The 115,343-nt window shown below is 61.2% G+C and carries 103 protein-coding genes, 1 tRNA gene and 6 pseudogenes (2 of these 110 only partly in view); 30 read left to right on the top strand and 80 right to left on the bottom strand.

Annotated elements, in window-relative coordinates; all coding sequences use genetic code 11:
- Positions 1-358 carry the start of a phosphomannomutase/phosphoglucomutase gene (locus NKH37_RS08550; protein ID WP_502895881.1) on the bottom strand. The gene continues 1,157 nt to the left of window position 1, outside the view, so the window shows 358 of its 1,515 coding nt (coding positions 1-358); its start codon is at positions 356-358; the stop codon falls past the left edge of the window.
- Positions 359-563: 205 nt separating this feature from the next.
- Between NKH37_RS08550 and NKH37_RS08545 the strand changes: the two genes are divergently transcribed.
- Positions 564-640, top strand: a tRNA-Pro gene (locus NKH37_RS08545).
- Between the two features lie 70 nt (positions 641-710).
- On the opposite strand, the gene NKH37_RS08540 is transcribed toward NKH37_RS08545, so the two are convergent.
- From NKH37_RS08540 to NKH37_RS08525, 4 genes are all read right to left on the bottom strand, one after another.
- On the bottom strand, positions 711-2,330 hold the full coding sequence (locus NKH37_RS08540) for an ABC transporter ATP-binding protein (RefSeq protein WP_353040929.1): 1,620 nt from the start codon (positions 2,328-2,330) through the stop codon (positions 711-713).
- A 1-nt stretch (position 2,331) separates the two neighbouring features.
- Entirely contained in the window at positions 2,332-3,450 is a 1,119-nt protein-coding gene (locus tag NKH37_RS08535) for an ABC transporter permease (protein WP_023718439.1), read from the bottom strand.
- Positions 3,443-4,366, bottom strand: a complete 924-nt coding sequence (locus tag NKH37_RS08530; RefSeq protein WP_023718440.1) for an ABC transporter permease subunit — start codon at positions 4,364-4,366, stop codon at positions 3,443-3,445. The genes NKH37_RS08535 and NKH37_RS08530 overlap by 8 nt, the downstream gene beginning before the upstream one ends.
- A 166-nt stretch (positions 4,367-4,532) precedes the next feature.
- A complete protein-coding gene (locus NKH37_RS08525; RefSeq protein WP_352789025.1) occupies positions 4,533-6,125 on the bottom strand; it encodes a peptide ABC transporter substrate-binding protein in 1,593 nt (530 codons plus the stop codon).
- Positions 6,126-6,498: 373 nt separating this feature from the next.
- Here NKH37_RS08525 and NKH37_RS08520 point away from each other — a divergent pair, with 373 nt between their 5' ends.
- Positions 6,499-6,978 carry a TadE family protein gene (locus NKH37_RS08520; protein WP_084642568.1) on the top strand — a complete coding sequence of 160 codons (480 nt, stop codon included), beginning with the start codon at positions 6,499-6,501 and terminating at the stop codon, positions 6,976-6,978.
- Position 6,979: 1 nt separating this feature from the next.
- Positions 6,980-8,764, top strand: coding sequence for a pilus assembly protein TadG-related protein (locus NKH37_RS08515; RefSeq protein WP_352937495.1), 1,785 nt, complete (start codon positions 6,980-6,982; stop codon positions 8,762-8,764).
- Positions 8,765-8,777: 13 nt separating this feature from the next.
- Here the strand turns inward: NKH37_RS08515 and bglA are convergent, their stop codons facing one another.
- From bglA to NKH37_RS08465, 10 genes are all read right to left on the bottom strand, one after another.
- The gene (bglA, locus tag NKH37_RS08510; protein WP_353040927.1) at positions 8,778-10,406 is read right to left on the bottom strand and encodes a beta-galactosidase BglA; all 1,629 of its coding nucleotides are present in this window, start codon (positions 10,404-10,406) and stop codon (positions 8,778-8,780) included.
- Positions 10,396-12,399 (bottom strand): glycogen debranching protein GlgX, encoded by a 2,004-nt coding sequence (glgX, locus tag NKH37_RS08505; RefSeq protein ID WP_353005128.1) that lies wholly within the window; start codon positions 12,397-12,399, stop codon positions 10,396-10,398. Before glgX ends, bglA begins: the two co-directional genes overlap by 11 nt.
- A gap of 253 nt (positions 12,400-12,652) precedes the next feature.
- Complete coding sequence (locus NKH37_RS08500) at positions 12,653-14,281, bottom strand: alpha-D-glucose phosphate-specific phosphoglucomutase (protein ID WP_353005126.1); 1,629 nt, start codon at positions 14,279-14,281, stop codon at positions 12,653-12,655.
- A 3-nt stretch (positions 14,282-14,284) separates the two neighbouring features.
- Positions 14,285-15,730, bottom strand: coding sequence for a glycogen synthase GlgA (gene glgA, locus NKH37_RS08495; protein ID WP_352814739.1), 1,446 nt, complete (start codon positions 15,728-15,730; stop codon positions 14,285-14,287).
- Positions 15,731-15,733: 3 nt separating this feature from the next.
- Positions 15,734-16,999, bottom strand: a complete 1,266-nt coding sequence (gene glgC / locus NKH37_RS08490; RefSeq protein ID WP_023718448.1) for a glucose-1-phosphate adenylyltransferase — start codon at positions 16,997-16,999, stop codon at positions 15,734-15,736.
- Between the two features lie 35 nt (positions 17,000-17,034).
- Positions 17,035-19,248, bottom strand: a complete 2,214-nt coding sequence (glgB, locus tag NKH37_RS08485; RefSeq protein ID WP_352483653.1) for a 1,4-alpha-glucan branching protein GlgB — start codon at positions 19,246-19,248, stop codon at positions 17,035-17,037.
- 145 nt (positions 19,249-19,393) lie between these two features.
- The gene (locus NKH37_RS08480; protein ID WP_023718450.1) at positions 19,394-21,862 is read right to left on the bottom strand and encodes a glycogen/starch/alpha-glucan phosphorylase; all 2,469 of its coding nucleotides are present in this window, start codon (positions 21,860-21,862) and stop codon (positions 19,394-19,396) included.
- A gap of 166 nt (positions 21,863-22,028) precedes the next feature.
- Positions 22,029-22,817, bottom strand: a complete 789-nt coding sequence (locus tag NKH37_RS08475; RefSeq protein ID WP_023718451.1) for an ATP-binding cassette domain-containing protein — start codon at positions 22,815-22,817, stop codon at positions 22,029-22,031.
- Positions 22,814-23,896 (bottom strand): ABC transporter permease, encoded by a 1,083-nt coding sequence (locus tag NKH37_RS08470; protein ID WP_023718452.1) that lies wholly within the window; start codon positions 23,894-23,896, stop codon positions 22,814-22,816. Before NKH37_RS08470 ends, NKH37_RS08475 begins: the two co-directional genes overlap by 4 nt.
- Positions 23,897-23,985: 89 nt before the next feature.
- On the bottom strand, positions 23,986-25,002 hold the full coding sequence (locus NKH37_RS08465) for a sugar ABC transporter substrate-binding protein (RefSeq protein WP_023718453.1): 1,017 nt from the start codon (positions 25,000-25,002) through the stop codon (positions 23,986-23,988).
- 229 nt (positions 25,003-25,231) lie between these two features.
- Between NKH37_RS08465 and NKH37_RS08460 the strand changes: the two genes are divergently transcribed.
- From NKH37_RS08460 to NKH37_RS08435, 6 genes are all read left to right on the top strand, one after another.
- Positions 25,232-26,461 (top strand): ROK family transcriptional regulator, encoded by a 1,230-nt coding sequence (locus NKH37_RS08460; RefSeq protein ID WP_353005124.1) that lies wholly within the window; start codon positions 25,232-25,234, stop codon positions 26,459-26,461.
- A gap of 2 nt (positions 26,462-26,463) precedes the next feature.
- Positions 26,464-26,910, top strand: a complete 447-nt coding sequence (locus NKH37_RS08455; RefSeq protein ID WP_023718455.1) for an RbsD/FucU family protein — start codon at positions 26,464-26,466, stop codon at positions 26,908-26,910.
- The gene (locus NKH37_RS08450) at positions 26,907-27,830 is read left to right on the top strand and encodes a carbohydrate kinase family protein (RefSeq protein ID WP_352483656.1); all 924 of its coding nucleotides are present in this window, start codon (positions 26,907-26,909) and stop codon (positions 27,828-27,830) included. The genes NKH37_RS08455 and NKH37_RS08450 overlap by 4 nt, the downstream gene beginning before the upstream one ends.
- 253 nt (positions 27,831-28,083) lie before the next feature.
- Positions 28,084-29,226: a DegT/DnrJ/EryC1/StrS family aminotransferase gene (locus NKH37_RS08445; RefSeq protein ID WP_023718457.1), complete on the top strand. Its 1,143-nt coding sequence runs from the start codon at positions 28,084-28,086 to the stop codon at positions 29,224-29,226.
- A 17-nt stretch (positions 29,227-29,243) separates the two neighbouring features.
- Positions 29,244-29,447 (top strand): hypothetical protein, encoded by a 204-nt coding sequence (locus NKH37_RS08440; RefSeq protein WP_353005122.1) that lies wholly within the window; start codon positions 29,244-29,246, stop codon positions 29,445-29,447.
- Between the two features lie 155 nt (positions 29,448-29,602).
- Positions 29,603-30,622 carry an LLM class flavin-dependent oxidoreductase gene (locus tag NKH37_RS08435; protein WP_352483658.1) on the top strand — a complete coding sequence of 340 codons (1,020 nt, stop codon included), beginning with the start codon at positions 29,603-29,605 and terminating at the stop codon, positions 30,620-30,622.
- Between the two features lie 53 nt (positions 30,623-30,675).
- Here NKH37_RS08435 and NKH37_RS08430 read toward each other — a convergent pair whose 3' ends face one another.
- On the bottom strand, positions 30,676-31,302 hold the full coding sequence (locus tag NKH37_RS08430) for a CDP-alcohol phosphatidyltransferase family protein (RefSeq protein WP_352549180.1): 627 nt from the start codon (positions 31,300-31,302) through the stop codon (positions 30,676-30,678).
- Here NKH37_RS08430 and NKH37_RS08425 point away from each other — a divergent pair.
- Positions 31,301-32,125, top strand: a complete 825-nt coding sequence (locus NKH37_RS08425) for a phosphatidylglycerophosphatase A family protein (protein WP_352848349.1) — start codon at positions 31,301-31,303, stop codon at positions 32,123-32,125. The two genes, NKH37_RS08430 and NKH37_RS08425, sit on opposite strands and share 2 nt — an antisense overlap.
- 215 nt (positions 32,126-32,340) lie before the next feature.
- Here NKH37_RS08425 and NKH37_RS08420 read toward each other — a convergent pair whose 3' ends face one another.
- The gene (locus NKH37_RS08420; RefSeq protein ID WP_353005261.1) at positions 32,341-33,243 is read right to left on the bottom strand and encodes an FAD-dependent monooxygenase; all 903 of its coding nucleotides are present in this window, start codon (positions 33,241-33,243) and stop codon (positions 32,341-32,343) included.
- A pseudogene (locus NKH37_RS08415) lies at positions 33,177-33,940 on the bottom strand (FAD-dependent monooxygenase). Before NKH37_RS08415 ends, NKH37_RS08420 begins: the two are co-directional and overlap by 67 nt.
- Positions 33,941-34,037: 97 nt before the next feature.
- Between NKH37_RS08415 and NKH37_RS08410 the strand changes: the two are divergent.
- Positions 34,038-34,481, top strand: coding sequence for a MarR family winged helix-turn-helix transcriptional regulator (locus tag NKH37_RS08410; protein ID WP_352588795.1), 444 nt, complete (start codon positions 34,038-34,040; stop codon positions 34,479-34,481).
- Positions 34,482-34,570: 89 nt separating this feature from the next.
- Here the strand turns inward: NKH37_RS08410 and NKH37_RS08405 are convergent, their stop codons facing one another.
- The 6 genes from NKH37_RS08405 to NKH37_RS08380 form a co-directional block, all read right to left on the bottom strand.
- On the bottom strand, positions 34,571-35,878 hold the full coding sequence (locus tag NKH37_RS08405; RefSeq protein WP_352588798.1) for a type II toxin-antitoxin system HipA family toxin: 1,308 nt from the start codon (positions 35,876-35,878) through the stop codon (positions 34,571-34,573).
- Complete coding sequence (locus NKH37_RS08400; RefSeq protein WP_023718464.1) at positions 35,878-36,129, bottom strand: helix-turn-helix domain-containing protein; 252 nt, start codon at positions 36,127-36,129, stop codon at positions 35,878-35,880. The genes NKH37_RS08405 and NKH37_RS08400 overlap by 1 nt, the downstream gene beginning before the upstream one ends.
- 265 nt (positions 36,130-36,394) lie before the next feature.
- Positions 36,395-37,573, bottom strand: coding sequence for a hypothetical protein (locus NKH37_RS08395; RefSeq protein WP_023718465.1), 1,179 nt, complete (start codon positions 37,571-37,573; stop codon positions 36,395-36,397).
- A 56-nt stretch (positions 37,574-37,629) separates the two neighbouring features.
- The gene (locus NKH37_RS08390; protein WP_023718466.1) at positions 37,630-38,640 is read right to left on the bottom strand and encodes a succinylglutamate desuccinylase/aspartoacylase family protein; all 1,011 of its coding nucleotides are present in this window, start codon (positions 38,638-38,640) and stop codon (positions 37,630-37,632) included.
- Positions 38,641-38,649: 9 nt separating this feature from the next.
- The gene (locus tag NKH37_RS08385; protein WP_352588801.1) at positions 38,650-38,994 is read right to left on the bottom strand and encodes a RidA family protein; all 345 of its coding nucleotides are present in this window, start codon (positions 38,992-38,994) and stop codon (positions 38,650-38,652) included.
- A 40-nt stretch (positions 38,995-39,034) separates the two neighbouring features.
- Positions 39,035-40,354: an alanine racemase gene (locus NKH37_RS08380; RefSeq protein WP_352494804.1), complete on the bottom strand. Its 1,320-nt coding sequence runs from the start codon at positions 40,352-40,354 to the stop codon at positions 39,035-39,037.
- A gap of 74 nt (positions 40,355-40,428) precedes the next feature.
- On the opposite strand from NKH37_RS08380, the gene NKH37_RS08375 reads away from it, so the two are divergent.
- Positions 40,429-41,370, top strand: coding sequence for an amidohydrolase family protein (locus tag NKH37_RS08375; RefSeq protein WP_352895184.1), 942 nt, complete (start codon positions 40,429-40,431; stop codon positions 41,368-41,370).
- Here NKH37_RS08375 and NKH37_RS08370 read toward each other — a convergent pair.
- Genes NKH37_RS08370 through NKH37_RS08355 form a run of 4 tightly spaced genes read right to left on the bottom strand, consistent with a single transcriptional unit; the run spans position 41,344 to position 45,853 of the window.
- Positions 41,344-42,315, bottom strand: a complete 972-nt coding sequence (locus NKH37_RS08370) for an ABC transporter permease (RefSeq protein WP_352790941.1) — start codon at positions 42,313-42,315, stop codon at positions 41,344-41,346. The two genes, NKH37_RS08375 and NKH37_RS08370, sit on opposite strands and share 27 nt — an antisense overlap.
- Positions 42,312-43,277 (bottom strand): ABC transporter permease, encoded by a 966-nt coding sequence (locus NKH37_RS08365; RefSeq protein ID WP_353040924.1) that lies wholly within the window; start codon positions 43,275-43,277, stop codon positions 42,312-42,314. Before NKH37_RS08365 ends, NKH37_RS08370 begins: the two co-directional genes overlap by 4 nt.
- The gene (locus NKH37_RS08360) at positions 43,274-44,782 is read right to left on the bottom strand and encodes a sugar ABC transporter ATP-binding protein (protein ID WP_023718472.1); all 1,509 of its coding nucleotides are present in this window, start codon (positions 44,780-44,782) and stop codon (positions 43,274-43,276) included. The genes NKH37_RS08365 and NKH37_RS08360 overlap by 4 nt, the downstream gene beginning before the upstream one ends.
- Positions 44,783-44,800: 18 nt before the next feature.
- Positions 44,801-45,853, bottom strand: coding sequence for a substrate-binding domain-containing protein (locus NKH37_RS08355; RefSeq protein WP_031193806.1), 1,053 nt, complete (start codon positions 45,851-45,853; stop codon positions 44,801-44,803).
- Positions 45,854-46,094: 241 nt separating this feature from the next.
- Here NKH37_RS08355 and NKH37_RS08350 point away from each other — a divergent pair, with 241 nt between their 5' ends.
- Entirely contained in the window at positions 46,095-46,895 is an 801-nt protein-coding gene (locus tag NKH37_RS08350) for an IclR family transcriptional regulator (protein WP_353000203.1), read from the top strand.
- A gap of 237 nt (positions 46,896-47,132) precedes the next feature.
- Here NKH37_RS08350 and NKH37_RS08345 read toward each other — a convergent pair whose 3' ends face one another.
- From NKH37_RS08345 to NKH37_RS08330, 4 genes are all read right to left on the bottom strand, one after another.
- On the bottom strand, positions 47,133-48,575 hold the full coding sequence (locus tag NKH37_RS08345) for a hypothetical protein (RefSeq protein WP_353005115.1): 1,443 nt from the start codon (positions 48,573-48,575) through the stop codon (positions 47,133-47,135).
- A gap of 9 nt (positions 48,576-48,584) precedes the next feature.
- Entirely contained in the window at positions 48,585-50,396 is a 1,812-nt protein-coding gene (locus NKH37_RS08340; protein ID WP_156948049.1) for a hypothetical protein, read from the bottom strand.
- A 277-nt stretch (positions 50,397-50,673) separates the two neighbouring features.
- Positions 50,674-51,042, bottom strand: a complete 369-nt coding sequence (locus tag NKH37_RS08335; RefSeq protein WP_156948050.1) for a hypothetical protein — start codon at positions 51,040-51,042, stop codon at positions 50,674-50,676.
- A 540-nt stretch (positions 51,043-51,582) separates the two neighbouring features.
- Positions 51,583-54,660 (bottom strand): AfsR/SARP family transcriptional regulator, encoded by a 3,078-nt coding sequence (locus tag NKH37_RS08330; protein ID WP_156948051.1) that lies wholly within the window; start codon positions 54,658-54,660, stop codon positions 51,583-51,585.
- A gap of 234 nt (positions 54,661-54,894) precedes the next feature.
- Between NKH37_RS08330 and NKH37_RS08325 the strand changes: the two genes are divergently transcribed.
- From NKH37_RS08325 to NKH37_RS08315, 3 genes are all read left to right on the top strand, one after another.
- Positions 54,895-55,389, top strand: a complete 495-nt coding sequence (locus NKH37_RS08325) for a hypothetical protein (protein ID WP_031193811.1) — start codon at positions 54,895-54,897, stop codon at positions 55,387-55,389.
- A 140-nt stretch (positions 55,390-55,529) separates the two neighbouring features.
- Complete coding sequence (locus NKH37_RS08320; protein WP_023718481.1) at positions 55,530-55,862, top strand: hypothetical protein; 333 nt, start codon at positions 55,530-55,532, stop codon at positions 55,860-55,862.
- 464 nt (positions 55,863-56,326) lie between these two features.
- The gene (locus tag NKH37_RS08315) at positions 56,327-57,916 is read left to right on the top strand and encodes a hypothetical protein (RefSeq protein WP_353005113.1); all 1,590 of its coding nucleotides are present in this window, start codon (positions 56,327-56,329) and stop codon (positions 57,914-57,916) included.
- Between the two features lie 268 nt (positions 57,917-58,184).
- Here NKH37_RS08315 and NKH37_RS08310 read toward each other — a convergent pair whose 3' ends face one another.
- The 15 genes from NKH37_RS08310 to NKH37_RS08240 form a co-directional block, all read right to left on the bottom strand.
- The gene (locus NKH37_RS08310) at positions 58,185-59,006 is read right to left on the bottom strand and encodes an IclR family transcriptional regulator (RefSeq protein WP_352910051.1); all 822 of its coding nucleotides are present in this window, start codon (positions 59,004-59,006) and stop codon (positions 58,185-58,187) included.
- A 57-nt stretch (positions 59,007-59,063) separates the two neighbouring features.
- On the bottom strand, positions 59,064-60,263 hold the full coding sequence (locus tag NKH37_RS08305) for an aminotransferase class V-fold PLP-dependent enzyme (RefSeq protein WP_352910053.1): 1,200 nt from the start codon (positions 60,261-60,263) through the stop codon (positions 59,064-59,066).
- A 28-nt stretch (positions 60,264-60,291) separates the two neighbouring features.
- Complete coding sequence (locus NKH37_RS08300; RefSeq protein WP_352639600.1) at positions 60,292-60,783, bottom strand: RidA family protein; 492 nt, start codon at positions 60,781-60,783, stop codon at positions 60,292-60,294.
- A 13-nt stretch (positions 60,784-60,796) separates the two neighbouring features.
- On the bottom strand, positions 60,797-61,789 hold the full coding sequence (locus NKH37_RS08295) for an ABC transporter ATP-binding protein (RefSeq protein WP_353005110.1): 993 nt from the start codon (positions 61,787-61,789) through the stop codon (positions 60,797-60,799).
- A complete protein-coding gene (locus NKH37_RS08290) occupies positions 61,786-62,805 on the bottom strand; it encodes an ABC transporter ATP-binding protein (protein WP_353005109.1) in 1,020 nt (339 codons plus the stop codon). Before NKH37_RS08290 ends, NKH37_RS08295 begins: the two co-directional genes overlap by 4 nt.
- Complete coding sequence (locus tag NKH37_RS08285; RefSeq protein ID WP_353005108.1) at positions 62,802-64,025, bottom strand: amidohydrolase/deacetylase family metallohydrolase; 1,224 nt, start codon at positions 64,023-64,025, stop codon at positions 62,802-62,804. Before NKH37_RS08285 ends, NKH37_RS08290 begins: the two co-directional genes overlap by 4 nt.
- On the bottom strand, positions 64,025-64,888 hold the full coding sequence (locus NKH37_RS08280; protein ID WP_353005106.1) for an ABC transporter permease: 864 nt from the start codon (positions 64,886-64,888) through the stop codon (positions 64,025-64,027). Before NKH37_RS08280 ends, NKH37_RS08285 begins: the two co-directional genes overlap by 1 nt.
- Positions 64,888-65,829, bottom strand: coding sequence for an ABC transporter permease (locus tag NKH37_RS08275; RefSeq protein ID WP_353005104.1), 942 nt, complete (start codon positions 65,827-65,829; stop codon positions 64,888-64,890). The genes NKH37_RS08280 and NKH37_RS08275 overlap by 1 nt, the downstream gene beginning before the upstream one ends.
- A 114-nt stretch (positions 65,830-65,943) precedes the next feature.
- Positions 65,944-67,482: an ABC transporter substrate-binding protein gene (locus tag NKH37_RS08270; RefSeq protein ID WP_353005102.1), complete on the bottom strand. Its 1,539-nt coding sequence runs from the start codon at positions 67,480-67,482 to the stop codon at positions 65,944-65,946.
- Positions 67,483-67,878: 396 nt separating this feature from the next.
- The gene (locus NKH37_RS08265; RefSeq protein ID WP_353005101.1) at positions 67,879-69,168 is read right to left on the bottom strand and encodes an ABC transporter substrate-binding protein; all 1,290 of its coding nucleotides are present in this window, start codon (positions 69,166-69,168) and stop codon (positions 67,879-67,881) included.
- 28 nt (positions 69,169-69,196) lie between these two features.
- On the bottom strand, positions 69,197-70,033 hold the full coding sequence (locus NKH37_RS08260; protein WP_353005099.1) for a carbohydrate ABC transporter permease: 837 nt from the start codon (positions 70,031-70,033) through the stop codon (positions 69,197-69,199).
- Positions 70,023-70,970: a carbohydrate ABC transporter permease gene (locus tag NKH37_RS08255; RefSeq protein ID WP_353005098.1), complete on the bottom strand. Its 948-nt coding sequence runs from the start codon at positions 70,968-70,970 to the stop codon at positions 70,023-70,025. The genes NKH37_RS08260 and NKH37_RS08255 overlap by 11 nt, the downstream gene beginning before the upstream one ends.
- A 24-nt stretch (positions 70,971-70,994) precedes the next feature.
- Positions 70,995-71,858: a TauD/TfdA dioxygenase family protein gene (locus NKH37_RS08250; RefSeq protein ID WP_023718497.1), complete on the bottom strand. Its 864-nt coding sequence runs from the start codon at positions 71,856-71,858 to the stop codon at positions 70,995-70,997.
- A gap of 111 nt (positions 71,859-71,969) precedes the next feature.
- Positions 71,970-72,632 (bottom strand): TetR/AcrR family transcriptional regulator, encoded by a 663-nt coding sequence (locus NKH37_RS08245; RefSeq protein WP_353005096.1) that lies wholly within the window; start codon positions 72,630-72,632, stop codon positions 71,970-71,972.
- Between the two features lie 305 nt (positions 72,633-72,937).
- Positions 72,938-73,420 carry an Lrp/AsnC family transcriptional regulator gene (locus NKH37_RS08240; protein ID WP_023718499.1) on the bottom strand — a complete coding sequence of 161 codons (483 nt, stop codon included), beginning with the start codon at positions 73,418-73,420 and terminating at the stop codon, positions 72,938-72,940.
- A gap of 87 nt (positions 73,421-73,507) precedes the next feature.
- On the opposite strand from NKH37_RS08240, the gene NKH37_RS08235 reads away from it, so the two are divergent.
- Positions 73,508-74,581 (top strand): pyridoxal-phosphate dependent enzyme, encoded by a 1,074-nt coding sequence (locus tag NKH37_RS08235; RefSeq protein WP_031193821.1) that lies wholly within the window; start codon positions 73,508-73,510, stop codon positions 74,579-74,581.
- A 95-nt stretch (positions 74,582-74,676) separates the two neighbouring features.
- A complete protein-coding gene (locus tag NKH37_RS08230; RefSeq protein ID WP_023718501.1) occupies positions 74,677-75,294 on the top strand; it encodes a glutathione S-transferase family protein in 618 nt (205 codons plus the stop codon).
- A 9-nt stretch (positions 75,295-75,303) separates the two neighbouring features.
- Here NKH37_RS08230 and NKH37_RS08225 read toward each other — a convergent pair whose 3' ends face one another.
- Entirely contained in the window at positions 75,304-76,161 is an 858-nt protein-coding gene (locus NKH37_RS08225) for a protein-L-isoaspartate O-methyltransferase family protein (RefSeq protein ID WP_352588817.1), read from the bottom strand.
- A 532-nt stretch (positions 76,162-76,693) separates the two neighbouring features.
- Positions 76,694-77,014, bottom strand: a complete 321-nt coding sequence (locus NKH37_RS08220) for an ABC transporter ATP-binding protein (RefSeq protein WP_353005095.1) — start codon at positions 77,012-77,014, stop codon at positions 76,694-76,696.
- Positions 77,015-77,407: 393 nt separating this feature from the next.
- On the opposite strand from NKH37_RS08220, the gene NKH37_RS08215 reads away from it, so the two are divergent.
- Positions 77,408-78,064 carry a Crp/Fnr family transcriptional regulator gene (locus tag NKH37_RS08215; protein WP_352483670.1) on the top strand — a complete coding sequence of 219 codons (657 nt, stop codon included), beginning with the start codon at positions 77,408-77,410 and terminating at the stop codon, positions 78,062-78,064.
- A 476-nt stretch (positions 78,065-78,540) separates the two neighbouring features.
- Here NKH37_RS08215 and NKH37_RS08210 read toward each other — a convergent pair whose 3' ends face one another.
- From NKH37_RS08210 to NKH37_RS08190, 5 genes are all read right to left on the bottom strand, one after another.
- Positions 78,541-78,717, bottom strand: a complete 177-nt coding sequence (locus NKH37_RS08210) for a DUF982 domain-containing protein (protein WP_023718504.1) — start codon at positions 78,715-78,717, stop codon at positions 78,541-78,543.
- A 391-nt stretch (positions 78,718-79,108) separates the two neighbouring features.
- A complete protein-coding gene (locus tag NKH37_RS08205) occupies positions 79,109-80,218 on the bottom strand; it encodes a LacI family DNA-binding transcriptional regulator (RefSeq protein ID WP_023718505.1) in 1,110 nt (369 codons plus the stop codon).
- Positions 80,219-80,327: 109 nt separating this feature from the next.
- The gene (locus NKH37_RS08200; RefSeq protein WP_023718506.1) at positions 80,328-81,857 is read right to left on the bottom strand and encodes an amino acid ABC transporter permease/ATP-binding protein; all 1,530 of its coding nucleotides are present in this window, start codon (positions 81,855-81,857) and stop codon (positions 80,328-80,330) included.
- 76 nt (positions 81,858-81,933) lie between these two features.
- Positions 81,934-82,770 carry an ABC transporter substrate-binding protein gene (locus NKH37_RS08195; protein WP_352483671.1) on the bottom strand — a complete coding sequence of 279 codons (837 nt, stop codon included), beginning with the start codon at positions 82,768-82,770 and terminating at the stop codon, positions 81,934-81,936.
- A 160-nt stretch (positions 82,771-82,930) separates the two neighbouring features.
- Positions 82,931-83,797 (bottom strand): PfkB family carbohydrate kinase, encoded by an 867-nt coding sequence (locus tag NKH37_RS08190; RefSeq protein ID WP_023718508.1) that lies wholly within the window; start codon positions 83,795-83,797, stop codon positions 82,931-82,933.
- A 101-nt stretch (positions 83,798-83,898) separates the two neighbouring features.
- On the opposite strand from NKH37_RS08190, the gene NKH37_RS08185 reads away from it, so the two are divergent.
- Positions 83,899-84,900, top strand: a complete 1,002-nt coding sequence (locus NKH37_RS08185) for an SIS domain-containing protein (protein ID WP_023718509.1) — start codon at positions 83,899-83,901, stop codon at positions 84,898-84,900.
- Between the two features lie 64 nt (positions 84,901-84,964).
- Entirely contained in the window at positions 84,965-86,092 is a 1,128-nt protein-coding gene (locus tag NKH37_RS08180) for an NAD(P)/FAD-dependent oxidoreductase (RefSeq protein WP_352483672.1), read from the top strand.
- 187 nt (positions 86,093-86,279) lie between these two features.
- On the opposite strand, the gene NKH37_RS08175 is transcribed toward NKH37_RS08180, so the two are convergent.
- The 5 genes and pseudogenes from NKH37_RS08175 to NKH37_RS08155 all read right to left on the bottom strand — a co-directional run.
- Positions 86,280-86,717, bottom strand: coding sequence for a TA system VapC family ribonuclease toxin (locus tag NKH37_RS08175; RefSeq protein ID WP_023718511.1), 438 nt, complete (start codon positions 86,715-86,717; stop codon positions 86,280-86,282).
- Positions 86,714-86,890, bottom strand: a complete 177-nt coding sequence (locus NKH37_RS08170) for a CopG family transcriptional regulator (protein WP_353040922.1) — start codon at positions 86,888-86,890, stop codon at positions 86,714-86,716. The genes NKH37_RS08175 and NKH37_RS08170 overlap by 4 nt, the downstream gene beginning before the upstream one ends.
- A 194-nt stretch (positions 86,891-87,084) precedes the next feature.
- A pseudogene (locus NKH37_RS08165) lies at positions 87,085-87,645 on the bottom strand (ATP-binding cassette domain-containing protein); the annotation flags it as partial.
- Positions 87,642-88,184, bottom strand: a complete 543-nt coding sequence (locus NKH37_RS08160; protein WP_353040920.1) for an ABC transporter permease — start codon at positions 88,182-88,184, stop codon at positions 87,642-87,644. The gene NKH37_RS08160 and the pseudogene NKH37_RS08165, both read right to left, overlap by 4 nt.
- A 92-nt stretch (positions 88,185-88,276) precedes the next feature.
- Positions 88,277-88,462, bottom strand: a pseudogene (locus NKH37_RS08155) (ABC transporter permease); the annotation flags it as partial.
- Positions 88,463-88,854: 392 nt separating this feature from the next.
- Between NKH37_RS08155 and NKH37_RS08145 the strand changes: the two are divergent.
- Positions 88,855-89,766: pseudogene (locus NKH37_RS08145) on the top strand (GntR family transcriptional regulator).
- A 129-nt stretch (positions 89,767-89,895) separates the two neighbouring features.
- Here the strand turns inward: NKH37_RS08145 and NKH37_RS08140 are convergent.
- Together NKH37_RS08140 and NKH37_RS08135 are read right to left on the bottom strand one after the other, a co-directional pair.
- Positions 89,896-90,489, bottom strand: a complete 594-nt coding sequence (locus NKH37_RS08140) for a DJ-1/PfpI family protein (RefSeq protein ID WP_023718517.1) — start codon at positions 90,487-90,489, stop codon at positions 89,896-89,898.
- A gap of 127 nt (positions 90,490-90,616) precedes the next feature.
- Entirely contained in the window at positions 90,617-91,309 is a 693-nt protein-coding gene (locus NKH37_RS08135) for a GntR family transcriptional regulator (protein WP_352484920.1), read from the bottom strand.
- 338 nt (positions 91,310-91,647) lie between these two features.
- Here NKH37_RS08135 and NKH37_RS08130 point away from each other — a divergent pair, with 338 nt between their 5' ends.
- The 3 genes from NKH37_RS08130 to NKH37_RS08120 are packed head-to-tail and all read left to right on the top strand — an operon-like array spanning position 91,648 to position 95,209.
- Complete coding sequence (locus NKH37_RS08130) at positions 91,648-92,871, top strand: iron-containing alcohol dehydrogenase (protein WP_352484915.1); 1,224 nt, start codon at positions 91,648-91,650, stop codon at positions 92,869-92,871.
- A 17-nt stretch (positions 92,872-92,888) separates the two neighbouring features.
- Positions 92,889-94,376 carry an NAD-dependent succinate-semialdehyde dehydrogenase gene (locus tag NKH37_RS08125; protein WP_352791942.1) on the top strand — a complete coding sequence of 496 codons (1,488 nt, stop codon included), beginning with the start codon at positions 92,889-92,891 and terminating at the stop codon, positions 94,374-94,376.
- Between the two features lie 11 nt (positions 94,377-94,387).
- Positions 94,388-95,209, top strand: a complete 822-nt coding sequence (locus tag NKH37_RS08120; protein WP_502895978.1) for an alpha/beta hydrolase — start codon at positions 94,388-94,390, stop codon at positions 95,207-95,209.
- 126 nt (positions 95,210-95,335) lie between these two features.
- Here NKH37_RS08120 and NKH37_RS08115 read toward each other — a convergent pair whose 3' ends face one another.
- From NKH37_RS08115 to NKH37_RS08095, 5 genes are all read right to left on the bottom strand, one after another.
- Positions 95,336-96,415, bottom strand: coding sequence for an ABC transporter ATP-binding protein (locus NKH37_RS08115; RefSeq protein ID WP_352484911.1), 1,080 nt, complete (start codon positions 96,413-96,415; stop codon positions 95,336-95,338).
- Positions 96,416-96,424: 9 nt separating this feature from the next.
- On the bottom strand, positions 96,425-97,270 hold the full coding sequence (locus tag NKH37_RS08110) for a carbohydrate ABC transporter permease (RefSeq protein ID WP_352484910.1): 846 nt from the start codon (positions 97,268-97,270) through the stop codon (positions 96,425-96,427).
- Positions 97,263-98,126, bottom strand: coding sequence for a carbohydrate ABC transporter permease (locus NKH37_RS08105; protein WP_245278558.1), 864 nt, complete (start codon positions 98,124-98,126; stop codon positions 97,263-97,265). Before NKH37_RS08105 ends, NKH37_RS08110 begins: the two co-directional genes overlap by 8 nt.
- A gap of 129 nt (positions 98,127-98,255) precedes the next feature.
- Complete coding sequence (locus NKH37_RS08100; protein WP_023718523.1) at positions 98,256-99,494, bottom strand: extracellular solute-binding protein; 1,239 nt, start codon at positions 99,492-99,494, stop codon at positions 98,256-98,258.
- 107 nt (positions 99,495-99,601) lie between these two features.
- Positions 99,602-100,621: a GntR family transcriptional regulator gene (locus NKH37_RS08095; RefSeq protein WP_352849011.1), complete on the bottom strand. Its 1,020-nt coding sequence runs from the start codon at positions 100,619-100,621 to the stop codon at positions 99,602-99,604.
- 3 nt (positions 100,622-100,624) lie between these two features.
- On the opposite strand from NKH37_RS08095, the gene NKH37_RS08090 reads away from it, so the two are divergent.
- Positions 100,625-101,512: an enolase C-terminal domain-like protein gene (locus NKH37_RS08090; protein ID WP_352588847.1), complete on the top strand. Its 888-nt coding sequence runs from the start codon at positions 100,625-100,627 to the stop codon at positions 101,510-101,512.
- Between the two features lie 299 nt (positions 101,513-101,811).
- The gene (locus NKH37_RS08085) at positions 101,812-102,252 is read left to right on the top strand and encodes a hypothetical protein (RefSeq protein WP_353040958.1); all 441 of its coding nucleotides are present in this window, start codon (positions 101,812-101,814) and stop codon (positions 102,250-102,252) included.
- Here NKH37_RS08085 and NKH37_RS08080 read toward each other — a convergent pair.
- The 6 genes and pseudogenes from NKH37_RS08080 to NKH37_RS08055 form a co-directional block, all read right to left on the bottom strand.
- Positions 102,245-103,552 (bottom strand): NRAMP family divalent metal transporter, encoded by a 1,308-nt coding sequence (locus NKH37_RS08080; RefSeq protein ID WP_353007186.1) that lies wholly within the window; start codon positions 103,550-103,552, stop codon positions 102,245-102,247. The two genes, NKH37_RS08085 and NKH37_RS08080, sit on opposite strands and share 8 nt — an antisense overlap.
- Before the next feature lie 170 nt (positions 103,553-103,722).
- Positions 103,723-104,439, bottom strand: a complete 717-nt coding sequence (locus tag NKH37_RS08075) for a pentapeptide repeat-containing protein (RefSeq protein ID WP_353040917.1) — start codon at positions 104,437-104,439, stop codon at positions 103,723-103,725.
- Between the two features lie 591 nt (positions 104,440-105,030).
- The gene (locus NKH37_RS08070; protein ID WP_023721803.1) at positions 105,031-105,396 is read right to left on the bottom strand and encodes a hypothetical protein; all 366 of its coding nucleotides are present in this window, start codon (positions 105,394-105,396) and stop codon (positions 105,031-105,033) included.
- A 144-nt stretch (positions 105,397-105,540) separates the two neighbouring features.
- Positions 105,541-105,918: a VanZ family protein gene (locus tag NKH37_RS08065; protein WP_245278716.1), complete on the bottom strand. Its 378-nt coding sequence runs from the start codon at positions 105,916-105,918 to the stop codon at positions 105,541-105,543.
- 408 nt (positions 105,919-106,326) lie between these two features.
- Complete coding sequence (locus tag NKH37_RS08060) at positions 106,327-107,313, bottom strand: methyltransferase (RefSeq protein ID WP_353007182.1); 987 nt, start codon at positions 107,311-107,313, stop codon at positions 106,327-106,329.
- A gap of 336 nt (positions 107,314-107,649) precedes the next feature.
- A pseudogene (locus NKH37_RS08055) lies at positions 107,650-107,901 on the bottom strand (DUF2285 domain-containing protein); the annotation flags it as partial.
- Positions 107,902-108,464: 563 nt separating this feature from the next.
- On the opposite strand from NKH37_RS08055, the pseudogene NKH37_RS08050 reads away from it, so the two are divergent.
- Positions 108,465-108,913, top strand: a pseudogene (locus NKH37_RS08050) (Ros/MucR family transcriptional regulator); the annotation flags it as partial.
- Between the two features lie 70 nt (positions 108,914-108,983).
- Here NKH37_RS08050 and NKH37_RS34050 read toward each other — a convergent pair.
- Together NKH37_RS34050 and NKH37_RS08040 are read right to left on the bottom strand one after the other, a co-directional pair.
- Positions 108,984-109,253, bottom strand: a complete 270-nt coding sequence (locus tag NKH37_RS34050; RefSeq protein ID WP_084643003.1) for a DUF736 family protein — start codon at positions 109,251-109,253, stop codon at positions 108,984-108,986.
- 315 nt (positions 109,254-109,568) lie between these two features.
- On the bottom strand, positions 109,569-110,129 hold the full coding sequence (locus NKH37_RS08040) for a DUF1003 domain-containing protein (protein WP_023721810.1): 561 nt from the start codon (positions 110,127-110,129) through the stop codon (positions 109,569-109,571).
- 861 nt (positions 110,130-110,990) lie between these two features.
- Here NKH37_RS08040 and NKH37_RS08035 point away from each other — a divergent pair.
- A complete protein-coding gene (locus NKH37_RS08035; protein WP_023721812.1) occupies positions 110,991-111,413 on the top strand; it encodes a YidB family protein in 423 nt (140 codons plus the stop codon).
- Positions 111,414-111,451: 38 nt separating this feature from the next.
- Here the strand turns inward: NKH37_RS08035 and NKH37_RS08030 are convergent, their stop codons facing one another.
- From NKH37_RS08030 to NKH37_RS08010, 5 genes are all read right to left on the bottom strand, one after another.
- Positions 111,452-111,610: a KTSC domain-containing protein gene (locus tag NKH37_RS08030; RefSeq protein ID WP_023721813.1), complete on the bottom strand. Its 159-nt coding sequence runs from the start codon at positions 111,608-111,610 to the stop codon at positions 111,452-111,454.
- Positions 111,611-111,694: 84 nt separating this feature from the next.
- Positions 111,695-112,021 (bottom strand): hypothetical protein, encoded by a 327-nt coding sequence (locus NKH37_RS08025; protein ID WP_031194855.1) that lies wholly within the window; start codon positions 112,019-112,021, stop codon positions 111,695-111,697.
- 104 nt (positions 112,022-112,125) lie between these two features.
- Entirely contained in the window at positions 112,126-112,329 is a 204-nt protein-coding gene (locus NKH37_RS08020) for a CsbD family protein (RefSeq protein WP_031194857.1), read from the bottom strand.
- A gap of 154 nt (positions 112,330-112,483) precedes the next feature.
- A complete protein-coding gene (locus tag NKH37_RS08015; protein WP_353040915.1) occupies positions 112,484-112,777 on the bottom strand; it encodes a hypothetical protein in 294 nt (97 codons plus the stop codon).
- A gap of 201 nt (positions 112,778-112,978) precedes the next feature.
- A complete protein-coding gene (locus NKH37_RS08010; protein ID WP_245278717.1) occupies positions 112,979-113,365 on the bottom strand; it encodes an alpha/beta fold hydrolase in 387 nt (128 codons plus the stop codon).
- A 128-nt stretch (positions 113,366-113,493) separates the two neighbouring features.
- Between NKH37_RS08010 and NKH37_RS08005 the strand changes: the two genes are divergently transcribed.
- A complete protein-coding gene (locus NKH37_RS08005) occupies positions 113,494-114,078 on the top strand; it encodes a CGNR zinc finger domain-containing protein (protein ID WP_023721817.1) in 585 nt (194 codons plus the stop codon).
- A 113-nt stretch (positions 114,079-114,191) separates the two neighbouring features.
- Here NKH37_RS08005 and NKH37_RS08000 read toward each other — a convergent pair whose 3' ends face one another.
- Positions 114,192-115,343 carry the 3' portion of an MFS transporter gene (locus NKH37_RS08000; protein WP_051409750.1) on the bottom strand. Its footprint extends 66 nt past the window's final position, so only the last 1,152 of its 1,218 coding nucleotides appear in the window; its start codon lies off the right edge, out of view; it ends in the stop codon at positions 114,192-114,194.

Raw genomic sequence — 115,343 nt, 5'->3', positions numbered from 1 at the left:
ACGGCGTGTCGAGCGCGAATTGGGCGAAATAGGCCATCGGCGACAAGGCCAGCCCGACATCCTTGACCCGCGCGCCGGCGGCCATCAGCCCGGAAACCAGCGCCAGCTTGATGGCAAGCGAATAAGAGCGGAAATCGTGACCGGTGACGATGTCGGGTCCGGCACCCAGACGGCGGATCAGCGTGCCGAGCCCCATGCCGAGCGCCTGGACGCCGATCAGATTGAGCTCCGGCGGCTCGTTCGAACCGGGATGGCCAAACCACCAGCGCGCATCATATTCGCGAAACCCGGATGGCTTGATCAACGCCGAGGTTTCGAACTCAAAAGTGTTTGGTTTGACATCGCTAACGATCTTCATCGACAAGGCTGCAACTCCAGGCGGCTGAATCAGATGCTTCGAGGCAAGTGGACGGTTACCTAGAAGCCCCTTTAAGCCGTGTTTGTGCGACAGGAAACTGAAACCTGTATGACGTAGCGGCTAAAGCGAAAGAAATGCGACGGAAGCGCTGCCATTGGCGCTTGCAGTAACCAAATGCGGCGGCTATAAGCCCGCGGTCTGGTCACGGAGTGTAGCGCAGCCTGGTAGCGCACATCGTTCGGGACGATGGGGTCGCAGGTTCAAATCCTGCCACTCCGACCAGAAAAAACAGCGGCTTAGCTGTTCTTGTTCCCGAAACAACCACCTTCCGCCGCAGTTCTGACCAATCGCGCTATGCGCTCAGGCGAAATCGCGTCACATCGATGGCCGCGGCCATCAGTGTCTGCATATAGGTTGCCTGCGGATTGCTGAAGATCGCCTCGGACGGCCCCTCCTCGACGATCTTGCCCTGCTTCATGACGATGATGTAGTCGGCCATGGCGCGCACGACCGCGAGATCGTGGCTGATGAACAGATAGGACAGTTCGTGGTCGGCCTGCAGCTTGCGCAGCAATTCGACGATCTGCTTCTGCACGGAGCGGTCCAGCGCCGAGGTCGGCTCGTCCAGCACCACCACTTTCGGCTTCAGTATCATGGCGCGCGCAATGGCGATGCGCTGCCGCTGACCACCGGAGAATTCGTGCGGATAGCGGTTGCGCGTGTTCGGGTCGAGCCCGACTTCGAGCAAGGCATCGACGGCGCGGAGATCGCGCTGCCTGCCCGACAGATTGGGCTCGTGGACCAGGAGCCCTTCGGTGATGATCTGGCCGACGGTCATGCGCGGCGACAGCGAGCCGAACGGGTCCTGGAAGACCAGCTGCAATTCGCGCCGCAGCGGCCGCATCGCCTGGCGGTCGGCGTGGGAGATGTCGCGGTCGCCAAGCCGGATGATGCCGTCGCTGGGCAGGAGCCGCAGCAAGGCGCGGCCGAGCGTCGACTTTCCCGAACCGGATTCGCCGACGATGCCGATGGTCTGGTTGCGCTTCAGCCGGATCGAAATGCTATCGACAGCGCGCAATATCAGCGGTTCTCCACCAAGAAAGCCGCCGCCGATCTTGAAGGTCACTTCGACGTTCCTGCCTTCGAGCAGGACGGGGGCATTCGGAGGCGGCGGGGCCTTGGTGCCGGTCGGCTCGGCGGCAAGCAACATCTTGGTGTAGGCGTGCTGCGGGTTGACGAAGATTGCTTCCGCCTCGCCCTCCTCGACGACCTCGCCATAGCGCATCACATAGACCCGGTCGGCAAAGCGCCTGACGATTCCGAGATCGTGGGTGATGAAGACGATCGCCATGCCGAGCTTGCGCTGCAGTTCGGCGAGCAGCATGAGGATCTGCGCCTGGATGGTCACGTCGAGCGCCGTCGTCGGCTCGTCGGCGATCAATATGTCGGGGTCATTGGCCAGCGCCATGGCAATCATGACGCGCTGGCGCTGACCGCCCGACATCTCGTGCGGATAGGATTTCATCCGCCGCTCCGGATCTGGAATATGGACCAGCCGCAGCAGCTTGAGCGCCTCTTCGCGCGCCTCGGCGGCGCCAAGCCCGCGATGCTTGCGGATCGGTTCGATCAACTGGCTACCGATCGAATAGAGCGGGTCGAGCGAAGTCATCGGCTCCTGGAAGATCATGCTGATCTTGCGGCCGCGGATCTTGTTGAGCTCGGGCTTGCTCAGGGTCAAAAGATTGCGGCCGCGGTAGTCGACGCTCCCGGTGGCTTCGCCGTTCGAGGCCAGCAGGCTCATCGCCGCCATCATCGTCTGGCTCTTGCCGGAGCCGGATTCGCCGACGACGGCTACCGTCTCGCCTGATTTAACATGGATATTGATGCCCTTCACCGCCTCCACCACGCCGTCGAGCGTGCGGAAGCGGACGCGAAGATCCTTGACGCTGAGAATGGTTTCGGAAGCAGCCATCTCAACGATCCCTCGGGTCGAGCGCGTCGCGCAGCCCATCGCCGACGAAATTCAGCGCGAACAATGTCGAGACGAGAAAGAAGGCCGGGAACAAAAGCAGCCAGTTGGCCGAGCCGATATTCTGGGCGCCGACCGAAATCAGCACGCCCCAGCTGGTCATCGGCTCCTGGACGCCGAGCCCGAGGAACGACAAAAAACTCTCCAGGATGATGACCTGCGGCACCAGCAGCGTCATGTAGATCACCACCGGCCCGAGCAAATTGGGGATCACATGGCGCAGCAGAATGCCGCGCTGCCCGACGCCCATCGCCTCCGCCGCCTGGACATATTCCTGCCGGCGGATCGATAGCGCCTGTCCGCGCACGATGCGCGCCATGTCGAGCCACAGCACGGCGCCGACGGCCAGGAACATCAGCACGAAGTTCCTGCCGAAGAACACCACCAGCATGATGACGAAGAAGATGAACGGCAAAGAATAAAGCACGTCGACGATACGCATCATCACCTCGTCGACCCTGCCGCCGGCAAAGCCGGCGGTGGCGCCATAGAGCACGCCGATCACCACCGCCACAATGCCGGCAAGCAGGCCGATGGCCAGCGATATGCGCCCGGCCATCAGCGTTCGCGACAGGAGATCGCGGCCGGTATTGTCGGTGCCGAACAGGAAATATTGCTGCTTGATCGATGCACTCATCACCATTTCGAGACCGTCCGGCGATTTGCTCTCGATCTTTGTGTCATCGAAGGTATCGGAACGATCAAGGTAGCGAATGTTGCGGTCGTCGATCGGCTTGGACGATCTGACGGTAACGAACACACGGCTGCCCTCCTGCCGCCACTCCTTGATGTCGACGCGCATACGCCTGATCGCCTCGTCGAGAGCGCCTTCGATCATGTCGGCCTTTGGATAGGCGGAGAAGCTCGGCGGCGTGCGGACATAGTCGCCATAGATGGTGGTGTATTGGTGCGGCACGAAAGAGGGTCCAAACACGCTGATGACGGCGATGAAGGCAAGATAATAGAGGCTGAACATGGCCGCGCGGTTGGCCTTGAGGCGCGCCCACGCATCCCCCCACAGGGATCGGCCGACGACCGGTGCTGCAACTGCGATATCAGTCATAGCGCACCCTCGGATCAACGACACCATAGAGGACGTCGACGATCAGGTTGAAGACAATGGTGAAGAGCGCGATGACCACCACCGTCCCCATCACCAGTGTGTAGTCGCGATTGAGTGCGGCAACGACAAAATGGCGGCCGATGCCCGGGATAGAGAAGATGGTCTCGACGATGATCGAGCCGGTGAGAAGGGCTGCGGCCGCCGGACCGGTGAAGGAGACGATCGGCAGGATGGCGCCGCGCAGCGCATGCTTGACGACGACCGACCAGTTCGACAACCCAAGCGCGCGGGCGGTGCGGATGTGATGCGAGTGCAGCGATTCGATCATCGAGCCGCGCATCAATCGAGCGACGATGGCGATCTGCGGCAGAGCGAGCGTCAGCACCGGGCCGACCTTATTGATGACGGCTCCATCGCCCCAGCCGCCGATCGGCAGCAGCTTCCAGGTCAATCCGAATACAAGCTGGATCACCGGAGCGATGACGAAGGTCGGAATGGTGCTGCCGGCGGTCGCCAACGCGATCACCGAATAGTCGGCAAGCTTGTTCTGGTTGAGCGCGGCAACAGTGCCGAGCACGCTGCCGAGAAGCAGCGCCAGAACGAGCGCCGAAGCGCCGAGTTGGATCGAGATAGGCAGGCCTTCCCTGAACAACTCGCCGACGGTGAAATCCGGCATGTTGTAGCTGGGGCCGAAATTGCCGCGCAGAAGATTGCCTAAATAATGGAGGTACTGCAGCCAGAGCGGGTCGTTGAGCCCGAACTGGGCTTCGAGATTGGCCCTGATCTCGGGGCTCAGGCCCCGCTCCTGGTTGAACGGGCCGCCCGGCGCGACGCGTATCAGGAAGAACGCTATGGTCACGATGACGAACAGCGTCGGGATGGCGGTCAGCAGCCGCCGAAATACGTAACGCAGCATCGGTGCCCCGCTTGATCCAGAGCAGCGCGCGTCCAACTGGACGATTGCGCTCTAGCCTTCAAATCTTCGCACCGACATTGTCGAAAATCGAATCCGGTTCCCGGGCCGATGCGATGGCAAACCAGCGCCGCCGCGCATCGAGTTGCGCGGCGGCCTGGCTAAGGGATCAGTCCTTGCTGATGAAGCGGGACGGATGGATGTCCATCACATTGTCGTCGAAGCCGTGCAGCTTCGAGGAAACGATGTCGTGGTAGCTGTAGTAGAGAAGCGGGATGTTACCGACATCGTCGACGAGGATGCGCTCGGCCTTGGCGAGTTCCTTCATGCGCTCTTCGGGCTTGCCGCCGGCGGCGGCGGCCTTGTCCATGGCCTCTTCGTATTTCGGGCTGACGTAGCTCGAATAGTTGTTGCCGCTGGCCTTGCGGGTGATGCCAAGGAAGGTTTCCGGATCCTTGTAGTCGGCGATCCACGCGGCACGCGCCACATCATAGTCGCCCTTCTGCTCAAGGAAGGAGTAGTGGGTCTTGGTATCGGTGTTGAGCAGCGTGACCTCGACGCCAAGCGGCTTCAGCTGTTCCTGGATGGCGACAGCGGTGTTCTTGTGGTTTTCCGAGGTGTTGTAGCGGATCTGCATCTTCAACGGATGCTCGGGCGTATAGCCGAGCTTCTCCAGGATTTTCTTGGCTTCATCCTCGCGGTCGATCTGCGGCATGTCAGCGTATTTGGCCAGTGCCGGCGTGTAGCCCTCGATGCCCGGAGGCACCATCGAATAGCCGGGCAGCATCGAATTCTGCCAGACTTTTTCGGCGAGAAAGTCGCGATCGATCGCCATCGAGATGGCGTTGCGCAGTTCGACATTGTCCCACGGCGCCTTGTCGGTCTTGATCGCATAATAGTAGGTGCCGAGATATGGCCCGACACGGACCTGGTCGCCGAATTTGGACTTGAGATCGGCGAGCTGTTCCGTCGGCAGGTCACCGTAACTGTCGAATTCGCCGGCCTCGAAGCGCTTCATCGCAGACGAGCGATCCTCGGTCGGGATGTAGTTGACCACGTCTAACTTGACGCTGGCGGCGTCCCAGAATTTCGGATTCTTCACCAGCTTGAGATGGTCGTTGGGAATCCACTCCGCCGCTGTAAAGGCCCCGTTGGAGACCAGCTTGCCTGCCTTGATCCAGTCGGCGCCAAGCTTTTCGATGGACGCCTTGTTAACCGGAAAGGTCGCCTGATGGGTCAGCATCTCCAGGAAGTAAGGCGTTGGCGCCTTGAGGGTGACTTCGAGGGTATTTGCGTCAATCGCCTTGACGCCCATATCCTCCGGCTTGCCCTTCTTGGTGTTGACTTCCTCGGCACCCTTCACCGGATAGAGCATGGAAGCGTATTCGGCAGCGGTGGCCGGATCTTCCAGCCGACGGAACGAATAAACGAAGTCGTCCGCCGTCACCGGGCTGCCATCCGACCAGAGGCCGTCCTTGCGCAGCTTGAAGGTGTAGACAGTGCCGTCGTCGGACACCGTCCAGCTTTCGGCTGCGCCCGGAATGAGGTTCGTCTTCTGGTCATGCATGACGAGGCCCTGGAACAGGTCGCGTATGATATCGGCTTCGTAGACCGTCGAGGTCTTGTGCGGATCGAGCGTCTCCGCTTCGGCGGCGGCTCCGCGGTTGTAGACGGTTTCGGCGAAAGCCGGCGTGTAGAACGTACCGGCGGCCAAGACCATGGTCGTGGCGAGTACCGTCGCCTTCAGCACACGTTTCAGCATGGAGTTCTCCCTAATGACGTCGCCCTTCGGCTACGTCTCTAAGTGTTGACGCCCCGAAACCGATTGGCTGGTTCCTTTCGAGCGCGCAGCCGGTTCCCTTTCCGGCAGCTGGTGGCCAAACAGTAACGTGGAGATTTTTTATTTCAACAGACTCTCGGGGTCACCCAAAGTAAGGGGGCCGGGGCAGCCGCTTTGCGAACCGCCAATCAATGATCGAAACCATGAGTTTGGCTGGGTTTCCTGGCCAGAACGCCGATAATCTGGCTGATCATTTCAGTTTACCGGAATGTATTAATTGGTTCTTAGGCAACCAAGGGTTACAAATCCCGATGGGTTCGGCACATCGACCTTTATGGTCCAACGGGCAAGGGCAATGAACAAGATAGACAGTAATACTGTCACATTAAAGCGTAAAATATTGCGCCCAATAAGGGCAAATCTACGCAAAATTGGAGAAGAATCCGGAACTTCCGCGGTCGAATTCGCCCTGCTTTCCCCGATCTTTATCCTGCTCGTACTCGGAATGGTTGCATATGGTATCTATTTTGGTGCAAGCAACTCGTTGCAGCAAATCGCCGCCGATGCCGCCCGTACTGCAATTGCCGGATTGAACCAAACCGAGCGCCAGGCGCTAGTGGCAGGTTTCGTCAAAAACAACGCCAGTGGATACCCGTTCGTCGATTCCGGCAAGCTGACCTATCAGGCGACGGACAGTACGGCCGACGGAAATCAGTTCGTCGTGTCGATTCAGTATGATGCCAGCAACCTGCCGATCTGGAACTTGTTGCCCAGCCTTGCGATGCCCCAAACCACGATCTCACGCAGGTCGACCATCAGGATTGGAGGCATTTGAAATGTCGCAGTTCTTGCTGAGCAGCATCGGCCGGATCGGGCGCGCGATGCTAGGCGACGAGAAGGCGAACTTTGCCGTCATGACGGCGCTGATAGCACCGTTCGCGCTGGGGCTGGCGGCCTTCGCTGTCGACGAAGGTTCGATCTACACGGAGCGCAGGGAAGCCCAGGCGATGACCGATCTGGCGGCGATCACCGCGGCGTCGAACATCAACAATATGGAAGCCGCGGCGGTAACCACGCTCAGTGACAACCGAATGCCCGGCATCATTGTTCAAAAGCCGGGTGAGACAATCGTTCCCACGGTTGGGAAAACCGTCGTGTCCGTCACCGGCGGCCGATACTCAGCGGCGTCCTCGGTCGGGGTCGACAAGCGCTTCGAAGCCGGTAAAATGCCTTACAACGCCGTTCGCGTCACTCTACACAAAATCCCCGCCCGGTATTTCGCCAGTTCGCTCATCCCTACTCCGGTTGTCGGCACCGAAGCCATTGCCAGCATGACGCCGCAAGCGATGTTCTCGGTCGGATCCAGGCTTCTCAGCGTCAACGGCGGCATCCTCAACGCGCTTCTCAGTAAGCTGCTGGGCGGAAACATCTCGCTCAGCGTCATGGACTACAACGCGCTGATTTCGGCCGACGTCAACGTGCTTTCGTTCGTCGATGCCCTTGCGGTGCAGTTGCAACTGACCGGCGTCAGCTATTCCGAAGTGCTGGCCTCGAAAGCGACGGTAGGCCAGATCGCGACCGCCATGGCCAATGCTTCGGGGACGGGCAGCGCCAGCAAACTTGTCCTACAGACAATCGCGTCGAGGGCTACCAACACGGCCAAGATACCGCTCAATCATCTTGTCGACCTTGGTTCGATCGGCAAGCTCGGCCTCGGACAAAAGTCTCCAGGCTTTTCCGTCGACGCAAGCGCGATGGGCATGCTGGGTGCCGCCGCCTCGCTGGCCAATGGCTCAAACCAGGTCCAGGTCGATCTCGGCGCCACTATTCCGGGACTTACCTCCACCACGCTCGCCGTCGCCATCGGTGAACCGATGCAATATTCACCCTGGCTGGCCGTCGGGGAAAAAGGCACCGTGGTGCGCACTGCGCAGACACGAATCAAGCTGGTCACCACAGTCGGCATCGGCAATTCCAATCTCGGCGGCGGCATCAGTCTGCTGTCCGTCAACCTGCCTCTGCATGTCGAAGTCGCCTATGCGGAAGCCAAACTAACCGACATCAGCTGCCCGACGGGCCGGCCGGATAGCATCAAGGTCTCGATCGCCGCGCAGCCTGGCGTGGCCTCGCTGCACCTTGCCGCCAGCGACGCCGACAACAACCCATCGGCCTTCGCCGATTTCAGCAATCCGCAATCGTTCTCCGATGCCACGATTGCACAGGTAAGCGTGAAGCTCCTGCTGCTCACCCTCAATCTGCTCGATGTGAAGGGTTCTTCAGCACTTGCGATCACCAACAACGATCCGACCACATTGACGTTCGACAGCACCGATATCGCCAACAAGACGATAAAGACGGTTTCGACGAAGAACCTGACGCAATCGCTCACCACGTCACTGGTCAGCGGGCTGTCGCTCTCGGTCAATGCGCTGGGCCTCGGGCTGGACGTGACGGCTCTGCTCGGAACGGTGAAGCCGGCGGTGGTAACGGTTCTGAACGGCGTGACGGCGCCTGTCGACGCACTGGTTTATAACGTTCTTGCAGCGCTTGGCGTGCATGTCGGCGAGGCCGATGTCCGGGTTGTCGGCGCGACTTGCGGGCGCTCCGTACTCGTTCAATGAGATCAAATAGAGATCAGCCGATCCGGCCGAGAAAGCAGCCGAGCGGCGGCAGGGATAGAGCTCCTTCCTGCAAGACGCCGGTAGTACTGCCAAGATCTATCGGCTCTATCACATCCAGATCCGGCGGCGATTGCCAGCCGGCCGGCTCATCGGCAAAATTGAAGACGCAGAGCAGCTTTTCGTCACCGCCTTCGCGAATGAAGGCAAGGACGTCGCCCTCAGCATCGAGAAACCGGATCGAGCCTCGAACCAGCGCCGGATGCTGCTTGCGCAAGGCCAGCATCGCCCGGTAGCTCGCCAGGACGGAGGTTTGCTCGCCGTCCTGGACATCGACCGCGCGGGCGCGATGGTTTGCCGGGACCGGAAGCCACGGCTTGCCGGTTGAAAAGCCGGCATTATCGGCGCCAGCCTCCCAGACCATCGGCGTGCGGCACCCATCCCGCCCCTTGATCTCCGGCCAGAAGCGGATGCCGAAAGGATCGCGCAAATCCTCGAACGCCAGCTCGGCCTCCTCCAGCCCGAGCTCCTCGCCCTGATAGAGGCAGATCGACCCGCGCAGGCAAGAAAGCAGCACGATTGAGAATTTCGCCACCCTGTCCGGATCGCCGCCCGGCCTTGTCCAGCGGCTGACATGGCGCACGACATCGTGGTTGGAGAATGCCCAGCAAACCCAGCCGTCGAACACCGTACTCTCGAAGGCCTCGACACAACCGCGCACATGCGCCGCGGAGAATTGCGGGCCAAGCAGGTCGAACGTGTAGGACATTTGGAGCTTGTCGCCGCCGCCCGTGTAGGCGGCAAGCGTCTGCAACGAACGGCTTTCGTCACCAATCTCGCCGACCGCGGCGCGGCCTTCGTACTCGTCAAGCAACGCCCGGAAGCGCCTGAGAAAAGCAAGGTTTTCCGGCTGCGTCTTGTCGAACAGATGCTCCTGGTAAAAATAGGGGCTGGTTGCCGTATTGGTGCCGGCGACGCTTTCCGCCAAAGGCGGGTTGCTGCGGAGCCAGCGGTCGTGGACGTAATAGTTGACCGTATCCAGCCGGAAACCGTCGACGCCACGCTCGAGCCAGAACCGCACCGTTTCCAGCAAGGCGTCCTGCACCTGCGGATTGTGGAAATTCAGGTCCGGCTGCGAGGCGAGGAAATTATGCAGGTAATATTGCCTGCGCGTTGCGTCCCATTCCCAGGCGGGGCCGCCGAAAAGCGACAGCCAGTTGTTGGGCGCGGTGCCGTCGGGCTTCGCATCGGCCCAGACGTACCAGTCGGCCTTGGCGTTATCGCGGCTCGTTCGGCTTTCGACGAACCATTCGTGCCGATCCGACGAATGTGACAAGACCTGGTCGATGATCACTTTCAGGCCGAGCCGGTGCGCCTCTGCAATCAGCGCGTCGAAATCCTCTGATGTGCCGAACATCGGATCGACGGCGCAGTAATCCGATACGTCGTAGCCCATTTCGGCCATTGGCGACTTGAAGAAAGGCGACAGCCAAACGGCGTCGACACCGAGCGATGCGACATGGGCAAGCCTCGAGGTGATGCCGAGGAGATCGCCGCTACCGTCGCCTGTCGTGTCCTGGAAGGAGCGCGGGTAGATCTGGTAGATGACGCAGCCGCGCCACCATTCGGCATTGTCACCCATCATGGCTCTCCCCTGCGCCCGCCTGCGCGGCCCTGCTTTCGATCATGAATATGACCGTTCGCCCCAAAACCGGCCGTGAGATATCGCCACTATCCGTTTCGATGGCTGGGCACCAATGAAAACCCGCCCGTTCCGGCAGCGTGAACATGCAGGCCCGACGGTCACCATTGATGATCACGGCAAGGCGACCGTCCTCATCGCCGAGAACCATGACCAGCCGATGCCGCCTAGGATCGTGCCAGGCTGCTTCGTCGAGCGGCACGCCGGTTTCGCTCAGCCAGACGACGTCAGCTATTTCCGAGCCGGCCGCAGGCTCGCCGGTGAGAAAGCTTGCGTCCAAAAGCGCCGGCGCGGCACGACGCATCTTGGCGAGCAGAGCCGTGTACCGCTCCAGCGCCCGGTCGCGCCCGGCCCAGTCGAGCCAGGTGATGTCATTGTCCTGCGCGTAGGCGTTGTTGTTGCCGCGCTGCGTGCGGCCGAATTCGTCGCCGGCCGTCAGCATGATCGTGCCGCGCGAGGCAAAGAGCGTCGCCAGCAGTGCGCGTTGGTCATCGAAACGGGCCGTAACGATTGACTGGTCGTCGGTCTGGCCCTCGACGCCATTGTTCCAGGACAGGTTGTCGTCGTGGCCGTCGCGGTTCTGTTCGCCATTGGCCTCGTTGTGCTTGTGTTCATAGGCAACGATGTCGGCCAGTGTCATCCCGTCATGTGCGGCGATGAAATTGATGCTGCGGACCGTTGCCTGGCCTGGTTTGGCAAAGACATCGGACGACCCCGCAAGCCGCGTCGCCAGCGCACCGATCATGCCGCCGTCGCCGCGCCAGAAGCGGCGGATATCATCACGGTATTTGTCGTTCCATTCGAGGAAGGGCGGCGGAAAATTGCCGAGCTGATAGCCATCCGGTCCGATGTCCCAAGGCTCAGCGACCAGCACACGGTCGGCAAGAACTGGGTCGTTGCGAATGGCGTTCAGCAGCGGCGCATCGGCGTCGAAAACGCCGTCGACGCGGCCAAGGATCGGCGCCAGGTCAAAGCGGAACCCGTCGACACTGGCGTGCTGGACAAAGTGGCGAAGCGTGTCGAGGACCATTTCCCGGACGACCGGATGATCGCAGGCAACCATATTGCCGGTTCCGGTGTCATTGACCAGAGCGCCGTCGGCCTCGTGCCGGTAGTAGGCGCGGTTGTCGAGCCCGCGCAGCGACAATGTCGGGCCGAGCCGGTCGCTTTCGCCGGTGTGGTTGAACACCAGGTCGAGAATGGTACCGATGCCGGCCTCGCGCAGCGCGGCGACCGTTTCGCGCAGCTCAGCCAGACCGCCGGGCGCCAGTCGCGGATCCAGCGCCATGAAGGTCACGGGATTGTAGCCCCAGGCGTTGCCCAGCCCGAGCGGCGGCAAATGCCGTTCGTCGATCGATGCAGTCACCGGCATCAACTCCACGGCTGCAACGCCGAGTTTTTGCAGATGCTCGACAACAAGAGGATGAGCGAGGGCTGCAATGGTGCCGCGTTGCTTCTCGGGAATGTCGGGATGCAGCTTTGTGAAGGCGCGCACCTGCACCTCGTAGATGAGGCCGCCGGGCCTAAACAGAGGCGGCAAGGCGGGCAAGGGTTCCGGCAAGGCGCCGGCAATGGCCTTCGGCATCAGCGACGCCGTGTCGCCCCCCTCGCCCTGGCGTGCGGCGAGCCGGCCGTCATAGGCATAGGGTCTGTCGATCTCGACGGCATAGGGATCGGCCAGCAGCTTGTCGGGATCGAACCAGAGCCCCTGTTCCGGCGCGTAGTCGCCATCGGCGCGGAACCCGTATCGGGTGCCGGCGGCGAGACCGGCAACAAAAAGCGTATGCACGCCGTCGCCCTCGGGCTGCAGTTCAAGCCGGTCGATCTCGCGCCTTCCTCGCTCGTCGAAAATCGAGACCCAGATGCGCCGAGCCGACGAGGACCATACGGCGAAGCGAATGCCTTCTTTGGTGATGGTTGCGCCGAGTTGGCTCACGCGCGCTCACAGCAGCAGGTCGTAGACAGTTTGAGGCGTTGCCAGGTTAGCTCCCCCTTCTCCCCTTGTGGGAGAAGGTGTCGCCGAAGGCGACGGATGAGGGGTGCTCCAGCTTGGCGCGGACGGCATTCCTTCCAACACCCCTCATCCGTCTCGGCGCTTCGCGCCGATCCACCGCCCGGGGGCGAGCCACGGGTCTCGCCCCGTCCTTCGGACCCCACAAGGGGAGAAGGAGAGGCGCGCCGCTCCAAGCTCACGTAATCACGCTCGGCTTGGCGCGGCCGGTATGGCTGCGAATCCCGGCAATGTCGTCGGCCGCCGCGATCAGATCGGCAAGCGCCTCCTGGGTGTCGAGATCGTGGCGATTCTTGTCCGGCTCGTAGCGCTCGACATAAAGCCGCAGCGTCGCGCCCGAGGTGCCGGTGCCGGACAGGCGGAAGACGACGCGTGAGCCGCCTTCGAACAACACCCTGATGCCCTGGTTCTTGCTGACCGAGCCATCGACCGGATCGTGATAGGCGAAATCATCGGCGCTGGCGATCGTCATGCCGCGCACGCTGGTGCCAGGCAGCGAGCCGAGCTTGGCGCGCAGCTCGTCGACAAGCGCGTTGGCACGATCGGTCTCGACCTCCTCGTAGTCGTGGCGCGAATAGTAGTTGCGCCCATAGGCCGCCCAATGCTCGGTGACGATCTGCCTGGCGCTTTCACCACGCGCGGCAAGGATGTTGAGCCACAAAAGCACGGCCCACAGCCCGTCCTTTTCGCGGACATGGTTGGAGCCGGTCCCCGCACTCTCCTCGCCGCAGATCGTCGCCATGCCGGCATCCAGCAGATTGCCGAAGAACTTCCAGCCGGTTGGCGTTTCATAGATGCCGATGCCGAGCTTTTCAGCGACCCGGTCGGCAGCACCGCTGGTCGGCATTGAACGGGCGATGCCTTTCAGCCCGGCCTTGTAGCCCGGAGCCAGATGGGCATTGGCAGCGAGCATCGCCACCGAATCCGACGGGGTTATGAAAATGCCCTTGCCGATGATCAGGTTGCGGTCGCCGTCGCCGTCGGAGGCAGCGCCAAAGTCGGGCGCATCCGGCCCCATCATCTCGTCGTAGAGGTGTTTTGCATGCACCAGATTGGGATCGGGATGGTGGCCGCCGAAATCCGGCAGCGGGATAAAATTGCGAGCGGTGCCGTTCGGCGCGCCTAGCCGGTTTTCGAGGATCTCCTTGGCGTAGGGGCCGGTCACCGCATGCATGGCGTCGAAGCGCATGCGGAAGCCTGATTTGAACAGCGCCCGCAAGGCATTGAAATCGAACAGGCTTTCCATCAGTTCGGCATAGTCGGCGACCGGATCGATGATTTCGACGGTCATGTCTCCTGCCTTGACCGTGCCGATCGCGTCGATGTCGACCGGTCCGATATCGGCGATCTTGAAGCTCGAAATCGCCTTGGTTTTTTCGAAGATCGCGTCGGTCAGCTTTTCCGGCGCCGGGCCGCCATTGCCGGCATTGTATTTGATGCCGAAATCCTCATGCGGGCCACCCGGATTGTGGCTGGCGGACAGGATGATGCCGCCGAAGGTCTTGTATTTGCGGATGACATGCGAAGCGGCCGGCGTGGATAAGATACCGCCCTGCCCGACCATCACCTTGCCGAAGCCGTTTGCCGCGGCCATGGCGATGGCCTTCTGGATGACCTCGCGGTTATAAAAGCGGCCGTCGCCGCCGATCACCAGGGTCTTGCCCTCGAACCCGTCCAGCGCGTCGAAGATCGACTGGATGAAGTTCTCGGCATAGTGCTCCTGCTGGAACACCGGGACTTTCTTGCGCAGCCCGGAGGTGCCGGGCTTCTGGTCGGGATAGGGTTTTGTGGCGACAGTGCGGATCATCAGTCAGGCAGCCCTTTTCGAAAGCAGCAAGCGATAGAGTTGGACATATTTTTCGGCGCTTTTGTCCCACGACACGTCGGCCTTCATGCCTTGCCGCTGCATCGACGCCCACACCGCGGAATTGGCATGCGCTTCGACAAGGCGGCGGATGGCGTGCAGCAGGGCGCCAGCATTGGCGGGCGCAAACTGGAAGCCGGTCGCCACGCCGGCAGAGATGGCGGCTTCGTTGGCATCGATAACCGTGTCGGCAAGGCCGCCGGTGCGCGCGACGACCGGCACGCAGCCATAGCGCAGGCCGTAAAGCTGCGTCAGCCCGCAAGGTTCGAAGCGCGACGGGATAATGATCGCGTCGCAGCCGCCCTGCATGGTGTGGGAGAGCCCCTCGTCATAGCCGACGACGACGCCGATGCGACCACGATGGCGGGCTGCGGCGGCAAGCAACGCGCCTTCGAGCCCTGCGTCGCCAGACCCAAGGACTGCCAGCCGTGCACCTGCCGCGACGATACCGTCGACGGCCGCCGCCAATATGTCCATGCCCTTTTGCCAGGTCAGCCGGCTGACGACGCAGACGATCGGGCTATCGTCGCGATCGAGGCTGAAACGGTCCTCGACCGCGGCCTTGTTGGGCATTCGCGCCTTAAGCGTCTTTGCCGTGTAGTTGGAGACCAGATGCGTGTCGGTTTCCGGGTTCCAGATCTCGGTATCGATGCCGTTGACGATGCCATGGAGATCGACGGAGCGCATGTTGATCAGGCCGTCGAGGCCCATGCCGAATTCGGGCAAGCGGATTTCCTGCGCATAGGTCGGGCTGACCGTGGTGATCGCCCAGGCGGCCTGCAGGCCGGCCTTGAGGAAGCCGACGCCGCCATAATATTCGACGCCGTCAAGCGCCATCGCCGCCGCCGGCAGGCCAAGCTCGCCAAAGATGCCGGCGCCGAACTGGCCCTGGAAGGCGAGGTTATGGACGGTGATCATCGACGGCGTGCCGACCGCCTTGCCGTAGCGCATATAGGCGAGCGTCATTGCCGACTGCCAGTCATGGGCATGGACGATATCGGGCAGGTAGCCGGAGATGGCGCCGGCAGCAATATCACCGCCGACCTGGCTCAAGGCCGCGAACCGCCGCCAATTGTCCGGCCAGTCGGCGCCGGTCGCGTTGCCGTACGGGCCGCCGGGACGGTCGAAAAGATGCGGCGCGTCGAGCACAAACAGGTCGAGCCCGGCGATCTGGACGGCATGCACCGAAGCCTTCCCACCCTGCAGCAATGGATATTGCTGAACCGCCTTCTTTTTCCTGAAGGCGCCCATCACCTGAGGATAGCCGGGGACGAGCGTGCGCATGTTGACGCCGTTGCCGGCCAATGCCACGGGCAAGGCGCCAGTCACGTCGGCGAGCCCTCCGGTTTTGACCAGCGGAAAGATCTCGGGCGCCACCGACAGAACCTGCATGCACTACGATCCCAGCCTGTTGACCATGTCCTGCGTGACCAGGCAGATGCCTTTTTCCGAAACGCGGAAACGCTTGGCGTCGAGGACAGGATCCTCGCCGACCACCAGCCCCTCCGGGATCCTGACGCCGTGATCGATGACCACGCGCTTCAGCCTGGCGTTGCGGCCGACATGGACGTCGGGCAGCATGACGACCTCCTCCAGCGTCGAATAGGAATTGATGCGCGCCCCGGTGAAGATCAGGCTTCGCTTCAGCGAAGCGCCCGAAACGATGCAATCGCCCGACACGAGAGACGACACGGCCGACCCGCGGCGGCCATCTTCGTCATGCACGAACTTTGCCGGCGGCTTCAACTCGGCGTAGGTCCAGATCGGCCAGTCGCGGTCGTAGAGGTCGAGTTCCGGCGTGATGTCGGTCAGGTCGATATTGGCTTCCCAATAGGCATCGACCGTGCCGACGTCGCGCCAATAGGCCTCGTTCTCGGCGGTCGAGCGCACGCATGATTTGGCGAAGCGATGCGCGATCGCCTTTCCGTGTTCGACGATGTAGGGGATGATGTCCTTGCCGAAGTCGCGGCTGGAGCCGGGCTCCGCCGCATCGCGACGCAATTGCTCCATCAGGAACTTGGTCTTGAACACATAGATGCCCATCGAGGCCAGCGCAAAATCCGGCTTGTCGGGAATGCCCGGCGGATCGGCGGGCTTTTCGATGAAGGAGATGATGGTGTCCTTGGTGTCGACATGCATGACGCCGAAGCCGGTGGCTTCCATGCGCGGCACTTCGAGGCAGCCGACGGTGACATCGGCGCCGGCCTCTACATGCTGGCGCAGCATCAATTCGTAATCCATCTTGTAGACGTGGTCGCCGGCCAGGATGACCATGTATTCCGGCCCATAGGCCTCGATGATGTCGATGTTCTGGTACACGGCGTCGGCGGTGCCCTCATACCACTGTGTTTCCGACACACGCTGGCTGGCCGGCAAGATGTCGAAACTCTCGTTGCGCTCGGGCCGCAGGAAGTTCCAGCCGCGCTGCAGGTGGCGGATCAGCGAATGCGCCTTGTACTGGGTGGCGACGCCGAGGCGGCGGATACCGGAATTGAGCGCATTGGACAGCGCGAAATCGATGATGCGGGTCTTGCCGCCGAAATAGACCGCCGGCTTGGCGCGGCGGTCGGTCAGTTCCTTGAGCCGGCTGCCACGGCCGCCGGCCAGCACATAAGCCATGGCGTCGCGTGCCAGCGGCTGTGTTCGTTTTGTTTCAGCCATTCCTATCCTCCCAGGTTAGATGCTCCAGACATAGCTCAGTCCGGGACGAATTCGAGCATGATCGTCGACAGCGGCGGCAAAAGCATCGTCGCCGAAATGCCTCCTCCTTCCGCCCGAGCCTCGACGAGGCCGCTGTTGCCCTTGCCGGAACCGCCATAGTCCGTGGCGTCGGTGTTGATGATCTCGCGCCATTTTCCGGTCTGCGGCAACGGCACGCGGTAATTGTCGCGCGGCACCGGCGTGAAGTTGGAAATGACGGCGACCGGGTTGCCGCCCGGCGCGCTGCGCAGCCAAGCGAACACCGAATTCGCGCTGTCATCGACGATCAGCCAGGAAAAGCCCTCCGGCTCGCAGTCGCGGGCATGCAGCGCCGGGCGCGAGCGGTAGAGATAGTTGAGATCGCGCACCGTCTGCCAGACACCACGGTGGAGCCGGAAATCGAGCAGGTTCCAGTCGAGCGCGCGCGCCTCGCTCCACTCGCGGCGTTGCGCGAACTCCTGGCCCATGAACAACAGCTTCTTGCCGGGATAGCCCCACATGAAGGCGTAATAGGCGCGCAGCGTCGCGAATTTCTGCCAGTCGTCGCCGGCCATCTTGTTAAGCAGCGTTCCCTTGCCGTGCACCACCTCGTCATGGGACAGCGGCAGCACGAAGTTCTCGCTGAAGGCGTAGACCAGGCCGAAGGTGATGTCGTTGTGGTGATGCTTGCGGAAGATCGGCTCCTTGGAGAAATACTCCAGAGTGTCGTGCATGAAGCCCATGTTCCACTTGAAACCGAAGCCCAGTCCGCCCTCGTGCACCGGCTGCGAGACTTTCGGCCACGAGGTCGATTCCTCGGCGATGGTCATCACACCCGGATGGTGGCCGTAGACCTCCTTGTTCATCCGTTGCAGGAAGCTGACCGCTTCCAGGTTCTCGCGCCCGCCCCTCTCGTTGGGAATCCATTCACCAGCCTTGCGCGAATAATCGAGATAAAGCATCGAGGCGACCGCATCGACGCGCAGACCGTCGACGTGATATTTCTCTGCCCAGAACAGCGCATTGTTGACAAGAAACGAGACCACCTCGCGACGACCAAAATTGTAGATCGCGGTGTTCCAGTCGGGATGGAAGCCCTTGCGCGGATCGGCATGTTCGTAGAGTGCGGTGCCGTCGAACTTTGCCAGACCGTGTTCGTCAACCGGGAAATGCGCCGGCACCCAGTCGAGGATGACGCCGATGCCGGCGCGGTGGGCACCGTCGACGAAGCGGGCAAAACCGTCCGGATCGCCAAAGCGGGCGCTCGGCGCATAGAGACCGGTCGTCTGGTAGCCCCAGGACGGGTCATAGGGGTGTTCGGAGATCGGCATGAATTCGATGTGGGTGAAACCCGTCTCGACCACATAGGGGATCAGCCGGTCGGCGAGTTCGTCCCATGACAGGAAGCTGCCGTCGTCGTGAAGCCGCCATGAGCCGGCATGGACCTCGTAGATCGATACGGCCTCGCGCCTGTGGTCGGCATTGCGCCAGTAGTTCCGGTGCGCCTCGTCGCCCCATTCATGCACCGGCGGCAGCGCCGTCACCGAGGCGGTAGCCGGGCGCAGTTCGGATTTGAAGGCGAACGGATCTGCCTTGAGCGGCAATCTCACGCCATCCGGCCCGATGATCTCGTATTTATAAGGGCGGCCGGCGCCGATGTCGGGAATGAACAGCTCCCAGATACCGGTATCGCGGCGGTCGCGCATGGTGTGCCTGCGGCCGTCCCACTCGTTGAAGTCGCCGACCACCGAGACACGCCTTGCATTGGGCGCCCACACCGCAAAATGTACGCCCGATGCACCCTCATGGTCGATGAGATGAGCGCCGAGCTTGTCGAACAGCCTGAGATGCGATCCTTCGGCGATGTAATAGTCGTCCAGCGGGCCGAGCACGGGGCCGAAGGAATATGGATCGGTCAGCCACCAGTCGCCGCCGGCGTTCCTGGCGTGATAGCGCAGCGGCTGGCGTTTGCGCAGCGACAGTTTGCCCTCGAAGAAGCCGCGATCGTCGCGTCTCGACAGCTCGCCGGCCTTCTTGCCGGTCAGCGTATAGGCGGTGACGGACTCGGCATGAGGGACGAAGCAGCGGCCGACAAAGCCCTTCCCCGCCTCATGCACGCCAAGCACGGAGAACGGGTCGCCATGCGTGCCGGCGACAATCGCCGCGACATCGCCGGCTGGCGCCAGTCCGTCCGGCCCGCTTGTCGCAACGGTCGCGCGCGGCTTGCTCATCAGGCAGTGTCCCTCCTCGGGCACCAAGTGCGTGTTTCTAGTGAAGTTTTGAATTCGACAGTCGCAGGCCGCCTGACCTTCCAAGGGATGCGAAGGTCAAATCACTCCACTAGGGCCACATTGTTCCTGGTCTCATGCAATCACATCAGGCGGGCACGTGCCAGATGTCTTTCGCATATTGGCGGATCGTGCGGTCGGACGAGAACCAGCCGACGCGGGCGACATTGCGGATGGCTCTGGCGTACCAGTCCGGGCTGTTGCGCCAGACGGCATCGACGTCGCGCTGGGTGGCGGCGTAGGCATCGAAATCCGCAGCGACCATGAACCAGTCGCTCTGGTAAAGGCCGTTGATCAGGTCGCGATAACGGTCCGGATCGTCAGGCGAAAAGACCCCGGACGAAACCGCGGCAAGCGCCTGCGCCAATTCAGGCGATCCCTCGATTACGGCGCGCGGATCGTAACCATTGTTGCGCCGCTCGGCGACCTCATCAGTGGTCAGGCCGAAGATGAAGATGTTGTCGTCGCCGACGCATTCCTTGATCTCGACATTGGCGCCGTCGAGCGTGCCGATGGTCAGCGCGCCGTTCAGCGCGAACTTCATGTTGCCGGTGCCGGACGCTTCCATGCCGGCGGTCGATATCTGCTCCGAAAGATCGGCGGCCGGCATCATGATCTCGGCTAGGCTGACATTGTAGTTCGGCACGAACACCACTTTCAGCAAGCCGCGCACCGCCGGGTCGCGGTTGATGACCCGGGCGACGTCGTTGGCAAGTTTGATGATCAGCTTGGCGTTGTGATAGCTGGGCGCCGCCTTGCCGCCGAAGAACTTGACGCGGGGCATCCAGTCGCGCTCCGGATGCGAGCGGATCTGGTCGTAAAGCGCGACCGCTTCGAGAATGTTCAAGAGCTGGCGCTTGTATTCGTGGATGCGCTTGACCTGGATGTCGAACAGCGCCGAGGGGTCCACCTTGATGCCGAGCCGGTCGGCAACGAGATTGGCAAGCCTCGTCTTGTTCGCCCGTTTGACAGCGGCGAACTTGTCGCGGAAGGCAGCGTCCTCGGCGAAAGGATCGAGCAGCTTTATCTCGTCGATGTCGTCGAGGAAGCCGTCGCCGATCGCCTCTCGGGTGAGTGCCGTGAGGCCGGGATTGCACTGTATCAGCCAGCGCCGCGGTGTGATCCCGTTGGTCTTGTTGTTGATGCGATCCGGGTAGAGCCTGTGGAGGTCGGCAAACACCGTCTCCTTCATCAATTCCGTATGCAGTGCCGAGACGCCGTTGATCGAGTGCGAGCCGACAAAGGCCAGATTGCCCATACGCACGCGGCGATCGCCATTTTCCTGGATCAGCGAGATGCGGCTGATCTGCTCGTCCGAGAACTGGTCGGAGACGCGCGCCTCGAGCAGCACCTCGGCGTTGATGGCGTAGACGATCTGCATGTGGCGCGGCAACAGCCGCTCGAATAGCGGCACGGGCCAGCTTTCCAGCGCTTCGGGCAGCAGCGTGTGGTTGGTGTAGCCGAAGGTGCGCTTGGTGATGCTCCACGCCTGGTCGAAATCCATGCCGTGGACATCCATCAACAGGCGCATCAGCTCGGGGACGGCGATGGCCGGATGGGTGTCGTTGAGATGGATCGCCGCCTTGTCGGGCAGCGATTGCAGGTCGCCATACTGGCTGAGATGACGCTGAAGGATGTCCTGCAGCGAGGCGGTGGAGAAGAAATACTCCTGCCTGAGCCGCAACTCCTGGCCTGCCTTGTGGGAATCGGCCGGGTAAAGGACGCGCGACAGCGCATCGGCCTTGTTGCTCTCGGCGAGCGCGCCGATGTGATCGCCGGCGTTGAACTTGTCGAGCAGGATCGGATCGACCGGCATGCCGGACCACAGACGCAGCGTGTTGACGCGGTTGGCCCGCCAGCCAACCACCGGGGTATCGTAAGCAACGGCCAGAACATGTTCGGTCGGCTTCCAGACATGGCGCTCGAGCCTGCCATCCTTCGAGGTGATCGATTCCACCGAGCCGCCGAAGCCGACCTCGAAGGAGCGTTCGCGGCGTTCGAACTCCCAAGGATTGCCGTGATCGAGCCATGTCTCGGGCAGTTCGACTTGCCAGCCGTCATGGATCTCCTGCCGAAACATGCCGTTGGCGTAGCGAATGCCATAGCCATGCGCGGGGATATCGACGGTAGCCATGCTTTCCATGAAGCAGGCGGCGAGCCGGCCAAGGCCGCCATTGCCAAGGGCAGCGTCCGGTTCGAGCGCAGCAATGATGTCGAGGTCGACGCCAAGTGACGACAGCGCCTCGCGCATATTGTCCATCAGGCCGAGATTGGAGAAGGCATCGCGCATCAAGCGGCCGATGAGGAATTCCAGTGACAGGTAATAGACGCGCTTTTCCTGCTGGGCGTAGGCCTCTTGGGTCGCCTGCATCCAATGATCGACGATGCGGTCGCGCACAACCTTGATCGAGGCGGTGAGCCAATCGTACTGGGTTGCAACGTTGGTGCCCTTGCCGACCCTGTATTTGAGGGCCTGCAAGACTTCGTCGGCGAGCGTCTTGGGATCCGGGTTTTCGAGGGTGGGCAGAGGAGCTTCGGTTGTCATCGCGCGCGTCATGCTGCCTCTCGTGACGTTGCCAGGATCATGCGGCTTTCACCATCTCCGCCAATGCTAATGCATCCCACCGGATGTTCAATGGATTCAGGCGACCGCAAGCCGGGTTGCCCTGCGGCAATTTGGCATTGAAACACCGCGCCCTCAGCGGCGGGCCTCAAGTTCTTGTTCAGGCCGCCAGCGCCGCCTCCGGCGGCACCTTGGCGCCGGTCATGAAGGCGACCGCGTCGGACATCGTATACTGCTTCGGATCGATGACGCACAGGCGACGGCCGAGCCGATGAATGTGAATGCGGTCCGCCACCTCGAAGACATGCGGCATATTGTGTGAAATCAGCACGATCGGCAGGCCTCGGCGTTTGACGTCGAGTATCAGTTCGAGCACGCGGCGGCTCTCCTTGACGCCGAGCGCGGCCGTCGGCTCATCCATGATGACCATCTTCGAGCCGAAGGCCGCGGCGCGCGCCACCGCCACGCCCTGGCGTTGACCGCCGGAGAGAGTTTCCACCGCCTGGCTGATGTTCTGGATGGTCATCAGGCCAAGTTCGGTCAGCTTGTCGCGGGCGCGCTTTTCCATCGCCGGACGGTCGAGCATGCGCAGCCAGCTGCCAAGAAAGCCCGGCTTGCGGATCTCGCGGCCGAGAAACATGTTGTCGGCGATGGACAGCGCCGGCGACAGCGCCAGGTTCTGGTAGACGGTCTCGATGCCGGCTTCGCGGGCCTCCATCGGCGATTTGAATGCAATAGGCTTGCCTTCAAGCCGGATCTCGCCTTCGTCGGGCACGACCGCGCCGGAAATCGCCTTGATAAGCGACGACTTGCCGGCGCCGTTGTCGCCGATGACAGCAAGGATTTCGCCCGGATAGAGATCGAAATCGGCATTGTCGAGGGCGGTGACGCGACCGTAGCGTTTGACCAGGCTGCGGGCGGTAAGGATCGGTTCCTGAGTCTGGTTCATGCCGAGATCTTCCTGATCCACTGGTCGATACCAACAGCGATGATGATAAGGGCGCCGACAGACAATTGCGTCCATTGGGGATCTGTCCCCCAAAGCCTGAGGCCGAGCGCGAACACCCCGACGATCAGCGCACCGAAGATGGTCCCGAGGATGGAACCGCGGCCGCCGAACAGTGATGTGCCGCCAATCACCACGGCGGTAATCGAATTGATGTTCTCGAACTGCCCGGCCTGCGGCGAGACCGATCCGATGCGTCCGATCAAGGCCCAGCCGGCGATGGCACAAATGATGCCGGTCAGGGTATAGACCGTGACCAGCATCCGGCTGACGCGCACCCCCGACAGTTCCGCGGCTTCCGGGTCGTCGCCGACTGCGTAGACATGCCGGCCCCATGCGGTGTGATTGAGCACGTACCAGGCAATTGCCCCCATGATCAGCACCAACAGCACGCCATAGGTGAAGACTGCGCCGCCGATCCTGAACGAGCCGCCGAAAAACTGCAGCAGCGGTGCCGTCGCCTCGAGATCCTGGCTGCGGATGGTCTCGTTGCCGGAATAGATGAAGTTGATGGCAGCGTAGATCGACCAGGTGCCGAGCGTCACGATGAAGGGCGGCAGTTTCACCCAGGCGATGAGAATGCCGTTGATCAAGCCGCAAATCGCGCCGACAAGCAGCCCGATGGCAACGGCGACCGGCGCTGGAACACCGTAATGCATGGCAAACTGGCCCATAACAACCGAGCTCAGCACCATGATGGCGCCGACTGACAGGTCGATGCCGGCGGTGAGCACCACCAGTGTCTGCGCGATGCCGACCATGCCGGTTATCGCCACCTGCTGGAGGATCAGGGTGAGGGTGAAGGGAGAAAAGAAGCGTCCGCCGACGACGACTGCGAACAGAACCACCGAGATGAGCAGGATGATCAGCGGCACCATGGCCGGGCTTTTATGCAAGCGGTGCTGGATGCTCTCCAACGTCGAGCGGGAATGCGTCTCGAATGATGCGACGCTGGCGTCGCTAGCGGCCAGGACCGTCTCGAATTCCTGCGGTCCCTTGCTCCTGGTTGTTTCGACGCTCAAGTCGGCCTCCCCGCCTGTGATGTGGAGCGGCCGAAACCGCTCCACATTCCCTATTGTTCTTTTGAAGTTGAGCCGATCAGGGGATCAAATCAACCCCAGCACTTGCTGAGGCCTTGCTTCGTGTCGATGGATTCGATGCCGGCGGCAGGCTTGTCGGTGATCAGCGTGACGCCGGTGTTGTAGAAGTTCAGACCGGGCGACGGCTCAGGCTTCTTGCCGGTGTCGGCAAAGGTCTTGATCGCCTCGATGCCGAGCGAGGCCATGAGCAATGGATATTGCTGTGAAGTGGCGCCGATCACGCCCTCGGCAACGTTCTTGACACCGGGGCAGCCGCCATCGACCGAGACAATCAGGACGTCCTTCTCCTTGCCGACGGCTTTCAGCGCCTGGTAGGCGCCCGCGGCCGCAGGTTCGTTGATGGTGTAGACGACGTTGATATCCGGATCCTTCTGCAGGCAATTCTCCATGGCAGTATGCCCGCCATCCTCATTGCCGCTCGACAGATCGTGACAGACGTTGCGTGCGTCGGTTTCGTCGCCGATCTTCTTGGGATCGCCGAGGTCGATGCCGAAGCCCTTCATGAAGCCTTGATCACGCTGGACGTCGACGGAGGGCTGGCTGGCGATCAGATCCATGTAGGCAATGTGCGCATCCTTGGCCTTGTCGCCCAAGGTAGCCTTTGCCCAGGAGCCGATAAGCTCGCCGGCCTTGAAATTGTCGGTCGCAAACGTCGCATCCGCGGCATCGGCAGGCTCGAGCTGCGTGTCGAGAGCGATCACCAGCACCCCTGCATCGCGCGCCTTCTTCACCGCCGGCACGATGGCCGCAGTGTCGGTGGCGGTGATCAAAATGCCCTTGGCGCCGTCGGCGATGCAGGATTCGATCGCCGCAACCTGGCCCTCATTGTCACCTTCCGCCTTGCCGGCATAGGCTTTCAGATCGACACCGATTTCCTTGGCTTTCGCGGCGGCACCTTCCTTCATCTTCACGAAGAAGGGATTGGTGTCGGTCTTGGTGATCAAGCAGGCGCCGACCCCGGCGGCCGATGCCGTCGACGCAAACGCCATCAGGCTCAGTCCGGCCGCGGCAAACACGGTGGATTTCAACAGTTTTGACGTGGTCACGATTTTCCTCCCATTGAACCATTTAGGATGCCGGCCAACCGGCATCTGCAGCGCGTCCGACGAAATCTGCCAGTGTCGACGCCGATCTCAAGAGACACCAGTCCGCCAGCACTGTCAATAATTAAATCACTCTTATTTATTATTGACAACGCAGGATTGTTCACTCACTCTAGACCAAAAGCATTGAGGGGAAACGACGGGAGGAACAGGGGTGGAGACCGGCATTACAAGGCACGGCTCGCCCGATGCGGCCGAAAGCCGCCTGCACCGCGGCACCAATCAAAGCGGCATGCGGGACCACAATGAGCGGCTGGTGCTGTCGCTGGTGCGCCAGCACGGCAGCCTGGCCAAATCCGACATCGCACGCATGACTGGCCTCTCGGCGCAGACAGTATCAGTCATCATGCGCGAGCTGGAGGAGGACGACCTGCTCGTTCGCCAGGCGCCGTTGCGCGGCAAGATTGGCCAGCCCTCGATACCCATGGCGCTCAATCCCGACGGCGCCTATTTCATCGGCCTGAAGATCGGCCGGCGCAGCGCCGAGCTCGTGCTGATCGATTTCCTCGGCAATGTGCGCTCGATGCTGCAGCATTCGTACCGCTATCCGGCGCCGCGCGAGACGGTGGAATTCGTTACGAGCGGCATGAACAAGATGCGCGGCGAGCTCACTCCTGCGCAGGACAAGCGCATCGCCGGGCTTGGCATCGCCATGCCGTTCGAATTGTGGAACTGGGCCGATACCGCCGGCGCGCCGCGTGAAATCATGGACGAATGGCGCCATCGCGACATCCGCGCCGACATCCAGGCGCAATGCGAATTTCCGGTCTACCTGCAAAACGATGCCACCTCGGCCTGCGGCGCCGAGCTCGTGTTCGGCCAGGCGGCGGGTGCGGCGCGCGATTTCGTCTATTTCTACATCGGTGCCTTTGCCGGCGGCGGCATCGTGCTGAACGGCCGGCTGTTTGGCGGCCCAACCGGCAATGCCGGCGCGCTGGGCTCAATGCCAGTGCCCGGGCCTGACGGCAAGCCGACGCAGTTGATCGACGTTGCATCGATCGCCACGCTGGAGAAGGCGCTCAACGCACGCGGCGTCGAGGCCTCGCATCTGTGGACATCACCGGGGGACTGGGGCGAGATCGGTGCCGAGCTTGACGACTGGATCGCCAGCGCCTCGCAGGCGCTCGCCTATGCCATCGTTGCGGCGTCGTCCGTCATCGATTTCGAAGCCGCGGTGATCGACGGATGGATGCCGCTCGCCGTGCGCAGGCGGCTTGTCGATGCCGTCATCCAGGCCATCGGCAGGATCGACGGCGAAGGCCTGAGGCTGCCGGCCGTCCGCGAGGGAACGGTCGGCATCCATGCGCGGGCGCTGGGTGGCGCCAGTCTGCCGCTATCGGAGCGCTTCCTCATCGGCTCGACCACGATTTCCCGGAGCTTCTGAGCATGCTGATCGGTATCCCGGCGCTGCTCGGCCCGGAGCTTCTGGCGATGTTGCGCGCCATGGGCCATGGCGACGAGATCGCGCTGGTCGACGGCAACTACCCGGCCGAACAGCAGGCACAGCGGCTGATCCGCGCCGACGGTCATCATCTCGTCCCGGTGCTGGATGCCGTATTGAGCGTGTTGCCTGTCGACGACGCCGTGCCGCAGGCGCTGTTTCGCGCCTCGGCTAAAGGCGATCCCCTGCTCGCCGATCCGGTTCATCATGAGATTGAAGCGATCTGCGCCAGGCATGCGCCGGGCCGCAAGGTGGTTGCGCTTGCCGGCGCCGACTTCTATGCACGGGTCAAGGCCGCGCACGCGATCGTCGCGACGAGCGAGCCGCGGCTTTACGCCAACATCATCATTCGCAAGGGCGTGATCTATCCGCCGGAAAGCAAGACTTCATGATCCTCTGCTGCGGCGAAGCCCTGATCGACATGCTGCCGCGCACCACGACGGAGGGCGAAGCGGCCTTTGCCCCCTATGTCGGTGGTGCCGTCTTCAACTCGGCCATTGCGCTCGGCCGACTCGGCGCGCCGGCCGGCTTCTTCTCCGGCCTGTCGTCGGATCTGTTCGGCGGGCAGTTCAGGGAGGCGCTGGGGGCCAGCAAGGTCAGTTCCACCTATGCGCACACCTCGCCGCGGCCGACCACGCTCGCCTTCGTGCGGCTCACCAACGGCCAGGCGACCTATACATTCTATGACGAGAACACCGCCGGGCGCATGCTGACCATCGAGGACCTGCCGGAGCTCGGCAGCGAGATCGAGGCCATGCTGTTCGGCGCCATCAGCCTGATCTCGGAACCGGCCGGATCGGCCTATGAGGAGTTCATGCGACGTGAGCATGAGCGCCGCGTGATGATGCTCGACCCCAACATCCGGCCAAACTTCATTCCCGACAAGGCCAGGCATCTCAGGCGCATCCGCAACATGATGGCGATGGCCGACATCGTGAAACTGTCGGACGAGGATTTGAACTGGTTCGACGAAGCCGGCTCGCATGAGGACGTCGTCCGCAACTGGCTGGACCGCGGCCCGAAGCTGATCGTCGTCACCCACGGCAGCGAGGGCGCGGTTGGTTACAGCAGCCAGCACCGGGTCACGGTCGTGCCGGACAAGGTCGAGGTGGTCGATACGGTCGGCGCCGGCGACACGTTCAATGCCGGCATCCTTGCCTCCTTGCACGAGCAGGGCCTGCTGTCGAAGACGGCAATCGCCGGCCTGCCGAAAGAAGCCATCCATAAGGCGCTGACGCTCGGCGCCAAGGCCGCGGCGGTGACGGTCTCGCGGGCCGGCGCCAATCCGCCATGGCGGCATGAACTCGCCTGACCGGCTGGCAACCGCCTCACGGACTGCCTGCCGGCGATCACTTTATGTTTCGCCTAACCTGGCGGGCGGGATGCGCAGCCCATATCAAGCATGCCGAAGCCCGGATTTTCCCGCGTTTAAGAGGGCAGATCGGAAACCAGAGGTAACAGGCTGCGACACTTGAGCAATTCAGGGCTTTGCCCTGCGGCTTTCTCGGCCGTGCCAAGTCTGCTACCAGCGGCCGGTTATCTGGCTAAAACCGTTTGAGGCCGACATGCAGTTCATCGATCTTGGCGCACAGCGCGAACGCATCCGCGACAGGCTGAAGGCGGCAATCGACCGCGTCGTCGACGAAGGTCGTTATATTCTTGGACCGCAGGTCACCGAATTCGAAAACAAGCTCGCCGCCTATATCGGCACCAAGCACGTGGTCGCTTGCGCCAACGGCACCGACGCGCTGCTGTTGCCGCTGTTTGCCGCCGGCATCGGCCCGGGCGACGCGGTATTCGTGCCGAGCTTCACCTTCGCCGCCACGGCCGAAGTGGTGGCGCTGACCAAGGCCGAGCCGGTGTTCGTCGATGTCGATGCTGACAGCTACAATATCGACATCGCCAGCCTCGAGGCGGCAATCGCCATGATCAAGGCGGAGGGGCGGCTGAGGCCGAAGGCAATCATTCCCGTCGACCTGTTCGGCCTCGCCGCCGATTACGAAGCAATCATGGCCATCGCCAATCGCGAAGGCCTGATGGTCATCGAGGATGCGGCGCAGGCGACCGGCGGCTCGGCTGACGGCAAGATGTGCGGCTCGTTCGGCACCGTCGGCTCGACCAGCTTCTATCCGGCAAAACCGCTCGGCTGCTACGGCGACGGCGGTGCGATGTTCACCAATGACGATGCGCTGGCCGAACAGCTGCGCTCGTTCGCCTTTCACGGCAAGGGCGAAACGCAATACGACAATGTCCGCGTCGGCATCAATTCACGGCTCGATACACTGCAGGCGGCGATCCTAATCGAGAAGCTGGCCATCCTCGAGGACGAGATGGTGGCGCGGCAAGCGGTCGCTAATCGCTATGCCGAAGGTCTCGGCGATATAGTCAAGACGGCGCGCAATCTGGGCGGCGGCCGCTCGGCCTGGGCGCAATACGCCATCGAAACGCCGAAGCGCGACGGGCTCAAGGCACATCTCGGTGAAAAGGGCATTCCGTCGGTCATCTACTATGTGAAACCGCTGCACAGCCAGATTGCCTATCGCGATTATCCGCGCACGCCGACCGGCCTTGCCGTTTCGGAAGAGCTGCCGAAACGCATCCTGTGCCTGCCGATGCATCCCTATCTGAGCGAGGCCGACCAGGACCGGATCATCGAAACGATCCGTAACTATATCGGCTCGAATTCGGCGCACGTGGCGGCGGCATAATTCGAAAGTTGCGGAACATGGTCGCGGATTACATCGACGAGTTCATCATGTTCTGCGCCGGGTTGTGGATGGCTGGCATCGGCTTCGGATTTCTCGCGGACCCGTTCCAAGCTCGCCCCGGCCAGCAAGCATGGTGGACCAACTTTGGAACCCATTTTAAATGGATGGGGCCGCTGTTGATCCTCATCGCGATAGCGCTCGCGTTCGCGGCACCTTCCTAGATGCGCTCGCGCCAGCAACAGGCTCGCCATTGACGGCATCGCTGATCAACAACGGACCGTTCACCTCAAACTGGGCCGTCGGTACCGATTTCGGGATGCTTTGCTCTGCGCCGAAGCATAGTCTGCACCTGTCTTCCCTCTAGGCTGGCTATTTCATGAAGAAGATTGGTTTCCTCTCGTTCGGGCACTGGACGCCCTCGCCGCAATCGCAGACGCGGACGGCATCCGATGCGCTTTTGCAGTCCGTCGAGCTGGCCGTCGCCGCCGAGGAGCTGGGTGCGGACGGCGCGTATTTCCGCGTGCATCACTTCGCCCGCCAGCTCGCCTCGCCCTTCCCGCTGCTCGCAGCGGTTGGGGCGAAGACCAGCCGAATCGAGATCGGCACGGCGGTGATCGACATGCGTTACGAGAACCCGCTCTACATGGCCGAGGACGCCGGCGCCGCCGATCTGATCGCCGGAGGGCGTCTGCAGCTAGGCATCAGCCGCGGCTCGCCGGAGCAGGTGATCGACGGATGGCGGTACTTCGGCTACGCCCCGCAAGAGGGCGAGAGCGATGCCGACATGGCCCGCAGACACACCGGAGTGCTGCTCGAAGTGTTGCTGGGCAAAGGCTTTGCCCAGCCCAACCCGCGGCCGATGTTTCCCAACCCGCCCGGCCTGCTTCGCGTCGAGCCACACTCGGAGGGCCTGCGCGAGCGCATCTGGTGGGGCGCCGCCACAAACGCCACCGCAGAATGGGCGGCGAAACTTGGGATGAACCTGCAGAGTTCCACGCTCAAATTCGATGAAGGCGGAAAGCCGTTTCACATCCAGCAAGCCGAACAGATCAAGGCTTTTCGCGAAGCCTGGAAGGCGGCCGGCCACACGCGCGAGCCGCGGGTGTCGGTGAGCCGCAGCATTTTTGCGCTGGTCGACGATCGCGACCGAGCGTATTTCGGCGGCAACCAGGGCGGAGATCAGTTCGGCTATATCGAGGCAGACAGGCTTGCCGTGTTCGGCCGCTCCTATGCCGCCGAGCCGGACGTCCTGATCGAGCAGCTAAAGGGCGACGAAGCCATCGCTGAGGCCGATACGCTGCTGCTCACGGTCCCCAACCAGCTCGGTGTCGACTACAATGTCCATGCCATCGAGGCGATCCTGACCCATGTCGCTCCGGGCTTGGGCTGGCGCTGACGACTTTGTTGGGAAGCCACGGCGGTCAATACGATGCTCGCGTTCTAGCGATCTCACGGCTGCTTCCCGTCGGCTCGTTTCAGCATCGCAAATGCGCGACTGATCCGTTGCAGGGCCGTGGCGTTGGCCAGCACCGCGTACAGCGCGAACCCGCCCGCCAGAATCCAGGGCGAAGCCGCGCCCACGGCAGTCGCGACTCCGTCGGCGGCGAGCAGCACGCAAATGAACACCAGACGTTCCATCCGCTCGAAGAAATCCGGCCAACCATGGTTTTCCACAGGGATTTCCAGCGCCGTCCGCGCCTTGGCATAACTGGTGAGAATCCCGCCGGCGAACGCGAACATTGCGATCGCCCACAGATCGGCGACCCAGCCTATTGCCGCAAAGACGGCCAATTCCTGATAACGGTCGACGATAGCGTCGAAATAGCCACCGGCCTTGGTGCTCATATTTGTCCGGCGGGCGACCGCACCGTCCAGCGCGTCGAAGCTGAAGGCAAACGCCAGGCACAAGCCAAAGGCAAGACTTGAATGGTGATACGCGTAGGCGGCCGAAGACAAAGCCACGAGCACGAGCCCGCTGGCCGTAACCTGGTTCGGCGTCATGCCGATCCCGATCAGCGGAGAGGCGGCCTGCTCCCATAGCGGGTCGATGCGACTTTTCATGAGACCGGCGATCATGGCGGCTCCTCTGATGATGTCGTTTGACGGAGCTTTACCAGCAATTTGCGGGTTTGTTCCACCATCGCCACCGTTTCAGTTGGCCAATGCGGGCCGAGACCGGGCTCAGGAACGTTCTCAACTCGCCGCAAAAGCGATCTCGTTTGGCGAATGTGGCCGGCGGATTAAGGTGCTCGCCAAGCTGACGGCGAAACAGAACTTCCGGTCGCAGCGACAGCTGCCCGACAGCATTTCACGGTTTGGGCGATGCCCTTGTGACGGTTGTGCAAATCGAGTGGCGGTCTGGCGGCAACACCCGAACGATGTGACTATGATTGCTTGCGACCCGTCGGAAGCCGGCCGAAACTCGATGCATAAATTTCTACCCAAGTTCGCCTACCTGCTCGCGACCTCTGTCGGCGTGGGATTATCTCCAACATGGCCGGGCACGGCCGGCGCAATGGTTGGAGTGGCTGTTGCCGCGGCTCTGATACCCGCATCGCCTTGGCTGACGGTGCTTGCCTATGCGGCCCTGTTCGCCGTCGGCGTATGGGCGTCATCGCATGTTATCTCCCATACCGGGACGGAGGACCCGCAAATCGTCGTCATCGATGAGACCTTCGGCGCCGCCGTGACACTTTCCATGCTGCCACTCGACCCACTCTGGTGGGCAACAGGCTTCCTTGCTTTCCGGTTTTTCGACGTCGTCAAGCCTTGGCCCATCCGTATCATGCATGACAAGGTAAGGGGTGGGGCCGGCATCATGCTGGACGACGCGGCCGCGGCTGTCGTCGCTGGGGCGTTGCTGCTCCTGCTGAACGAGTTGATTGATCATTTGCCGTAACGGCGACATTCGGCCTCCAATGCCAAAGGCCAGCACGATGGTCCATGCGAGTTTAGCGACACAAGGGGAGGACCGAAGCGGTTGGCGCGGCCCTACTCGGTGACAACGAGTAGGAAGGAGGCATGACGAGACGGGCAAACGGCTGAACATCGCCGGCATTCCCGGCGACGACATCGGCAAGGAAGTCGTGCCGGAAGACCGGAGGCATCCGCCGCTCACTGATGATGTTCGCACGCCTGCGTGCGGAAACCCAAGCCGTCAAGTATTTCGATCAGCATCTGTACAGGATCAGGCACACCGTGCGTTGACCGCCACGCGACAAACCCGTCCGGCCTGACCAAGGCGGCACCGCCGCTTTCAACCCCGAGCGCGGAAGGCCACCGATGGTCCAAATCAATCAGACCCCCATTGGCACCCAAGGCGTGGCAGGTCAGCGGGATGCGGAGGCGCTGGCTTACGGCGTCAGCGGCCTGACACCATGCGTCGTCGGCGCAGAGGAGAAGAGGGTCGCGATCGCACAAATCGAGACTCGAAATCCGCTGGCCGGCACGCCCGACCGCGAAATGCGGTAAACGCGTGCCAGGGCGGCCCGACAACTCCGTGGATTTTTGGAATGGGTGATCGTCCCGCGTGGCTTCCTGAGCCACGACACCTGCAGCGTAGCGTTGGCCAAATACCACGTCGTAATCCTCGACGATCGCGACTGGGGGAGGCAATCGCTTCGACGGATCGTCGAACCATTTCTGAAGGCGGGCGAGCGCTTGCGCCAACGTAGCCTCGATGACCGGCCGGCGCTCCATGTCATAGCTATCCAGCAACGAGGGACCGGCATGCCCGCGTGTTACCATCGCAAGCTTCCAGGCAAGGTTATGGGCGTCGTGGATACCTGAATTGCCACCGAAAGCGCCTGTTGGGGGCATCACATGTGCGGCATCCCCCACAAGAAACGCGCGGCCTCGGCGGAATTGGCGCGCTGTCATCGCGGCCACTTCCCAGGAGCGCACATCGACAAGCCTAGTCGTGATATCCGACCGGCCCGCACCTCGTATGATCAGTTCCCTGCACCTGACTTCATCAAAATCCTGGGGTTTCTCGCCCTTTTCGGGAAAGTATTGGATCGCCAGAAGCCATCGTCCACCCTCCCTGGGCGGAAGGTCCCGTTGAGGTCCGTCACGAAGCACGACGTGAAACGCTTGCCGCCGATCGTCGGAGGCATGTCCGTGTCAAAGACGACATTTATCCAGTGCTGAAGGCCGCCTGCCCCGCTGCGGCTGATCTCCAGCCTCTCTCGCATCGAGCCGTTCGCACCGTCCGCGACGATCAGATAGTCGGCCGAGATGGCGTCCTTTACGCCGGTCGCGATATCGCGAATTTCCGCGCGGACGACATTCTCATCCTGTTCGAAAGCCACCAGTCCCTGCTGAAACGTATGTCTGCACCGTTCCGCTCGGCGTAGCGGCGCAGAATCGGTTCCAGGACGTGCTGATCACACGTCGCCGGTTGCGTGGGGCTGAGGGCACTTGCATCCGGCCACGCCGGTCCGCCCCATTGAATCTCGGGATCGGTGAGATTCCTGGCGCGCGCAATAGCGCCTGCCTGCTGGTCCCCCGTACGATTTGCACGAATCTCCTCCTCGAGGCCGAGGCTTCGAAAGATCTCCATGCTGCGCGGGGAAATGCCGGCAAATTTGTACTGGATTGACGTGTCGGGATGGCGCTCGACGAGGACGCACGGAATGTCGTTGTGAGCCAAAAGGGCGGCCGCCGTCAGACCGTTTAGGCCGCCCCCGACGACGAGAACCGTGGTGTTGGTCATCTCGGATCTCCTCTCATTGATTTGATCACTTAAATATTTTGATTGATCAAATCATATGATTGGTCCAAATATGTGTCAAGACACGAAGGAGCGTGGAATGGGACCGGGCCAAGACCGCTTGCAGCACGCCACCGAGGCTTGGCGCCTGGTGTTTGATTTCCTGATGCGGTCCGCGCCGGACCGGTTGGCGATCCAGCAGAAATTGGGTCTGACGCCCAACGACTCGCGCGCCCTCTTCACCCTCGACAAAGATGCGGGCAAGCCGATCGGCGCATTGGCCGCTCAATGGCACTGCGACCCTTCGACGGCGACCTGGCTGGTCGACCGGTTGGAGCAGGCGGGGCTCGCCGAACGGGTTCCGTCGCCAAGCGATCGCCGTGTCAAACGTGTCAAGCTTACGGCCAAGGGTGTTGCAACCATTGAGGAATTGACAAGGGAATATCACAAACCCCCTGCGGAGATGCTTGCGCTTACACGCGCGGACCTGGATCAGCTGATCGGCCTGGTCAGAAAGTTACAGGCTGGCAAGTCCGTGGGTTGATTACATCCCGCGCGGCGTTGCTGCTGCTAAAAGAAGATCATTTGGACGTCCCAATGGCTATCAGTCTGGTTGTGCCTCGATCTTAAGCATCACACCTCTTCCAGTCTGCGCACGCGAGCTTTGACCCCATTGCCAATGGCATCTGCGACTTGCGAAGGGAAACCCTTTGGGAGCGATGCACAAACCAGTTCGATTGCCGCTAGCGCCCGTTGGCGCAGCTCGTCAAAGATCGCTGTGACGGGTTTTGGACCAATTCCTGCCTTGGCGGCGGTCTGGATGAAATGGCGCGGCATGACGCTATCGATAAGGTAGTGGCGTGCGTCGCCTATAGCCATCGCCAACTTCATTTTGTTGCGCCTGATCTGTCCCGCATCAAGGCTGGTCTGCGCTGAGATCACATCATATAACGGCGTCATGCGGAACCGGCCGCCGGGAGAAAGAAAGACGCTAAAATTCTTGGCATGTCCATCTGTGGCGCCGAGCAGCCAAAAGGCGACCACGGCCTTCAGAACCGCAGCTTGATCTAGCTCCGGTTGGTCGCTTCCCTTCATCAGACCAAGGATAGCCGGAACCCCAGGCCCGCCATCGGATTCGTATTTCAGCGACGGAGGCACAGACAGAGCCTGGCAGCAGTCTTCCTGGGGCAAGCGCAGGAGACGGTTGTCACTCGTCCATCGGCGATCGAAACGTTCGACTACGAGCACGCGATTGCCTTCGAATTCCTCGATTGCGGCGACGGCGCACGGGAGTCCCAGGGCGGCTGTCATCTTGAGGCAGAAAAATTCGTTTTCAACACTGAAGGAAAGGTCGATGCCATTTGGCAAGCGTCCAATCTGTGGCTTGAGGATGTGCGTTGTAGCAGTCGTCGCCAGCGGCTTGTACCAACGTCCTTTCCAGAACAAGAGCGCAGTCTTTTCCTGAGCGCCAGCGATCGAGATCCGGAAATCTTCATCCTCGCCCAGCCCGAGGGGGGCCGATGCCAGATCGCGGACGAGACGAGCAATTTCGATATCGTCAACGGGTTTGCCGTCGACAATACCGGCGGGGCCCGGCTCGACATCATCCGGCAGGAATTGCAGTGCGCCGACACAATCCCGTCCGACAGCGGCAAGCAAGTCGTGGGCGTCTATCCCTCGGGCATGAACACGCTCAGCCATACGGCGGCGAATCGGGATGCTGTCGGGCAGGAGATTGTCGAACACGGCAATGACGGGTGCACCGATATAGCGATCTTCACGTAGGGGCAGAGATAGCGAGACTGGTAGCGCATGCTCCCAGGCAAGCCAGGACGGATCATACTGAAAATCGATCGCGCCGCTGGATTGTCTATTCAGCCGCCCGACGAGACGGCTGTTCAAGAAGACGTTGAGCGGGAGGTGCCGCCGCGGACGAGCCATCAAAAGACGTCCTCGATCTCAGTCGACTTTGCTCTGGTCCGAGAGCGGACAACCAATTCAAGGTCGAGCGCTGCGAGAATGTCGCAAAGCGTTCCGAGCTGTGTCCCGGGCGCTCCATTCTCGACGGCCGAGATGGTCGCTTGGCGTAGCATCGTGTGCTCCCCGACAGTGGCCTGGTTCAGGCCGAGCTTGCGGCGCCGCCGGCGGATGGCATCTCCGAGTTGCTTAGGCGTTCGGGCGATTTGGTCCACAGCGTACCTCTCCAGCTATGAGATATACGCTCAGAAGATAGATTTCAATATGCGCTAGAGCGAATAAATTGGAAGATGCGCTCCACCGTATAACCCGCCTCCCTCCCGCGTGGCCCTCACAGCCATGCCTCGATTTTCAGCTAGGCTGCTGGCCGCCGGCCAAAGCAATGCGAGGATCCATGCGGGAAGTCCTCCGAACGCCTCTCCATTACGCGCAATGCTCGAGGCAAAATTAGGCCTATTGGGTCGGCAGTGGATCGATTGTTCACACAGATCGTGCGGCACTCACCCAATCGAGGCGTGCGGCAGGTACAAGGCCGTAATTGTAGAAATTGATGCCATCGACGCCCGCCGCCAGCGCCGGTTTCACTTTGGCGGCGAGAATGTCCGGGCCTGCCATTTCCGGATGGAACAGCCGGTAACCGGTCCCAAGGAATTTCTCTGCTCCGAGCGTGGCACGGCCAGTGGCCATCAGATCTGCGACATCGCTGGCCTGCATATCGTAGGCGCACAGGATCGCGCCGTCGCAAGCCTGGCCGAGAGCCGCCAGATCGCAGCCGCCCAACCAGCCGTCCTTCAGGTCAATGATGAGGACACGTGTGCCCGGATCGGCAACGTCGCGCAGCTCGGCAACCAAGCTGGTCACCGGCTCGAACCGCCACAGCAGAAAGTCGTATAATTCTGGCCAGGGCTGGAAGGTATCGAAGCTACCGTTCGGAAAGTCCGGAAAACGCGGTGCCGGAACGGCACGATCACAGGTCTCGACGATCCACCCTCTGACCAGTTTGCGCGCCGCCTCGCCGTCAATGCCGGCACAAGCGGCGCGGGCGAGGCAGGACGGGCAAAAGCACAGCGACAGAAGGAAGTCATCTTCCGCGGTCAGCCCGACACCGTCTTTCTCGTGATGATATTCGTGGGCGAAGCTCATGAATGACGGGCTTTCGAGCTCGATTCTGTCCGGCTTGTAGGTGTGCGTAACGTCGGCGACCAGCGCGCGAACATAGGCGCGCGCATCCGGATGCGAGGGACAAAGGTTGTAATAATTGGGATCGCCGAAGGCATTTCGGGTAACCACCTGCGGATAAAGCATGCCGGCGCGGGTGTTGTGCAGGCACACCGTCCAGCACGAAACACCGAGCCCATTGGCGTCTCGTCTGCGGACGAGCTCGCCAAGCACGTCGCCTCCCTGCGAGATCACGTCCGCCACCTTGGGCTGAATTGCGAGGTCGGCCCATCGCGCGGCGGTTGGCTTGAAGTAGATCGTGCCGTCCTCCGGGAAATAGGCTTTGCGGCGCGGGCTGCGCGGCTGAAGGAAGCGTCCCGCATGATACGAGGCAGCAAGGCTGATCATGTTGAGTCCCGCGCGTTCGACCAGATCGCGTTCGACCATCTCGAAACCGAGATCCTGGACATCCCAGGGGTAGGTCCACATGGAAAGCTGCATAAGATATCCTCAGTTCTCCAGAGTGGCGCAGCAGCTAGACGCCGTGCGGTTTCCCTTTAGGTTTCTACGGGTTCGGCGACTTGCATGAGGCAGTCTCCTGCCTCGCACATTGTATGCAGCCGCCGCGAAAGCACGATGCCGTTTTCGGCAAAATGCAAGGCTTCCTCGGCAAGATCGAGCCTTTCGAGATCGTGATACCAGCCAGCCAATTGTCCGGCGTTCACGCTGTCGCCAACCCTCACGGCGGGTTCAAACCAGCCGCGGCGGGCGGCGTAGAGGCCCTGGCTATGCCGCGAAAGCGAAAGCAGTCGCGTCGGCATCGAATGCATTGACTCCGCGCCAACAACTGGCCCGTCGACCAGGCCTAGTGCAATCAGCAGATTGTCGATCGCGCGAGCGGTGATCGCCATCGTGTCGACCGTGGCGGTGCCGCCGCCCCCGAACTCACCGCTGACGCCGATGGCGCCGGCACGGCGCGCTGCACCCATGGAGGTCGGCGAGGCCTGGCCATTGTCGGCCACGAACCCATAGGGCATGCAGAGCGCCCGCATCAGCTCCACCCCGCGCCTGTGGCGCTCGGGATCGGCATTGCGCTCGACGAGTGCAGTCGGCAGATGTTCCATCGAAGTGCCCCCCGAATGAATGTCGAAGACGATGTCGTGTCGGGGGAACAGGTCTGTCTCGAGAAAGTTGGCGAGCCGGCTTGTCGGCGTGCCCGACGGATCTCCGGGAAAGGCGCGATTGAGATTGCCGCCATCGAGCGGCGAGCAGCGTTTGGCGGCCATCACCGCCGGCACATTGGCCATCGGCAGGATGGTGACGCGGCCCCTGACTCGCGCTGGATCGAGCCGGCGGACCAGCTTTGCCAAGCACAGCTCGCCTTCATATTCATCGCCGTGATTACCGGCCATAAGAAGCAGCGACGGACCCTCACCATTGCGCATGAGGCAGATCGGGACCTTGATTTGGAAATATGGCGAACGGTCTATCGAGAACGGGATGCTCAGATGGCTGAGCGTCTTGCCGTCCCGATCGAAATCGAGCGAATGGCTGATGCCGGTGTGCATGGCGGCGGTTCACACAGCCGCGACGGCGGTGACCTCAATGCGGAGGTCAGGATCAGCGAGACGCGCCTCGACGCAGGCACGCGCCGGCAGACGGGCGGAATCCACCCAGGCATCGTAGATACTGTTCATGGCGTCGAAATCGCCAATCTGTGGCAGGAAGATGTTGACCGCCACGAGCTTCGACTTGCTGCTGCCGGCCTCGACCAGGAGCGCCTCGATCTTGGAGAGTACCTCGCTCGTCTGACCCTCGATGCCGGCCTTGCGATCGTCTGCGACCTGGCCCGCTATGTGCACGAGGCCGCCATAGACGACCGCCTGCGACATGCGGGAGCCGGATTGCAAGTACTTGATCATATCGGATCCTTTCGTTCTTTTTTGGAAAGCGCGACGATGGTCAGCCGAAATAGGTGGGAAAGGCGTGGCTGACATATCCGGCCGCGTCGACGCCGAAGATCACGCGATAGCGATCAAGGCAGGTGCAGGGATGGGAGATGCCGAATTCAACGGTGTCGCCGACGGCAATGTCGTCGCCCGACGCAATTGTCAGGAAGGCGTGCTGGTCGTTGAGCTTGAAGACCTCGGCACGCGCTATCGGCAGCTGCTTGCCGGCACGAAAGATGGTCAGGACCATTGGAAAGCCCTGGTCGAACGACACGTCGCGCATGCCCATGCCGCAGATCGCAAGGCCGGGCTCCGGCCGCGACAGTACCTCGGCCCATAGGCGCAAAGCCGGACGGAACGAATTTCGTGCGGACGCATTGAAGCCGCCGACTGCAAAACCCTCGCGGGCGTCGAGTGTGCCGAGCGAGCGGTCGTAGACGCCATGGTCGTGGAAGAAGATGGCGCCGCTGCGCAGCACCAGCGTCGCGCTGCTGTCCCTAGAAACGAGAGGCGAAAGCGCTGCGACCACTTTGTCGAAGTAGACCGAGCCGCCTGCCGTGACAATCAGCGGGGTGTCGCCGCCGACGCGGGCGCGGAGCCGCAGGAACATGTCGGCTGTCATTGTCAGCAGGGCGGATATCGCCTCATCGGTGCGGTCAGGATCGGGCTGCGCCGCGGCACCTTCATAGGTTGCGACGCCGGCGATCAGCAGCCGGCCGCCGGCTGCTACAATCGCGTCGGCAATCGCCTCGGCTTCGCCGGTGGTCCGGGCGCCTGCCCTGCCCGCACCAAGTTCGACGAGCACGCGCAATGGCGGCAGCCTCGCATTGGCCCGCCAGGCTTCGGCAAGCGCATTCACGGCGGCGATCGAGTCGGCGAAAACGTAGAACTCAGCGCTTGGCCAGGCGCTGACAAGAACCGCAAGCCGGTTCGCACCACCTGGTCCGCCGACCTCATTGGCGATGATCAGCCGACAGAGTCCGGCTCTGAGCATCACCGTGGCCTGCCTTATGTCGGCGACGGTCGTGCCCCATGCTCCGGCCTCGATCAGGGACCGGGCAAGATCAGGCGCCATCGGGGTCTTGGCATGCGGGGCGATCACGGCGCCCTGCTCTCGCGCATAGCGCAGGAACAGGTCACGATTGGCGATGAAGGCCCCCTCGTCGACGGTCAACACCGGCAACGACATACGCCCATCCGCTGGATGCCAGCGCTCAGATGCGACAAGGCTGCTGTCCAAGCCGAGGGTGCCAGGCGGCACGCCGCGGATACGGTCATCGAGCAGGAAATTTTCTCGGGTCGCCAGCAACAGTACGGGTGAGCTTTCGGTCATCCGATGCTAGTCCTTCCTTTACAGGATGAAGTCCGGATCGATTTCCGATTCCGGCCACACCATGAGAGAGATGCGTGCCAACACCTTACCGCGGACCGATCATCGATGCCCACCATCACCTTTGGGATCTCGGCCTCAGCCGGCACCCCTGGCTCGCCACAACGGCTGGCGAACGCGGCGGTCTGGGGGAGCTTGGCCGCTTGCGGCGAAACTACCTTCCTGAAGATTATTTGCGCGACGCCGGCCGGCACAATGTCGTCGCAACCGTGCATGTCGAAGCCGGCTGGACCGGGGATGAATGCGTCGGCGAAACGCGGTGGCTTGAAACGCTCGACAAGTCGCGCGGCGTGGCCGCCCGTTATGTTGTTCACATACCGCTGGCGAGCCGCCAAGCGCCGGCGCTGGTCGAGGCGCAGGCGGCATTCGACCGTGTCGTCGGTGTGCGCGACATACTGAGCTGGGATCCGGATCCTGCCCGCCGTTTTGCTGCCCGTGACGGCATCATGGACGATCAGGCCTGGCGTGCCGGCCTGTCCCTGCTTGGGCGCCACCGGCTGGTTTTCGACCTGATGGTGTTTCCGCGCCAGCTCGCCGGTGCGGCGCGCCTCGCAGCGGCCTTTCCGGACCAGCTCTTTGTTCTCAACCACTGCGGCAGCCCGATCGATCGCGATGCAGACGGGATGCGGGTGTGGCGCGAAGGGCTGCGGCTTTTGTCGGAGTGCGACAACGCTGCCATCAAGATATCGGATCTGGTCGCCTACGATCATGATTGGACACTCGACAGCCTGAAGCCGGTTGTCATGCATTGCATCGACTGTTTCGGTACGCAGCGAGCGATGTTCGGCAGTGACTTCCCAGTCGCCGGCCTGCATGCGTCATTCGATGCAGTATATGACAGCTTCAAAGCCATTGCAGGAGAGCTTTCCGCGGACGAGCAAACGGCGCTGTTCTTCGGCAACGCAAGGCGTATCTACCGGCTGCACGATATTTCATCGGCGGGCCTGCTCCCTGCCTGAGAGAAGCAGCAGCCCCAGAATCAGCGACCCGAACAGGATACTGCGCCAGCCGGGCGATGCGTTGACGACGGTTATCAGCGCCGTGATCGTGACCAGCAGGATCGCGCCGGGGATAGTACCGGCATAGGTGCCGAGCCCGCCCAGTATCGAGGTGCCGCCGAGCACCACGGCGGCAATCGACGCGAGGAGATAGGGATCTCCGATCCCGACATAGCCTTGGCCGTTCATGCCGAGGACCAACACACCGGCAAGTCCCGAACAGAAGCCGCTGATGCCGTAGACGGCGAGCGTGGTCGAGGCGACGGAAACTCCGGACAGCGCCGCGGCAAGCGGATTGGCGCCCATCGCGAAAATCCGGGCGCCGAGGGATGTCGCATGCATCGTGGTCAGAACGATCACGGAAATGACCACCCACAAAAGCACGCCTGCCGGAATACCGGCTGGCCGCGCATTGCCGAGCCAGCTGACCAGCGGGTTCTCGGCGGTCACGGCGCTGCCGCCGGCGATGATGATCAGGAGGCCCTGCAGGAATGTCGCCATCGCCAGTGTCATGATCATTGGATGAACGCGCAACAGCGCCACGCCCAGCCCGTTTACGAGACCTATCGCGGTCGTCAACGCAAGTACTGCAAGAACGGCTGTGACCCCGGTCGGATCCGCCTGCAATGAGAGCAGCGGGAGGCTGACGGCACTGACCGTGACGATCGCCGCGACGGAAAGGTCAATGCCGCCGGCAATCACCACGAAGGTCTGGCCCGCCGCGACCAGGCCGATCACCGCGCCCAACTCGACCAAATAGCGCAAATGACCATAAGCGCCGAAGCCACGTGAAGCGAAGCTCGCCGCGATCCACACCGCGGCAACGATAGCGACCGTGAGGAAGGGCCGGCTGCGCAGGATCGTCAACGCCCGCCCGCCGCGCGCGCTCTCTTTCCGTGCTGTCATTGCTGCACCTTGCGGAATTGCGGGATGGCGACCGCCCCGATGATGATGAGGCCTTGGGCGACATACTGAGCAACTGGCGTGAAGCCGAGGAAGAACATGACACTGATCATCAGGCTGAGCAGCAGGCTGCCGGCAAGCGCGCCGCGCATCGTGCCCTGGCCGCCGAGGAAGCCGATTCCGCCGAGCACCGCGGCGGCAATGGAATTCAGCGTGAAGGCTGTGCCTATGACCGGGTCGCCCGAACCCGTTTGCGCGGCGACGAACAGGCCGGCGCCTGTGCAAAGCAGACCGCTGATCGCATAGGCCGCGATCCGCGCGCCGTCGACCGGCACGCCGGAGCGATAGGCGCCGACCGGATTCTCACCGGCGGCATAGAGGCTCAACCCAAGCGGGGTGGCGAGATAGAGTTTCCACAAAAGCACGACGAGCACCAGCAACACGAATGCCGCCGGCGTGTTGCCGGCAAGCAGGTCCGACAGCCACTCCGGAATGGCGCCGCCCGGCCTCGGCAGGATGAGCAACGCAGCACCGCCGATGATGAAGGAGCCGCCGAGCGTCACCACGATGGCCGGCAACCGAAGTTTCACGACGATGAACCCCGTCGCGGCACCGATGCCGATACCGGTCAGCGCCACCACGGCGGTGCCGCCGGCTACGCCCAGCGGCCCGATCATCGTCGTCGCGGCGATTACCGCGCCGAGACTGACCATTGCGCCGATTGCCAAGCTGATGCCGCCGGTGAGCATGAGGATCGCCTGGGCCATCGCGACCAGCGCCAGCGGAAACCAGCTCTGGGTGAATTTGGCGAAGCCGGACGCCGTCAAGAGGCCGGGGAACAACACGCCGTAGGCAACGAGGAACGCCAGAACCACGGCAAACAGGCTGCGCACGCCAACATTTCGGCGCAGCTGAACTCGCCAGTAGAGGGCGCCGGCTTGGCTTGAGGATACAACCGTGCTCATGCCGCAACTTTCTGCTGTTCGGCGCCCATTGCGGCGGAGACGATGACTTCCTCGCTCAGTGCCTCGCGCTCGAGCATGGCCTTGATGCGACCTTCTCGGACCACGGCGACGCGGTCGCAAAGGTGCACCAGTTCGGGTGTGTCGGAACTGAGCAGGACGATCGCCTTGCCGGCGGCAGCGAGATTGCGAAGCATCATGTAGATCTCACGCTTGGTCTCGACATCGACGCCGCGCGTCGGATCGTTGAGGAGAAGCACAAGCGGATCGTGTGGCATCCATTTCGCCAGGGCGACTTTCTGCTGGTTGCCACCTGAGAGTGCCTGCGCCGGGCGATCGAGGTCGCCCTTGATGGCAAGCTGGGCGGCGAGTCCCCTCGCCAAATCGCGCTCGGCACGCCGGCTGCGCAGCTTCAACGCCGGCAGCCTTGCGAAGGCTGGTAGCATCATGTTGGTGATGATGGGATGGATCAAGTGCAGGCCTTCGCGCTTGCGGTCGGCCGGGACATAGGCGAGGCCGAGCGCATTGGCTTTCGGCACGCCGCCCGGCAGACCCGAAGCAGCGTTTACGGTCGCGGATGCCGACCTAGCCGGGATCGCGCCGTAGAGGCCAAGCAGCAGATCTTCCTGCCCCTGCCCGACCAGGCCGCCGATCCCAAGCACCTCGCCTGTCCTGATGTCGAGATCGACGTCGCGCATCAGGCCGGCCGAAAAATTACGAACCGAGATGGCGTTGGCTGGCGATGGCGAAGGCTGCCATCGTGGAAAGAGATCGCCGGGGTCGCGGCCGACCATCAGCCGCACCAGCCCGGCGGCATCAGTTTCTTCCAGCGAGCGGTCCGCCGTGCAGGCGCCGTCCTTCAGTACGGTGACATGCTGGCACAGTGTCATCACTTCGTTCAGCCGGTGTGAGATGTAGAGAATGGCGATGCCCTCGGCCCGAAGCCTTTCCAGCAAGTCCGTGAGGGTTTTTGTCTCGGTTGCCGATAGCGATGAGGTGGGTTCGTCGAGAATGAGCACGCGCGGCCGCCGGTAGAGCGCCTTGGCGATCTCCACCATCTGACGCCGGCCGAGTGACAGATGCCCCACCGGCGTAGACAGCGGTTCGCGAAGGCCGACAAGATCACATGCGGCCCTGGCCCGTGCGGCAAGTTCCGTGTAATCGACCAAGCCGAATCTCTTGGGATAGGCGCCGAGCCCGATATTTTCGGCGATCGAGAGGCTGGCCGTCAGGCTGAGTTCCTGTTGGACAACGGCGATCCCGGCATGCCGCGCATGAGCGGGGCTCATGCGCGATACCGGGCGTCCATCAACCTCGATCGCCCCGCCGTCCGGGCGCAGGGCGCCGGACAAAAGGTTGATCAGCGTCGACTTCCCCGCGCCGTTCTCGCCGAGCAGCGCATGCACGCGGCCCGGCTGCAGAGCGATGGAAACGTTGCGCAGGACGGGGTTGCCGAAGAAGGACTTCGACACCCCCCGCGCGGCGAGAAGCGTAGCCGTGGTTGTCAATGTTGCAACCCTTCAGGCTTATTTCTGGGCCAGCAGCTTCTTGAACAGATCCTCATCGAACGGCGAATAGATGTAACCGTCAGCCGGGAAATCCTTAGCCCTGGCGAGATATTCGTCGACGTTGGAATTGTCGATCACCGGCAGCGGGATCTTGACGAAAGCCGGCACATCCTTGCCGTCCAGCGCCTGTACGGCGGTGTAGGTGGCGAAAGCGCCGAGCCAGTTCGGCTGCATCGTCGCCCAGCTCTTCAAGCCCTTTTCCTTCCACAGTTCGAGGAACTGGCGCGCATTCTCGCCGGTGATCGGCACCTGGTCGCGACCCTGCTTGTCGAGCGCGAGCACGGCACCCGCCGAGAGAGCGCCGCCGAGCGACAGGATGCCGTCGATTTCGGGATTGGCGAAAAGCAGACTGGTGACCGCTTCCTGGGCGGGCGCGACATTGTAGGGCGTGTTCGTTTCGGCAAGCACTTTCACATCGGGATGAGCCTTAAGCTCGGCATCGGCGCCTTTGCGCCGGTCGTCACTGACCGAAACGCCGGCTGGGCCATTGAGGATCAGAATTTTGCCCTTGCCTCCGATGGCGTCGATCAGGAACTTGGCCGCCTGATCGCCCCACTGTGAGGAATCGGTGTTGACCTTGGCGGTCACCTGGTCGGTGTCGACGAGGCTGTCGAAATTGATGATCGCGATGCCTTTGGCGCAGGCGTCCGCCAGCACGCGCGCCGGCGCGGTCGACGAGCCAGCTATCAGGATGATGGCATCGACATCGGAATCGATCATCGACTGGATCTGCTGAATCTGGACGTTGGCGTCGCCTTGGGCGTCGGTCACGACGAGCTTGTCGACCAAGCCTTGCTTCTTCAAAGTTTCGACTTCGGCTTCGATCGTGCCCTGTGTCTGCTTCATCCAGGTCGGAACTGAATAGATGTTGGCCCAGCCGATCGTATACGGCGCCTTGCGGTCGCCCTTGATGCATTTAGCGGCGGCGTTGGCCTGCGAACCGGCGCCAACGCTGAGGAGAAGACCGAGGCAAAGGGCGCTGGCGGATGCGAAAAACGATGATTTGGTCATGATTGTTCCCTTCTGAGGTTATGCCTGGACGTGCGGGGTCGAGACGAGAAAACCCGCCGGTTGCCGCATGTCGGAAACCGCCCTTTTTCTCGTCGGGACTCTCTGCGCCTGGCTCTTTATTGTCCGATATTCCAGACACGAGGCCTGTATATCGGACAGATGGGATGCTAGACTGAGCCTTGACATCTTTCAAGCGTCTTGAGACGAGGGCCGAAATGATTTTGCGCGGGGTGCGGCCCACATGAGCGATGGCGTCACTGGTTTGATCGAAAGGGAAGTCCGCGCCGAGCCGCGCAATGGCGAACGGCGCCGCGGGATTGACCGCGTCATCACGCTGCTTGAAGCGCTTCTGCGGCAGCGCGCGCCGATGCGCGTCGGCGATATCGCCAAGATGATCGGCGCGCCGCGTTCGACCACTTATGAGATCGTCAACAGCCTGCTGGAAGCCGAAATGCTCGAGAACGTCGGGACGGAAGGCTATGTCTATTTCGGAAAGGCGATGCATCTGTTCGGCTGGGCCTACTCACATCATAATGCCCATTATCGACGCATCATCGAAACCCTGGACAGACTAGGCGCGGAGACGGGCGAGACCGTCCAACTGTGTGGCCTGCGCGGGAACAAATACGTCGTCCTTGATTGCCGGGACTCGCCCGGCCCGTTCCGGATTTCAAGCGATGTCGGAGTCGAGGTGCCGATCCCGTGGACGGCGTCCGGAAGGCTGCTGCTCGGCCATATGAGCGCGCAGGAAATACAGGACTTCATTCCGCCTGGCGACTACAAGCTTCCCGACGGCCGCGTCATTGCGCCAGCCGAGTTCTTCGGCGATGTGGCACTGGCGCGCCAGCAAGGTTTCAGCGAGACCGCCGCTCTGGCTGACCGCTTCACCTGGTGCATGGCCGCGCCCATCCGCGATGGCGACGGGGGCATCAACAAGACGCTTTGTTTCGTGTTGCCCGTCGACACGCCGGAAGCCAGGCGCAGCGAATTGCTTGCCCTGCTATGCGAGCGCGCCCGTGGATTGTCGCTGGCGGGAAGCTAGTAAAAATCGGCGCGCGAAGGTTCGGGATAGGCTCCGCTCGTTCAGCCGCAGCAGCGAGGCCGGAACCGGTATTCCGGTGGGTATGGCAAAGGCGGCAGCGCGCTCCCGCGACCACCTTTGCCCACAGTCCGCAGCGTGCCAGCACCGCAGAGTGCACGCGATGATACCGGTGCCTGGGACACCTCGTCCGGCCCGGCCACAAAGCACTTACCCTCTTCATTGAGCGTCGTTGATTGCTTAGACAACGGGACGTTCCGATTCCGCCGGATCATCCATCGGCGGGAGCGGCGGCAATGGAAAGCAAAGCTCGCCTATTACCTGAACGCCCACGCCAAGCACACTTATCTGTTCGAGGTCGGACGTGCTGGATGTAGAGCCGGTTGGCGCCTGCATCAGGAAGGGACCCAGAAACGAGACGGCGTTTTGCATCGTCGTGCGGGCTTCGGCGGTCCACGAGCCGCTGAATTCCACGTTACGAACCAGAAGCAGGCCCTGAGGCAGGCAATGCGCATAGGTCTCGTCGGTCGAAGCCTTGATCATGTCGCCGCGCTTCATTCCCGGTACGTACCAATCCTCCTCGTCGACGAGGTCGGGATGCCACCATCTCGTGCCGGCGATCCGCCGGGTGATGGTGAGCATGCAATACTCGAAATGCACATGCAGTTCACTGTCCGAGGTAGTTACCTCCGTTACGACCGGGTTTTTAATGAGATCGTGAAGCTGGATTGTGGCCAATCGGTTCACGAGCGAGGTGTCCAACTGCATTTGCGTGCTGGAAGCATTTGGCTGCTCTCTGGGCGGCGAGACGTGATCTGCCTCGGCTGTGAAGTGTCGCCGGGCAGCGCGAATTCGACTGAATGTTGGCAGGGTGGCGGCCAGCGCCCGGGCGTGGAGCGGCGAAGCGGTGAGGCCACCCAGTTGGTTCGCGCTGAACTGGCTCAGATTGACCGCGGTGCTTGCTGCATCCTGGATACCGAGAAACTCGACTGGCTGGGTAGCGTAGTCCGTGAGATGTGGCTGCATGCGCAGCTTTCTGACCGCTTCAACCCTTGGCACAACAGCTAATTCGGCGGCAAATGCCTTGCGCCGTTCGACCGCCTCGGAAACTGCGGTGAGGTTCGACACCACCTCTTTTGTCAACACTCGCATCTTCCATAAGTGGGGATTTGCCTTAATGGCGCCGGGTGTCTCGGTCGTGGTTGCGGTAGTGCGGGATATCCTTTGATCGAAGACATGCCAGGCCGTGCAGCTGGGCTCGGCGAAATCTGTCGGCTCGCAGCTGAATGGCAGCGCATCGGGATTGTCCCCGATATCTTTTCGTGCCTCGGCAACCATCGCGGCGATGCGCGCATAGGAAGGAGCATCAACCGGAACCCCCGGTTGCGCCCATGGGATCATCGCCAAATAGGCAGACTTGGCGGTAAGACTGCCGACAGACGAGGCGGAAACGGAGGAGGCATCGGACCGTTTCAGCCATAGCGGGTAGTCGTACTGGTCTTCCAGCCACTCCGACAGCCGCAGCGGATTGGTCACGCCATTTTGCACGATGCCATCGGCTAGCGCCTGCCCCGGATGAATGGCAAGCGCCAACGACGGGTCATTGTTGGGGTTGTAGGTCGCGATTAACGTGTCCACCACTTGCTGGCCAAGGATCGCGAGCTGATCGCTGTTCGTGCTCACAGGGACACCTCAGCCTTGCGGAGCAGCGGGCGCGTCAGCCGGTATCGCAGGCGCTCCGGCATTGGCGGCTGTCGCAGGGTTGGCCACGACTTCGGCGCTGAGTGCAGGGTCGTCCTTGCGCGGTGCGGCCGGCTGTATCTGGCCTACCCAGCCGACGATCTGCGAACCGAAAAGTTCAAGCGTTCCACCGTGTTCATTGCTGCTGAAGGAAAAACCCTGAGATGCATCGTGCTGGTTGCTGAATGCGCCGCTGCTGTCCGAATTGGAATGTTGGACCGATCCGCCGATACCGCACCAACCAACCTTGCCGCCATAGGAGGTGGAGCTGCTTTCCGTGTGTCCGCTAGCGCTGTCGACGGCGCTCTGGAATGCGCTGCCCATGCTGCCCCAGGAATTAGCGGTAATCTTCACGTTTCGAACAATCAGAAAACCCTTCGGGATCATCGGGAGCAGCTTGGGCACGTCGCCGATCTGACCTTCGATGGTCCCGTCGCTGATCGCATTCTTCTTCTGACCGGCGAGATACCAGCCGTCCATGTGGAAAAGGTCGCCAAGCAGCCATGGCCGTTCGATGCTGGCCATGAACCACTCGAATGTGACAGTTGCCGAAGAACTGCTGTCCTGATGCGACTGCCAGGAGGACTGGTCGGCATTCCAACCGTCGTTGTGGCTGGTCTCGCTGTGCGATGCATTGGCTGAGGCGCCGAAACCCAGAACGCTGTAGCCGACGCTGCCCGATGTTGATGACGACTCGTTGTTGTAGAAACTGTGTCCGAAGCTGTGTTGGCCGCCGCCACCGCTCGCCTGGTACTGTTTCGATGTGGCGGTGATTTTCATCACCCCGAAGTCATGGTTGGTGTGATCCCACCAGGAGACCGGATCGATATACGACCACGGCACCTTGATTGCCACGGCGCCACCGAGACCAACGCTATACTCGTCGTACATCTTGCGGGCCTTGGCAATCAGGGCGGCCGCGGCGCTGCCGCCGACGGACTGAAGGGTTGCAATCGCGTCGTCGATCTGTTGCCCGCCCATATCCTTGAAGTCGTTATAGGCTTGGTCGACGGCGTTCTGGTATCTGGCGCTGGTGACCGGCCATGCCTGTCCCTGGATAGGATCGGACATGGCTTGGGAGTAAGCGAGCGCGAACTCGCTGCGTGCATCTGCCAGCACCTTCTGGTTGTGTCTGTAGGCGGTGTGGCGCGGCGTATAGCCGGTAAAATTGCCGTCGGCATCCATCAGATACAATGTCTTCTGGGCATCGGCGATGCGTTTCTTGATATCGGTCGAGGGCTCAGGGATCGGTTCCGCCTGCATGCCGGCCAGGGCTGTGAAATACTCGATACTGACGGTTCGCTGGGGCCACGACACCGCAACCCCCTTGTTGGTGACCATCAACATGTCGTCAACCCGTTGAGCCGTGTTGAAGGCGCTGCTGATCGCCAATTGCAGCCTGGGATCTGGTGCCGGCATTGCGGCCAGCTGACCGGCCGGCGTCGCGGGCGTTCCGGCAGAAGGGGGAGCGGGTGGTGCTGAGAAAGCGCCCGTGGTGGAAACCGCGCCGTAGGCGCTGCCGCCGGCGGGCGTCCAGGGATTGGCATACATCTTCGGGTCGATCGGCTGGCCGACTGGAAGGTGCATGTAGACTGCCGAGCCAGACGGCGTGCCGTCGGGATTCACAAGCTGGGCCGCAACGGCGGTGTGTATCTGGTTCAGCGCGTCAAGCAGTGCTTGCGTGATGCCGCCGGTGACCTGAAGATCGTTACCAGGCATGAGAACTCTCCTTGTTTGTTGCGGCGTTGGACCATGGATCGTCACGCGGACGGGGAAAGACCAACGTCAGATTGCGGATGTGCAAAGCCCGCGCTCCGTCGATCCGGGAGCCCTGGCCCAAGAGCAAGTTACGTCTCGTTCAGACATCGGCCGAGCAGACAATCACCAGGTCAGGAATGCCCTTGCCGGGCCCAGCCGCCTCCTTGGCTGCCGAGCATCTCCCAGCCGAAGTCTGCGGCTGTGCCTTCCGGGCACGCGTCACTAGGGCGATGGCTTCCCGCGGACCTGTGCCTGTGACAAAACCCGTGAGTGTCTGAGCCGGCTAGGCATCGACAAGGTAATCGTGATACAGCGAGTGGATACTCCGGCCATTGTCGCGGGCCTGCAGAATTCTTTCCCATAGTCCGAGATGAACCTCGCCGGGAGCGCCTTGGTGGACCACTCCGTTGAGGAACCGGATATGCCGGCGAATGTTGTCGTCGAAAGAGAGGCCTGCCGTGCGAATGTCATCATCGCCAAGCCCCTCGTCGAAGCTTCCGCCTTGCAGCTCGTCCCTGACATGACCGGACACCGCTGACAGGAAGACTTCGAAGCTGACGCCTTCCGGCAGCCCGCCTGCGGTCTGCTGGACGTTGTAGAAGTCTCTGCTGATGTAGTCGTCCTGATTGTTCTCGTCGAGAACGTGGTTCATAATCTGCCAGGTCCGGTCGCCAGCTTCGTCGGCCGAACCCGCGAAAAGATTTAATATCCGGTATGCTCTATCCTGCCATGTAGACATGTTTTGATCCTCATCGGGCTGCTTGCATGCGCGGTTTCGCGAGCGGGGTAGCCCCTGCAGGGGCCGGACGAAGCGGTTGTTTGTTTTCGACGGATTGAGTTTCTCTGACCGCAGCTTACGGATGGCTTACAGATCGAAATTTTTTGGATTCATTCGCTCTGGAAGAAACCACACGCAAGTGGATTGCATCGAAAGCCCGGTTCCGCCGGTCTGTCACCCGCTCGCAGCGCGAGTAGTCTTGAACGCCGCTGGGGACACGCAGGTACGCTGCCCAAGCGCAGAGTCTATCGCTCCGGTCTCTCAGTGTTTCCGATCCCGGATTGCTGGTTAGACAAAACCGCCCCGCACACGATCGACCTGGGATTGCCCGTGAAGTTATCGGGCCGTGCAAAGAAGAGGTTCGGAGCACGCTGGCAAGACGCAGCTCACGGATGGCTTACGGGTTTTGGGCGTTCAAGATCTCAGATACGGACGCACCAGCGTGCGGATCACGTGTGAGGATTTGTATTCCCCGTTCGCTCCAACCGCCCTTTCGTAGCGCGAGAAGTCATCTACAGCTGCGGCAGGATCACTGCTGGACAGACGTTCCCTGATGAGGGCTTGGTACACTCTTTCCGAATCTGGGTAGTACTCGAGTGCTCTCAGATAGGCTTCTCGCGCCCGGAAACCTTCTCCGGCATTCTCCCAATGTCTTCCGACGTTGATCGCCAGGTCGATATAGCCGTCCCGAACCTTGTCGGCCACCGGTATCGCCCAAGACGGAAGAGAACCCGGTGACAGTGGCGGGCCGGGGAATCTCGCCAGAAGCTGTTCCTTTTCGGGGGCTGTCGTATCCCCTTTCCTGGAAAGACCGCGGTTGAGACGGGCTTCCCAATCAGCAAGGTCGACCCACACCTTATCCGGGGGCAGACTGATCCGCCCCTCCCTCTGGACGATGAAGTCGCCCTTGCCGAGCGTCTTGCGCAGGCGGTGAAGGGCTTGCTCGCACGCCGGTTTGGCTTGATCCCCGTCGAGATCGGGCCAAAGCCAGTCATGAATGCTTTCGAGGGGACAGGTCTGGTCGCGCGCCAGGGCGAGAACCCGCAGGATATCGAGGGCACGCGTCGGCGATTTCGATCCGAGATCGAATTGAGTTCCGTCGAGCTCGATCCTGAAGCCGCCCAGTACAAAGATCTTCAGTGGCCATGGCCATTTAGCAGGCCGTCTCATTGGCGGGACGAGACGCCGCGTCTGAATGACCGAATGGCAGAGATCCGCTTCAATTCCGCGGTCAAGTGCATCCGCCAGCAGTTCGGCGAGGAGATCGGGCAGGTTGAGTAGGATTGCAGACGGGTTGACGGCCCTCAGGGCTGCCATGAACTCCGTCAGTTTCTCTTCATAAGCGGCTCCGCCCCTCCATTTCTCTTCAAAAGCGGCAGCGGCAAGAATGCAAATCTTCACCCGTTCCCGCGGGCCGCCGTCCAGCCGATCGACGACATCTGCCAACAGCGAGGCGGCCTCAGCCGGTCTTCTGTCGGCGAGAAGAACCTGGAATTTGGTGACATAATGCGGCCAGCGCTCGACCATCGGCTCGTTCGCCTCTTCGATCGCGGTCATGAACGTGTCGCAATCCCTGTAGGCTTCGACGAAGCTGCCTTGCCGCGCATGCATGGCGGCTCGGCAATCTGCGACTACGGCCACCTGAGTTGTGAAGCGGCTGTCCGCGATTTCGCCGAGCCTTGTCACGAGATCTGCGAAGCCGGCGAAATCATTGCGCAGCTTGAGCAGCAGCTGGAGATGGTAGAGACCGCTGAACTCGACGCTTTTCAGGGCTTCCCTCTCGCCCATCTCGATCGCCTTGCGAAGGGCGTCTTCGGCCGAGGCATATGGAAACCCGCGCCTCGAGAATGAAAAATACCTGCCGCTGGCGGCGCCGAAAGAGACCAACCACATGCCAAGCACCCAAGGCGTCACCTTCGGGTCGTTCAATTCGGAAGCGACGCTGTCGACCGCCTGTTCGAAGATGTCCTGCCGCCCTGACCAGACCGCATGATCAACAAGGGCTTCACTGGCAAGCAATCTCAGGTCAACCGGAACTTCACCAGTCGGATTCGACAGCTGTTGCAGGAGCTCGTCGGCGATCTTCACTCCTGCCTGTGCGGTCTCCTCGTCGGCCTCGCCGTAGTCAACCGCGCGCAACATGCCGACACCAACCAGCATCCGCTCTCTCGGGACAAGATCGGGTTGCCTCCCGCGAAGGATGGCGGCTGCCCTTCGCGTCCACCCGTCCAGGCCCCCGTGCGTCCGCCAGCTGCTTGTCTTTACGAGCACGGCGCGGATTACGGTCAGCCACTGCCCCCGCAAATCGCCGTCCTTCTCGAACGCCTCCCAAGCCCGTGAGAACCATCGCTCGGCTGCGGCGTCGTCAGGAACGTGAGCGGCCCCGATCCAGTGGAGAAGCCAGCCTTCCAGTTCTTCAGCAGGAAATCTGGTGCCCCATTCGATCAAGGTAGCCCTGCGGCCTTGGGACAGCATCGCCTCGGCGTGCTCGATGACCAACTCGCGGGCAAGCGGCCAGGCTTCTGCTTGGAGAGCCATCGATACGGCAGCGTCGACCAATCCTGCGTCGCGCAGGACCCGAGCTGCCCTTTCGCGCAAACTTGCCTGCTCTTCCGGCGGCAGCCGCGCTTCGAAGAGCCTGGACAGGTAGTCGCGCAGGAGGTCGTGGAACTGGAATCCTCCGCCTCTGAGGCCTGTTCGGGTGACCAACAGCTGCATTTGAAAGAGCCGCTCCAGCACCGGGCCGCCGACTCTGGGTCCGAGCAAGGCGTCGGCAAGACCGGAATTGATTTCGGGAAGCAGATTAAGCTTCAACAGGGTGTTCTGGTCGTCGCCTGGAACGTTCTGCAGGAACAGTCTGCCGACCACCTCCTGGAAATTTCCCTGCCCCAGAGGCATGGCGCTCATCAACTGTGGGGTACTTGATTTCTGGTTGGCGATCATGACCAGGCCGACCGCCCACCCCTTGGCGGCGGCGACCTCGATCCCCTTCTCATGGCCTGGTTCCCTGAGACCGACGAGGCAGCGTGCTTCGTCCTCCGAGAATTCCAGTGCCGTCTGGCCGATGACCGGCAGCTTGCCTGCGAGCGCGAGTTCGGCCACGCCCCCACCAGGCAGTGTACGCGATATGCAGATGCACCGGACCGTGTTGGGCAATTCCCGCAGCAGGACAGCCAGAATTTCGCGGAATTCTGGTGTATCGGCACGGTGAATATCGTCGAGGACGATGACCGTGTCCGGCACCATCTGCGCCAAGTAAGCGCGGAAGAACAGACGCGCGAATGCAGCAGCATCCTCCGCATATTCGGTTCCGAAAACAGGAAGGCTGAGTTCCCGCGCCCCAGGCGACATCGCCAGATAGTAGAACAGCCGGGCGATATCCTGGTCCTCGTCATCGACGCGATACCAGACATGCGGAGCCCGCTTTTCCTGGAGGTAATCGATGACTGCGGTGGTCTTCCCGTATCCGCCAGGGGCAGCAATCCAGCACATGCCGGATTCCAGGCACCTGTCGACCAGTGCAGCAATGCGCGGCCGCCGCGAGATTCCCGCGGGTCTTGGCATTGAAAGTTTTGCTATCGTGCCGCCGTGCACCGCCGCATCCAGATCCACCAGGCTGCACTCTTATAGCAGATGATGGGCCGGGTGCGCGTCATTTCAGCATGTAAGCCAAACGTAAGCGCGGCTCGGTCACTGTCGGCATCGTTCCAACTCATGGAGGAAACCATGCCGACCGCAACCGTTCAAACCATCTATTGTGTCCAGCCCGCCACCGGAACCGACTTCGCGGCCAACCAGGCGCTAGTCGACGCCATCATGGGCCTGACGCCGCAATTCATCCAGAACGACTTCGCCGGCAGCCTGCTGCAAGGGATCAAGTCACTGCCAAGCGTTCTTGGAGCGATCGACGCCATACGGGCCGATCCGGACAACCTGTTCATCACCACCGGGACTGAAGGCAATGTCGATGACGCTGTCTGGCCCTCTCCCGGAGCCACCAGGGAAGTCAATGCGGACCAGTCGTTCGAACCTGGCCTCGTGCTGCCGTTCGAGTATAGCCAGAATCTCTCTCTTTGGGATGAAGACGGCCCTCTTAATGGCAACGATCCACTCGGCTCCGTCACCATGGACAAGGAAGAACAAGGCATGGGTCCAATCGCTAAGATCGCCCGCTCAGCGATTGAGGGTTCGGCCTACTACGTCATTTACCGGATTGACTGACCGCGCGACAAGCATCGGGTGATGTCCACGGTCGCCGACAACACCTCAGCGACCAGAAAGCAGCGGGCCGTGACCACCCCGTAAGCCATTCGTAAGCTCGGGCAGGTGAGCATTCCGTCTCGCAACAAGTTGATGGAGCAATGACCATGCGTCCCTACTCTCTGAACATAAGCCGCATCAAATGTCATTCGACGAACGACTATACAGGTTCTGACGACCTTGTTGGAGTGATGGGTCCTGTTCGCTTCCCGATTGGATCCTTCACTCCGGGAAACGACTACAATCTCGACATCAAACAGATCGTTCCAGCCGGTGAATTCTACCTTAATATTATCGAGACCGACCTTTCAGGCGATGACGAGATAGGGATGATCGACCTGTCCGCGATCATGGATTTCCAAACCGTGAAAAACGTGCAGGGCGCGGATGCCAGTTACGACATCACCATCCTCGTCCAATCCGTATCAGACTAGCTCTAGCATGCGCGATCCGCACTCGAAGCAGGATCGCGCCTGCTCCGCCTTGGATGTCTGGTGCCTCCGGCGAGGGTGGCCTCTCCGCGCCAGGAACTGCTCCGAACTCAAGCTCGGCGAGCGATCCGGTTCCGATCGAGCTTCTTGACATGCATGGATCGGTTCCGGTCGGACCGTTCTTTGAAGACCTTGCAGAGAAGGTCATGGACATCAAAGACGTCTGGGAGCTGTTCCCGGGGCGGAGCGCCCGGCCCTGTAATTTTGGTTCCGAAACGGGAACTCGACAGATGGCTTGGGGTAGCGCCTCCCGACGACGCTTGAGCCTTCCTGCTAGGAATGTGGGGAGGACGCCGCCAACTAGCCCCTTAGACTGCACTCTGGCGGCCAGATAGAATCATGCAGATTATACTCAGCTGAACTGGTTTATTTAAGAGTAATGCCAATAGGCCCATCAGGAGATTGAAATGCTTACTCAAGTAACCGTACCTTACTCTCCCGGCTACGACTATGGAAAAGGTGTCGATCTTGCGACGGGTAGTCCGATGGGTCATGTCGTCGATGGCGCATTTTCCGGCGTCGACGATGCAATGGGGTCCATATCTTCATTCGACATACGCCGTATTCACACCACCGCCGAACTCGAAAAGTCGCTGAGCATCAATGTCGAAGCGAGCGGCGGGTGCGGGTGCTTCTCCGCGTCCGGAAGGTTTGACTTCGCCCAAAGTTCCAAGATCCAGTGCAGTTCCCTGTTCCTGCTCATCTCCGCCAAAGTAACGCTGCCCTTTCACGGCATCGACGAACCAAAGCTGAGCGGCTCGGCGGCGGCGATATCGAGCAATCCCGAGCTCTTCCAATCACGCTACGGGAACATGTTCGTGAACGGGGTAGGACGCGGCGGGATGTTCCTGGCCCTCCTGCAGATGGATACAGCCAGTTCCGAGGAGGCCCAAGCCGTTTCGATGGAGTTGTCGGGGTCCTACGGGCTGTTTTCTACCGACGCCAAGATGAAAATGGAGAGCATGCAGAGGCATTTCCATGAAGACGTGCGCACGACCGTCTACCACGAAGGCGGCCCGATCAATCTGATCATGGGGGACGTAACGGATCCCAGCCAGATGTATGGGCTTCTCCAGCAATGGCTGAACGCATTCCAGACCGATCCGAACGCCAATGCCGTTCCTTATTTCGTCACCCTAGCTCCAATCTCCATCGCAGATGGACCGATCCCGCCGAACGCAGCGCAGGTCCGGCAAGCCCAGGATGTTCTGGTTGAGTGCGCGAAGGAGCGCAGCAGCCGGCTAGACCAGATGAACCTGATGGACTTCATTACGCTCAATCCAGGCAAGTTCACCTTCACGGCACCGACAACCCTGCAGATGGTTCAGGAGGCATTCCGTGGTTTCCAAGTCGATATAGACATCATCGCGCAAGCCGCCGCCGCGGCGATCAACGATCCTAAAACAGCGTGCCTGCCGGTTGATTTCGCCGCGAAGCAGACGCCGGCCCGGCGTTTCCCGCAAGGGCTGACGCCCGATCCATTTCCGGAAGGCGCGAAGGGGCTGAAAAGCGTTTATGCAGACAAGGGAAAAATGATGGTCAGCCGCGACGCGTTGTTGAGCGGGATGCGAGAACTAGAGCCAGACGGCCCCGCCAAGACCGGGTTTGATATTGGCGTCGCGATGCCCGGAGCAGACACGTTATGGGGCCCGGGAAAGCAGCTTTTCATGGATGGCCTTGATGCTGACGAGCGCGTTGGCTGCGAGGATTCAGCGTTCTTCATTGTCGCCCGGAATGCGCAACTCGGCCTCGCGACCGTCGGCGCGAAGATCGCGGAGAAGACCTCGACGGATGCCTTTAAGGCTGCCCGCACTGCAGAGCCGCCCGGCATGTACACTCTGGGCTTCGACATCGCCTCGGGCCTCTTCGGCGACGCGAGGCTCGGCGCGCGCGGCCACACCGCACGGGGCCCCGGATCCCTGGGGATCAGGGCAGCCCTCGACCCGAGAGGTCAGCGCGGCTTTGATGCAGCGATGACGCTGTACTCGGTTGCCTGACGACGGGAGCGTCTGATCAACAGGCCAGAGAGCACATTCTCGTTTCACTGCTCAAGCCTGTCAGGCACCGAAAACCACCAGATCGGCCAGCTTGAAGAGCGAGCGCAGGCTTGATTGGAACGGCTGGAGACTCGGCGCCCGTCGGTTCAATGCGTCAAATTTTCGTCTGGACGGGCTGCTGAGCCCAATGGGATCATTTCTGGTTCGGTGAGCGGGATGTGCAGAAGCGCACCATCCCGCGATTTTGCCAACTCGCGCCGGGCGTTCGTTATGGCCGGTCGGCTCGCCAACCCAGCCGCGACTCGATGCGGCGCGCACTGGTCTTGACCATCGTAATCAAATCCGGGTTCTTTTGCTTCAGCTTCATATCCGGGACGACGATCGAGATCGTCGCACGGCAGGCTCCTTGATTGTCACGGATGGGAGCCGCAATGCAGGCAACTGAAAAGTCAGATTCACCAGCCTGGATGGACAGGCCCAGCTCCAGTGCTGTGGCGGCCGCCCGAGCGAGCACATCCTCGTCCGTCTCGGCTCGACCGGTCGGAGAGGCGATCGCGGATCGGGCGAAAATGGCGCGGCGTTCGGCTTCCGGCAAATGGCCGACGAGCAGCCGGCCCGACGCGGTCCAGTTCAGCGGCGTCCGGGTCCCGACGCGAGATGTAACCTGGAAATGATCTTTGCCCTCTTCCATCGCAAGCACGACCATATGGTCACCGTCACGGCCGCATAGCTGGATCGTCTCTTTCGAACTCTGAGCCAGTTCGTGCATCTCCTGCGTTGCCACATTGAGCAGGTCCAATGTGCGAGCGTAGGTCAGGCCGTACTGATAGAGCCGCGGACCCAGCCAGAGCAGGCCGCCGTCCTTGCGGTCCAGCAGTTCCTTTTCGACCAGATCGTCGACGATGACGTAGATCGTCGACAGGGGGGCGCCGATGTCGTGCGCTATCTCATATGCAGTTGCTGGCCGCCCCTGCTTTTGCAGATAGTCGAGTATCTGCAGCGCACGGTCGATACCGCTGGTGCGCGAGCGGCGGGGTTCCCGCGGGTCTTCGGCGGGGTTCAGGTGCAGGTCGGGCGCTATCGTGGGCATGGCATTCTCGGTTTTGCGGGCACTGTAAGGCAGCCGGGGCATTTACCACAGCCAGCCTCAATCCGGCCAGTTGAGGATCGCAGCCTCGCGGGCCATGAGACGCTCGTTCCATGGTGTGGCGATGATCGCATTCGACTTGCGCGCGCCATCAAGCTCCTCGGCAAGCCGTGCCGCCACAATGAATTCTTCGTCGGGATGCAAATTGCATGGATCGAGGAAGAAATAGCCGTGCTCGACTTCATGATCGCGGACGACCACCGGCGGATTGCCAGCTGCCAGCCGGTCGGCCAGATCCCAGGCTGTAATGCGCGATTCGGCGGCATTCACCCACACCTTCAAGCGATCGAGCGGATTGCTGGTCGGGTCGGGTACGATAGCGGCGGTGACGCCAGGCCGCCCCTCGAGTGCTTGCGCCCAGCAGTCGAGCGCTCGGCGTTCGCGAGCGCGAATACCCGCATGGTCACGCGTTTTCCAGGCCTGGAGAGCAGCGAGCGCACCGACGATGCCTTCCTTGCCGACCTTCATGCCGCGCCCGATGCCCCGGTTCTGCAAGTAGACGTCGCGCACCCGCGCCTTCGTGCCTGCGACGATACCGGATGTCGGGCCGCCCAGGAATTTGTGACCCGAATACAGCACCAGATCGGCTCCGCTGGCGAGAAAGCCCGCCAGATCGTATTCGGACGCTGCGTCGACGATGACCGGGACCCCGCGTGCACGGGCGGTTTCGACGAACATCTTCAGCGGGATTTGCCCATACTCGACGACATGGTGCGACACGACGTAGATTGCTGCAGCAGTGCGCTCGGTGATAGCGCCTGAGAGCTGATACGCCGAGGCGCTGGTCGCCTGACCGACCGGCACGACCTTGGCGCCGGCGAGACGGATCGCCTGTTCGATCGGTGCGCCGTAGCTGACCATGTGGCCGGACTGGATGACGATCTCGTCTTTCAGTCCAGCGGTATCCGGCAGCCGTTCGATCGCGGCAAGGTCCGGGCCCGTCATGCTGGCCGCCACGGCCAGGCTGATTGCCGCGGAACAGGAGGCGGTGATGAAACCGGCCTCCGCGCCCGTCAATTCGGCGATCACGGCGCTGGCCTTGCGATGCAGATCGGCCATTTCGACAAACTCGGTGAGAATGCCGGACACAGCCTCGACAGCCGTGGGAACGACAATGGAGGCGCCGAGCGAGGTCATCGTGCCTGAGACGTTGATGACGGGCCTGAGGCCCAACTGGCTGCGGATATCTTCGACAGGCATGGTCTTGTGCTCCGACTATTCGATGCGACTAATCAACGGCGATGACGGCTTCAATTTCGACGCTGATCCCTCCCGGCAGTGATCCGTGACCGACCGCAGAGCGGGCATGGGTGCCGCGCTCGCCGAAAACGTCGATGAGCAGGTCCGAGCAGCCGTTGATCACTGCGGGGTGGTCGGCGAAATCCGGCGTGGCGTTTACCATGCCGAACAGCTTTACCACACGTCGCACGCGGCACAGATCGCCGAGCGCTGCCTGCATGACGGCAATGAGGTTGACACCGGTCAGCCGCGCATGGGCATAGGCCTGATCGACCGTCACGTCGGCACCGACCTTGCCTGTATAGACCCGGCCGTCGGCCTCACTCGGCCCCTGGCCGGATAGGAACAGCAGCTTGCCCTCCTGCACGTGTGTGACAAAATTGGCGATCGGCGGCGGCGCCTCGGGCAGCGTTATTCCAAGCGCCAAAAGCCGGTCGTAGGGCGTGCTTTCCGGTCGCTTCATGAGCTCGGAAAAAGTCATACACAGACTCCAATCAGATCGTTTTTTCGTTGTGCCGGATGCAGGCCACGTGATGCCCGCCGCCGATATCGTCGACGGGCGGAATGATCCCGGCGCAGGCGGCAATTGCCTCCGGACAGCGCGTGCGGAAGACACAGCCGGAAGGCGGGTCAATCGGGCTTGGGATATCACCATGCAAGGCGACGTGGGTGCGGCGGCGGGTCGGGTCGGGCACGGGTGCTGTCGCCAGCAATGCCCTGGTGTATGGGTGCCGCGGCGCGGCGTAGAGAAGACGGCTCGGACCACGCTCCATGACGCGCCCGAGATACATCACCACCACTTCGTCGCAAAGGTATTCGACCACCGAGAGGTCATGCGCGATGAACAGCAGCGTCAGGCCGAGCCGCTTTTGCAACTCGCCGAGCAAGTTGAGCACCTGCGCCTGCACGGACACGTCAAGCGCCGAGACCGGCTCGTCGGCGACGACGAATTCCGGCTCGACGGCGAGCGCGCGCGCAATGCCGATGCGCTGGCGCTGGCCGCCGGAGAATTCGTGCGGGTAGCGCGTGGCGTGATCAGGCGACAGGCCGACCAGGGTCAGCAGTTCGGCGACCCTGTCGGCACGTCGCTTGCCTCGCGGAAAGCCGCGCGCGTCGAGGGCCTCGCCGATGATGGCGGCGATGCGCATGCGCGGGTTGAGGCTGGAGAATGGATCCTGGAACACGATCTGCAGCTTTTGCCGGTAGCTGCGCATTTCACGTGCGGACAGCGAAAACAGATCGACGCCGTCGAACAGCGCTTTGCCTCTGGTCGGCTCCACCAGCCTGAGGATGGCGCGCCCGGCGGTGGTCTTGCCAGAGCCGGACTCGCCGACCAGCCCGACCGTCGAGCCGCGTCCGACATCGAAGCTGACATCCTCGACAGCATGAACGATGCGGCCATTGCGGGCGGGAAAGTGCTTTGTCAGACCCTGCACGCTGAGCAATGGCGCAGTCGCCGCACGACTTGGTATCACCCCGGCGCTCACAGCTCTGCACTCCTGATGCAACGGGAAGCGCCATGCGGCCCTGCCGGCATTAATGGCGGCGGTGCCGCGCGACAGGGCGCAATGGCGAAGTCACAGCGCGGCTCGAAGGCGCAACCCGGCGGCAATGCGGTGATCGGCGGCACGCTGCCGGGAATGGAATAGAGCGCCCGGCGCTTGCCGTTGTCACCGATGTCGCGCGCGGCATTGGGCGTACAGGCCAGCAGCCCCCTCGTGTAGGGATGGCGCTGGTGCGCAAACAGGTCGTTGACCGGTGCCTGCTCGACGACACGGCCGCCATACATGACGACGACATCATGGGCGATCTCGGCGACGACACCAAGATTGTGGGTGATGAAAAGGATCGACATGCCCATCTCGACCTGCAGGCGACGCAAGAGATCAAGGATCTGCGCCTGGATGGTGACGTCGAGGGCCGTAGTCGGCTCGTCGGCGATCAGCAGCGACGGACTGCAGGCGAGTGCCATGGCGATCATGACGCGCTGGCGCATGCCGCCGGACATCTGGTGCGGATAGTCGTCGAGCCGCGAGACGGCGTCCGGAATCTCGACATGCTTCAGCATGGCGAGCGCACGGCTGCGCGCTTGCTCCCGGGTCACCGGCTCGTGCACCGCGATCATTTCGCCGATCTGATCGCCAACCGTGAAGAGCGGGTTGAGGCTGGTCATCGGCTCCTGGAAAATCATCGCGATTTCCCGACCGCGGACCTTGCGGAATTCCTTCTGAGTAAATCCGGCGAGGTCGTGGACACGCTCCTGCCGGTCGCGGAACAATATCTGGCCGCCGGCGATCCTTCCGGGCCGTGACAGCAGGCCCATGATCGACAGGCTGGTCACCGACTTGCCGGAACCGGATTCTCCGACCACGGCCAGCGTCTTGCCGTGCTTCAGGTCGAAGGTGACGCCATCGACCGCCTTGGCGGTAGGACGGCGGGTCTGAAACCAGGTCCGCAAGTCCCGAACCGACAGGATGACGTCGCTGGCGATCGCGCCGCTCATGATTTCCACCCGCAATGCGGACAGACGTGCACACTGCCCGCAGAACCTTCCGGCGGCAGGTGGCGGTGGGCAATGATCGCCTCGGCACCGAGGATAGCGTGGCGAGGCTCGAACAGCCGGTGCAGCGTGCTTGTCGCCCCTTGCGAATCCTTCACGGTGAGCTCGGCGTCGGCGAGGTCGAACAAAGTGAATTCTGCCGGCCTGCCCTTTTCCAGCAGTCCGTCGGCGGGCAACCGGATGGCGCGGCGCGGCGCCGTCGTCGAGGCCGTCACCACATCGTCGAATGCCATGCCGAGCGACAACAGCTTCGACATGGTGGTTGCCATATCCCACACCGCGCCGTCGAGCGAGCGGTTGTGCAGATCGGTCGAGATCGTCTTCGGCGGCAGACCGCGCTCGAGCGCCGCCTTGGCGACATCGAAGGAGAACGAGGCGCCGCCGTGGCCGACATCAAGCACAATGCCGCGCTGCGCCGCATCCTCGGCGAGCCGATAAAGATCGTCGTCCTCGATGATCGAGCCGCCGGCCTTGCCATTGAAGCAATGAGTGACGATGTCGCCTTCGCTCAGCAGGCCGAGAACATCGTCATAGAGTGGCGGCGGCTCACCAACGTGCACCATCAGCGGCAGCTTGAGGATGCGGCCGAGCTTCTTCGCCAGCCGGACCGGCGTCAGGTCCCAGCCGCCGGTAATGACGTGGCTGGCACGCACCTTCAGTCCGACGATGACGTCGCGGTTGGCCTCGACGGTTGCAATGGTGCGGTCGATGTCGATCGAGCGCATGTCGGTCAGCTCGCTGACACGGTTGCAGGCGACGAGACCGATCGAACCTATGTTCAGGAAGGCGTATATATTCTCTCGCGCCGGCTCTATGATGAACTCGCGAAAGCCGTGGAAATTGGCTTCGCCGGCTGAGCCGGCATCGACCATCGTGGTGACGCCTCGGGCGGCGCCACATTGCTGCGGCCGCAGCGAAATGTCGGTGCCGCCGTACCAGACATGCACGTGAAGATCGGTCCAGCCGGGCGACAGGAACGCGCCATTGGCGTCAAGCATCTTCACATCCTCGCCGGCGGCAATGGTCGAACCGGTTTCGGCGATACGGCCATTCTTGCCGATCAGCACGTCGATCGTCTGGCCAAATTCGCCGCCGAAGCCGACTGGTTTTGCGCCCCGGATCAACAGCGGCCTTTCGGTTTGGGAAGAGCGATTGCTGAACATCAGATGTCCTTTGCCAGACGAGGGTCGAGAAGATCGCGCAAGCCGTCGCCGACGAGCTGCAGCGACAGCACGGTGATGACGATGGCGCCGCCCGGAAACATCATGATCCAGCCGGCCTGATCCATGTATTGACGGCCGGTGGCGATCATTGTGCCCCAGGTCGGGATGTCGGGCGATATGCCAACGCCGAGGAAGGACAGACCGGCCTCTGCCAGGATGGCGTTGGCGAAGATGAAGGTTGCCTGCACCAGCAATGGAGAGGTGACGTTGCGCAGTACGTGCCGCACCAGGATAATCGGGGTCGGCACGCCGAGTGCGCGGGCCGCCTCGACATAGGGCAGTTCGCGAATGACCAGCGTCGAGGCGCGCACGACGCGTGCGAGCCGCGGCGCATAAACCACGCCGAGGGCGACCACGACATTGACGGCGGTAGCGCCAAGTGCGGCCACGAGCGCAATTGCGAGCAATATGTCGGGAAAAGCCATCATGGCGTCGATCAACCGCGACACCGGCGCGTCGAGCCTTCTGAAGAAGCCGGAAGTCAGTCCCAAAACGACACCGATGATCGAGGCGAAGATCACGACAGCAAAGCCGACCGCCAGCGAAGTGCGCGCGGCGTAGAGCATGCGGGTAAAGATATCGCGCCCAAGATCGTCGGTGCCGAACAGGTGGTCGAGGCTCGGCGGATGCAGGCGACTGGCAATGGAGAGCTTGGTCGGTGCGTAGGGGGCGATGACCGGCGCGAGGATCGCGGCGAGCACGATGGCGATCAGTACGGCGATGCCCACCGCCGCCGTCGGCCGGGTCGTCAGCCGCGAAAGCATATTTGGCTCCGCCTGGAGCGGCACCGAGATAGCGGCCATCAGTAGCGAACCCTCGGATCGACAGCCAGATAGAGCATGTCGATGGCGAAATTGACCAGGACGTACAGCCCGGCAATGACCAGCAGCGCGCCTTGGATAACCGGATAGTCGCGCCGTAACACCGCCGAGACGACCAAGCTGCCGACGCCGGGCAGACCGAACACCGTCTCGGTCACCACCGCACCGGAGATGAGCAGTGCCGCGGTCAGGCCGATGACGGTGAGGATGGGGATCAAGGCATTTCTGAAGGCATGCTTCAGCACCACACGCCATTCGCTCATGCCTTTGGACCGGGCGGTCCGCACATAGTCGTCATTGAGCACGTCGAGCATCGAGGCGCGCGTGAAGCGGGTGATCAATGCCGAGCTTATGAGACCGAGCGCCAGCGCCGGCAGCACCAGATGATCAAGCCGGTCGGCAAACGAAGCTCCCGGCCCGCCATAGCCGGATGTGTCGAACCAGCCGAGCTTCACGGCGAAGAACTGAATGAACAAAAGACCGAGCCAGAAGCTCGGCACGCTGGCTGCGAACATGGCAATGGTAGTTGCCGCCTGGTCGAAGATAGAGCCGCGCTTATAGGCCGACAGGATTCCGACCGGCAGCGCGATGAGCGTCGCGATCACCAGGGAGAAGACGGTGAGAAAAAAGGTCGGTTCGGCGCGTTGGGCGAGCGCGGTCGTGACCGGCTCGCCGAGGAAGATCGACTGGCCGAAGTCGCCTTGGACGACATCGAGAACGTAGCGCCCGAACTGTTCGAGGATGGAACCGTCGAGCCCGAGCTTGGACCGCAGCGCGGTTATATCGGCGGCCGTGGCGTCTGGACCCAGCATAACTGCCGCCGGATCGCCGGGCGTCACCCGTACGATGACGAACACGATCGTGACGACCAGCGCCATGACGACGATCATGCCGAGAAGTCTGTTGAGGATTGAGCGCAGCATCTGCGTTATAGTCCCTGAGCAATCACCGAACGGTTTGCCGGGCGCCACGGTTCTTTGTCGGCCGGCACCCGGCCGCCTATCCTTGGGTTGAGGCGGAAGGTGGGAGGAGCCGTCTCAGTTGCCTTCCAGATAAGCGTTCCAGAAATAGGGCCATGGCGCCGGCGTCACGCCTTTCAGCTTGGGGGCCTGGGCGGCCAAGGCGTTGAAGTCGCCGACCTTGAACGCTGGAACCTCGTCGTAGATCGCCTTCTGGACATCTGCGAACAGCGCGACGCGCTTGGCCGGATCGGCTTCGGCGTTGAACGTCTCAAGCACCTGGTGCTTGCGATCCGAAACCCACCAACCCGGAGAGGAGTCCGACATTATGCCGGTCAGCGACGGCTCGGGCAGGAACGGACTGTGGCTAATGTAGATGTCCCACAGCGCCGGGTCGGTGCGGTTCTTTGTCAGCGTCGCCCATTCGACCACGTCGAGCTGGACCTGGAAGCCGGCGGCTTTCAGATACTCGGCCGCGACCTGCGCCAGCTTGTAGTGGAACTCGTATTGGCGGCTGGTGAGGATGCGCAAAGGCTTGCCGTCATAGCCGGCTTCCTTCAGCAGCGCCGCAGCCGCCTCAGTGTCGCCATCGGGCTTGTAGGGCTCGGTGCCGGCGTCCGTGTGCCAGGCAAAGCCTTCGGGATACATGTCGCCGTCGGCTGCGAAGAACTCCTTCGATCCGAATGCGGCGAGCAGCATGTCGTTCGGCGCCAGCGCTGCTTGTATCGCCTTGCGGATGCGAATGTCGGAATTCAGCCCCTGCTTGGTATTGAGGACGAATACCGGCCAACCGAACGGCTTCAAGATGACCGGCTGGGTCTTGCCACCCGAGATCTTGTCAAAGGACTCGACCGGCAGCGAGTCAACATAGGCGAACTGGCCGGAGACAGCGCCTTCGACGCGCGTGTTCGCATCGGGAACCGGCACGAAACGGATTTCGTCGAGATACTGTTTTCTGGCGCCACCATAGCCGTTGGGTTCGCCGTCGCGCGACTTGTAGCCGTCGAACCGGGCAAGCTGGATGTACTGGTCCGGCTTGCGTTCCTTCAACATATAGGGGCCGGTACCGACGAAGCTGGTCAGCGGCTCCTGTCCCACGTTTTCGGACGGGATGATGATTGCGGCCGCATTGTTGAGTGAGAGCAGCGACAGAAGTGGCGCGAACGGCTTTTTCAGGGTGAGCTTGACGGTGTGGTCGTCAACGGCGTCGACCGTGGCGATGACTTCGGCTGCCTGCTTGCCGCGCGTGGCAATCTTCATCCAACGCTGCAGCGAAGCGACCACGTCGGCCGAATTCATATCGCTGCCGTCGTGGAACTTAACGCCGGTTCTGAGCGCGATGGTGTAGGTACGGCCATCCGGTGAAATCTGTGGCATTTCGGCGGCCAACAGCGGCGTGATGCCCCAGTCCTTGTCGAAGGTATAGAGCGTCTCGTAGATGTGCTGCGTGACAATGCCAACCAGATCGGCGGTCGAGGCCATCGGATCCAGTGTCGGCGGCTCCCCAATGGTCGCCACATCAATCACTCCACCTCTAGCGGGCTCGGCCCAGGCAGCGCCTGTCGCCGGCAGCATAAGCGCGGCGAGTGAAGCGACGATTTGCAAGAAACGCTTCATCTTGGTTCCCTTCGCTCTGTTCCATAGTAATGGAATTTATATCCTAGTTACGGACGAAGTAAACGCATCCGAATATGATGTCGTCAAGCTTTTTTCGCCCAGAGGACGTCGCGCGGCTGGAGTCGCTGATGATCCTCGTGCGCCAAGGCGTGGCCTTGCCACAGGCCTGCATCACGCGATCGCCCAGGCGCCTAGGCCGCGTGGTGGGATATCGGTGGCGGCGCGCTGAACCTGCTGTCTGCCGCCAGCGCACTGCTAAGCAGTCCTGAGCTCGCGCGATCGAACTCAGGTCCATGGAACACCGCCTCACCCGACGACGACTTTACGACCGCGCTGATCCTCGCCGGTTGGTCGCCTGGCAAGTAGCAGGCGACATGGCCACGTCAGTCCATACGATCAAGCTGGCATCAGCGGCTTGACGCGATCGACAATGGCGGCGACCGCTTCCTTCGGGCTCTTGCGACCGAGGACGGCGAGCTGAACCTCCTCGAGAAATGTCGACTGAGCGCGAGCGGCTTCGGGAAAAGCCGGGAAGGCCGGTCGCGCCTTGGCGAGCGCGGCAGCCTCGACCTTCGCCTGCGGCAACGACCCGGCGAACGACGGCTCGGCATAGGTCGAGGTGCGGACGGGGCCATTGCCGTTGCGCGCCATGTCGAGTGTGGCCGCCTTGCTCGCTACGAAACGGATGTAGCTCCAGGAGAGCTTCTTGTCCGTCGAATTGGCGGGAATGGCCATCGCCCAGGATTCGACGACCGGATGCATTTCGTGACCGCTGCCGAGGGTTTTGGAGCCGGGGAACTCGATCGCCTTGATCTTTCCCGGTGCGGTCGACTGTTCCTTGTTGTTGAGCTGCGCGTAGCGGGCGAAAGGCAGCACCGCGAAGGCAGCGCGCCCCTGCTGCGTCCACGTCACCATGTCGTCGTTGCGCGTTGTGGCATAGCTGCGGGGGAGCGCGCCGGCCTTGAAGAGGTCGGCAAGCACGGACAGGCCTTTTTCCATCGCCTCCGGATCGGGGACCACCTGGAACTGCTTGTCGATGAAATCGCCGCCGAAAGCGCGGGCGAACATGACCGGGAAGACAGCGAGGTCACTCGCAAGGATTATGCCGACGACGGGCGTGCCGGACTTGGAGGTGAAGGTCAGCTTCTTCGCCTGCTCGACCAGTTCCTCCAATGTGTTCGGTGGCGACGAAATGCCGGCCTCCTGAAGCAGCTCCTCGTTGTAGAAAAGCCCCTGCGTGGCATGGCGCACGGGGATGCCGACGAGCTTGCCGCCGACGGTCATCGATTGGCGCAGGCCCTCGGCGATATCGTCGAAATCCTCGATCGGCTCGGCTTTCTTGAGGTGGTCGAGCGGCTCGAAGAGCGAGGCGATCTGCGACGTCATGCGGTTGTCGATGATATAGCCGACGTTGAAGTCGGTCTCGCTCAGGCTCGCCTCCCGGAATAGCCGGTCCTGGAGCGGATTGCTGTCGAGCGTGGTCCAGGAGATCTGGGCGTTGTTCCTGTCCTCCCAGGGCCTGATGACATCGCCGGCGGCACCGGTCGTCAGGTTGGCTTGGTGGACGCGATGGCAAAGCACGTTCAGCGTCTTTGCCTGGGCATGGGCCAACCGACCCAAGGCGCCCGTCGCGCCGGCGGCCATCGCGGTCGTCAGCAGGGCCCTGCGTGTCATGTGCAAAGGCATTGTCTTCCTCCCTTTCTCGGTGACGTCGTCACCCCTTGGTCGCGCCGGCGGTCAATCCGGCGACGAGAAACCGGTTCATCAGGACCACGAAGACGAGAACCGGCAGCAATTGGACGGTAGAGGCAGCAAAGAGCACGCCCCAGTCGACGCCATCGATCGAACTGATCATCTCCGAAAGGACCAGAGGCGCGGTCTTGGCGTGGTTGGCGGTGAAGATATAGGCGAACAGAAACTCGTTCCACGCGAAGACGACGACGAAGACGGCGACGGCGAGCATGCCGGGCGCTACGAGCGGCAAGATGATCTTCACAAGGATCGTCAGCGGCCGCGCGCCATCGAGGACAGCCGCCTCGTCGAGTTCGCGCGGTACCTGATCGATGAACGTGCGCATCAAGAGCGTGCCGAGCGAAACAAAGAACGTCGCGTAGAGCAGGATCAGCACCAGATGGGTGTCGTTGAGCCCGAGCCGATTGACGACCGGGAACAGTGGCAGCGTCACGACGATCGGCGGGATCAGCCGCGATCCGATCAGAAACATCACCGATCCTTCCAGGAAACGGACGCCCCGATAGCGTGAGTAGGCAAAACCGGCGAGCAGACTTGCCATGACGGCAAGCGCCGTCGCCCCGGTGCTGATGACCAGGCTGTTGACGAGCCCGTCGAAAAAGGCCGGCCAGCGCTGCCACAGCGAGGCGTAGTGCTCGAAGGTCGGTTCGAAGAAGAGCTCCGGTGGAACCGCGAAAATCTCGCGACCGGGTTTGAACGACGAGAGCACGATGAAGCCGATCGGAAACAGTGACCAGACGACGATTGCCGCAACAGCGAGCATCTTTCCGGCACCGATGGCGAGACGCCTAGAACGCATTGGCCACGGATTCCTTGCGCAGCCGCCATACATAGCCAGTCGCAAGCAGCAGCGAGATGACGACCATCATCCACGCCGTCGCGGCCGCCGTGCCGAACGAGTTGTAGCGGAAGCCTTCCTGATAAAGATAAACGGAAACGACCTCGGTCGTGCGTGCCGGGCCGCCCTGGGTCAGGAGCCAGACCTCGGAAAAGAGGCGGAAGGCGAAGATGTAGCGGAAGAGCAGCGCGATGAGCATCGCTGGCGCCAGGAGCGGCAGCGTGATGTTGCGGAAGAGCTGGAACGCATTGGCCCCGTCGGTGCGCCCAGCCTCGTAGAGCTCCTTCGGAACCGCGAGTCGTGCCGCATAGAGGATGATGAATGTGAATGGCAGGTGCAGCCAGATCGTGAGCAGGCCGACGAGGACGAGGCCGTGAGAAGGGATGAACGTCCAGTCGAGCGTCGGCAGACCGGTGTATCGCAGCATCAGCGTGATTGGGCCGACGTCCGGATCGAACAGGAAGCGCCACATTGCGACCGCCGTCACCTCGCTGATGGCGTAGGGAGCGAGCACCACGACGAGCATGACGCGCTGGAGGGGAAGCCCGGAAGCGAAAAGCAGGGCCAGCCCAAGGCCGAGCAGCAGTTCGATGTGAACCGCCACGGCGACGACGAGGACGGTGTTCCAGACCGAACGCCAAAAATAGGGATCGGTGAGGACGCGGATGTAGTTATCGAACCCAACGAAGGTTGCCGATTGGCCGAATGACGAGGCTTCGAAACTCAGCCACAGGACGAAGATGGCGGGGAGCACGATGATCCCAAGCACCAGGAGGTGCACGGGCGTCGCATAGAGGTAGGCAGGCGAAAACGCGAAGCGCCGCCTCTTGGTCTCGCCAGCCGCTTCCGCCGTCCCCTCCCCCCTGTGGCCGACGGATGCCTCGGAATCAAATGCCATTGCTCCTCCCTGAGCGGTTGCGCGTCAGCCGTCCCTGGCGGCAAGTGGAACGGTGCCCTCCACCGTTGTTCTGTACATCACCCGGCGATATCCGGGATAATCGTTGATGGCGGTGTGCAGGACATGGGGATTGTTCCACATACCGAGCGTCTTCGGTTCCCAACGCAGCCTGCAGTTGAACTCGGGCCGGACAGCCCGTGCCATCAGGAAGTCGATCATCGGCTTGCTTTCTTCCTCCGTCATCCCCTTGAAATTGGTCATCACGCTGCTGACGAAGACATAGCGCCGGCCAGTCTCGGGGTGGCGACAGATCACAGGATGCTCGACGACGGCATTCTCGATCGCCTCGACATCGGCCTTGACGCCGAGCCGGCTGTGGGCCGCGTTGATGGCGAAGACCCCGCGGCCGCTATGGACGCCCGTCAGGCCTTGCAGGATCTCGACCAGCCGCGGCGAAAGCGAGTCATATGCCTTCTCGAGGCTGGAGAAGCAGGTGTCGCCGCCAACCGGCGGCACCTCCTCACCGTAGAGGATCGTAATGCCCGGCGGCTTCGGTAGCCAGGCGAGGTCCATGTGCCAGTCCTCGCCGATCACCTTGCCCGTGTCGTCCGGCTCGCGCACGAAGCGCACGATATCGTTAAAGCCGTCGATCGGCGTGTGCACCGGATTGCCGCTAAATGGTCCGAACCGGCGGGCGACCTTGTGGACGCCGGCGGCGTCAAGCTCCTGATCGCGCACGGCGAGCGCATGATACTTGTAGAGCGCGCGGCGAACGTCCTGGAAGGCATCCTCGCTCGCGCTCGCCAGATCGATCCCACGAATTTCTGCACCGAGCGCTCCAGTGAAGGGGCTGACCTCGAACCGAGTGAATGCGTCATCGCGCAGCACGTGATCCTCCCTAATACGCGCCTCGTCGCCATCATGGGCTGACTTACCTGCAAGTAAGTAACTTGAAAGCCAAAGGCTGTCAACTCACCCTCGCTTTGATCCACTGGATGTCTAGCCTCGACCCGAGCCCTTCCCCGCATCATGCCAAGCGGCGCGGATGATCGCGGCGAGCGCTGCGAAGGTCCTGGCGACCTCGTCGAAGCTTCCGGTGTCCTGCGTCATTGGTGGACAGGACAGAAGGGTAATGCGCAGCATGTGCACGAGCTCGTCGCTGAGTGTGTGGGAGGAAAGCTCTCCGTCCTTCACCGCCTGGTCTACCGCATGACGCAGGCTCTGATCATAGACCCGGTTGACGCGCTCCAGGGCACGTTCCGCTGGTTCGCCGAGAACCGGGAGGTCGTGGCGAAGGCGCGAAAGCGGGCTCCACATATTGCGGGCTCCCTTCTCAGCATTGAAACGTTCGTAGAAACGGCGCAGATCCTCGAGCTGCATATCGAGACGGTCGAAGAACCGGATATCGGGGGTCGTCCAGAAGCGCTTGATGCGGGCCTCGGCGTTGGCGGCGAAGTCTGCGATCAATTCCTCCATCAGCTGACGCTTGTTGCCGAAGTGATGATGGATGTTGGCGCGCGTCGTGCCGATTGCCGTCGCTATATCGCCGAAGCTGAAACCATCGTGGCCGCGCAGGACATAGAACTCGGCCGCGACCTCTTTGATTCTGGTCCGCGTAGAGTGCGCCTCGTCACCGGGAGATCCTGAAGTGTTGGCTCTCATATGCCTTCCGAAATTCATGCCGCTCGCTGCCGCGACGATCACTATGCCGGAACGAGCCGCAACCGCCCACCGACCGGCACCAGACGCGATCAGCGTTGCTATCACAAATTGCCATGCGATGTACCCGTCGTACTAGAGTCTCTTTCTACGCACTGGCGGAACTAATTTGCGCCAGGTGCAGACATTCGCGGTGGGGCGGGTGAGTAGATACGGGAACGCGTATATCGACCTTCAACCTGGTTCGCGCCCTTGACTGATATTACCGGTCAAAAGGGCAATGACCTTGCTGGGGACACGCCACAAACTCAGGCAGTGGATAGCGGCTGCGCATCGGCTGCGCCGATCACTTCTCTCATCGTCACGATGGTGCGAAACGCCTTCACGTTCGAATCGGCGTGGAAGACTTCCCGCGTGAAGACATCGTACGCCTCCATCCCTGGCAATTGCAGGAGGAGCACGAAATCGGTTTCACCGGTGACATACCAAGCCTGACGAACCTCCGAGCGCCCGCGAAGCTTGCCGATGAAGGCGTCCAACTCGACAGCGCTCTCCCGTTCCAGGGAAACGAGCACATGGATGGTTAGCGGCAGGCCCACGGCCCCCGGGCGAACGACGGCAATGTCTGCTGCGATCACGCCATCCTTCCGCAGCCGGCGCAGGCGGCGCAGAACCGCGCTCTGGGAAAGCCCGACCTGCTCGGCGAGACGCCGCGCCGGGATCTGGTTGTCGCGCTGAACCAGCGACAGCAGCACATAGTCGAAGCGATCGAGGACGGCAGTTTTCGTCATGAGGACAGGCATGTATGACGAAATCAGGCAGGCGAGCAACGATAATAGGCGCGAACCGGCGTGGTTTCCGGGATAGAACTTCGCCTCATGGCCATAGACACACAGCCGGGCCTTGACCCTGATCAGATCGCGGCGCTGTTACAGCGCCTGTCGCCATTTTATGCACCGACACCGTTGCTCGACCTGCCAAACCTCGCTGCGAGCCTGGATGTGGCCCAGGTGCTTGCCAAGAACGAGGGACACCGTGCCCTGGGCAGCTTCAAGTCCCTCGGCGGCACTTATGCTGGTCTGTGTGCTCTGGCCCGGGCTACCGGGATGGATATCGACGAATTGCTCGATCCAGAGCGGGCCAGGACGCCGTTGCCGGCGTTAATCACGGCCAGCGCCGGCAATCACGGACTTGCCGTTGCCGCGGCGGCGAAGTTTGCCGGTGGGACGGCAAAAATATACCTCCACACGGGCGTTCCTGCGGCGCGGGTCAGGCGTATCGAATCACAAGGCGCCGAAATCGTGTGGGTCGACGGCACCTACGACGATGCCGTCGATCGGGCCTCCGCGGCGGCCCGGGCCGGAGAAGGCATTCTGGTGGCCGACACCTCTAGCGACCCGGACGACCTAGCTGTAGCAGATGTCGTCGCTGGCTATGGCGTGCTTGCTGCGGAAATTCGTCGCCAGGTCAACGAGATCGGCCATCTGAGGCCAACCCACCTCTTCGTGCAGGCCGGTGTCGGCGGACTTGCCGCCGCCCTGACGACTGGGCTGAAGGACTGGTTGATGCCTCCAGCCATGATCGTCGTAGTAGAACCAGAGGCCGCAGCCTGCGTCGCGGCCGGGCTGTCGCAAGCACGGTCCGTGCGGATATCCGGCGATCTCAAGACGTCGGCAGACATGCTCGCCTGTGGCGAAGCAGCCGCATCGGCGCTCGACGTACTCCGCCAAGGCAACGCTCGGGTCATAACCGTGTCCGAAGCGGCGCTTGCCGACGCGAAGAGCCGACTTCGCGAGGCAAACGGTCCAGGCACAACCCCGTCGGGTGCGGCCGGCCTCGCCGGCCTCGCCACCGCCGTCGCGACTTCCGGCCCGTCGCGGGAGCTTGCGCTCGACGAATCGAGCCGGGTGCTGATCATCGTGACCGAGGCCGAACTGGAGAAGGACGCATGACGATGGCGCCAAACCCCGGACCATTGAACAAAAGAGCGGCTGGGCCGCGGACTGCTCGAGATGCCCACGCTTCAGACTCAACGCAGAACGGGTCCATGAAGCTCATCTACCAGACCCACTCCCCCTACGCGCGCAAGGTTCTGGTCTTTGCCCACGAGGCCGGGCTTGCCGGACGTCTGCGCGTCATTCATCACGAGACGAGCCCCATCAATCGCAACGATGATGTGTTTGCGATCAATCCGCTTGGCAAGGTGCCCGCTCTCGTTCTCGACGACGGCTATGCGATCTTCGATTCGAGCGTAATCTGCAGCTATCTCGACAATCTCGAAAGCAGTCCTCGGCTCATCCCCGAAACAGGGCGAGCAAAATGGTCCGCCTTGCGCCTCCAGGCGCTCGCCGGCGGCATGTGCGACGCAGGCATTTCCATCCGCTGGGAAAACGAGCGCCGCCCTGAACATCTGCGTTATCCTGCCTTGGGCGCAGGCATGACGATGAAGCTCATCGAATCCTATAACTTCGTGGAACGCGAGGTCGAATTCGACGCACCGCTCCATGTCGGCCACATCGCGCTCGCCACTTGTCTAAGCTGGCTGGAATTCCGGGGACTGCCCGACTTCTTGCAGGGAAGGCCACGACTGACACGATGGTATAGATCCTTCGTGGAACGCCCTTCAATGCGTGCCACACCCTACGACGGCGACACGCGTGATTGATATCGATCGCTAGGCTTTCGAAATCCAGTATGTGTCGGTCACCAGCCAAGCGTTCTCGAGGCCATTTGCTGGTCGGCCTGGATGATATTGCGCGAGACGGGTGACCTTGCCTCGGGCAGCCTTGAGGGCGGCCATCAAGGCCTTTTCTTCGTCACTGCGCCTAGCTCCGCTGCAGGGGTAAAACCCGCATGGCACAAGTGACCGTACGGGAAACGTATCGCCGACCCTTTCCAGAAGCATCATGAAACCTCGTCGGTCCTCACCTGTGAACGGCAGTGCCATCCGGCCAGCGTCGGACAAATTTGAAAGCCACCGTTCCGGCACGTGCGTCACGCCGGCAAAAGCGACCACGACATCGAGGTTTGGCAGATCAACTGCCTGCGTTGCATCACCTGATATCACTTCTACATGGGCACAATGAGCAAGATTGCTTTGCGCACGCCGAGCCAGTTCTTCGTCGATCTCATATGCAATCACGCGTCCTTCAGAACCCGTTAGTTCAGCGAGGATGGCGGTGAAATAGCCGACACCGGCGCCCACCTGAAGGACAGTCTGGCCGGGAGTGATGTTCAGATGGTCGAAAACCAATGCCCAAAGCGACGGCAAGCCGCTGTTCAGTCCGCGTTTTTCGTCAAGCAAGACCAGAACGTCGTGGTAAATCTCATGAAGTGCGGCTGAAGGGCTGGTATGGACCGCCCCGATTTGCAATCTCGAATGGATACGCCAAGGCCCGTTGCCAAGGTAGTGTTCGCGCGGAACCTTTGCGAAGGCCTCGATGACCGCAGGGTTGTGCAAGACAGGTGATGAGACACGCAGATCTTCGGCAAACCACCGGCGCGCTTCACTAGCATCGATTCTTGTCGGCATGGAATATCGGCTCCGGATCGCACGTACTCAATCATGCTCTCAGAAAACCGAACGACGGCAAAGGGGCGCTATCCCCGCATTGAAGGGCAATGCCCGCTATCCCTTTGCCATAGAGCGCAGCTTTGCCGAGTGCCCTGCCCTCTTTGCCTGTGGACCCGCCCGTTTCGGCGCCTGGCGTCTGACCGAATTTGGCGCACGGGTGCCCGGAACGACGCCAGGACATCAACTCGCGCGGCGGATTGATACTCATTCTCGTGACATAGGGGGATTTTATAGCAAAGCGCGGACACCGGCGGCAACCTCGGCCAAGTCGTCATTGAGCTGGTGGTTGCGGCCGTCGAGCCGATGCAGGAGCGCGCTGGGTATCGCTGCTGATAGAGATCAATATGCGCAAAAGCGCAAGTTCGTCCCTGCTGCCGTGATGGCTTTTTCGTGGGCGAGAACCATCAAAATTTCTGGCATTGTTCCGAAGGCCGACCGCGAGGCTGTAAGGCGTGGCGATATGGAAGACACGCAACGCTCCGCCCGACGATCACATCCTCCGGCTGGCCAGCAGCCTTGTGAGCCAGTTCGGATCCATTTCCGGCACGGAGGATAAAAGCCGCTCGGTATAGGGGCCGTGCGGCGGCGTGAGAATTTCGCTCTTTAATGCCCGCTCAACGACTTTACCTTGGTGCACCCCAATTTCGTCGGCGATCGCCCGCACGGTGGCAATGTCATCGGTGATGAAAATGCAGCTCATGCCGAGTTCGCGCTGAAGCCGCATTAAGAGCTTGAGGATTTCCTCTTGCACAATCTGGTCGAGCGCGGACGTGATTTCGTCGCAGATGATGAGTTCCGGATCGGCGGCCAACGCCCGGGCGATGCAAACGCGCTGCTTCTGACCCCCCCGACAGTTCGGCCGGCAGACGATCCAGGTAAGTTTCGCTCATCTCGACCATGTGCATGCGTTCGCCGATCCCCCGATCCCACAACCAAGCCGTACTACTGCGCGGCAAGGTGATTGGCGGTTCGGAGCCTGTTGCCGGACCTTAACCCGGAGACTTAACCGCCCTTGTACACCCTAAGTTAAACGCAGTTTACCAAACAGACGAGGACAGTAGGCAAACCCGCCCCTAGGGTAAGAGGTCGTTCTGTCGATTTATCCGGGAGATACTATTGTCAGTCGTGTGGAAACAGAAGCAAACTTGCGATTCTCCATGCAGACACTATTGCAGTTCATGTGCTCTCATTCCATAGGGGGACGTTGTCGAAGAATGAGTGGGGGAACAACAATTTTCTCGGTGTTACCGCAAAAATCTATAAACCCCATTCGGTGATATGCCGGCAGGAGGACGACAACAGTGAGATATTCATTGTAAAATCGGGCTGGGGCATACTTTATCAGGCACTGCCGGACGGAGAGCGGCAGATCATAGACACTCCCCTCAAAGGGGATGTCGTCGGTTTCCGTGGCTTGGACGGACCCCGTCTTGCGTCGCTGGCGTCCATAACCGAACTAGCTGTTTATGAAATTTCCAGTAAGGAACTGGTCGAGGCCATCCTGTCGGACGGCCGAATCGGGAAGAAGATCGCCTGTTCGCTGGCGCGCCTGAACGCCATCCTTGCCGAACATCTGACAAATACCGGGCGACGGAACGCGATGAGGCGTACCGCCCATTTCCTGCTGGAGTTGGAAGAGAGGCTCTCCATGGTTGAGCTGTCGGTTGATGGAAGATATGAGTGTCCTCTTGCCCAGCATGAACTGGCCGACATCCTCGGAATGACCACGGTTCACGTCAACCGAACGTTAAGGGAGCTGCGCAAGGCCGATCTCGTCTCTTTCAAGTCAGGCCATGTAGAGGTGATCAACCGCAAGAAGCTGGTCGAAACAGCCGGATTCGACAGCGAGTATCTCAGGTAGCGGCTATATCTCTTTGAACGCCAGCGCATGGACACCAAAATGAAGACGGTCGTTCCGTCGCCGGAACAGTTCGAGACGACATTTACGGAGGGCTGGTCGTGCGCGGGACGCCTGACGTCTCGACGACAGCGGTATGCGGCTCGAGGCGGTCGACGGTTGGGCTGAGCGGAACGCAACCCAGCTCGTGCCGAGCAAAGCAAAGTGTGCGAAGGGAGATCATCATGACCCGACGGCAACACTTGTGAATCGGCGTGCAAAATTCGACGCCGATTTTGCACGCCGATTCACAGGCCGAAGCCTCCCAGACCGAGGACCGGGCGGTATGGGCTGCGAGAGGCTTGGCGGCGAAACACGCTGGCGTCATTGCCGTGGTCGCGCGATGCTAACCCTGCATTAGGCGAATACGGCGAGCCGACGACATTGTTCGTCAGCCGCGACGTGCCTGATATGGAATGAGCTTCCTTCGGAGACAAGAGCTACGGCGGCAGTAGCTTTCCCTCCTCTTTGGCGGCCTCAAGGAACGCTCTGCGAACCACATCGGGCTTCACCTGATCGATCATTGCATCCATGCAGAGTTGCACCGCGCTATGCCACTTAGGGCCGCGCTTGCTCCACTTCAGGAGCTGCTCAGCGGCCCTTCGACGTTGCTGCATTGGTAGATGACGCCGGGACGGCCGGTCTTTACGGGAATCGACGGTGAAAACCAATGGAGCGACATTTGTACATAAGCCTTATCTAAACTAAGAGTTCCGTCAGCCACGCCCCGGTTCGAGCCAAGGATCGGAAAACCGGCTATGGCCCAGCCCCGCGCAGCCCCTTCTGGCTGGCCATATCGGGGTAGGGACGCAGCGTAGACATCTATTTTAGGATGCATTGCCAACTCAGAGATGATCATTGCGGTGATGCGAGCCGCTTGGCTAAAGCCGTCGTGGCAACGCTGATGCAGCGGGGCCGGTGATGACGGTTGTAGTCTCGCGTCTCGGCCGCGGTGCGTTTCTCAGAGCCCCTTAGAGACTGCCCCAGCCATAGACCGTTGCGGCCGGGTCAGACGGCCTCGCGGTTGAGATGAACTGCAATTGAATTGCGCTCCACCAAGCGGGCCGCAAGGACACGGTGCTCGAAAGGTAACGTGGCCTCCGCCAACCTCTTCAAGAGAAGCTCCGCTGCCGCCGCTCCAATCAAATGTGCCGGCTGCGCGATGGCTGTGATACCCTGGGTCACGAACTGCATCCAGTCGAGATCGTCGAAGCAGAGCAGCGAAACGTCTCCTGGAATCGCAAGCTTCAATGCGGAAATGGCCTCCAGAACCCCTGTCGACATCACACCATCGGCCGTAAACAGAGCGGACGGTGCATTGCGCATTGTCAGCAGATCGAGCGCCTCCTTGCGGGCTGCCTCGCTAGAATAGACCGCCACGCGACGGATCAACTGCGGATCCGGCGTAATGCCCGCGGCGCGATGGGCTTCGAGATAACCCAATAGTCTCTGCCAGCTTGGATGATGGTAGCGAAGATCAGCGCTGGAGAGATCAACGTTTGCCACAAACGAGCCAACATCGTCGCGTTGGCCCGGCCCGAGTTCCGCCAATATTCCGATGCGGCTGTGTCCGGCCGCTATCATCGCCGCGATGCTGCTATGCGTTACAGAAACGTTGTCGACCACGACTGAATCGGTTTCCAGGCCCGCCACCATGCGGTCGAACTGCACGACGGGACAGCGAGCCGCGACTGCTTCACGAAGATGATCCGGCTCGTCCACGAAGGTCGATGAGACAATTAAACCGTCGACCTGCTTTTCCAGCAGCAGTTGCACCGCCTCTTGCTCGAGTTCGGCATTTTCATCACTGTTCGTAACGATAACCCCGAAGCCGCCACGGCGCGCGACATCCCCTATTCCGCGCAGCACGCTGGCGTAGAATGGGCTTTCGATGTCGCCAACCACAACGCCGATAGTCTGCGTTTTACCGGTGATCAGACCTTTGGCAAGGCGATTGGGGCGGTAGCCCAGCTCAGCTGCTGCGGCCCGCACCTTCTCCTGAACCTCGGGGCTGCTGTAGCCGTAGTCACCAAGAACACGCCCGGCCGTGGCGGAACTCACCCCGGCCCGGCGAGCGACCTCTATGATAGTTGCGTTTTTGGGTAATCTTTGAGTCACTCGGCAAACCTACCGCCCATGCGCGCGTTGTGCCGGCGACCTAGCGGCAGTTAAGCCCGCCCCGCAAGGCCGAACACCGGAACAGCCGCCGTTGCGCACACCATTGCAATCACAGCACCTCGGACAAAAAGCGCCCAAGACGCGGGCTTTGCGGGTTATCAAATAGGTCCTCTGGTCGGCCTGCCTCGACAATTCGCCCCTCGTCCATGAATACGACCTGGTTCGCGACCTTGCGGGCGAAATTCATCTCGTGTGTTACGACCACCATCGTCATCCCGCCCCGACCGAGATCGGCCATCAAGTTCAGGACGCCTTTGACCAATTCCGGATCGAGCGCGCTGGTGACTTCGTCGAACAGCATAATCTCGGGTTCGAGGGCCAGGGCGCGCGCGATGGCCACCCGCTGCTGTTGCCCGCCCGAGAGATTGGCCGGCCGATGGTCCTTACGCTCCAGCAGTCCGACTTCATTCAGCCTCGCCAAGGCCGCGCCCTCAGCCTCCTCGCGCGACATGCGTTTAACTTTGCGAAGCGCCAAGGTGATGTTGGCGAGCGCGCTGCGGTCGGGGAACAGATTGAACTGCTGGAAAACCATGCCGACGCGCCGCCGGAGTTGGTCAGGGGTCTGTTTGTAGATGCTTTCGCCATCGAGCAGAATGTCACCGGCTCGACACTCTACGAGGCGGTTGAGGCAACGCAGCAAGGTCGACTTGCCCGAGCCGGATGGACCGATGAGGCAGGTGACGGTCCCCGGCTCCACTTTCAGACTGACGTCATGGAGGACCTGGACGGCGCCATAGGCCATGTCGATATTCTTGACCTCAATACCGCCACCCTTGAAGCGTGTGGGCTCTGCTGCAGGCAACGTCGCTGTGCCCGGCACGCCCGCTTCGGCAAGCTCGGCGACTTCCTTGAGGCCACTTTGCACAGCGGTGATACGTTTGCCGACGCGCATGCGCGCGTCGATGTAATTGACGAGGTGGGTTAGCGGCACCGTGATCACGAGATAGAACACGCCGGCCAGCAACAGCGGCGACAAGTTGCCGGTCAGCACGGCTTGGTCCTGGCCGACGCGGAACAGTTCGCGTTCGGAGGCGAGCAGACCAAGGAAATAGACCAGGCTGGAGTCCTTTACGTTGCCGATGAACTGGTTGACCAGTGCGGGCAGGACGCGGCGGATGCCTTGCGGGATCACCACCAAGCGCATGCCTTGGCCATAGGTCATGCCGAGAGTGCGGGTGGCGTCGATCTGACCACGCTCGACGCTCTGAATGCCGGCGCGGAAAATCTCCCCGATATAGGCGCCGGCGATCAGGCTGAGCGCCAGAATGCCCAGCGGATAAGGCGATGGACCGAACAGATCTCGGCCCAATCGCGCGAAGCCTTGGCCAATGATTAGGATTGTGACGATGGCAGGAAGCCCGCGGAAGATATCGGTGTAGACTCGGGCAAGGAGTTTCAGCGGCCGGTTCTCGGAAATCCCCATCACGGCGAGTACGATACCGATCAGCGTCCCGAAAAACGTCGAGGCAAGGGCCAGGATCAGGGTGTTCTTGAGGCCGACCATCACCATGTTCGGCAGAACTTCTGCCATCGCCTGGAAATCAAGAAAGCTGCGGGCGAAGTTGTCGAACCAGCTCATATCAAGTCCATCTATAACTCGGCCGGGCACCGTTGCTCACGGGCCCGGCCGGAAACGCTAACGAATACGCGCGAATTTACTTCTTTGGCAGATATTGATCCGGCATCGGGGTACCCGGGAACCATTTCTCGTGAAGCCGTTTCCAGGTGCCATCGTCCATGGCCTCTCGCAATGCCTTGTTGAGCGCTTCTCGGAAGGCGTCGTTGCCCTTCTTGACCACGAAACCGGCTGGCGCATCGAAGGACGGCACGTTCATTGTTATCTTCAGGTTCTTATAGCGCTCCACATACTGCTTGGCCGACTCATAGTCAGTGAAATGCCCATCGATCGTCCCGTTGTTCAGCGCCGCCACGGCAGTGTTGTTGTCCGGGAATTTGACGATGTCGCCCTTCAGATTCTTCTCGGCATAGATTTCCTGCAACGTCCCCTGGATCACGCCAATGCGCTTTCCGGCGGTGCTCTCATTGCTCGTCAGAGCCGGATCAGGCGAAATGATCGACAGGTAGCCAGCGAGATAGCCGTCGCCAAAATCCACGGTCTTCTTGCGCTCCGCGGTCGTGCCAATGGCGGCGACAGCGACGTCGAAGCGACCGTTGGCGACAGAGGGCAGCAGGGCCGAGAATTCCTGACCGGTGAAAACGACCTGCTCCTCCTTGAACCCGAGCCGGCGCGCTACGTCGCGGAAGAGTTCAGCGTCGAAACCGGTGAAGTTGCCGTTGGCGTCGGTGAAGACATAGGGTTTCGCATCGCCCATGGTTCCGACGCTGATCACCGTCGGGTCGATGAGGTTGTAGGGGTTGTCGGCCGCTTTTGCCTGCGTTGATGCGGCCAACGTGCCAAGTCCTGTCACCAGCGCGATCGTCAGCGCCAGACCGGATTTCACAAATTGGCGCCTGCTCGAATTCGTTTGCATGTCTTCTCCTCTTACGATTGGCCGAAGTCGGCCTGCGGTCCCACTCGACGACCCATCCATCAAAACGCTCTTTCATGGCGTTGGTTAGATGAATGAGAACGTTATCACTTTGACTAGCATTGTCCATTTCTCGCGTCAATTGCTCAGTTGAATTCCCCAACTAGACGGTTCTCTCGTCTTGAATGCGCCGAGCTCCGCGGAGGACCTCCGGCGTGATCTTTCCTAGATCAATTGCTGCCGCATAGCCGATCGCCCCGTAGTACCGGCAGGTAGCAGCCGCCGCCTCCGCGGCTTGGCTAAGAATGTCCTGAGGCGCCTCTTTCTTAAGCAGGCCGAATAGCGTTCTTGCGATGAAGGTGTCGCCCGCGCCCAGGGTGTCGACGGGTTCGACCAACCGCGCCGGGGTTCGGTAAGAGACGGTGTCGCCGTGAAGCACCGCGCCGGCCCGACCGCGAGTCACAAGAACCCACCTTGAACCAAATGCGAGCAATTCGGCTGCGATTGCGGCCAATTCCTTGTCGTCGAGACCGTCACCCGAGACACAAGCCAGATAGCAATAGGGCCCAATCTCGCGTCGGTGTCCCGGTTCCCGGCGGGTGGAAAAATCATAAGACAACAGTGACTTACTTGATACAGCGGCAACCCACGGGTCCAAACCGCTGGACTGGCCGATGTGGACGGCCTGAAAACCCGAGAGAAAATCCAGATCTTCTTGCGTCGGCGTGAACACCGAAACTCCGAGATCGAAGTCCAGGAAAATCCGATCGGCGTTGCGGTGACCTATGAGGCAGTAGGCGGTCGGCCCTTCAAGGCGCCGCAATCGGGTGATGTCCACGCGGTCGGACTTGAGTGCGGCGTGGATCAAGTCCCCTGCCCGGTCTTTGCCGATCGCCCCAACATAGGCCGACTGCCCGCCGAAGCGGCTGACATACACCGAGACATTGAGGCAATTTCCGCCAGGATACATCTCGCCGCGAGCGAGATAACAATCGACCACGTTGTCGCCCATCGCGGCAATCTTGACCATCGCAGGACTTTCAGTTTAAAGGGTGTGATAACGTTCGCACAATGGCCCGCCATTGTCAATTGTGCGCCGGCCCAAGCTCTGTCAACGAGAAGAGGAACCTAATGATTTTCGCCCTCCCCGCCGACGTTGAACGCGCCCTGGCCGCTACGGCGGGCAGGCAGTTTTCGCATCTATTCCTCGTGGCGTGCGGCGGCTCGCTCTCGATCATGATGGCAGGCAAATACTTTGTCGACCGTCACAGCGGCACATTCGCCTGCGATATCTACAACGCGGATGAGTTCGTCTGCCGAGATCCGCGACGGTTGGGACCTGACGCGCTCGTTGTCCTTTGCTCGCAGACAGGCACCACCCAGGAGACCGTGCGAGCGGCCAATCATGCAAAGGATCAAGGCGCGACGACAATCGGCATGACGCTCGACCAGATATCGCCCCTCGCGCAGGCGGTCGACCACGCAGTCGCCTACCAGGCCTCCTACACGACGGGCAAACCGATCGATGCAGCCCGCAGCAACTACGGCGTGCTCTACATGTTGCTCGCCGGCCTAATCGATGCTCGGGAGGATGCCGGGCTGACCGCCGATCTGCTGATGAGCCTGAGCCATCTTCAGCCGGCGATCGAACGTGCGCACCGGACCTATGCCGACCGGTTTAAGGCCTTCGTACCCCGTTTCGCGCCGCGCAAAGCGATCTACACACTGGCCAGCGGTGCAAGCTACGGTGCGGCGTATTCCTACGCCATCTGCGTGTTGATGGAGATGCAGTGGTACGACTCGCAAGCCATACACGCCAACGAGTTCTTTCACGGCCCGTTCGAGGTGGTGGACCGGGATACTTGCTTCGTGGTCTTGATGGGTTTGGACGAGACGAGGCACCTTACGGAACGCGCTCGCGATTTCCTTTTCAAGCACGGCAGCCGGGAAAACATCCTGGTGCTCGATGGAGCGGAACTCGACCTCAGCGGTATGTCCGAACACATCAAACCCTATCTCGTGCCCTTGGTCTTCTTCGACACTCTATGGCGTTTTGCCTATACGCTGGCTGGTCTGCGCGGCCAGCCGATGCTCGAGGGCCGGCGCTACATGAAGAAGCTCACGGACTACTAGTTCCGCCGCGCTCTGCAGCCATCCAACAACTCCCAGCCCGGCTTCTGCGTAGAAGGATTTTTCTATGACTGCATCCCCAAAACCGCGCCAAGTCGTCGTCATCGGCGCTGGCATCTTCGGCATCTCTTCCGCGCTGCACCTCGCTCGTCTTGGCTTTGATGTAACCATTGTCAACGACGGCGCGCCGGCCAACGGTGCATCCGGCCGTTCACTTTCCTGGCTGAACTCAGCGCGACGTGCTGACACTGCTTACCACCGCTTGAGGCTTGCGGGCATCGACCGTTATCGGACCCTGGCGGCCACAAGGCCGGAAACGGCGTCGTGGCTTCGCTTTGACGGCGGCCTCACCTGGGATGCGGATGATGGGACGAACCAGATCGCCTCCATCTGCCAGCTGGAGCAGGATATTGGTTATGACGCGCTTCTGCTCGGCCCTGCCGAAGTCGGCGCAGTGACGCCCGGTGTCAACGCCAGCGCAATCACCCCGCAGGGTGCCATCTTCAATCCTGGCGAAGGATGGGTTGACCTGCCCTGCCTGATCGATCTGCTGCTCAATGAGTTCCGCTCCCGCGGCGGCAAGCTCGTCCAGAACGCCGGACGCGTGCGGATAGATGCCACAGGTGGTCGCGCGCGTGGCGTCGTCACTGCCGACGGTGTGCCGTTAAAGGCGGATGCAGTGGTCCTTGCCGTTGGGCCAGCGACGCCTGCCATGCTTGCGGAGATCGGAGTTCGTGTCCCCGACGCCACGCCGATTTCACTCCTCTTGAAAACCAAGCCGATCAAGACCGAGCTCCGTGCCGTGCTGAATACGCCGCGCGTGGCGGTGCGCCCGACGCCGGATGGCGAACTTGTTTTGGATTCGGCGTGGTCGGAGGAAGAAGTCGTGGTCAACTCTGATGGAACTTACACCGTGCACGACAAGACCGTCAAAGGACTGCTCGACGAGGCTAGTGCGGTGCTCGAGGGCAATCGGCGGCTCCAACTCGCTACCTATGCAGTTGGCCCGAAGCCCATCCCGGGCGACGGCGAGCCAGTGCTTGGCTCCGTCGAGACCGTCGCCGGGCTTCACGTCGCCTTTAGCCACAGCGGCGCCACGCTTGGATTGATCGTCGGCGAATTGCTTGCCAAAGAAATCGCCTCAGGCAATCCGCATCCCATGCTTGCAACGTTTCGCGCTAGTCGATTCAGCTGAAAGGGCAATTGCGGCAAGGCCGAACTGTCCAAGCGCGGACGCTCAAGGGAGAAGATGAATGCCCCGCAAACTATGGCCAGATAGCCGCTCGCGATCCACTGGAGTGCGCTGAGCGCGACAAGTTGCGCAAGCCTCAATTCAAAGCCAAGAAGATCGAAAGGCAGACTGCACCGAAGAGCCCGGCGGTCTACCTTGTGGGAATTAGGTGCAGTGCAGACTTCCCGCCCTTCACGGGCGCCGCTGACAGCTTGCGGTCAAAGCTGGCAAGTTGGCCGCCTCGCGCCTTGGCGAGCGCGAGAAGGTACGTATCCGTGACCTGTGCCGAAGTCAGGATTTTCGCTGCATCGATGTCGCCGGAGCCAACCAGGCTCACATCGTCGGGCCAGAAGCTGTGCCCGTGCAGAGCCCGCAACTTGGTAACGATTTGCGCAACGATGGCGGGCGAGCCGGGAGAATTAGGATATCTTTGGTTCCCGACGATGCGCAGGACGCCGTTTTCGGTGATCGGACAAGTAGCCCATGCCGCGTTGCCCGTCTCTTCGAACCAGCCATGCGCGTCGCCATAGGCGACGTGACCAGGATCGATCAGTGCGATCAGCACATTGACACCGAGCAGGAAGGTCAAGGCAGTTCGTTTCGCAAGGCGTTGACCGTCTCAAGCGTGACAGGAGGTGCATGCGGCCGAGGCGACAGAAGAGGAATCCCGTTGCGCTCGCCGCCAGCTTGAGGCCGGCGCAGCGAGCGCCGGGCGAGATCGCTAATGACCTCGCCGAGGCTACGACCCTGCTGCCGGGCCATGGCCCTGGCCGCGACCAGGACGTCGTCATCAATCCCCTGCGGCCCTGGCGAAGCACCACCGCGCGATCGGCGAGTTCGACGACGTGTTCCATGTTGTGAGTGATCAGGATGACGGCATTGCCCTGGTCGCGGAGCGCAGCAACCAGATTGAGCACCTGCCGTGATTCACGCAGGCCGAGTGCGGCGGTCGGCTCATCCAGAATGACAACCTTGCGGGCGAATACGGTCGAGCGGGCCACGGCAATGGCTTGTCTTTGTCCACCCGACATCATGGCGACGACGGCATCCAGCCGCGGCAACGTGACCTTGAGATTCACCAACAGAGCGCGGGTCTCGGCGTCCATTCGGCGCTGCTGCAGAAATCGCAGGCCGCGCGGAAGCCATTGCGGGCCAGCCAGCTCGCGGCCGGCAAAGAAGTTCTGTCCCGGTGTCAGATTGTCGAACAGCGCCAGGTCCTGATAGACGGTCTCGATGCCGGCGAAGCGCGCATCCGCAGGGGAGCGTATCTGCGTTGGCGCACCATCCAAAAAGATCGCGCCGGCATCGAGTTGGTGCACCCCGCTGATGCATTTGGTTAGCGTCGATTTACCCGCGCCATTGTCGCCGAGCAGGCCGACGATCTCGCCTCGCCGCACCTCGATGCTGACATCGTCCAGAGCCAGAACCGAACCGAAACGCTTGGTCGCACCGCGTACCGCCAGCACGGGATTGTCCGCGGTGACCGCATGATCGACGTTGGCCGCAGCAGCGCTCATGACTGCCTCCCGGCTTGCATGACACGCACACGCCCTTCGAGGTAATTGCGCAGCACGTCGGACTCGACCGCTATGACGATGACCACGCCGATGACGATGAGCTGGAAAAAGACGTTGACGTTGAGCAGGTTGAGCGCGTTGCGGATAACGCCGATCATGATGGCGCCGATCAAGGCATGGCCGAGGTGGCCGCGACCACCAAGAAAGCTGGCGCCGCCAATGATCACCGCCGCGATCGTATCCAGTTCCAGCAGATTGCCGAAGAGCGGCGAACCGGCGTCGGTGCGGCCGGCAAGGATGACTGAACCGATGCCGGCGCACAGCCCTGAGATGACATAGACGGAAACCAGGACCCAGGACACGGGAATACCCATGCGCAACGCAGCGTCGGGCCGGCCGCCAACCGCATAAATCCAGCGCCCCCAGACCATGGTTTTAGCCATGACGAAAAGCACCGCGGCAACGCCGGCAACAACGAAAACCGATCCAGGCAGACCCCAGACCGCGTCGCGGCCAAGCGCATCGATCGAATCCGGCATGCCAGGGATGGCGCGGCCATCGGCCAGTTGCAGCGCAACCCCTTGGCGATGCTCAATGTTGCCAGCGTGATGATGAAAGGATGCGGCAGTCGGCCGAAGACATAGAAGAGCCCGTTGATCGCGCCGACCGCGGCACCGCAGCCAACCATCACCGCGATCACAACGATGGCGGGGGCGCCAGCATGAAAGCTCAGCGCGCCAACGACGGAAGCCAGCGCAAGGTTCGAGCCGACGGAGAGATCGATGCCGCGTGTCAGGATGACCAGATGCTGGCCCATCGCCACAACCGAGATGACGGCCGTCTGGGCGAGGATGTTGCTGAGATTGCGTCCTGTCAGGAAATAGGGTGACAGAAAGCTGAGGACGGCGACCAGCAGCACCAGGATGACGACCGGACCAGCGCTCAGCAGCATCAGGCCAAGCGCAAGGCCGGGGACGGCTTCTGACTTCCTGGATGCCGGCAACGCGGCCTCGCCGACAGTCGTGCCGGTGTTTCCCGTTTCAGGCAAATTTCCCCTCCCCGCCGCAGCTTGTGCGAGCCGCGTCGTCAAAAACTCAATTCGTGCCTCTTCTTATCGATAAAAAACAACCAGCAGGGTCGGGTCAAGTTGTTTTTTATGGATAAAGTTCATGCTAAAAAGGACAAGGTATTGTTCCAAAGGAAAATCCGATGAGAACGGACACCGTCTACAAGAAGGCCCTTCAATCGAGCTGCAAATATGCTGCGCGACGGACAATTGGCCGGCGAACTTCCTTCCGAAAATGAGCTTAGACGGCGAATGTGCGTCAGCCGCACAACCGTCCGAAAGGTTTTGCGAGAACTTGTTAACCGCGAACTTGTCACCGAACGCCACGGCCTCAGAGCGACGGCCGCGCGGTCGACGACAACGACTACTATCCGGACGCCGAAACTACGCCTCGCGCCAAACATGTCGAACAGCAGTTCATGGAGTGGATGCTGCGGGGTGACACCAGGCCCGGAACCAGCATCAATGAGCTTGAGCTTGCACGGCAATTCGGTGTTGCGACCAATGGAATTCGCGAATTCCTGATCCGCTTCAGCCGGTTTGGACTGATCGAGAAAAGGCCGAATACAGGCTGGCTTTTCAAGGGTTTCACTGAAGACTTTGCACTTGAGCTCTTCGAGATCCGGGTGATGTTTGAACTGCGTTCGGCACAACTGTTTTCACTGCAGCCGAACAGCTCTCCGCTATGGTCGAAACTCGCCGCGCTCAAGATGGCGCATGCCGACCTGCTGGAGCGAATTGAGAGCCGCTTTCACGACTTCTCCGGCCTGGATAACCGGTTCCACCGGCTTATAAACGAGGCATCACCGAACCGCTTCATCGATGACTTCTACGACATCATCACGTTCATTTTTCACTACCACTATCAGTGGAACAAGCAGGACGAAAAGCAGCGCAACCTTGCCGCAATCCACGAACACATTGCCTATATCGATGCGCTTGAGAGCCGCAACGCCACTCGGATTGAGGTAGCCTGCCGAGCGCATCTGGCTTCAGCAAGGGAAACACTGATGCGTTCGCTTACGGGATTTGATGAAACGAGCATCAATGCATAACGAAAGAGCTTTGAACCTGGGGGGCAAACAGCGCGATGCGGGCGTTTATGATCCGAAGCCGAATTGCGGTGACAATGCCCTTCCAGAAAGGGAACCGACGCACCCCTTTGAGACGCGTCGGAAGAAGGTCTACGCGTGGCGGATTTCTGTCCCAAGCACGTTCAGGCACTCGCGGATAAACGCTGCAAGCGCCGTCCAGCCCTTGGCTGAAACCATCGTGCCGTCGACATATGCCTCCGTTGGAGACAGGTCGATATAGGTGCCGCCCGCAAGCGTCACTTCGGGCTCGCATGCCGCCAGTGCGCCGACCTTCTTGCCACGCACGACGCCGTCTACCGCAATCAGGATCTGCACGCCGTGGCAGATCGTGAAAATCGGCTTTTTGGTTTCGTGGAAGTGGCGCACCATCGCCTGCACGCGCTTGTCGGTGCGGATGTATTCGGGCCCACGACCGCCGGCGCAGTACACAGCGTGGTATTGCTCCAGCTGCTTCTCAGCGTCGGAAAAGGTCTTGTTGATCAGCGCATAGTGGCCGAGCTTTTCGGTGTAGGTCTGATCGCCCTCGAAATCGTGCAGCGATGTTTTGATCAGGTCTCCGGCGCTTTTGTCTGGGCACACAACGTGAACCGTGTGGCCCACCGCTTCCATCGCCTGCTGGTAGACGAAGATTTCGTATTCCTCGGTGAATTCACCGGTCAGCATTAGGATCTTTTTGCCTGGCATGGTCGTACCTTTCCTGTGACAACGGCCGGGCGAGACCTGTACTCGCCCGGTGGGTTTGACTTTCTAGAAGGGTGAATCGGGGAAGTATCCTTGGCACTGGCCTGTGATCAAAGACATCGGGACAGTCTCAGTCGAACGCCAGCAACAAACGGTCGCGGGAATGCTCGATATGGCGACGCATCGCCTGCTCGGCAGCGGCAGGATCGGCCGCAGCGAAAGCGGCCAGAATGGCCTCATGCTCGTCGAGCGCCTCCTCGGTGACGCGCGAATGGAACATCAGGCGAAATATGTGGAAGTGGGTATGCTGGTGCGCCAGCGTCTCGCGCACGAGTTCGTTGTTGGCGAATTCCATGACCTTGTCATGGAAAATGGCATCCTGGCGGGCGAAGTTGGAATACCTCAGACGCTCGTCCTTGCCTTCACGGCGCGCCATGACGCCCGCCGATTCCTGAAGCTGTGCGAGCTTTACCTCGTCCATGAGCGCGGCTGCCTTGGCCGCGCCATGAGGCTCGAGCAGCAGGCGAAGCTCGTAGAGCTCGTCAAACCGTCGTTTCGTGATCTGCGGCGCAGCGCGGTAACCGATCAGATGCGTCTTCAGCACCAGGCCTTCGCCTTCGAGCCGGCCGAGCGCCTCGCGGATCGGCGTGTGGGAGACGTTGAATTCCTTGACCAGACTGTCGACCGTGATGCGCGAGCCCGGCGCAATCTTCAGCGACATGAGTTGCGCAAAAATCGCTTCGTAGACGTCCTCAACCAGGCTGCTGGAGCGCTGGATACGCCCGCCGGCGAGGTTCGGTTCATCTAGACTGGGTAAGTTCATGGCCTGCATTTTTTGCCCCTTGACACATTGAGTTGCTAACACGATGCTTCGGCCAATGCAATCCTATATCCTATACGATTTTATAGAGGATATAATTTGAGGCTGTTTCAAGACAAAGCAATCGTACTTGCGGTGGCCCTGCTGGAGCAGCGGGCCGACTCCGCGGGCCGGGCTTCCTCACCGTCCGAGCCTGAACGGACCGTCAGCGCTCCGGGCGATGGTTCAACGCGTCGGAACGCAAGCGTGCTGCAAGTGGGGTTTGACGTCAAACCCAGCCTTTGGGCCGAGTTGAACGGCCTTTCGCATTCCAATCCAGACATCATCACAGGATGCAGATAATGAGCCTTTTCGCTGCCATAAGGCTGCCGCGCGAAATCCTCTTCGGGAAGGGCCAACGCCACGTCATTCCGGTTGTCGCGGCCAGGCTCGGGCGTCGCGTGCTCGTCTGCACCGATGAACGTTTTGCCGCAACGGGCCCGTTTGGAGAGATCGTCGCGGCGCTGCGAGCCAGCTCGATAGACGTACTGGTGCATGACCGCGTGCTACCCGACGTTCCCCGGGACACCGTTGCCGTCTGCGTCGAGGAAGCACGGAGGTTCGCGCCCGACATGGTGATCGGCATTGGCGGCGGCAGTTGTCTCGATATGGCCAAATGCGCCGCGTTGCTCATCACTCACGGCGGTCAGCTCCAGGATTACTACGGCGAGTTCAAGGTGCCCGGCCCGACGCTGCCGCTGATCGCGGTGCCGACGACAGCCGGCACGGGCTCTGAAGTGACCCCGGTCGCCGTAATCTCCGATCCGGATCGCACCCTGAAGGTCGGCATCTCCAGCCCATATCTGATCGCGGCCGCGGCCATCTGCGACCCTGAACTGACGATGACATGCCCGCCGGCATTGACGGCGATCGCAGGCGCCGATGCGCTGACGCATGCAATCGAGGCCTTCACCGCCGTCAGGCGGGGGACCGATCCCGGCCTTCCGCAGAAACATGTCTTTATCGGCAAAACCGCTTTGACCGATCATTTCGCCCTGCTGGCGATCAAGCTGCTTGGCCGAAGCCTTGAAACGGCATACCGCCAGCCCTCTGACGAGGACGCCCGGGCCGACGTGATGATGGGTGCACTGGCCGCCGGCTGTGCGTTCGGAACGGCCGGCACAGCGGCAGCGCACGCCGTGCAATACCCGGTTGGCGCGATAACCCACACCCCTCACGGACTGGGTGTCGCCACCATGCTGCCATACGTCATGAAGTACAACAAAACAGCCGCAGCGACCGAGATGGCCGAGATCGCCGACGCGCTCTGCCTCGATGCAAAGGGCTGTACGCCCGAAGAGTTGGCCGACGCGACCATTGGCGAGGTCAGTCGGCTGTTTGGGGCAATCGGGATCACCCCCTCGTTGGCCGAACTGGGGCTGCCCGCCGATAAGCTCGATTGGACGGCCGAACAAGCGATTGGTATCGAGCGCCTCATCAAGAACAATCCGCGTCCATTCGACTTGGGGTCCATGCGACGCCTGGTCCAGGCCGCCTTTGATGGCGACCTCGCCAGCATCATGTAACAATCGGGAATATCGAGATGAACACGTTTTCACAGGTTCTGTCGGATGATCAGGGAATCAGCGACTTCCACACAATCTCGCACGGGCTGTATATTGGCGGCCAATGGCGCCAGTCCGCGGATGGCAGGGTGATTCCGGTCGTCGATCCTTCGACCGAGGCTGTCATCGCCGCTGTGCCCGATGCGACCGTGAACGACGCGGCCGCTGCCGTTGACGCCGCTGCCAAGGCAGCCCATGGCTGGCGGACAACGTCGCCGCGAAAGCGTTCCGAGATCCTCAGACGCTGCTTTGAACTGATGACGGAACGATCAGAGGCGCTCGCGACTCTCATCGCATTGGAAAACGGCAAGGCTCTGCGGGATGCCCGCGGCGAGATCGCTTATGCCGCGGAATTTTTCCGTTGGAATGCCGAGGAGGCCGTTCGCATTACTGGCGAATTCGGTATTGCGCCTTCCGGCACCAATCGCATCGTGGTCGACTACGAACCGATCGGTATCTGCGTCCTGATCACGCCTTGGAATTTTCCTGCCGCGATGGCGACCCGCAAGATCGCGCCAGCACTTGCCGCTGGATGCACGGTGATCTTGAAGCCAGCCAGCGAGACCCCGCTTACCGCCTACGCGCTGGCCGCGCTCTATCAGGACGCAGGCGTGCCACCGGGGGTGGTCAACGTCCTGACGACCTCCAGTCCCGGCCCTTTGACAGCCGCCATGCTGGCCGACCCGCGAGTGCGCAAGCTCTCCTTCACCGGTTCGACGGGTGTGGGTCGCGCTCTGCTGGCAGAGGCTGCCAGGCATGTGGTTTCGTGTTCGATGGAACTCGGCGGCAACGCACCGTTCATTGTGTTCGACGACGCTGATCTCGAAGCGGCGCTCGATGGCGCAATGGTAGCCAAGATGCGTAACGCCGGTGAGGCCTGTACGGCCGCCAACCGCCTCTACGTGCAATCTGGCATTTACGAAGCCTTCTCGGACGGCCTCAAGAAGCGGATGTCGTCGCTCAAGGTCGGCCCTGGCACCGACCCGGACACGGAATGCGGACCCATGATCACGAAAAAGGCGGTCGAGAAGATAGATCGCCTTGTCATCGACGCGGTCGCACGCGGCGCGCGGGTCATGTGCGGCGGCTCAGTCCTGTCCGGAACTGGTTTCTTCTACCCTCCTACAGTGCTTCGCGACGTGCCAGGCGACGCAAAGATGGCGCATGAGGAGATATTCGGGCCCGTGGCGCCGATCTCGAGCTTCGACACCGAGGCTGAGGTCATCACACGCGCCAATGACACCGAATATGGGCTTGCTGCCTACATCTACACGCGCGATCTGGCGCGCGGCATGCGGGTGGCCTCCCGGATCGAGGCCGGGATGATCGCTGTCAACCGGGGGCTGATGTCCGATCCGGCGGCCCCCTTCGGCGGCGTTAAGCAGAGTGGGCTCGGCCGCGAGGGAGGGCAGCATCACGGCATTGCCGAGTTCATGGAGGCGAAATACCTCGCCATCAGCATGTGAGCGGAGAAAGCATGCAAGACGATCCCTTTCGCATCCGCGACCACGTCGCGGATTTTGACGAAATCGTGCAGGACTTCGTTGGCCGCAGCGAGGCCGCCCGCGCCACCATTGCGATGACCGCGGACGTGGCCTGCGGACCGGATCCGACCGAAACCATGGATCTGTTCTTTCCCCCGGGGAAAAGAACGGCGCTGCCGGTGCACATCTTTGTCCATGGCGGCTACTGGAGAATGTTCTCCAAGCGCGACTATTCATATGTCGCGACGACGATTACCCAGGCCGGGGCCATTGCCGTCATCCTTGATTATGCTCTGATGCCCAAGGTCCGAATGGCGACGATCGTCGACCAGGTGCGCCGCGCCAAGCAGTGGATCCTGGCCAACATCGCCGATCATGGCGGAAACCCGGCGGCCCTGACTGTCAGTGGTCATTCGGCTGGAGCACATCTTGCAACGTTTCTGTTCGACGGCGAGCATACCCCCTCGAATGTGAGGGCAGCCCTTCTGCTGAGCGGGCTCTACGATTTGAAACCGCTCCAGGATTCCTTTCTCGCCGACGAGATTGGAATAACCGACGAGGAAGTCGCCATGTTTACGCCGCTCGCCTGTCGGCATGATCCTCAAACCAGGGCGGCGGTTCTGGTCGGAGCCAATGAGACGCCACCCTTCCATCAGCAAGCCGATCGATTCAAAGCAAGCTTGGTGCGGCAGGGATCGTTGGTAACGTCGCATGTGCTCCCGAACCGCAACCACATGGACAGTGTCAGAGATCTTGGCGTGCCAGGGACGGAGGCTGCTGATTGCCTGACAGAACTGATCGCCAAGGCCCGCTGACTACCCTGCCGAGATACCGCTCACCCAGCGCAGCTTGACCGCAAGCGGTCCGCATTCGCTCCGGATGAGTTCGAGGCGACATCGCGGATCCCTGCGCCACTGCGTCCAGCCGCTGGTATCCACGTCCTAAATGTCGATGCGCTGCTCGCTATCCGGATCGAACAGGTTGACGCTCGCCGGATCGACGGCAAGAAATATTGGCTCTTTGCGCCGGCCGGCAAACCTCGGCGGCAGGCGCGCGATGATCGCGTTCTCGCCGACCTGCACAGTCACCATGGTTTCAGGCCCGGTGGGCTCTACCACGTCGATCTCCCCAATGATCGAAGCTCGATTCTCCGCAACGGTTCTCAGCTCTTCAGGCCGTATGCCCAACATCACCGGTCGCTCAGAGCCCACCTGCCGGTTCCGCGTCGGCAACACGATCGATACACCGCTCGCTTGAAACCGGACACCCTCCGAATCCGGGACCAGTCGTCCGGCAAGGAAGTTCATTGCCGGAGATCCGATGAAACTTGCCACGAACATATTGGCGGGCCGTTCATAGATGGTGCGCGGATCGCCCAATTGCTGGATGTAGCCGCTTTTCATGACGGCCACCTTGGTGCCCAGCGTCATCGCCTCGATCTGATCATGCGTGACATAGACGATGCTCGTGCCGAGACGCTCGTGCAGGCGCTTGATCTCCGTGCGCATTTCCACGCGAAGCTTGGCATCGAGATTGGACAATGGCTCGTCGAAGAGGAACAGCTCCGGGTCGCGCACGATCGCGCGGCCCATCGCAACGCGCTGCCGCTGTCCGCCCGAAAGGTTGGCGGGGCGTCGATCGAGCAGATGGGAGATTTGCAACATTCGCGCGGCATCTTCCACGGCACGCGTGCGCTGGTCGGCGCCCACGCCACGCATTTCCAATCCGAAGCCGATATTCCTCGCGACCGACATGGTGGGATAAAGCGCGTAGGATTGGAACACCATCGCGATATTGCGGTCCTTGGGCGCAAGGTCGAGGACCGAGCGTCCACCGATCAGGATGTCACCGCTGGACGTGTCGTCGAGGCCGGCAATCATGTTGAGCAAGGTCGACTTGCCGCATCCGGACGGCCCGAGCAGAACCAGAAAGCCTCCGTCCTCGAGCTCGATGTCGACCCCGTGAAGAACCTGTACGGAGCCATAGGACTTGCGCACGTCCCTGATGGAAAGTGTCGCCATGCGAAACTCCTAACCTTTGATGGCGCCTGCAGTCAGCCCCTGGACCATGGTTCGCTGGACAATCGCGAAGAGAACGATGACAGGGATGATGCTGAGAATGCCGCCTGCCGCCAGAACGCCCCAAGGAAGCTGGAACTCTCCGACCATCAGTTGCAGGCCCACGGGCCAGGTGCGAGACCCCTGCCCCGTCGTGAGCATCAGGGCGAACAGGAACTCATTCCAGGCCGCGATGGCAATGAACACCGAACTTGCGACCAGGCCGTTCCGCGCAAGGGGCATGACAATACGGACCATGGCGCCAAGCCTTGTCGAGCCGTCGATGCGAGCCGCGCTCTCGAGTTCCTTAGGTGCCGAATCGAAGAACCCCTTGAGCATCCACACGAACAGCGGCAGCAGGAAACTCGTATAGGCAAGCGCTAGGCCGAAACGGCTGTCGACGAGCCCCACACCGCGCATAACAACATAAAGGGGAATGATCATCATGACTGCGGGAAACATGCGAACGACAAGATAGCCGAGCATGAGCTGATCTCGGCCTCGAAACGCGAAGCGAGAAAATGCATAGGCGGCAAGCGTGCCCGTGACGACGCAGATCGTCACCGTCAGCAAGGTAACGACGAGGCTGTTGCCTATAAGCCGTGGGAAACCCGACTGCGTCCAGATGGCGACATAATTGTCGAAGGTAACGCGGCTCGGGAGGTACTGCATCGTCTGGGTGACAATGTCGGCCTCATATTTGAGGGATGTCAGGAACATCCAGATCATCGGACCGATGCAGAACACCGTCAGGCTTGCGAGCACGATGTAGGTGGCGATGTTCGCGATCATCCGCCGGTGACGCTTGCTTTCAATCATCGCCCTGTCCTTTGGTAATCCTGGAGATGCGGATATACCCGGCCGCGAAGATCATCAGGGTCACGAACATCACCACCGACAGGGCGGATGCGTAGCCGAAATTGAACTCCTTGTAGGCAGTCTGAAAGGCGTACAACGACAGCACTTGCGTGGCATCTCCCGGTCCGCCACCGGTGAGAATGAGGAGCAGATCGGGCGAATTGACCAGACCGATGACGCGCAGGATCACTGCCGCCGCGATGACGGTCTTGAGCATGGGCAAGGTGATCAGCCTGAGCTGCGCCGCCAGGCCTGCGCCGTCGACCGCCGCTGCCCTGTAGAGATCCTCGGGAATACCCTTCAGGCCCGCGAGCAGCAGCAGCGCGAAGAATGGAAACCCATGCCAGGCCTCGACGAGAATGGTCGCCGCAAGCGCAGTATTGGGATCAGCAAACCATGCCTTGTAGGCCTGCAGGACGCCTAGCCGGACAAGAAGATCGTTGATGACTCCGAGCCGCGGATCGAGCAGCAAGGCCCACATATGGCCCGCTACGACATTGGGCAGGAAGTAGGGAAGCAGGATGAGCACGGCGAAGATTTTCGTGCCCGGCAAATCCCTGTTGAGAGCTGTCGCGGCGAGCAGACCAAGCGATAGTTCCAGCACGACCGCGGCAGCAACCCACACGACGGTGTTCTTCAATGCGATCCAGAATACCGGGTCTGACCACATCGCTAGATAATGTTTGAAGCCGACCCAGCCATCCAACCCGGGACGCGTCAGACGCATCTCGCGAAAGCTGATTGCCATGCCGTAAAGCGTCGGATAGGCGATCACGAGAAGGATAAGGGCGAGGCTGGGAAGGAGCAGCAAATACATCCAGTATCGGGTCTCGGATAGTTCGCCGAGAGCCCGCATAGGCAGATATCTGCTCGAGCTTATTATCATGAATCTGCGATGCGAAAGCACCGTCCCGTTGCGTTCTGAGCACGGCTGCACGTCCGGGGATCAGCGGAGCGCCGCCTCCAGGCCCTGGATCATGCGGTCTACTGCCTGTTCCGGCGTCGACTGACCCGTCAGCACCGACTGGAAAGCGGGATTGACGACATTTTCGGACCAGCCCGCGGCGCCGACGAAATTGTTCGGCAGGCGTCCGAACTTGAGCGTTTCCGTCGCCGCATTATAGATCGGATTGCCGGTGATCCGCTGATCCTGCAGCGCAGCGGCGGAGGCCGGAAAATAGCCGGTCCCCTCGAGCAGGGCCAGGGCAGCGTCCGTTTGGCCCCAGAAGCTCACCCACCGCCAGGCAGCCTCGATATTGTCTTCCTTCATGACGCCGTTGCCGGCGTACGCGACGCGAGCGACATGCGCCTTCGGACCGGCCGGCATCGGCGCGGTCGAGAATTGTTCGCCCTGCTTCATCGCACTCGAGATTTCGTTCAGCGAACCGGTATGATGCCACACCATCGCAGTCTGCCCGGTGCGGAAGGCTTCCATGATCTGACGGTAGCTGTCGTGGGGCGCGCTCGGCGGCACGACCTTTTCCTTCAGGAAGAGATCGGAATAGAACGTTATCGCCTCAATCGCCGCGGCCCTCTCGATGGCCGGCTGCCCATCCTTGACGATCGGCGAGCCGAACGCCTCCATGACATCGATGACATATTTGAAACCGCCGGCGCCGGCGCGCATGCCGAAGGCATACCTGCCCTTCGAAGGATTGGTCAGTTTGCGGGATGCCTGAAGGAATTCGTCGAAATTTCGGGGTGGCCCCGCCAGTCCAGCTTCCTCGAAATAGTCTGCGCGGTAGTACATCCAGTCAACGAAGGCGAAGGCGGGAACCGCATAAATGACGCCATTGCTTGAAAGCCCGGTCCAGCGGTTGTCGGGAAAGTTCGCCTTGCCCTCCCACCCATTCACGCGCTCGGTAAGATCGATCAATCCCTCCATCGCGGTAAGATCGGCGAAGCGCTCGGCGATCACCATGGCGGTATCGGGACGCCCGCCGGCCAGCACGGCCGATGAAACCTTGGCCATATATTCCGAGTTCGGGATGTTTTCCTGGGTCACCGCCACATCTGCATTGGCCGCCTGAAACAATCCGATGATCTTGAGTAAGCTGGCCATTTCCGACTGACTGGTGAAGTGGTGCCAGTAACTGATGGCACTCGCGGCACGGGCACCACCAATGCGCCCTGCCATCGCGAGGGCCGCCGAACCCACGAGAAACTGCCTTTTGTTCAACCGCATGCGAACCTCCAAGATATCAGATCAGCAGACTGATCGATCAGTTGGAGTGTTGGGTAACATCATTTCCCAAGCCGTGCAACCGCGCCGGAGAGGCAAGCAACGACGTGTCAGACCAGACCAAGGTTCCGCTGCATGGCCGCCTGGAAATGGGACTGCAGCTTTGCTTCGGCAGCGTCGGCATTCCTGGTGCTGCAAGCCTCAAGGATGTCGAGGTGTTCCTTCAGTGTCCGGATCATGATTGGCGAGGTGAGTTTGCTGTCCAGCCGCAACAGACGTAGATAATTGTGCATGCGCCGATAGGTGCTATCGATCAAGGGATTGCGCAGCGCGCCGATGATTGCGCCATGCAGCTCTCCCTCCAGCGCATCCATCTCCTCCAGTTGCTCCTTTCCCACACCCTCCCGTTCGATGCGCCGGACCAGCCGGGAGTGCCGCATTTCCAAGGCATTCATGACGGCTTCATCGCCCTGCTCGGCAAAGACCCGAATTGCCGATCGCTCTATGATGGCGCGGAATTGGTAGGTGGCGCGCGTGAGCTCCATGCCAGGTTTTATGAACTGGATTCCGGAGCGTGGATGGATGGTGAGAATTCCTTCCGCCTCGAGCTTGCGCAGAGCGTCACGAAGCGGAGCGACGGGCACGTCAACGATCGCGGACAGTTCGCTCTGCGAAACGAATGCCCCGACCGGAACGCGCCTGTCGAACAAGCGTTCCAGAATTCGTTCGTAGGCAACATCGCTCATACGGGTGGCCGCCACCAGGGTATGAGAGATGGCTTTTGCTTTGCCCGCCACTTGCGGCACCTCCATTGATTCGGTACTGAGACATCTTAGCTGATAGATCAGTGCGTTGTCATAAACGATCAGAAAGCCCCTGTGATGAGCCTTTCGCATTTTCGTATAACCCGATTTCAGTTCGCCCGCGACCGGGTAATCGGGGACAGTCAGGTTCGAGCCGACGATGTAAACGTCGCTGCGCTGGAACTCGTTTCGAAAAGTGGTGAAGTGGGACTGGGCTTCATCCAGACGCTCTTCAATCCCCTGCCCGACCAGACTGAGATTGAGACCGTTTTCGAAAACGAGGTTTGGCCGGGGCTGAAAGGACATAAGGCGATCGCGCTGGTTCATCGTGTGAACCGCCCGCGCGGTGGCAATCAGCGGGCGTACTCCCTGCCTTTTCATGAAGCGATCCAGGTGGCGCTTTGGGATCTTGCGGCAAAGGAAGCTGGCCTACCCCTTCACGTGCTGCTCGGCAGTCGTCGCAACCGTGTGAAAGCCTACGCCAGTGGCCTCGATTTTCACCTCGACGACGATGCTTTCGTCTCCTTGTTTTCCCACGCGGCGTCGCTTGGCTATTCCGCTTTCAAGATCAAGGTCGGCCACCCGGATTTCGATCGCGATCTGCGGCGCCTGGAGCTGTTGAAAACCTGCGTGCCGGCAGGCTCGGAAATCATGATCGACCCGAACGAGGCGTGGACCTCGAAGGAAGCGCTAATGAAATTGGTGGCGATCCGCGATGCCGGCCACGATCTTCTCTGGGTCGAGGATCCAATCCTGCGTCACGACCACGAAGGATTGAGAATGCTCAGGCAGGCAATGACATGGACTCAGATCAACAGCGGCGAGTATCTGGATCTTCAAGGCAAACGGCTTCTTCTGGAAGCCCACGCAGCCGACATCCTGAATGTCCACGGTCAAGTCACCGATGTTATGCACATTGGTTGGCTGGCCGCCGAGCTCGGCATCCCGGTCAGCATCGGCAACACCTTTCTGGAGATCGGCGTGCACATGGCGGTCGCGCTGCCGGAAGTCGAATGGCTGGAATATTCGTTTCAGAACTTCGATCATCTGGTGGAACAGCCCATCGAAATCCGGGACGGCTACGTCTATGCGCCCGATCGACCTGGCCATGGATTGGTACTGTCCGAAAGAGCGCGCGGCGAATGGATGAGACCAAGGCGCCTGATACGGTCGGAACTGGGTACCGCGCCAGAAAATGCACGCCTCCCTGGCAAGTGAGTGAATGACCGAGCCAGCTTGGGAGTTGGCGATGCATGGCACAATTCACGCCACCTCGAAGACCACATGTCCGAAGAACGTGCCGACACGATGCGCGCGATCATCTCCTGGGGCGCTACGCGGAGTTGTTCGGCTACGACGAGCCGTCGAAGCAATTCGACCTCGAGAACCCGGCGTGAGCGAGTTCGCAGGGCTGTCTTCTCAGGAACATTCCATGATTTCGATCGAACAGGCTGCCAATTAATTTGGGCATCGTCCTGCCGCGCGGGTCCGGGATCGGGTTCCTCGGTGCTGGAATTATGTTTCTCAAGAAGGAACTGAACGTGTGCGACCTCAATACTGCGCCGACCCGCTGGTCTTCCGCCGCGTTCGGCGTCCTCGCCAAGCCCGCCGGACGCTCCTCGCCGCGGTCGCGGCTGGTTAACCGAGTTCGAGCCCAGTTTCTCGTCCGTGTGGTCTGCCGCAATCCCGACGTCGGCATCGGTCATCTGAGCCTTCGGCGCCTCGACCGCCCCGATCTGAAGAGCACCCGCGCGTTTCGAGGTAACGTCCAGCAATCGGCGACAACCCGCAACCAATGCCGGTTGAAGCTGTTGTGGGACGGCTCGGCCCCGAGCCTGCGGTTTCGGCAGCGCGATAGTCTAGGGCGTCGAGACCTTGATAGAGTGTCGAAGATAGCTTCCGGCCTGGTTTCCACCGCCATACGAACTGCGGCGGGTGATCAATTGGCTGTCACATGAACCAGCTCATGAGCATTCCGACCATGCACATCGCCATAGCGATCGTGGAGGCCCATCCCAGCCAGCGCAGCCAGCCCTTGACGGTGAAGTCGCCCATGACCTTTGGCTGGGCTGTCATTATCATCATGACCGTCATGACCGGAACGGCGACGACACCGTTGACGACGGCTGTCCAATACAGCGCCTTGATCGGATCGATTGGACCGAACGTGATCGCTGCTCCGAGCCCCGTGGCCGCGGCAAGAGTGCTGTAAAACGCCACAGCCTCCTCAGGTCTGCGCGACAACCCCACGGGCCATCGTCTCGCCTCGCCAATGGCGTAAGCCGCCGCGCCGGCCAGGATTGGTACCGCCAGCAACCCTGTCCCGACGATGCCGAAAGCGAAGATAGCAAAGGCAAAATCGCCGACGATCGGCCGCAGCGCCTCGGCCGCCTGAGCGGATGTCTCGACGTCGGTGATGCCGGCTTTGTTCAAGGTCGCCGCGGTCGCGAAGATGATCGCCAGCGCGATGACGTTGGAGAATGCCATGCCTATGAGAGTGTCGGCGCGTATTCGCGAGAACGCGTCGACCGCCTGACGTGGAGCCCTCAACAACGATTTTCTGCGATGATTTGCGTGGACCTCTTCGGCCTCCTCTGACGCCTGCCAGAAGAAGAGATAGGGCGAAATCGTCGTGCCGAAGATAGCGAGAAGCGTAGTGAAGAACTCGTTGCTCCAGACAATTCGCGGGACCAGCACGCCACCCAGTGCTTCGGCCCAGGGAACTTGCACAGCAAACACGACAGCGACATACGAGAACAGGCTCAACGTCATCCATTTCAAGATGAGCGCGTAGCGATCGTAGTTCACGAAAACGATTCCAATTACGCAAATGGCTGCGAACAGGACGACATAGAGAACGGTCGGGCCGCCGATTAGAAGCTTCGTCGCATCGGCCATGGCGCTGAGATCGGCGCCGATGTTGACGGTATTTGCGATGAACAGAAGAGTTACGATGGACTGTAGAAGCCAATTCGGATAGTGGCGGCATAGATTGCCTGCGATGCCGTGGCCGGTGGTCCTTCCGATGCGCGCACTGATTTCCTGAATCGCGACCATCAGAGGATAGGTCAGCAGCATCGTCCATCCGATTGCGAACCCGAGTTGGGCCCCCGCCTGGCTATAGGTGCCGATCCCGGATGGATCATCGTCCGACGCGCCAGTGATGAGGCCCGGCCCCAGTCTGCGGAGGATCGTCTTCTTCACGGGAGAGACAGATGAACTCGGTCGATTTTTCTTGGAAGCCGCCAGCTCATCCATTGCGTCGGGTCCACAGAGCAAAGCCAGCAGCACCAGTAGCTGCCGCGATTTCGCCAATACCAATACCGTAGAAACGTGCCACTTTGGCGGAGGATCTCCGCCCTCCGAAGGCAGAAGTTACAGGTTCGAATCCTGTCGGGTGCAGCATTGCCGCAGTTCGTTTGCGACAACTATTCCTGCTGGAATTGACAGGGCCAATCTTCAGGCCTCGTCAAGCCAGAAGTCAACTCGGTCCGGGCGTCTCCGCAAGCCATGTTGAGCTGCCACTGGGACAGACCCACCGAATTGGAAAGGTCGAGGCCCTCGATACGGGTCAGAAACAAAAAAGCGCGGTCAAAGTCTACCGGCGCGGTGAACGTCGCTCCTCGGAAGTCCGCCCGTGCGAGATTGGCAAACGAGAAGCGGCTGCCGCTGATATCGGCGTCATGGAACTGCGCACGCCCCAATTCTGCCTTTGTGAAATCAACATTGGTCAGATTGGCGTCCTGGAAATTCGAGCGCTGCATTTCCGCGCTCGCAAACACAGCGCCCTGCGCGTCCATACGGCTGAAGTCGGTCCTGTAGGCCTCGATTCTGTCGAACCGGGCGCCTTTGGCGGTCGAGTCGGCCAGGGAAGCACGCACAAGCGTTGCCTTCTCAAGATTTGCGGCAACGAGATTGCTGTTCCTGAGGTCGGTCGAAGTGAAATCAACACCGAACAGGTTCGCCCCGCTCAGGTCCTGTCCTTCTAGGATGAGAAGCTTCTTGTCACACTCTTGCCAATTGACGCCAGGCGTCGCGGCTGCGTCGCAATTTTGAGCGGCAGTGGCGTTCTGCCAAGCAAACACAGTGCAAAGCGCTAGAACCAAGCCGGATGCGCCGTAAGCTCTGATTCGCCTCAAAGTCATTGTTGCTGGACCTCTGCTACTCGCCGACACTCAACCTTACCACATCTGCTGACACACGAGCCACGGTGACCACCGCGGTCACAGTTAGCGCATTTCTCATATTCACGATTTGATGTTGATCAACCGATCAACCCGCGCGTAGGGCGCGATTTGCGAGCGCCTCCCCATATCGCCGGTCCAGCAGAGCGCCCTGAAAGAATCGCCAGCCCGAAAGCGGACTATAACGCTAGCATCGACTACGCGCGCGCAGAAGCAAGCCGTGAAAACGTGGTTGTGAAGATCATCGAGTAGCGTGCCGGCTAAGCGTATCTCTAGGGAGCGAGGATGATCACGCCGCCAAGACGACACGGCGTGCCGATCGCGAGATACTGCCAGGAGGCCATGGGGCCGGGATTCCAAGCCATCGTAGGTTGCCTGCTTGGGCCGGATGGACGCGAGGCGAAATCATGCAATCCCCGCGACGGCTCATCGCCGCCGACAATATGGACCCAGAAAGAGAGGCGAGGACGGAAGCGGAGCTTGCGATTGCCGAGCGATGGTCTTCTTGCTCGTCGGTCCTCTCTAGCGGGTTCCCGGGAGGGCGATGCAAAGCTAAGTCTCTGCGCGGCGACGCCACCACGTGAGCCCGCAAGCGAAGACCCAGTTGAAATAGATGAGGGCGATAACCGGCCCGGCCAGGGGACCTTGCAGGTGCCAATAATCAAGGAAGTACCGTGCGCCTTCTGATAGCGTTCCATACGCCGTACCTACGAGCACGACGCATGCGGTAACAAGCAATCCGTTAGCGATATGGAGTGAAGGTATAGTGCGCAGTGCGTTGAGCCAAGCGGCAAACGAGACCGCAGCTAATGGCAGGCAACTCAACGCGCCCGCGATCCACCCGTGGCCAGCGCCAGCCAACGCGATGAAACCGAACAGCAGCAAGGCGCCGAACAGCGAGGCGATGACGTATTTCATGCGTCTAGTTCCGGGACTCCGAGTCCTTCTTAGCTACGGCCATCCCATTCTCCTCGCCGAAATCCTTTAGCGAAGCGTGCCGCAAATCCTATTCACCGCGCAAGTACTTTACGCGGCCAGCCCGTACTTGCCAGGATGCGACCTCTAGGAGAAGCCGTCAGCTAATTTCTTTGTCCAGCTTGCAATCGCGAGCCCGCACGCGATGCCGACACAATCGGCAAACCAGTCGAAGATATCCATGTCGCGACTTATTATTTGCATGCCCTGCAGTATCTCGATCGCGCCGCCAGTAAGGGCGAGAAAAACTATCAGCCTTGCTCTGTGCTCTGGCCAACCAAGACTGCCGATAGCCGTCAACACGACGAACGCTGCGGCGTGATTGAGCTTGTCATCGTGAGAGGTGAACCCGAAACCAAAATTCTGCAAAAGCCACACCGGTGAGAGCGCGAGCACGAGGACACCGGCCAGTGTGACCAGAAAAGCAATCCTTGCCACGATGGGAAAAGGTCTCGCACGCAACAAATCAGGCCACTCCTTTTATCCGAACCTAGGACGCCGCTACTTCGAACATAGCCATCCGCACGTGGCGGCACATTGGGGAACAGAGTCCATTGCCGCAGATGGCTGGGAAAAAGGTAAATTGGAATCTCGGTAGGCTTCTGCGTTTAATACGGCAGTATCAGGGCGGGCGTCAGAAGCGGGCTGCGATCGGTGCCACCGACCAATGCAGCAATCGGAGGGGGAGTTTGCTGCGCGTACCGAACCGGCCACCCGGTTGTTCACCAACGGCGGCCGCGCCAGCAAGAGCTGCAGCGGAAAAACCAAAACGAGCTGCTCGGGCGGCAGCAGCGACAAGACAGCCGCAACCGCAATCAAGTCGCGGGGCGCCTCGGAGATCCCTGCGTCCGAAAATCAACGATTCAGCCACGGTCAGCCCGTGAGGCGCGCACGAAAGAGCGTGGAGCCGTCCGCCAGGCGCGACCTCGAAATATCCCGGAATCCAGCCTCGGTCATCCACGCGCGATACTGACCTTCAGTGTACGATTCGCCGTGGCGATAGAGGTTCAAGAAAGTGACATTCAGAAAGACACCCTCAGGCGGGCCGAGGCGGTCGTCATCGACGACACCCCACCCCGCAATTGCGATCTCGCCTCCGGGTGTGAGGCAACGTGCCGCGTTCAGGATCGAACTGCGCGCCTGGTCCGGCGGAGGCACCTGGACGACGGCCTTCAGGATCGCCAGGTCGTGCCGACCGATCGATGGTGCGACAGTTATGTCCCCCTCTTCGACAACCACGTCGTCGGCACCGTATTCTGACAGGATATCTGGCGCGACCGCTGCCACCGTTGGGAGTTCCATCAGCGTCGCCGCAATCTGCGGCCGCCGCTCGCGAAGTCCGACGAGAATGGTCCCGGAGCCCCCGCCGATGTCGATCACCGAACCGATCGCAGAGAGGTCCATCTCCCGGGCCAGATGTCGGCCGAAAATCACCCCGCCCGGTGCGAGCAGGCGGCTGAAGGCCGCCGCGGCCTCGGGCCCCGCTTCGGAAAAGTCGTGCAGCGCAGCCGGCCGGTTCTGTCGCAGCGACTCTGCGGTCAGCAGGTCGGCTCCCCAGAGCTCGCGCAGGAGCGCATGATCGCCGCCGCGGTAGGTCGGTTTGGACGCGTCGAGGAAGGCTGACGCTTCGGCTCCGTTGCGAAATTGACCATCGTTGACTTCGAGGAGACCGATGCTGGCGAGCGCGTAGAGGAGCCGCGACAGACGATCGGGCTCGACTTTGAGCGCGGCCCCAAGGCTGTCGGCAGTCACCGCGCTGCCGCCGAGCCGGGTGAAGATGCCGAGGTCCAGCCCGGCGCGAAGCGCCAAGGCGGGGGGCACCGCTGCGATCAGGTTGTCGATCCGATCAGAACCAACCATGCCACATCTCCTTGCGCAATCCAGGACCGAGTTTGAGGCTCGGAAGATCGGATTGGACCGAGGCGGCGCTGTCCTCACCTATCCAAGCTGAAGAGTTGTGCGACCGACCGTGAAAAACACGCCGCACTCTACAGCACGACCGGTCTATCAGGCATTGCACCACGCCAGTGGCGTGGAATTGGGTTGGGCTGTACCCGGTGCGCGGGTTTGTGAAAGATCATACCCGCGCCGCTGCTTAGCTACTGAAATTTGGGACTTCAAAATGCCGTTCAAACGAGCCGTCCATACCATTCCGATCTTCATCGCGGTGACTTTCACCAGATCCTGGCTTCGCAGCGCGCCACCGGAAAGAAGATATCGATAGCCGTTGATGGTCATCCAGTGCGCGCGCGCTAGATGCGTCTGCCAGGCTGTGAAGGCCCGCTCCGGCTCCTTGTCCGAATCCACGTGCAGAACGATCCTAGAAACTTCCCTCCAATCGGCCCCTTCGTCAGAAGCATCAAGCAGGCGGATAAAGGTAAGCAGGTGCTCTTCGTCGTAGCCAGGCGCCTCGTCGGCAACGTCGGTGTCTAGCAAGGGCTTGAGCATGGCCCAAGAGAAAAACGCACCCGTGGCAAAGCGTCAAGCGAGAAAAGCTCGCCAGAACGCTATCGTAATCACGATCAGATTGCGCACCAACTCCGGATGCTGGATGGCCGTTCTGAAGCGCCGAGGCACCCGAACAGCCGGGGATGTCTGCCTGGCGATGCCGAGGGCGCGAGAGTTCGGCGATATCATCGCCGCTGCTTCCGCGGGCTCATGCGCGTGTCGCGCAGACCGGTCCGGCTGTAGCCTTCGACGTCAATGGGACGCTGACCTGGCACTTCTCAGACAGCGGGCCCAGTGATCTGGGCCTCGTTCCTGCCGCTGCCGATCGGTGGCATTGTGTCGGACCTCGACCCCGCCGAATAAGCTGCTGTTGCATTGCTTCATCAGCAGGCTGCCGACCTCGAGCGCCTCCCAACCTTGTCTGGAGCTGATGAAAGCGAAGCGTGCCGGTTGATATTTGCAACGAATGAGGTTTGTTGGCGGAAACGACGAATTGTTTGCCTGATTCCGAAATAAACAGCTCATCCGTTTCAACGCGTGCCATTAGACAAGAGGAAAACTCGATGAACGTTTCTCCGGACCGAAACAACCAGGCTGATCTCACATCAATTACGGCCGACATCGTTTCCGCCTACGTGTCGAACAATCCCTTGCCGGTCGGCGAGTTGTCGAAGCTGATGGGGACACCTATGTTGCTTTGCAAGGGATCGGCACGCCTGTCGTTCCGGCCGCAGTCAAGCTGGAGCCGGCGGTGTCGATCAAGAAATCAGTGTCACCTGATTTCATCATCTGCCTGGAAGACGGGAAGAAGTTCAAATCCCTCAAGAGGCACATCGGAGTTCATTACAATTTAACGCCCGACGCGTACCGCCAGAAATGGAGCCTGCCGTCCGACTATCCGATGGTGGCGCCGAACTACGCAGCCACCCGCTCGGCTCTTGCGAAATCAATTGGGCTCGGGCGCAAGGCGGCGCCCGCACCAGCAGCGGCAGAAAAACCAAAACGAGCTGCTCGCGCCGCGGCGGCGACAACAACCGCAACGGCCGTCAAGTCGCCGGTGAAGAAGGCGCGCAAGGCACTCGTCAAAGCGTAGCGTGCTGCACCCGATAAGGAGCTCCAAGCAGTGTCGTACCTGAACGTGGCGAAGCCCGCCTTTTGCGACGGGGCTCCGTGTTGGGGCGGATCACTCTGCGGCGCGGCGGGAAAATGATGAGCGAGAACTCGTTTTTTGTCTGGGTATCGACCACGCTTGCATAAATCGGAGCAGGAAAGCTTGGATCGTCGAGCTTGACCGAGTGATATTCGCGGCTTTCGCGACGTCTTCCATGCGGTGCCGACGCGCTCGTTCTGATTGACCTGCTTCCGGCCCGCTCAGATGAACCTCGCGGGTAGGGTGGAGGCGCTGGCCGGCTTCGGGCTTAGCACGGGCGACATTGCCTGCGTGCTCGCCACAGACGAGCAGGTTTAAGGCGACCTATGCCCATAAGCTCGAGAGCGGCGCCATCAAGGCCGACGCACGGGTCGCCGAGAACCTATACCGCAAGGCGAGCGGTGAAGGTCGAGGGCCGTCACTGAAGCAATCTTCTGGCTGAAGACCAGGGCGCGCCGGAAGGAGACGTCGATCCATGAGCTAGAGGGAGACACATCAGTGACCTTCGTCACCACCTTCAGCGCTGGTCCAGCTTCTTCGCAGTCTCCCGCTGCTTCGATTCGATCTCGTCCAGTACTGCTTCTGGCGCAATGTCTCTCTTAATCTCGCCGACTTCTATATCGCTTAAGGCTGGTTTTACACTCAACCGATCCGCAATTGAATCGACAAGTTCAGTAAGCTTTGTGAGTTCGTGCTCCGTTAGCAGGCTCACCTGAAGGTCCAGATCCGCCCGTTTATCTGCGGCAACTGACATCCGGTTTTGGCTGATCAGTACAAAGGTCGAGAGGAATATGGCCTCGACGGAAGCTACCATAGCCAATATCACGAATGTCGGATCAAATGGCGGAGTGATCGGTATCCAGCCCAAGTTCAAGACGATCCAGCCGCCATACACGGCCAAGTGAAGGTACACGAAACGCATACTGCCCGTAAAAGAAGTAATCGCCTCAGCGATTTTCTCTTCCAAAGTTGCATCGCTTGCTTCCTTCGCCCGGCGCTCCTCAATCGCTTGGATATTGCGTTTCAGTGTTTGGCTGAGTTCAGTCGGAGGTGGCGGAGGCAACGTTGGAGAATCCATGGAACACCCGTTGGATAGCTATCGGTACTGCCACTCAGGGCAACGTACAAAATCATGGATATTCGACTTTGTTCCCGACTAGAGCCATCTAATCATTGGCTCCGCTTTTTACCGGGGCCCGGGGTCTTAGACGCTTGGCGCCACCAAACGGTGGTTTGCAGTTTGCGCACCCTTGGGGAGGTCAAGTTGCCGAGCGCAGTGGTGTCTCCACGCGGCGGTAAGGCCGCTCGGGACTGGGCATCGAGGCTCAGCGCACCGCGGTCGTCCAGGGGGTGCTACGGCCCTCTGTTTAGGGCTCGGAGTGCCCGATGTCCGGTTCCGCCTCTACATCGTGACGCGTGCCCCTCATGGGAACATCGCCCAGGACCGATGAGCACCACGTGCTGCAGCCTTCCGACTGATCCTTCCCGGCAACCGCCGTCACGACTATACCGAATGCAAGCGAAATGGCGAGGGCGACACCCATTGGGAGATGATGCATGCCTGCCCGCCTACCGAGCGCTTGGAAGACGGTCGATGGAAAGTTTGGAGATAGTCCCATCACCGCCTCAACATGCCTAACGAACCGTTATGCGGCTGGCGGCACGGTGCTGCTTGATCGAACCATCGTCGCAGGCGGGGGTTCTGCCCAAGACAACAAAAGCCCGCCGACCGAAGCCGACGGGCCAAGTGCAACCAACAGCTGATCACAATTTGCTGTCTGGCCGGAGTACAGGCACCAACACGCGAAAGGGCCGAAAGTTCCGCAGATGCTAATATACAACATGTGCGAGGCTGGCCCGGAATTCCGGTGGGAGATCCGACCCGGCGGAACCTTTCAGAGCCGCATGCCTTGTCCCTTTTGGATGAAGGAGACGACAAATGAGCCTTGACATAGGAAAGGTCGCCATAGCGTTGCTTGGCCTGCTTGCCTACAAGAACAAGGACAAGATCGGCGAGCTGATCGCGGGAAAGAGATCGACAGATCCCAATAGTGCCGGCTCGCCCGGCGGCCTCGGCGACATCCTGGACCGCCTCAGGAATGCAGGTGCCGGCGACCAGGTTGATTCGTGGGTAAGTAAAGGATCAAACCGACCCGTTCAGCGGGAGCAGGTTGAAAAAGCAATCGACCCGCAAACGTTGAACGATCTGGCCGAGCAGACCGGATTGTCCCATGACGAGCTTCTCGATCGGCTCACAAGAGAACTCCCTGACGCAGTGGACAAGCTCACTCCCGACGGCCAGTTGCCACCGAGCAAAGGTCCAAGTCTCCTGGACGAGGTCCCAAGGACTGGTCGCACTTAGCGCCACCTCGCCACGACATGTCAGGTCATCCCGGGTCGCTATCGCTCGCGGCCCTTCGCGAACGCGGCTTTGAATGCCGCAAAGGTCTCTGGCGGAACACCCTCAAACTCGTACCGCTTGCCGCTGGCCACGAACCACACCGAAAGTACCTTCCGCTCGGGATCGTACTCCGTTTTGCGAATCGAGGTAGAGGGCATAAAGGATCAACGAGCGGAAAAGCCGTCGCGTTCCTCGTCTTTGATGGCGGGGCGCAAAGGAAGCCCGGCGGCGCGACCGTCCCTCTAGTTCAGCGCCGGCGGCTGCCCTGGCCTGAAACTTTTCAGAGCGGCAGCGATGCCCATCATGATGGACGGGTCAGGAAAGTCGAGCAAGCGCAACGTGCCCGGCTCCTCGCCGCAAACGCAACGGATTGGCACGATTTGGTAGTCATCGTCGAACGGCGTGCCGCAGCCGTTTGCAAGAAAATCATATTCCGGGAAGCAGGCCTTCAGGAATGCTTCGACCTCGCGCAACACCGCTTCGGACCGAGCCCCTGAAGGTGGCAGGATGACGAAGCTATCGACCTCGTCGCTTGCCGGAGTACCGGAAGTATTGATGGCAGTAAGCATGAAGAACCCGACATAGCTCCTGGCGACTTTGGAACCAAACGCGGCATCTCGCGCGTTCCGTGAGGCTGCCCGCCGCCGTATGCCGGCGGCGGGCGCATCGTCCGCTACCATGATTGGCGGCTGTACCAGTCATCGACGTCGGATCGGACCCTGTCCTTTTCGATGCCGTAGCGTTCCTGAATTTTGCCTTCGAGCTGGTCACGCTTTCCGGCAATTAGATCGAGATCGTCATCAGTGAGCTTGCCCCACTGTTCTTTAACTTTGCCTTTGACCTGCTTCCAGTTTCCTTCCACGCGGTTCCAGTCCATGGTTTTCTCCATCAGGCGGGATCGCCATAGTTACGAAACGATTGTCACCGGTTTTGGTTCTACGAAACGAAAGGCTTCCCGATCAGTTGCTTGGATCGGCTGAACGCAAAAAGCCCGCCGCACCTTTTCGGCACGGCGGGCTTCAGGTAGAAAATCAGTCGTAGATCTTAAAAGTTTTGCGGGTACCTGGATCAACCAGGACGGTTCGTCCCTCGGCAACTACATAGCTACGTCCGGCACTTCGTAAAGCTCTGACTGTGTCGGGCAGAGCGGTGCCAATGTTGAGCTCAGCACAGGGAAGGCTCAGGGATGCTATCGGCTTCTTCTTTACATATTCCCGGATCACCATGTCTTGCTCAGGCTGAATGATGACGTCCTGAGCGGCGGCGGTTCCGATACCTACGAATAGAAAGATTCCTGTGGCAGCAGATAAAAGTTGCTTTCCCATATAGCAATCCTCCAGCGAGGCAACCTTCCGCTACGGTGCTTGATGCTTCCGTGCGAGGCTACTTACCTAAACGGGCAGAAGGACTTGTTGGAGCGCTCCTCGCCTGGGCCATATCCAAGGGCCTCAAGCTCGCTGATCTCTTGGGCCGGGGGCATGGTGCCGATGCGGTCCCAGAACGCCTTTCGCTTCTCCGCCAGCGGGTCAGCCTTTGGATCGAGCTTGTCGCCCACCTCTTTTCGCCAGCTGAGCTTGTCGGCGTCGGTGCGGATGTAGGGCAGCTGCTGCGCACGAAGCGTCGCCGGCCCGACATACACATGACTTGAGCGGGTCGATCGTCTGCGCCAGGGCCTCCAACGTATACGGATAGTCTTCTGGCGCCTCCGTGAAGCTGAACCCGGGCAGATCGGGCGCGACGACCCGTGCCACTTCCGCCAGCGGGTTGATGACGTCGCGGAAGCTGTACGATGAGCTGGGCTGGCCGTGGAGCAGCAGGACACCGGGCGCATCGCGCCGCCCCGCCTCGCGATCGAACAAGTTCACCCCGTCCACTTCGACCGTATGATGCTTGGCTTTATGAACGTTCAGCATGGCCGTTTTCCGTCTTTGGTTTGCAGCGAGCGAAGAAACCTGATAAATCGGTCAATCCGGTTACGTTTTGTAACCATGTAACGGAATATTAAAGGTTAAGTTCCCTGTCGCGCGATCCCACGGCCTGGGTGCCAGAGCACTTCATAGGCGGCCACGCCGCCCTCGACCTTTCGAACGCCGTGTATGACCGGCGAAACCCGCCCCTGCACAATGAACTCTTCAACTCCCCTCGCGATATCGGGACGTGGTTGCTCGCCGCGGGGTTGGCAGACGAACAGGAAGCAGTGGCCGTTGCCGAGATACGGGATCGGCACTTCCTCCACGAAGTTCGTGACATACGGGAATCGTCATACGCGCTCTTCGACGCGATCGCCTCAAATCTGGAGCCTCCCTCGCAACCGCTTGGTCTTTTATGCTCACGCGCCGCAAACAGGTTGGGAGCCCAGCAAGTCGCGTGGGATGGGACACGGCTCGCTCTGGCGTCTGATCAATGGGAAGACCCAGCCTTGGTGACCGCATTCCTTGCGTTCTTGTCCATCGAGGCGTTTTTTACGCTACCCCGCGCAAGGCTCCGCGTGTGCCCACGATGTGGGTGGCTCTTCGTAGACATCTCACGGGGCGGAAAACGTCGCTGGTGCAATATGCGGGTTTGCGGGAATCGCGAAAAGGTAGCCCGCCATCGGGGCCAAGTGGCATCGTACGAGGTAAGATGACAACGCATCCCGCGCCATGGCCTCATTCGTCGCATATTGTGGGCTCCGGATTCAAACATCATGGCGCGTCGTTGTGCCACCGGCGAACTCGGCGCGAGCTGACTATTCGTTTGTTACAGGTTTGTTGAGGTTTCCCCCGGCACCGAAGGTGTCCCCGGATGCCAGTTCGCAGAGCTGGCGATCAGTGCAGCAAAGGCAAAGACCAAGCTTGCACCGCTGATGCCTGCCCAGCCGGCCTGGGCCCAGCATACTCCAGCGAGACTGGAGCCGGCCGACCCACCCAAGAAGAACAACCCGGTGAAAAGCGCATTCATGCGTCCGCGCGCCTCCGGTCGGACTGTGTTGATGGCGATGCGGCCGAGCACCTGGTCGGCGACAGTACCGAGATTAAGCAGAACCGCCCCAATGGCCAACGCCGCGAGCGACAGCCAGGGGAAGCGATCCGCCTCCCAGAGACCCCAGCCGCCGGAAGTTGGCAATCCGATGAGCACGACGCCGATGAAAGCCGACAGGTGTGCAAATCGCGTTGCGCCATCTGACCAGCCTCGATCGGCGATCCGGCCCGTGAAAGGCGCAATCAACGCAGCGGGTATGCCGACCAGTGCGAAGGCTGCAATGCCAATCTGGTCGAGCCCGAATGGTGGCTCAGCAAGCCTCAGGGCGACCGCCGTCCAGAAAATATTGAAGGCAGCCATCAGCAGGAACTGATAAAGCACGCGACGGCGCAGCAATGGCTCTTCACGGATCAGCTTCCAAAGCGATCCGATGAGAGCGCCGTACTGAAGACCGGTCGCCGGGCGATGAGCCTTGACAACGCGCGCAAGGATCAGGCCGAGCACAGCAACCAATACGGCCATGATACCATAGAATGCACGCCATCCAAGAAACTCGGCAGCCAGGCTTGCGGACGGGCGCGACAGGAGGACGCCCACCACGATGCCGCTCTGCACCGTGCCCACGATGCGGCCCCGATCTTTTTCCGCCGCCAGTCTCGCGATGACCGGAACGAGCATCTGCGCGACCGTGGAGGTGATGCCGACGGAGGTCGAGGCGACAAGAAAAAGTGCCGCCGTTGGGGCAAGCGCGCTGGCAATCAGCGAAAGCACCATGAGGACAAGTGTCAGCCCGATAAGCCAACGGTTCTCCATCAGATCGATGAGCGGGACCAGGAAGATCAGTCCGGCTGCGTAACCAAGCAGTGTGACGGTCGGAACCAACCCCGCCATTTCCGGACCAACCTCGAATGTAGTCCCAATCAAGCCGAG

It is taken from the genome of Mesorhizobium sp. M1217 (assembly GCF_040318275.1).
In the GTDB taxonomy this organism is placed as follows: domain Bacteria; phylum Pseudomonadota; class Alphaproteobacteria; order Rhizobiales; family Rhizobiaceae; genus Mesorhizobium.
Note: the sequence above shows the minus strand (reverse complement) of the source record. Positions and strands in the feature narration are given on the sequence as shown.

Coding starts and splice junctions, on each gene's coding strand:
- NKH37_RS08540 (WP_353040929.1), bottom strand. CDS start 2,330: ATGGCTGCTTCCGAAACCATTCTCAGCGTCAAGGATCTTCGCGTCCGC.
- NKH37_RS08535 (WP_023718439.1), bottom strand. CDS start 3,450: ATGACTGATATCGCAGTTGCAGCACCGGTCGTCGGCCGATCCCTGTGG.
- NKH37_RS08530 (WP_023718440.1), bottom strand. CDS start 4,366: ATGCTGCGTTACGTATTTCGGCGGCTGCTGACCGCCATCCCGACGCTG.
- NKH37_RS08525 (WP_352789025.1), bottom strand. CDS start 6,125: ATGCTGAAACGTGTGCTGAAGGCGACGGTACTCGCCACGACCATGGTC.
- NKH37_RS08520 (WP_084642568.1), top strand. CDS start 6,499: ATGAACAAGATAGACAGTAATACTGTCACATTAAAGCGTAAAATATTG.
- NKH37_RS08515 (WP_352937495.1), top strand. CDS start 6,980: ATGTCGCAGTTCTTGCTGAGCAGCATCGGCCGGATCGGGCGCGCGATG.
- bglA (WP_353040927.1), bottom strand. CDS start 10,406: ATGATGGGTGACAATGCCGAATGGTGGCGCGGCTGCGTCATCTACCAG.
- NKH37_RS08500 (WP_353005126.1), bottom strand. CDS start 14,281: ATGATCCGCACTGTCGCCACAAAACCCTATCCCGACCAGAAGCCCGGC.
- glgA (WP_352814739.1), bottom strand. CDS start 15,730: ATGCAGGTTCTGTCGGTGGCGCCCGAGATCTTTCCGCTGGTCAAAACC.
- glgC (WP_023718448.1), bottom strand. CDS start 16,999: ATGGCTGAAACAAAACGAACACAGCCGCTGGCACGCGACGCCATGGCT.
- glgB (WP_352483653.1), bottom strand. CDS start 19,248: ATGAGCAAGCCGCGCGCGACCGTTGCGACAAGCGGGCCGGACGGACTG.
- NKH37_RS08480 (WP_023718450.1), bottom strand. CDS start 21,862: ATGACGCGCGCGATGACAACCGAAGCTCCTCTGCCCACCCTCGAAAAC.
- NKH37_RS08475 (WP_023718451.1), bottom strand. CDS start 22,817: ATGAACCAGACTCAGGAACCGATCCTTACCGCCCGCAGCCTGGTCAAA.
- NKH37_RS08455 (WP_023718455.1), top strand. CDS start 26,464: ATGCTGATCGGTATCCCGGCGCTGCTCGGCCCGGAGCTTCTGGCGATG.
- NKH37_RS08450 (WP_352483656.1), top strand. CDS start 26,907: ATGATCCTCTGCTGCGGCGAAGCCCTGATCGACATGCTGCCGCGCACC.
- NKH37_RS08445 (WP_023718457.1), top strand. CDS start 28,084: ATGCAGTTCATCGATCTTGGCGCACAGCGCGAACGCATCCGCGACAGG.
- NKH37_RS08440 (WP_353005122.1), top strand. CDS start 29,244: ATGGTCGCGGATTACATCGACGAGTTCATCATGTTCTGCGCCGGGTTG.
- NKH37_RS08435 (WP_352483658.1), top strand. CDS start 29,603: ATGAAGAAGATTGGTTTCCTCTCGTTCGGGCACTGGACGCCCTCGCCG.
- NKH37_RS08425 (WP_352848349.1), top strand. CDS start 31,301: ATGGCGGCTCCTCTGATGATGTCGTTTGACGGAGCTTTACCAGCAATT.
- NKH37_RS08430 (WP_352549180.1), bottom strand. CDS start 31,302: ATGATCGCCGGTCTCATGAAAAGTCGCATCGACCCGCTATGGGAGCAG.
- NKH37_RS08410 (WP_352588795.1), top strand. CDS start 34,038: ATGGGACCGGGCCAAGACCGCTTGCAGCACGCCACCGAGGCTTGGCGC.
- NKH37_RS08405 (WP_352588798.1), bottom strand. CDS start 35,878: ATGGCTCGTCCGCGGCGGCACCTCCCGCTCAACGTCTTCTTGAACAGC.
- NKH37_RS08395 (WP_023718465.1), bottom strand. CDS start 37,573: ATGCAGCTTTCCATGTGGACCTACCCCTGGGATGTCCAGGATCTCGGT.
- NKH37_RS08390 (WP_023718466.1), bottom strand. CDS start 38,640: ATGCACACCGGCATCAGCCATTCGCTCGATTTCGATCGGGACGGCAAG.
- NKH37_RS08385 (WP_352588801.1), bottom strand. CDS start 38,994: ATGATCAAGTACTTGCAATCCGGCTCCCGCATGTCGCAGGCGGTCGTC.
- NKH37_RS08380 (WP_352494804.1), bottom strand. CDS start 40,354: ATGACCGAAAGCTCACCCGTACTGTTGCTGGCGACCCGAGAAAATTTC.
- NKH37_RS08370 (WP_352790941.1), bottom strand. CDS start 42,315: ATGACAGCACGGAAAGAGAGCGCGCGCGGCGGGCGGGCGTTGACGATC.
- NKH37_RS08365 (WP_353040924.1), bottom strand. CDS start 43,277: ATGAGCACGGTTGTATCCTCAAGCCAAGCCGGCGCCCTCTACTGGCGA.
- NKH37_RS08355 (WP_031193806.1), bottom strand. CDS start 45,853: ATGACCAAATCATCGTTTTTCGCATCCGCCAGCGCCCTTTGCCTCGGT.
- NKH37_RS08350 (WP_353000203.1), top strand. CDS start 46,095: ATGAGCGATGGCGTCACTGGTTTGATCGAAAGGGAAGTCCGCGCCGAG.
- NKH37_RS08335 (WP_156948050.1), bottom strand. CDS start 51,042: ATGAACCACGTTCTCGACGAGAACAATCAGGACGACTACATCAGCAGA.
- NKH37_RS08330 (WP_156948051.1), bottom strand. CDS start 54,660: ATGTGCTGGATTGCTGCCCCTGGCGGATACGGGAAGACCACCGCAGTC.
- NKH37_RS08325 (WP_031193811.1), top strand. CDS start 54,895: ATGCCGACCGCAACCGTTCAAACCATCTATTGTGTCCAGCCCGCCACC.
- NKH37_RS08320 (WP_023718481.1), top strand. CDS start 55,530: ATGACCATGCGTCCCTACTCTCTGAACATAAGCCGCATCAAATGTCAT.
- NKH37_RS08315 (WP_353005113.1), top strand. CDS start 56,327: ATGCTTACTCAAGTAACCGTACCTTACTCTCCCGGCTACGACTATGGA.
- NKH37_RS08310 (WP_352910051.1), bottom strand. CDS start 59,006: ATGCCCACGATAGCGCCCGACCTGCACCTGAACCCCGCCGAAGACCCG.
- NKH37_RS08305 (WP_352910053.1), bottom strand. CDS start 60,263: ATGCCTGTCGAAGATATCCGCAGCCAGTTGGGCCTCAGGCCCGTCATC.
- NKH37_RS08300 (WP_352639600.1), bottom strand. CDS start 60,783: ATGACTTTTTCCGAGCTCATGAAGCGACCGGAAAGCACGCCCTACGAC.
- NKH37_RS08290 (WP_353005109.1), bottom strand. CDS start 62,805: ATGAGCGGCGCGATCGCCAGCGACGTCATCCTGTCGGTTCGGGACTTG.
- NKH37_RS08285 (WP_353005108.1), bottom strand. CDS start 64,025: ATGTTCAGCAATCGCTCTTCCCAAACCGAAAGGCCGCTGTTGATCCGG.
- NKH37_RS08280 (WP_353005106.1), bottom strand. CDS start 64,888: ATGGCCGCTATCTCGGTGCCGCTCCAGGCGGAGCCAAATATGCTTTCG.
- NKH37_RS08275 (WP_353005104.1), bottom strand. CDS start 65,829: ATGCTGCGCTCAATCCTCAACAGACTTCTCGGCATGATCGTCGTCATG.
- NKH37_RS08270 (WP_353005102.1), bottom strand. CDS start 67,482: ATGAAGCGTTTCTTGCAAATCGTCGCTTCACTCGCCGCGCTTATGCTG.
- NKH37_RS08265 (WP_353005101.1), bottom strand. CDS start 69,168: ATGCCTTTGCACATGACACGCAGGGCCCTGCTGACGACCGCGATGGCC.
- NKH37_RS08260 (WP_353005099.1), bottom strand. CDS start 70,033: ATGCGTTCTAGGCGTCTCGCCATCGGTGCCGGAAAGATGCTCGCTGTT.
- NKH37_RS08255 (WP_353005098.1), bottom strand. CDS start 70,970: ATGGCATTTGATTCCGAGGCATCCGTCGGCCACAGGGGGGAGGGGACG.
- NKH37_RS08245 (WP_353005096.1), bottom strand. CDS start 72,632: ATGAGAGCCAACACTTCAGGATCTCCCGGTGACGAGGCGCACTCTACG.
- NKH37_RS08240 (WP_023718499.1), bottom strand. CDS start 73,420: ATGACGAAAACTGCCGTCCTCGATCGCTTCGACTATGTGCTGCTGTCG.
- NKH37_RS08235 (WP_031193821.1), top strand. CDS start 73,508: ATGGCCATAGACACACAGCCGGGCCTTGACCCTGATCAGATCGCGGCG.
- NKH37_RS08230 (WP_023718501.1), top strand. CDS start 74,677: ATGAAGCTCATCTACCAGACCCACTCCCCCTACGCGCGCAAGGTTCTG.
- NKH37_RS08225 (WP_352588817.1), bottom strand. CDS start 76,161: ATGCCGACAAGAATCGATGCTAGTGAAGCGCGCCGGTGGTTTGCCGAA.
- NKH37_RS08210 (WP_023718504.1), bottom strand. CDS start 78,717: ATGCAGCAACGTCGAAGGGCCGCTGAGCAGCTCCTGAAGTGGAGCAAG.
- NKH37_RS08200 (WP_023718506.1), bottom strand. CDS start 81,857: ATGAGCTGGTTCGACAACTTCGCCCGCAGCTTTCTTGATTTCCAGGCG.
- NKH37_RS08195 (WP_352483671.1), bottom strand. CDS start 82,770: ATGCAAACGAATTCGAGCAGGCGCCAATTTGTGAAATCCGGTCTGGCG.
- NKH37_RS08190 (WP_023718508.1), bottom strand. CDS start 83,797: ATGGTCAAGATTGCCGCGATGGGCGACAACGTGGTCGATTGTTATCTC.
- NKH37_RS08185 (WP_023718509.1), top strand. CDS start 83,899: ATGATTTTCGCCCTCCCCGCCGACGTTGAACGCGCCCTGGCCGCTACG.
- NKH37_RS08180 (WP_352483672.1), top strand. CDS start 84,965: ATGACTGCATCCCCAAAACCGCGCCAAGTCGTCGTCATCGGCGCTGGC.
- NKH37_RS08170 (WP_353040922.1), bottom strand. CDS start 86,890: ATGGCCCGGCAGCAGGGTCGTAGCCTCGGCGAGGTCATTAGCGATCTC.
- NKH37_RS08160 (WP_353040920.1), bottom strand. CDS start 88,184: ATGCCGGATTCGATCGATGCGCTTGGCCGCGACGCGGTCTGGGGTCTG.
- NKH37_RS08140 (WP_023718517.1), bottom strand. CDS start 90,489: ATGCCAGGCAAAAAGATCCTAATGCTGACCGGTGAATTCACCGAGGAA.
- NKH37_RS08135 (WP_352484920.1), bottom strand. CDS start 91,309: ATGAACTTACCCAGTCTAGATGAACCGAACCTCGCCGGCGGGCGTATC.
- NKH37_RS08130 (WP_352484915.1), top strand. CDS start 91,648: ATGAGCCTTTTCGCTGCCATAAGGCTGCCGCGCGAAATCCTCTTCGGG.
- NKH37_RS08125 (WP_352791942.1), top strand. CDS start 92,889: ATGAACACGTTTTCACAGGTTCTGTCGGATGATCAGGGAATCAGCGAC.
- NKH37_RS08120 (WP_502895978.1), top strand. CDS start 94,388: ATGCAAGACGATCCCTTTCGCATCCGCGACCACGTCGCGGATTTTGAC.
- NKH37_RS08115 (WP_352484911.1), bottom strand. CDS start 96,415: ATGGCGACACTTTCCATCAGGGACGTGCGCAAGTCCTATGGCTCCGTA.
- NKH37_RS08110 (WP_352484910.1), bottom strand. CDS start 97,270: ATGATTGAAAGCAAGCGTCACCGGCGGATGATCGCGAACATCGCCACC.
- NKH37_RS08105 (WP_245278558.1), bottom strand. CDS start 98,126: ATGTATTTGCTGCTCCTTCCCAGCCTCGCCCTTATCCTTCTCGTGATC.
- NKH37_RS08100 (WP_023718523.1), bottom strand. CDS start 99,494: ATGCGGTTGAACAAAAGGCAGTTTCTCGTGGGTTCGGCGGCCCTCGCG.
- NKH37_RS08095 (WP_352849011.1), bottom strand. CDS start 100,621: ATGAACCAGCGCGATCGCCTTATGTCCTTTCAGCCCCGGCCAAACCTC.
- NKH37_RS08085 (WP_353040958.1), top strand. CDS start 101,812: ATGTTTCTCAAGAAGGAACTGAACGTGTGCGACCTCAATACTGCGCCG.
- NKH37_RS08080 (WP_353007186.1), bottom strand. CDS start 103,552: ATGGATGAGCTGGCGGCTTCCAAGAAAAATCGACCGAGTTCATCTGTC.
- NKH37_RS08075 (WP_353040917.1), bottom strand. CDS start 104,439: ATGACTTTGAGGCGAATCAGAGCTTACGGCGCATCCGGCTTGGTTCTA.
- NKH37_RS08070 (WP_023721803.1), bottom strand. CDS start 105,396: ATGAAATACGTCATCGCCTCGCTGTTCGGCGCCTTGCTGCTGTTCGGT.
- NKH37_RS08060 (WP_353007182.1), bottom strand. CDS start 107,313: ATGGTTGGTTCTGATCGGATCGACAACCTGATCGCAGCGGTGCCCCCC.
- NKH37_RS08040 (WP_023721810.1), bottom strand. CDS start 110,129: ATGGATTCTCCAACGTTGCCTCCGCCACCTCCGACTGAACTCAGCCAA.
- NKH37_RS08035 (WP_023721812.1), top strand. CDS start 110,991: ATGAGCCTTGACATAGGAAAGGTCGCCATAGCGTTGCTTGGCCTGCTT.
- NKH37_RS08030 (WP_023721813.1), bottom strand. CDS start 111,610: ATGCCCTCTACCTCGATTCGCAAAACGGAGTACGATCCCGAGCGGAAG.
- NKH37_RS08025 (WP_031194855.1), bottom strand. CDS start 112,021: ATGCTTACTGCCATCAATACTTCCGGTACTCCGGCAAGCGACGAGGTC.
- NKH37_RS08020 (WP_031194857.1), bottom strand. CDS start 112,329: ATGGACTGGAACCGCGTGGAAGGAAACTGGAAGCAGGTCAAAGGCAAA.
- NKH37_RS08015 (WP_353040915.1), bottom strand. CDS start 112,777: ATGGGAAAGCAACTTTTATCTGCTGCCACAGGAATCTTTCTATTCGTA.
- NKH37_RS08010 (WP_245278717.1), bottom strand. CDS start 113,365: ATGCTGAACGTTCATAAAGCCAAGCATCATACGGTCGAAGTGGACGGG.